This is a genomic window from Pseudomonas sp. XP2, from assembly GCF_053557975.1.
Genome location: NZ_JBNRIK010000006.1, coordinates 1 through 83,660, shown reverse-complemented (window position 1 = coordinate 83,660; position 83,660 = coordinate 1). Strand labels below are relative to the sequence as shown.

At 55.7% G+C, this 83,660-nt stretch carries 78 protein-coding genes, 1 tRNA gene and 4 pseudogenes; 56 read left to right on the top strand and 27 right to left on the bottom strand.

Annotated elements, in window-relative coordinates; genetic code table 11:
• Positions 1–143: 143 nt before the first annotated feature.
• The gene (locus tag ACK1VC_RS09285; protein WP_016487900.1) at positions 144–569 is read left to right on the top strand and encodes a GTP diphosphokinase; all 426 of its coding nucleotides are present in this window, start codon (positions 144–146) and stop codon (positions 567–569) included.
• Positions 570–572: 3 nt separating this feature from the next.
• Here ACK1VC_RS09285 and ACK1VC_RS09280 read toward each other — a convergent pair whose 3' ends face one another.
• Together ACK1VC_RS09280 and ACK1VC_RS09275 are read right to left on the bottom strand one after the other, a co-directional pair.
• Complete coding sequence (locus tag ACK1VC_RS09280; protein ID WP_016487899.1) at positions 573–1,265, bottom strand: endonuclease; 693 nt, start codon at positions 1,263–1,265, stop codon at positions 573–575.
• A 6-nt stretch (positions 1,266–1,271) separates the two neighbouring features.
• Positions 1,272–1,514, bottom strand: coding sequence for a DUF1654 domain-containing protein (locus tag ACK1VC_RS09275; RefSeq protein ID WP_016487898.1), 243 nt, complete (start codon positions 1,512–1,514; stop codon positions 1,272–1,274).
• A 202-nt stretch (positions 1,515–1,716) separates the two neighbouring features.
• Here ACK1VC_RS09275 and ACK1VC_RS09270 point away from each other — a divergent pair, with 202 nt between their 5' ends.
• A complete protein-coding gene (locus ACK1VC_RS09270; RefSeq protein ID WP_191086744.1) occupies positions 1,717–3,762 on the top strand; it encodes a TonB-dependent receptor family protein in 2,046 nt (681 codons plus the stop codon).
• Positions 3,763–3,912: 150 nt separating this feature from the next.
• Here ACK1VC_RS09270 and ACK1VC_RS09265 read toward each other — a convergent pair.
• Positions 3,913–4,713, bottom strand: a pseudogene (locus ACK1VC_RS09265) (asparaginase domain-containing protein); the annotation flags it as partial.
• Between the two features lie 715 nt (positions 4,714–5,428).
• Positions 5,429–5,806, bottom strand: a complete 378-nt coding sequence (locus tag ACK1VC_RS09260) for a helix-turn-helix domain-containing protein (protein ID WP_084738496.1) — start codon at positions 5,804–5,806, stop codon at positions 5,429–5,431.
• Positions 5,807–6,064: 258 nt separating this feature from the next.
• Between ACK1VC_RS09260 and ACK1VC_RS09255 the strand changes: the two genes are divergently transcribed.
• From ACK1VC_RS09255 to ACK1VC_RS09240, 4 genes are all read left to right on the top strand, one after another.
• Entirely contained in the window at positions 6,065–6,448 is a 384-nt protein-coding gene (locus tag ACK1VC_RS09255) for a hypothetical protein (RefSeq protein ID WP_084738495.1), read from the top strand.
• 138 nt (positions 6,449–6,586) lie between these two features.
• Complete coding sequence (locus tag ACK1VC_RS09250) at positions 6,587–7,195, top strand: MbcA/ParS/Xre antitoxin family protein (protein ID WP_165605170.1); 609 nt, start codon at positions 6,587–6,589, stop codon at positions 7,193–7,195.
• On the top strand, positions 7,188–7,676 hold the full coding sequence (locus ACK1VC_RS09245) for a hypothetical protein (RefSeq protein WP_165605169.1): 489 nt from the start codon (positions 7,188–7,190) through the stop codon (positions 7,674–7,676). The genes ACK1VC_RS09250 and ACK1VC_RS09245 overlap by 8 nt, the downstream gene beginning before the upstream one ends.
• 238 nt (positions 7,677–7,914) lie before the next feature.
• Entirely contained in the window at positions 7,915–8,226 is a 312-nt protein-coding gene (locus tag ACK1VC_RS09240) for a hypothetical protein (protein ID WP_061203987.1), read from the top strand.
• A gap of 413 nt (positions 8,227–8,639) precedes the next feature.
• On the opposite strand, the gene ACK1VC_RS09235 is transcribed toward ACK1VC_RS09240, so the two are convergent.
• On the bottom strand, positions 8,640–9,431 hold the full coding sequence (locus ACK1VC_RS09235) for a DUF5677 domain-containing protein (RefSeq protein WP_061203986.1): 792 nt from the start codon (positions 9,429–9,431) through the stop codon (positions 8,640–8,642).
• A gap of 883 nt (positions 9,432–10,314) precedes the next feature.
• On the opposite strand from ACK1VC_RS09235, the gene ACK1VC_RS09230 reads away from it, so the two are divergent.
• The 4 genes from ACK1VC_RS09230 to ACK1VC_RS09215 all read left to right on the top strand — a co-directional run bounded on the left by ACK1VC_RS09230 (position 10,315) and on the right by ACK1VC_RS09215 (position 15,748).
• Positions 10,315–11,478 (top strand): DUF3800 domain-containing protein, encoded by a 1,164-nt coding sequence (locus ACK1VC_RS09230; protein ID WP_449117945.1) that lies wholly within the window; start codon positions 10,315–10,317, stop codon positions 11,476–11,478.
• Positions 11,479–11,946: 468 nt separating this feature from the next.
• Entirely contained in the window at positions 11,947–13,122 is a 1,176-nt protein-coding gene (locus tag ACK1VC_RS09225) for a hypothetical protein (protein WP_181073756.1), read from the top strand.
• 274 nt (positions 13,123–13,396) lie between these two features.
• Positions 13,397–14,017 carry a DUF2971 domain-containing protein gene (locus ACK1VC_RS09220; protein WP_131812298.1) on the top strand — a complete coding sequence of 207 codons (621 nt, stop codon included), beginning with the start codon at positions 13,397–13,399 and terminating at the stop codon, positions 14,015–14,017.
• A gap of 513 nt (positions 14,018–14,530) precedes the next feature.
• Entirely contained in the window at positions 14,531–15,748 is a 1,218-nt protein-coding gene (locus ACK1VC_RS09215; protein WP_197884535.1) for a hypothetical protein, read from the top strand.
• 208 nt (positions 15,749–15,956) lie between these two features.
• Here the strand turns inward: ACK1VC_RS09215 and arsN2 are convergent, their stop codons facing one another.
• Positions 15,957–16,451, bottom strand: a complete 495-nt coding sequence (arsN2, locus tag ACK1VC_RS09210; protein WP_061203982.1) for an arsenic resistance N-acetyltransferase ArsN2 — start codon at positions 16,449–16,451, stop codon at positions 15,957–15,959.
• 176 nt (positions 16,452–16,627) lie between these two features.
• On the opposite strand from arsN2, the gene ACK1VC_RS09205 reads away from it, so the two are divergent.
• The 8 genes from ACK1VC_RS09205 to ACK1VC_RS09170 all read left to right on the top strand — a co-directional run bounded on the left by ACK1VC_RS09205 (position 16,628) and on the right by ACK1VC_RS09170 (position 23,409).
• Entirely contained in the window at positions 16,628–16,984 is a 357-nt protein-coding gene (locus ACK1VC_RS09205) for a metalloregulator ArsR/SmtB family transcription factor (RefSeq protein ID WP_049586833.1), read from the top strand.
• A 29-nt stretch (positions 16,985–17,013) separates the two neighbouring features.
• Positions 17,014–18,297 (top strand): arsenic transporter, encoded by a 1,284-nt coding sequence (locus ACK1VC_RS09200; protein ID WP_061203981.1) that lies wholly within the window; start codon positions 17,014–17,016, stop codon positions 18,295–18,297.
• Between the two features lie 14 nt (positions 18,298–18,311).
• Positions 18,312–18,782 carry an arsenate reductase ArsC gene (locus tag ACK1VC_RS09195; protein ID WP_027917259.1) on the top strand — a complete coding sequence of 157 codons (471 nt, stop codon included), beginning with the start codon at positions 18,312–18,314 and terminating at the stop codon, positions 18,780–18,782.
• A gap of 23 nt (positions 18,783–18,805) precedes the next feature.
• Positions 18,806–19,519 (top strand): arsenical resistance protein ArsH, encoded by a 714-nt coding sequence (gene arsH, locus ACK1VC_RS09190; protein ID WP_027917258.1) that lies wholly within the window; start codon positions 18,806–18,808, stop codon positions 19,517–19,519.
• Positions 19,520–19,523: 4 nt separating this feature from the next.
• Positions 19,524–20,027 (top strand): cyclin-dependent kinase inhibitor 3 family protein, encoded by a 504-nt coding sequence (locus ACK1VC_RS09185; RefSeq protein ID WP_084738493.1) that lies wholly within the window; start codon positions 19,524–19,526, stop codon positions 20,025–20,027.
• A 25-nt stretch (positions 20,028–20,052) separates the two neighbouring features.
• On the top strand, positions 20,053–21,135 hold the full coding sequence (locus ACK1VC_RS09180; RefSeq protein ID WP_061203980.1) for an ArsO family NAD(P)H-dependent flavin-containing monooxygenase: 1,083 nt from the start codon (positions 20,053–20,055) through the stop codon (positions 21,133–21,135).
• The gene (locus ACK1VC_RS09175; RefSeq protein ID WP_061203979.1) at positions 21,128–21,688 is read left to right on the top strand and encodes an arsinothricin resistance N-acetyltransferase ArsN1 family B; all 561 of its coding nucleotides are present in this window, start codon (positions 21,128–21,130) and stop codon (positions 21,686–21,688) included. The genes ACK1VC_RS09180 and ACK1VC_RS09175 overlap by 8 nt, the downstream gene beginning before the upstream one ends.
• A 284-nt stretch (positions 21,689–21,972) precedes the next feature.
• Complete coding sequence (locus tag ACK1VC_RS09170) at positions 21,973–23,409, top strand: RES family NAD+ phosphorylase (protein ID WP_181073900.1); 1,437 nt, start codon at positions 21,973–21,975, stop codon at positions 23,407–23,409.
• A gap of 366 nt (positions 23,410–23,775) precedes the next feature.
• On the opposite strand, the gene ACK1VC_RS09165 is transcribed toward ACK1VC_RS09170, so the two are convergent.
• The 3 genes from ACK1VC_RS09165 to ACK1VC_RS09155 form a co-directional block, all read right to left on the bottom strand.
• Entirely contained in the window at positions 23,776–24,699 is a 924-nt protein-coding gene (locus ACK1VC_RS09165) for a hypothetical protein (RefSeq protein WP_131812297.1), read from the bottom strand.
• A 155-nt stretch (positions 24,700–24,854) separates the two neighbouring features.
• Positions 24,855–25,502 (bottom strand): hypothetical protein, encoded by a 648-nt coding sequence (locus tag ACK1VC_RS09160; RefSeq protein WP_131812296.1) that lies wholly within the window; start codon positions 25,500–25,502, stop codon positions 24,855–24,857.
• 301 nt (positions 25,503–25,803) lie between these two features.
• Entirely contained in the window at positions 25,804–26,892 is a 1,089-nt protein-coding gene (locus ACK1VC_RS09155; protein ID WP_061203976.1) for an asparaginase, read from the bottom strand.
• Between the two features lie 407 nt (positions 26,893–27,299).
• Between ACK1VC_RS09155 and ACK1VC_RS09150 the strand changes: the two genes are divergently transcribed.
• From ACK1VC_RS09150 to ACK1VC_RS09110, 9 genes are all read left to right on the top strand, one after another.
• Positions 27,300–27,668: a histone-like nucleoid-structuring protein, MvaT/MvaU family gene (locus ACK1VC_RS09150; RefSeq protein WP_061203975.1), complete on the top strand. Its 369-nt coding sequence runs from the start codon at positions 27,300–27,302 to the stop codon at positions 27,666–27,668.
• 701 nt (positions 27,669–28,369) lie between these two features.
• A complete protein-coding gene (locus ACK1VC_RS09145) occupies positions 28,370–28,801 on the top strand; it encodes a hypothetical protein (RefSeq protein WP_061203974.1) in 432 nt (143 codons plus the stop codon).
• Positions 28,802–30,032: 1,231 nt separating this feature from the next.
• Positions 30,033–31,373 carry a site-specific integrase gene (locus ACK1VC_RS09140; protein WP_122983539.1) on the top strand — a complete coding sequence of 447 codons (1,341 nt, stop codon included), beginning with the start codon at positions 30,033–30,035 and terminating at the stop codon, positions 31,371–31,373.
• Between the two features lie 41 nt (positions 31,374–31,414).
• Positions 31,415–31,894, top strand: coding sequence for a hypothetical protein (locus tag ACK1VC_RS09135; protein ID WP_061203972.1), 480 nt, complete (start codon positions 31,415–31,417; stop codon positions 31,892–31,894).
• Positions 31,891–33,588 (top strand): hypothetical protein, encoded by a 1,698-nt coding sequence (locus ACK1VC_RS09130; protein WP_131812295.1) that lies wholly within the window; start codon positions 31,891–31,893, stop codon positions 33,586–33,588. The genes ACK1VC_RS09135 and ACK1VC_RS09130 overlap by 4 nt, the downstream gene beginning before the upstream one ends.
• Positions 33,581–35,572: a hypothetical protein gene (locus ACK1VC_RS09125; RefSeq protein ID WP_131812294.1), complete on the top strand. Its 1,992-nt coding sequence runs from the start codon at positions 33,581–33,583 to the stop codon at positions 35,570–35,572. Before ACK1VC_RS09130 ends, ACK1VC_RS09125 begins: the two co-directional genes overlap by 8 nt.
• Positions 35,573–35,665: 93 nt before the next feature.
• Complete coding sequence (locus tag ACK1VC_RS09120; protein WP_131812293.1) at positions 35,666–36,124, top strand: hypothetical protein; 459 nt, start codon at positions 35,666–35,668, stop codon at positions 36,122–36,124.
• A gap of 249 nt (positions 36,125–36,373) precedes the next feature.
• Positions 36,374–40,192, top strand: a complete 3,819-nt coding sequence (gene dsr1 / locus ACK1VC_RS09115; protein WP_181073902.1) for an anti-phage defense-associated sirtuin Dsr1 — start codon at positions 36,374–36,376, stop codon at positions 40,190–40,192.
• A 54-nt stretch (positions 40,193–40,246) separates the two neighbouring features.
• The gene (locus tag ACK1VC_RS09110) at positions 40,247–41,935 is read left to right on the top strand and encodes a hypothetical protein (protein ID WP_131812292.1); all 1,689 of its coding nucleotides are present in this window, start codon (positions 40,247–40,249) and stop codon (positions 41,933–41,935) included.
• A 335-nt stretch (positions 41,936–42,270) separates the two neighbouring features.
• On the opposite strand, the pseudogene ACK1VC_RS09105 reads toward ACK1VC_RS09110, so the two are convergent.
• Positions 42,271–42,558, bottom strand: a pseudogene (locus tag ACK1VC_RS09105) (asparaginase domain-containing protein); the annotation flags it as partial.
• 398 nt (positions 42,559–42,956) lie between these two features.
• On the opposite strand from ACK1VC_RS09105, the gene ACK1VC_RS09100 reads away from it, so the two are divergent.
• The 7 genes from ACK1VC_RS09100 (at position 42,957) to ACK1VC_RS09070 (ending at position 50,011) form a co-directional block, all read left to right on the top strand.
• The gene (locus tag ACK1VC_RS09100; RefSeq protein ID WP_191086743.1) at positions 42,957–43,916 is read left to right on the top strand and encodes a sugar ABC transporter substrate-binding protein; all 960 of its coding nucleotides are present in this window, start codon (positions 42,957–42,959) and stop codon (positions 43,914–43,916) included.
• 20 nt (positions 43,917–43,936) lie between these two features.
• Positions 43,937–45,490: a sugar ABC transporter ATP-binding protein gene (locus tag ACK1VC_RS09095; protein WP_191086742.1), complete on the top strand. Its 1,554-nt coding sequence runs from the start codon at positions 43,937–43,939 to the stop codon at positions 45,488–45,490.
• Positions 45,487–46,482, top strand: a complete 996-nt coding sequence (locus ACK1VC_RS09090) for an ABC transporter permease (RefSeq protein WP_060517224.1) — start codon at positions 45,487–45,489, stop codon at positions 46,480–46,482. The genes ACK1VC_RS09095 and ACK1VC_RS09090 overlap by 4 nt, the downstream gene beginning before the upstream one ends.
• Before the next feature lie 4 nt (positions 46,483–46,486).
• The gene (locus ACK1VC_RS09085; RefSeq protein WP_016487892.1) at positions 46,487–47,509 is read left to right on the top strand and encodes a LacI family DNA-binding transcriptional regulator; all 1,023 of its coding nucleotides are present in this window, start codon (positions 46,487–46,489) and stop codon (positions 47,507–47,509) included.
• A gap of 15 nt (positions 47,510–47,524) precedes the next feature.
• On the top strand, positions 47,525–48,433 hold the full coding sequence (rbsK, locus tag ACK1VC_RS09080) for a ribokinase (protein ID WP_145913996.1): 909 nt from the start codon (positions 47,525–47,527) through the stop codon (positions 48,431–48,433).
• The gene (gene rbsD, locus ACK1VC_RS09075) at positions 48,430–48,828 is read left to right on the top strand and encodes a D-ribose pyranase (protein ID WP_016487890.1); all 399 of its coding nucleotides are present in this window, start codon (positions 48,430–48,432) and stop codon (positions 48,826–48,828) included. Before rbsK ends, rbsD begins: the two co-directional genes overlap by 4 nt.
• A 181-nt stretch (positions 48,829–49,009) precedes the next feature.
• Positions 49,010–50,011 carry a nucleoside hydrolase gene (locus tag ACK1VC_RS09070; RefSeq protein ID WP_016487889.1) on the top strand — a complete coding sequence of 334 codons (1,002 nt, stop codon included), beginning with the start codon at positions 49,010–49,012 and terminating at the stop codon, positions 50,009–50,011.
• On the opposite strand, the gene ACK1VC_RS09065 is transcribed toward ACK1VC_RS09070, so the two are convergent.
• Positions 49,983–50,195 carry a hypothetical protein gene (locus ACK1VC_RS09065; protein WP_016487888.1) on the bottom strand — a complete coding sequence of 71 codons (213 nt, stop codon included), beginning with the start codon at positions 50,193–50,195 and terminating at the stop codon, positions 49,983–49,985. The two genes, ACK1VC_RS09070 and ACK1VC_RS09065, sit on opposite strands and share 29 nt — an antisense overlap.
• Positions 50,196–50,469: 274 nt before the next feature.
• Between ACK1VC_RS09065 and ACK1VC_RS09060 the strand changes: the two genes are divergently transcribed.
• Positions 50,470–50,790, top strand: a complete 321-nt coding sequence (locus tag ACK1VC_RS09060; protein WP_016487887.1) for an I78 family peptidase inhibitor — start codon at positions 50,470–50,472, stop codon at positions 50,788–50,790.
• Between the two features lie 188 nt (positions 50,791–50,978).
• Here ACK1VC_RS09060 and ACK1VC_RS09055 read toward each other — a convergent pair whose 3' ends face one another.
• Positions 50,979–51,191 carry a cold-shock protein gene (locus ACK1VC_RS09055; protein ID WP_012273095.1) on the bottom strand — a complete coding sequence of 71 codons (213 nt, stop codon included), beginning with the start codon at positions 51,189–51,191 and terminating at the stop codon, positions 50,979–50,981.
• A 163-nt stretch (positions 51,192–51,354) separates the two neighbouring features.
• The gene (locus ACK1VC_RS09050) at positions 51,355–51,660 is read right to left on the bottom strand and encodes a hypothetical protein (RefSeq protein WP_023049112.1); all 306 of its coding nucleotides are present in this window, start codon (positions 51,658–51,660) and stop codon (positions 51,355–51,357) included.
• 337 nt (positions 51,661–51,997) lie between these two features.
• Between ACK1VC_RS09050 and thrS the strand changes: the two genes are divergently transcribed.
• From thrS to ACK1VC_RS08995, 11 genes are all read left to right on the top strand, one after another.
• Positions 51,998–53,920, top strand: coding sequence for a threonine--tRNA ligase (gene thrS, locus ACK1VC_RS09045; RefSeq protein ID WP_016487885.1), 1,923 nt, complete (start codon positions 51,998–52,000; stop codon positions 53,918–53,920).
• On the top strand, positions 53,920–54,471 hold the full coding sequence (infC, locus tag ACK1VC_RS09040; protein ID WP_016487884.1) for a translation initiation factor IF-3: 552 nt from the start codon (positions 53,920–53,922) through the stop codon (positions 54,469–54,471). The genes thrS and infC overlap by 1 nt, the downstream gene beginning before the upstream one ends.
• A gap of 60 nt (positions 54,472–54,531) precedes the next feature.
• Entirely contained in the window at positions 54,532–54,726 is a 195-nt protein-coding gene (gene rpmI, locus ACK1VC_RS09035) for a 50S ribosomal protein L35 (RefSeq protein WP_003250667.1), read from the top strand.
• 27 nt (positions 54,727–54,753) lie between these two features.
• Positions 54,754–55,110, top strand: a complete 357-nt coding sequence (rplT, locus tag ACK1VC_RS09030; protein ID WP_009394046.1) for a 50S ribosomal protein L20 — start codon at positions 54,754–54,756, stop codon at positions 55,108–55,110.
• Between the two features lie 109 nt (positions 55,111–55,219).
• Positions 55,220–56,236: a phenylalanine--tRNA ligase subunit alpha gene (pheS, locus tag ACK1VC_RS09025; protein WP_016487883.1), complete on the top strand. Its 1,017-nt coding sequence runs from the start codon at positions 55,220–55,222 to the stop codon at positions 56,234–56,236.
• A 31-nt stretch (positions 56,237–56,267) separates the two neighbouring features.
• The gene (gene pheT, locus ACK1VC_RS09020; RefSeq protein WP_016487882.1) at positions 56,268–58,661 is read left to right on the top strand and encodes a phenylalanine--tRNA ligase subunit beta; all 2,394 of its coding nucleotides are present in this window, start codon (positions 56,268–56,270) and stop codon (positions 58,659–58,661) included.
• 4 nt (positions 58,662–58,665) lie between these two features.
• On the top strand, positions 58,666–58,968 hold the full coding sequence (ihfA, locus tag ACK1VC_RS09015) for an integration host factor subunit alpha (RefSeq protein ID WP_003250679.1): 303 nt from the start codon (positions 58,666–58,668) through the stop codon (positions 58,966–58,968).
• Complete coding sequence (locus tag ACK1VC_RS09010) at positions 58,949–59,305, top strand: MerR family transcriptional regulator (protein ID WP_003250681.1); 357 nt, start codon at positions 58,949–58,951, stop codon at positions 59,303–59,305. Before ihfA ends, ACK1VC_RS09010 begins: the two co-directional genes overlap by 20 nt.
• A gap of 110 nt (positions 59,306–59,415) precedes the next feature.
• Positions 59,416–59,492, top strand: a tRNA-Pro gene (locus tag ACK1VC_RS09005).
• Between the two features lie 457 nt (positions 59,493–59,949).
• The gene (locus tag ACK1VC_RS09000; RefSeq protein WP_023048732.1) at positions 59,950–61,092 is read left to right on the top strand and encodes a DUF3883 domain-containing protein; all 1,143 of its coding nucleotides are present in this window, start codon (positions 59,950–59,952) and stop codon (positions 61,090–61,092) included.
• Positions 61,093–61,170: 78 nt separating this feature from the next.
• The gene (locus ACK1VC_RS08995) at positions 61,171–61,926 is read left to right on the top strand and encodes a hypothetical protein (protein ID WP_134792814.1); all 756 of its coding nucleotides are present in this window, start codon (positions 61,171–61,173) and stop codon (positions 61,924–61,926) included.
• Positions 61,927–62,010: 84 nt separating this feature from the next.
• Here the strand turns inward: ACK1VC_RS08995 and ACK1VC_RS08990 are convergent, their stop codons facing one another.
• The 3 genes from ACK1VC_RS08990 to ACK1VC_RS08980 form a co-directional block, all read right to left on the bottom strand.
• Positions 62,011–62,280 carry a DUF3077 domain-containing protein gene (locus tag ACK1VC_RS08990; protein WP_023048730.1) on the bottom strand — a complete coding sequence of 90 codons (270 nt, stop codon included), beginning with the start codon at positions 62,278–62,280 and terminating at the stop codon, positions 62,011–62,013.
• A 161-nt stretch (positions 62,281–62,441) separates the two neighbouring features.
• Positions 62,442–62,684, bottom strand: coding sequence for a hypothetical protein (locus ACK1VC_RS08985; protein WP_023048729.1), 243 nt, complete (start codon positions 62,682–62,684; stop codon positions 62,442–62,444).
• Positions 62,685–63,165: 481 nt separating this feature from the next.
• Positions 63,166–63,345 carry a hypothetical protein gene (locus tag ACK1VC_RS08980; protein ID WP_016487733.1) on the bottom strand — a complete coding sequence of 60 codons (180 nt, stop codon included), beginning with the start codon at positions 63,343–63,345 and terminating at the stop codon, positions 63,166–63,168.
• Positions 63,346–63,559: 214 nt separating this feature from the next.
• Between ACK1VC_RS08980 and ACK1VC_RS08975 the strand changes: the two genes are divergently transcribed.
• On the top strand, positions 63,560–64,276 hold the full coding sequence (locus ACK1VC_RS08975) for a hypothetical protein (RefSeq protein ID WP_096426258.1): 717 nt from the start codon (positions 63,560–63,562) through the stop codon (positions 64,274–64,276).
• Positions 64,277–64,515: 239 nt separating this feature from the next.
• Here the strand turns inward: ACK1VC_RS08975 and ACK1VC_RS08970 are convergent, their stop codons facing one another.
• Complete coding sequence (locus ACK1VC_RS08970; RefSeq protein ID WP_016487731.1) at positions 64,516–65,679, bottom strand: AAA family ATPase; 1,164 nt, start codon at positions 65,677–65,679, stop codon at positions 64,516–64,518.
• Between the two features lie 206 nt (positions 65,680–65,885).
• Here ACK1VC_RS08970 and ACK1VC_RS08965 point away from each other — a divergent pair, with 206 nt between their 5' ends.
• Genes ACK1VC_RS08965 through ACK1VC_RS08955 form a run of 3 tightly spaced genes read left to right on the top strand, consistent with a single transcriptional unit; the run spans position 65,886 to position 67,338 of the window.
• The gene (locus tag ACK1VC_RS08965) at positions 65,886–66,299 is read left to right on the top strand and encodes a thiol-disulfide oxidoreductase DCC family protein (protein WP_145914657.1); all 414 of its coding nucleotides are present in this window, start codon (positions 65,886–65,888) and stop codon (positions 66,297–66,299) included.
• Positions 66,284–66,844: a GTP cyclohydrolase I FolE gene (folE, locus tag ACK1VC_RS08960; RefSeq protein ID WP_016487730.1), complete on the top strand. Its 561-nt coding sequence runs from the start codon at positions 66,284–66,286 to the stop codon at positions 66,842–66,844. Before ACK1VC_RS08965 ends, folE begins: the two co-directional genes overlap by 16 nt.
• 35 nt (positions 66,845–66,879) lie before the next feature.
• Positions 66,880–67,338, top strand: a complete 459-nt coding sequence (locus ACK1VC_RS08955; protein WP_191086741.1) for a DUF3429 domain-containing protein — start codon at positions 66,880–66,882, stop codon at positions 67,336–67,338.
• Between the two features lie 23 nt (positions 67,339–67,361).
• Here ACK1VC_RS08955 and ACK1VC_RS08950 read toward each other — a convergent pair whose 3' ends face one another.
• The 3 genes from ACK1VC_RS08950 to galB are packed head-to-tail and all read right to left on the bottom strand — an operon-like array spanning position 67,362 to position 69,939.
• The gene (locus tag ACK1VC_RS08950; RefSeq protein ID WP_191086740.1) at positions 67,362–68,447 is read right to left on the bottom strand and encodes a 4-oxalomesaconate tautomerase; all 1,086 of its coding nucleotides are present in this window, start codon (positions 68,445–68,447) and stop codon (positions 67,362–67,364) included.
• A gap of 2 nt (positions 68,448–68,449) precedes the next feature.
• Positions 68,450–69,166 carry a 4-carboxy-4-hydroxy-2-oxoadipate aldolase/oxaloacetate decarboxylase gene (locus ACK1VC_RS08945; RefSeq protein ID WP_016487727.1) on the bottom strand — a complete coding sequence of 239 codons (717 nt, stop codon included), beginning with the start codon at positions 69,164–69,166 and terminating at the stop codon, positions 68,450–68,452.
• Positions 69,163–69,939 carry a 4-oxalmesaconate hydratase gene (galB, locus tag ACK1VC_RS08940; protein ID WP_191086739.1) on the bottom strand — a complete coding sequence of 259 codons (777 nt, stop codon included), beginning with the start codon at positions 69,937–69,939 and terminating at the stop codon, positions 69,163–69,165. The genes ACK1VC_RS08945 and galB overlap by 4 nt, the downstream gene beginning before the upstream one ends.
• A 118-nt stretch (positions 69,940–70,057) precedes the next feature.
• Between galB and ACK1VC_RS08935 the strand changes: the two genes are divergently transcribed.
• Positions 70,058–71,251 carry a LysR family transcriptional regulator gene (locus tag ACK1VC_RS08935; RefSeq protein WP_191086738.1) on the top strand — a complete coding sequence of 398 codons (1,194 nt, stop codon included), beginning with the start codon at positions 70,058–70,060 and terminating at the stop codon, positions 71,249–71,251.
• 43 nt (positions 71,252–71,294) lie between these two features.
• Here ACK1VC_RS08935 and ACK1VC_RS08930 read toward each other — a convergent pair whose 3' ends face one another.
• Positions 71,295–72,557 (bottom strand): gallate dioxygenase, encoded by a 1,263-nt coding sequence (locus ACK1VC_RS08930; RefSeq protein ID WP_016487724.1) that lies wholly within the window; start codon positions 72,555–72,557, stop codon positions 71,295–71,297.
• A 21-nt stretch (positions 72,558–72,578) separates the two neighbouring features.
• On the bottom strand, positions 72,579–73,928 hold the full coding sequence (locus ACK1VC_RS08925; RefSeq protein ID WP_060517242.1) for an MFS transporter: 1,350 nt from the start codon (positions 73,926–73,928) through the stop codon (positions 72,579–72,581).
• A gap of 343 nt (positions 73,929–74,271) precedes the next feature.
• Here ACK1VC_RS08925 and ACK1VC_RS08920 point away from each other — a divergent pair, with 343 nt between their 5' ends.
• Positions 74,272–74,472, top strand: coding sequence for a DUF1737 domain-containing protein (locus tag ACK1VC_RS08920; RefSeq protein WP_102690192.1), 201 nt, complete (start codon positions 74,272–74,274; stop codon positions 74,470–74,472).
• Here the strand turns inward: ACK1VC_RS08920 and ACK1VC_RS08915 are convergent.
• A complete protein-coding gene (locus tag ACK1VC_RS08915) occupies positions 74,469–75,851 on the bottom strand; it encodes an aminotransferase-like domain-containing protein (RefSeq protein WP_016487721.1) in 1,383 nt (460 codons plus the stop codon). The two genes, ACK1VC_RS08920 and ACK1VC_RS08915, sit on opposite strands and share 4 nt — an antisense overlap.
• A gap of 121 nt (positions 75,852–75,972) precedes the next feature.
• Between ACK1VC_RS08915 and ACK1VC_RS08910 the strand changes: the two genes are divergently transcribed.
• A complete protein-coding gene (locus ACK1VC_RS08910; RefSeq protein WP_016487720.1) occupies positions 75,973–76,842 on the top strand; it encodes a DMT family transporter in 870 nt (289 codons plus the stop codon).
• Positions 76,843–77,109: 267 nt separating this feature from the next.
• Positions 77,110–78,018, top strand: a complete 909-nt coding sequence (gene glsB / locus ACK1VC_RS08905; RefSeq protein ID WP_016487718.1) for a glutaminase B — start codon at positions 77,110–77,112, stop codon at positions 78,016–78,018.
• Here the strand turns inward: glsB and ACK1VC_RS08900 are convergent, their stop codons facing one another.
• Both ACK1VC_RS08900 and ACK1VC_RS08895 read right to left on the bottom strand, forming a co-directional pair.
• Positions 78,019–78,711, bottom strand: a complete 693-nt coding sequence (locus tag ACK1VC_RS08900) for a LysR substrate-binding domain-containing protein (RefSeq protein WP_236059110.1) — start codon at positions 78,709–78,711, stop codon at positions 78,019–78,021.
• Positions 78,712–78,759: 48 nt separating this feature from the next.
• Positions 78,760–78,942, bottom strand: a pseudogene (locus ACK1VC_RS08895) (helix-turn-helix domain-containing protein); the annotation flags it as partial.
• Between the two features lie 138 nt (positions 78,943–79,080).
• Here ACK1VC_RS08895 and ACK1VC_RS08890 point away from each other — a divergent pair.
• Together ACK1VC_RS08890 and ACK1VC_RS08885 are read left to right on the top strand one after the other, a co-directional pair.
• Entirely contained in the window at positions 79,081–79,905 is an 825-nt protein-coding gene (locus ACK1VC_RS08890; RefSeq protein ID WP_060517248.1) for a phytanoyl-CoA dioxygenase family protein, read from the top strand.
• Between the two features lie 80 nt (positions 79,906–79,985).
• The gene (locus tag ACK1VC_RS08885) at positions 79,986–81,377 is read left to right on the top strand and encodes an amino acid permease (RefSeq protein WP_096426245.1); all 1,392 of its coding nucleotides are present in this window, start codon (positions 79,986–79,988) and stop codon (positions 81,375–81,377) included.
• Positions 81,378–81,571: 194 nt separating this feature from the next.
• On the opposite strand, the gene ACK1VC_RS08880 is transcribed toward ACK1VC_RS08885, so the two are convergent.
• Both ACK1VC_RS08880 and ACK1VC_RS08875 read right to left on the bottom strand, forming a co-directional pair.
• A complete protein-coding gene (locus tag ACK1VC_RS08880; protein ID WP_317985293.1) occupies positions 81,572–82,387 on the bottom strand; it encodes a DUF6708 domain-containing protein in 816 nt (271 codons plus the stop codon).
• Positions 82,384–83,660, bottom strand: a pseudogene (locus ACK1VC_RS08875) (T6SS effector BTH_I2691 family protein); the annotation flags it as partial. The pseudogene ACK1VC_RS08875 and the gene ACK1VC_RS08880, both read right to left, overlap by 4 nt.

The window sequence follows — 83,660 nt, the reverse complement described above, 5'->3', positions numbered from 1 at the left end:
GCGGCCCCCCCCCCCCCCACAACTGTTGCCGTCATAAGGCCCCGCCAACTGGGTGTGTGCAGCTTTGTGAGGCGTGTGTTAGACATTGTTCACACAAGTTTGGCTATGCTTGGGTGGAAGATGCCGAACGGGGGAGGGGCCTCATGTCTACACTGGAGCGGGCCATTGCCGTGGCCGCCAGGGCGCATGAAGGGCAATACGACAAGGGCGGGGTGGCGTATATTCTCCACCCGCTACGCGTGATGATGCGGGTGTCCACACCCGAGCAACGTATTGTCGCAGTCCTTCACGATGTGATCGAGGACACCCCGCTGACCGTGTCCGACCTGGCCCGCGAGGGTTTTACCCTGAAAATCCTTGCCGCCTTGCTGGCACTCAGTCGCCGTGAGGGCGAGCCGTACCAGGATTTCGTGGTACGCCTGGGCGATGACCCGTTGGCGCGAACCGTCAAGCTGGCCGACCTGGCCGATAACAGTGACCTTTCACGCATTCCTTGCCCTGGCCCCGCCGACCTGGCGCGGCTGGCCCGTTACCGGGAAGCCAGCGCCTATCTCCAGGCACTGGCCTGAGGCTCAACCGCACGCCTTGAGGTTGACTGGCCCGACAAACTCGTTTCCCCGCCCCATCACGCAGGCGACCTGTTGGTTGCGTTGCTGCTCCCAAACCTGCGGCGGGTAGGTCTTGTTCCAGGCCTCGAACAACTGGCGGTCCTGTTTGGACAGGCGCAGGTTGTACTGCTTGCTCATGTAGAAGTAGGTGCGGGCGATCATGCCGCGAATCGACGGGCGCGGCATCACCTTCCTGGCTTTGAAGTCGACCTGGGTCAGGCAGCTACCGTACTGGCCGCGTTGTTCCGGCAACCAGCCGAAACTGAAGTTGCTGCGGTCGCCGTTGACCTCACCGATGCTGGGCACCAGGTTGTGCAGGTCGGCTTCGGCGCGTTTGTACACTTCGTCATGCTGCGCGCACTGCTTGCGACCGCCGCTCTGCCAGCATTGGCGCTGATGGCCAATTTGCCAGGCAGGCACGATGTGTTCCCACTCGATGCGCGACGCGCGCTGGGCATTCTTGCGTGGGGCATAGCCGCAGGACGCCAGGTCGACCTTGTTGCCCTTGTATTTGCACCCGCAATAAAACTCGGTCGATTGCGGGGCATAGAGCTTCCAGGCGACCTTCTTGGCCTCCTGGAAGGTGCGTGGGGCATCGGCTTGAACAAGCGGCGTGGTCAGTAACAGGCAGGCTGCCGCGAAAAGCGAAACTCTCATGCGCGGTCAGTCTTCCTTCGGCACAGTCCAGAAAATCTGCACACCGCCATCGTCGCGGTGGGCGAGGGTCACGTTGTCGTTTTCTGCGATCTCCTCCAGCAAGCTTTCCCAGTCTTCCGGGCTTTCCTGTTCCAGGCGGAAGATCAGCGCCGCACGGCTGCGCTGGGCGGTGGGGCTGTTGATGATCTTCTGGATGCGTACACCCAGCTGTTCATAGCTGCTCGGAGTGGCGGAGGCGGTGCTGGACACAGGAAATTCCTTATTTTTGCTGTATGTGCATACAGTATTTCAGCGTAAGTAAATTCGCAACAGCTTGTCAGGAAAAAAACCACCGTTCGCGCTGGCGCTGCCGGTCTGGTGTAATACCGGCAATTTCCGGAAGCTGCGCATGTATCGATTTCTTTCTCGTTTTCCTTCATCTACAAGTCTGGTCCTGCTGTTTGCAGGTGGCATGAGCGTTAATGGCAGTGCCAAGGCCAGTTCACCCGATGTCGTCGTCATGGCACCGCTGGTGGTGACCGGTGCCTATGCCCCCACCAGCACATTCGACCTGCCGTTTTCGGTGGATACCGTTGACCTGTCCCACGGCACCGATGGCCAACTTGGCGTCAACCTGTCAGAAGTGCTGAGCAAAGTCCCTGGGCTGGTGGTGCAGAACCGTCAGAACTATGCGCAAGACCTGCAGATTTCGTCGCGGGGCTACGGTGCACGCTCGGCCTTCGGCGTGCGTGGCATCAAGCTGCTAAGCGACGGCATACCGGCCAGCACGCCCGACGGGCAAGGGCAGGCCGCCACGCTGAACCTGGATGTGGCCGACCGTATTGAAGTGCTGCGCGGCCCGGCAGCGACACTGTATGGCAGCAACGCCGGTGGTGTGATCCAGATGTTTACCCGGGACGGGCAGGGGCCTGCGCGCGTGGGGGCCGAAACCACCTTCGGCAGCGACGGCTTCAACAAGAATCACCTGTCGGCAGAGGGCGGGAACGACACCGCAGGGTTCGTGCTGGATGCCTCGCGCCTGGATACCGATGGCTATCGCGACCACAGTGCCGCGCGCCGTGACCAGACCTTCGCCAAGGTCAACTTCAAGCCCGACGACGACTCGCGCATGGCGCTGATCTACAGCAGCCTGGAGCAGAACAACACGCAGGACCCGCTGGGGCAGACCTGGGATGCCTACAAGCATGACCCACGTTCCACGGCAGCAGTGGCCGAAACCTACAACACCCGCAAAAGCATCGACCACCAGCAACTGGGCATGAACTACGAACGCTACTTTGGCGATGCCACGCTGCAGTTCAACCTGTACGCGGGGCGACGCAGCGTGGTGCAGTATTTGTCCATCCCCAAATCGGTGGCCTCCAACAGCCAGCGTGGCGGCGGGGTCGTTGACTTCGACCGCGAGTTCCACGGCGGCACCCTGCGCTGGATACAGCCGGTTGCGAATGTGCCCGGCAACCTAACCTTCACGGTCGGCGCCGATTACGACCAGAGCAAGGACGACCGACGCGGTTATCAGAATTTCAGCGGTGACCAACTGGGCCTTAAAGGTGAGTTGCGCCGCGACGAGAAAGACACCGCTACCAGCCTGGACCCTTACCTTCAGGCGCATTGGGAAATCGGCAACTGGACCAGTGAGCTGGGGCTGCGCTACAGCACCATGGAAATGCGTGTCGACGACCACTACTTGGCCAACGGTGACTCCAGCGGCTCGAAGAAGTATCAGCAGGCCACGCCATCGCTGTCGGTGATGTACGCGTTCACGCCTGATCTGCGCGGTTACGTGAGCGTCGGCAAAGGCTTCGAAACCCCCACGCAGGCCGAAATGGCCTATGCGCCGGGTGTGCTCGAAAGCTTTAACTTCGGCCTCAAGCCCGCCACCAGCATGCAGTACGAATTGGGTGTGAAGTACCGGCTTGGCGAGCGCACGCGCCTGAATGCAGCGGTGTACGAGATTCATACCGATGACGAAATCGTCGTCGCCAGCGCTACGGATGGTCGAACCAGCTATCGCAATGCGGGGCGTACTGTACGACGCGGCTTTGAGGCGAGCCTGCAAAGTGACTTGAGCCAGCAGTGGCAGACCACCTTGGTGTATACCCGCACTGATGCCCGCTATGCCGATGACATCAGCCAGACCATCCAAAGTGGCAACCGCCTGCCAGGTGTGCCGCTGGACAACCTGTATGGCGAGCTGGTCTGGAAGCCAGTGTCGTCCATCAGCATGGGGGTTGAAGGGCAGTACCGCAGTAAGGTGTATGTGGACGACAGCAACAACGCCAAGGCCGCACCTGCGTATGCGGTATTCAACTGGCGGACCCGGTTCGAGCAACATGTGGGGCCTTGGACGTTCCACCAGCTGGTGCGGCTGGACAACCTGTTTGACCGGCAGTATGTAGGCTCGGTCATTGTCGGCGACGGCAACGGGCGTTACTACGAGGCAGCGCCCGGGCGGTCGTGGTATGTGGGGGCGGGGTTGGAGTACCGGTTCAGGTAGCTGGCAACATCCTGACGAAGCATGCAGTGCGGTGAATGGCGGGGTGAACCCGATCTCATGGAATAAACGCTAACTCGGTGCCTTGGCAGGGGGTTTGTGGGAGCAGGCTTGCCCGACGCAAGGCCGCTCCCACAGTGGGGCGCGAGGTACTCAGTATTCCCAGAAGATCCGCTGCAGCTCTTTGCTGTCCTGGGTCTTGGTCATGGCGACCATCGCCAGAATCCGCGCCTTCTGCGGGTTCAGGTCGTGGGCTACTACCCAGTCGTTCTTGTCATCCGGCTGTTCGGCGTTGCGCAGCACAAAGCCACCCTGGTTGACGTGCGACGAACGGATGATCTGCACGCCGTTCTTGCGCAGCTCCTGCAACGCCGGCACCACCCGCGACGACACCGAACCGTTGCCGGTACCGGCGTGGATCAGCGCCTTGGCACCGTTCTGCGCCAGTGCCTTGTAAGCGGTGTCGGTCACGTTGCCATAGCCATAGGCAATGTCCACCTGTGGCAGGCTGCTGATCTGCTTGATGTCGAACTCGGAATTGACCGTGTGGCGCTTGGCCGGCAGGCGGAACCAGTAGGACTTGCCTTCTACCACCATGCCCATTGGGCCCCAGGCGCTCTTGAAGGCTTCGGTCTTGATGTTGACCGACTTGCTCACGTCACGCCCAGACTGGATCTCGTCGTTCATGGTCACCAGCACGCCCTTGCCGCGCGACTGCTTGTCGCCGGCCACGGCCACGGCGTTGTACAGGTTGAGCATGCCGTCGGCAGACATGGCGGTGCCCGGGCGCATCGAGCCGACCACCACGATTGGCTTGTCGGTCTTTTCCACCAGGTTGAGGAAGTAGGCGGTTTCTTCGAGGGTGTCGGTGCCGTGGGTAATGACGATACCGTCGACGTCTTTGCTCTCGGCCAGTTCGGCAACCCGCTTGCCAAGCTTGAGCAAGTCCTCGTTCACAGGTCTGTCACGGCCTACGGACGCACTAGCACCAACTCTACATGGACGGACATTCCTCCAACGTTACAGAGATCCTTTTTAATCATCTTGTAAAAGAAGAAAATCTAAGGTGCTAATTTTATGAGGGGTGGAGTGAGAAAGTTAATATTTTCCGAGCGAATAGCTGAGAAGCTTGGGTGGTTTGCGGATGGCTGGATGGATGAGAATTTAAGTGAGAGATGAGTGATGACGAGATTTTCGTTTAGGGCGGAGTGTGTTGGCGATGTGTGCAGGTACTTAGCCAAAGTTGGTGAGAGCTTTCGAATTGAGCAGTGCATAATTAAGCAGGATGATTTATACCCTGATGTGGAGGTTGGCCTCTATGTCAGGGCAAATCTTCAGCTTCTTAAGACTTTGGCTAGAGGAATTGAAGATTGTCACGTCATTGAGGAATCTCTGGAGGAGAACGGTGGTGAGCTGGGGGGTGAAGATTTTTCCGAGACTATTAATTGATATCGAATTTCTCGGTGTTGACTCGTGTTTCCATGAGGACTTTATACTGTCGGGCAGTTATCGTCGGTCCGCGAGATGCGGCTCCTGAGAGCTTAATTGGGTGTTCGCAAATATGGCTTTACAAGGCGTAATATAGGATGCCATAAGCTAATGCATCCCTCTTTTCTCTTAATCGTGAAGTGAGTTTCCCAAGGTGCCAAACGCCCGAGTTGAAACATTCTCAGGTGGACTTAGGCGCCAACTGATCTTCACTCTCTGCGTTCTGCTGAATTTGCTCAATCTGCTCACTCGTGGTGGTGGGCCAGAGCTTCAAATACCTATAATCGTTCTCGATTCTTGCCAGCAATCTATCAGGCTCAATCAGGTCGTACTCTTGATATGCGAGCGCAAGAAGAGACAGAGGATGGACATCCAGCGCCCGAGCGATGGAGTCAATTTTACCCAGCGTGGGCAGCTTCAGGCCTCGCTCCAAGTCACTCAGGTACGTGCGGCCACTGACGAGCTTGGATAGCTCAAGCAGCGAGAGGTTGTGCCGAAGCCTTACCTGGTTTAGGGCGAGTCCAAAGGCTTTCGCCAGACCTTCCTCATCGGGTGTCATCGTTGACCCTTGTGCTCAAAAGGCAGCATAGAGCCAGATCGAGTAAATTTTGACGACGGCCAATAGGCTGTTTCTTAATTTGCATATCACTAGCAATCTGTTAGCCTAGAAAAACGACCTCTGCTGATGTACCGCTCGAATGGCCATTGTCATGGCTTCGAGCGCTGCTTAGTGAGATATGAAGTCCGGCATATAATTATATGAATAGTATGCGTGTCAATGTCATTTACCTCTGACGACGAGGCGGTAGGAGGCTGCATGGATTTTGATGTGGAACACGAATTGCTCACCCGTTTTCCTTCTCTGTTTGGTTTCAATGAAGGTGTTCCTGATGATGCCGTCTGGGGTATCGAGTGCGGCAATGGATGGAAATCGCTAATTGCCTCCATGTGCTACGCACTACAAAATCGAGCCAATCATACTGGGCGTCCTATCACCTTCAATTACATCAAACAGAAAATGGGTATTCTTCAGTGCACGCTCACTGGCTTTGATGAGTACACCCGAGGGGCAGTAGACGTTGCGTTCTGGATGTCCTATGTGACCTGTGAGATTTGTGGCGGGCAAGGTCGTATTGCGCCGGATAGGCAGGGATGGGTTCGAGTTCTATGCCCTGCCTGTAGATCAGCCAACCCAGGTTGATAAAACACTGCATGTCGAACTCAATAAATGCGGGAGAATACGTCTATGTTTTATACGCATCCAGCGCTTGAGCGATCTAGCTTGGGGACTGCCCCTGGCAGTGTTACCCAGGCGTGGAAGATTGTTACGCGAATCTCTATGACAGAATGGTTCTGGATTACACATCTGCAAGTGAATGAAAACGCTAGCTGTCCTGAGCCGAGAATGGTGCAAATCGATGATGGAAATGAATTTCAACGATTTGTTAACACCGCATGGTCGAATACTAGTATCGGTGAAATCTACTTGATGAGCCCTGTGAAGACCTCGGATGGAAGCCGAGTTCTGACATGGCGGTGCGAATTATTGCTGGAGATGAAGCGCTTTTCTCCTGGTGATGATGATCGCGCACGCTACTTTTATTTGACCGAGTTCGGCTCACGGTTTTCAGCGTCTCCGGATGGATGGTGGGCCGCAGATGGAGGAGAGCTGGTTTATCAGCATCCAGACATCTACAGAAAATCACAACTGATCACCGAGCGTCAGGTGGAGCGAAACGTTCGCTACGCAAAGCAGGCAATCAACTGGGCCTGCGAGCTTTTCTCTGGAGATCTCCGAGCCGCTGCGCAGTGGCTTCACAACCCTTTACCCGAACTGGGGAATCGTGCTCCGTGTGACATGGCTACCGCCGATGATGAGCGCTTGCTTGAGGGCGTCGTTAGCCGGCTTGAGCAATCGATGGCTGATGAGGTTAGCGTCCATGTTTGAGTGTCCAAATCTCCTGATGCCTAACAGGCCTGACCTTGTACAGAAGGTCAAAGAGTATCTCAATCAGTTCGACCCGCCTCATAAGATAGTGTATCTAAGGTCTTTGGTTTCAAGCCCGAGACTGTCGGACCACTTCGTCCGCCATCTGGATTCGAGAGACCTAGTCCTTGTCGCAGACAGCTTTCTTTCAGAGCACACAATGCTTGGTGATCACCCTCAGCGCAGCTATGGAGTATCGCTAGAGGCTTGGGCGGAGATGAAAGACAAGGTTGAATTGGTCGATGAATTCCACTTCATGGACACTACCGTGAGCAGAGTCCAGGTCTGGCCTTTCGATCCGTCTAAGTTGGATCTAGAGGCTATGAAAATTGCCGTGGCGCTCTCGATTACTGATTTGGAGTTGGACTATGAACCGCGGATCTGTGGCGCAGTGAGGGATCTGCTGATCGATTACCATATCGAACCATATTCTGGAGCCTAGGATTCCACAAGGAATGCGCATACCGCTTGCTGCGGAAGGGCCCATGGGTGTGCCGATCTCAGGTTGGTGTAGTGTGCCGGGTGGGCGACTCATTGAGCGCTGATAGTAGTCAGAAACGACTTGGAAAAGCTCTTCAGGCGCACTCTTGTACTGCTGGATTAAACCGGCAGGCGCGCCCGCACCTGAGCTGGAGGCTTTTGCTGAAGGCGAAAGTCAGAGGCGTTTGTAGGAGTCTGCGATGAAAATAATCGGACGAGTCGAAGTCGAGGCGGTTACGGACGTCATCTGCGATATTTGCCGTTGTTCCACCCGCTTGGATACTGGTGGGCATCAGTTCGGGACCCTACAGGCACACTGGGGTTGTGACACTGCCCATCATGGGGAGCGCTATGAACTGCACCTATGTGAGCATTGCTTCTTCCAAACATTGGCTTATCTCAAGCAGGAGCGACGAACTCAGCATCTGTTCAGCGAGGATGGCTTGGATCTCACCGACAATCTCGGTCTGGTCGCAAAGGATGATTTTGTCGGTGACGCCGAGAGCGGATAGTGGGCCTGTCCCGTCACACCGGAGGCCAAAAGCCGATACTTGAACCGTTTCTTGGGGGAGCACGGCCTAGCCCAGAGCTGGAACATGGAAATCCTGGCGATAAGGGTGATCTCGTCCGTTTGAAAATTCGGGAACACCATCGCCCTTTGATGATGGAGTTCGGAAGATGACTTGGTCGGATGGTTCCAAATGAACACCACGACGGAGGAGTACATTTGTACTCTATTCGTCTGTAGGTCCCGTAACATGGGGTTTATAGGCTTTTATAGACGATTATAGAGTGAATATAGATTCAGGCTTCTGCCTGCTCAGGACTGCCGAAAACACCGGCCGATCCTGGGCAGCATCCACATTTCGGGTGCCGCGATCTGCCCGCCCGCAGGTCATCCTTAAGGCAAACGAGGGGCGTAGTGTTATGCCAATAATGGGGCGGAGGTTTTGTCGAAGCGGTCGACCACCTCGTGTATCTGCGTAGCAAATTGCTCAAGACTGAGGAGATCAGCCACACCCACGGCTACGGGAATCACACCGTATAGGCAGTAGTAGAGTGAGGCGGCAACTTCGTCTGGGGTTCCTGCGCCGACCTTATAGTTCCAGTATTTTCGGCCTTCTTGGGGTTCTATGTAGTGATCCAGGGATGAGGCGGAAACGTGCCCGGCGTTGTCAGACAGAGCCTGATAAACGAAGTAAGAGCCCTCCAGAGGGCCAAGCGCCGCTAGCGCCTTCGGACTGATGAGGCTGAGCGACTTTTCGAGCTGATCTATCGCCGCCTGAAGGGCCTTCCGTGCCTCGGTGTCCGTGCTTTGAGTGTGAAGAGTTTGGTATCGATTGCGTCGGCTTTTCAAATGGTCATCCCTGAGCATCTGTATGAATGTGCCCTTGTCGCCGTCCATTGCAGAAACTGCAAGACTGACTTCGATCACTGATCGAGCCATAGAACGGCACTCGACAAACATCCCGCGCTCAGCCATCAGCAGTGCTCCCTGATAAAAGCCTGCTGCTCGCATAAGCAGCCGCACCAAAACGGCTTCTTCACTCATTGAGCTGGTGTGCACGTTATTCACCGCCTCTTGAGCAATCGCCATGATTAGGTGGTTCACGTCTCTGGCAAAGCCGAAAAGCTCATGGTTTGCTTGCAAGATGGCCGGTACTGCATCCTCAACCTCTGAGCTGAGGAAGCCGGCTTTCGGGAGTTCAAATTCCATAGAGTGAACCTAGTGATCAATGGCTACAACCAACCTTAACTCGAAATCCGCAGTTTGCGTTGGTCGGTATGTTACGGCTAGGCAAGTTATAATTCTGGTAAGGTTGAAAAAATCAGTTTTTTGATGTGTTGTACTTCTTTGCGGTAGCGTCCCCTGTAACACAAGTAATTTTTTGAGTGTCTTAGGATTTATCAGCACGTAGGTCTAGGCTAATTAGCAGTCCTTTTACAATGTCGTGGCAGTCCTTTTCGGGTATTTCTGTTGTTATGCTAATCAAGCCAGCGCTGTTTCTTTTAACTGTGCAACCTATGTCTTCAAAGTGGGTTACTACATCTGAGTAGAATGCCTCAAGCTTCTGCTCTAGCTCATCGGTGGAGAGTTCATCTCGCATTGGGTTAGCCGGGGTTGGGCCTTGGTAGTAGGGTAAGTAACTATAGGTTTTCATGTGCCATCATCGCTAGTTAGGTTATGGTCAACTCTATCTTAGCGTTTAGGTGGCTGCAATTATATTCATCTGCTCCGAGTATTTTCTGCTCGAAAAGTCATCCACACACAAATAGTGCTACCAACTTCAAAGGAGCCTTGCTCATGCTGCTTGACATTTCCGGTGGTATGTCGTAATGGCTATTTGCTATGCTTGGGGATAGCTGGGGATCGCGGAAGGGGGTTTGGCGAAGGTGCGAAGGTGTATCGCGGTACTGTAGGCACTCTCGGAATTAACCGCTCCAGCGGTAAGCTGCCTGACGGTTTTCGCGAAGCGCAAGCACCATCATGGCTCGGCTGCTGTAGGCTCTTACCAATAGAACTCGGCTGATAATCAGTACTGACATTCAGTCAGTAAATTAGCAAAATTATCATTTTTACATCTCAAAAGGACTAACAGATGAACAGCCACGTAGACCCCCTTGATAGAATCGAGGTTGATGCCACACATTTTTTCTATGATGCTCCCGGTACAAGGGGGACTGATCAGCAGTTGGCTCTTTATTACGATGAAACAAATAACTTTGGTAAGCTCAAGCTTTTAGAGAGCGGACTCAATGTTAGTAAGAGCGATAACTTTGTGCTGGGTGGTATAGTGCTGAAGCCAGGTCAGTCTGCTGGAGATGCACTTGAGTTAATGCGAAAGATTAGGGTGCAAGCAAGTGCTAAAGAAATTAAATTTGACATGGTCGCCCATGGGACGTTCGACAAGATACTCGGGTCCACTAAGCTAAACCACGTTCTCAACTGGCTGCTTGACCATGATCTTGGCATCCACTATACAAATTTGAACATTATAAGCTGGTTTACCTTAGATATAGTTGATTCAATTCTTGCTGAGGAGGAATTTTCCTCTTACTTCGTGATGCATCGCGAACTCAAAAATGAACTGCACCACATTGCCAGCAGGAATCTTCCTGACTTTTTAACGTTAATCCACAAATACAATTACCCGAATATCCAAAGAAGTGAGACCGTTAATTTCCTTAAAGATCTTTACTATTTCCTAGTGGCTAATTGGCCAGATATCGTTTTCCCGCCCACCAACGCACTGAAAGAAATCATTCTCAGAGCAAGAGTTGTCCCGGAGTTGTGCTTCCTGGAAGGGAATGAGTCAAATGTTTTAATCAAGGGGATTGACACGTTTTTCCTGTACCGCCTGTGCGCATTCAAGAATGCTAGCCACATTTTTGACGAAGAAAAAACAGTCAGGGAGAATATTGAGAGATATAAGGTTTTAAGTGTGGGTAGGGAGATTCCTTATCAATTTGTAGACTCAAAAGATCACTTTGAAATTCAACTGTCAGACGTGGTTGCGGGCTTTTTAGGGAAATACTTTTCTTTCATCGAAAAAACGCCAACCAATAGTCTAATTCATTTTAAAAACAACTTGAGCCAAGCTCAGCGTGATAATGTCACTGCCTTGAGGAAGCTGATTGAAAAGTCTGACGCCATCAGTAATGTCTTGCTTCATCGAGTAACAACTATGGATAGCGACAATAAGAGCGACTATTTTATTTTCGACACGGCTCTCTCTCCCCATCTGAAATCTACCAATCGATAAAAGTTTCACGAACGGAGAAAAATTGCCTCGGGCCTTTCCTCCGGCCAAAAAAATTTAAATATCATGGCAATAACTGATTGAAGATATATGTCCTCAGCACAATCGGTGAGATGTATAGTCCCAACTCGGTTAGAGCTGATATCAACGCGCAGTTGCTCATGGCCGAAAGTACGTGAGCGGCTGCTTTGGCTTGATAGCGGTCAGACGTGATCGTCTGCTTTCCGAAGCAGCCTTTCGTGGAGGTCCGAAAACGACCAGAAACGGTGCTCAGAGCCCTCAGCGCGTCGGTCGATCAGGCTGCCTCGACATATGAATAACGTTATTTCATGGTAAAAGCACTTGGCGAACACGCCCTGTGAGTAGCGCTACTGATAGAGCATATTAATATGAAATCGCCAAAGGTTGATGCCAAATAAAATTGCAGAACATAGTGCTGTGGCTTACAAAAAAATATAGTCGGGGTTATACATGCGACCAGAGAATATTGAGCTGATTCGGCACTCGGCGCTAAGAGCACTTGGTGTAGTTAAAGCTGCTGACGGCAATACAAGGGCGGATAAGCATTTTTTGTTTAACCGCAAACAGGTGATTACGAAGCGGAATCTACCATCTTATTATTTGGTTTATTTTTTGCTGGTTGATTTGCTGGGATTCAAGAATCTTGGCCGTTTTGAGAAAATAGCATGGTCCATTCCCATCGATTATCATGGTCAAGCATTTTTGCTTGAGCATGGGAAATTTGGGTTTGGTCTTTATGCTCATGATCCTGAAAGTGAGGGAGCTGCGGCAGAAGAAATTGCGACCCGCGTCCGTAAGGCTGTAAAAGCAGCGACACCATTTTTTGATTATATTGCCCGTCAGGCGGTAGAACGTTCTGAAGTGAACGTGGTTAACAATAGTATGCCGCTTTTATCCCGATTTGAATTCATGAGGGAAATCTACCAATCTAAGTGCGCTGAATTGGTAGCTCAGAGCGAGCTGCACGACCTGAAAATTAAGCAGAGAAACTTGCCATTGGGAGTGTGGAGTTTCGGGGGTACGTTTTCAAATATCAGACAAGAGACGAGCTGGTTAGCGATCTCTGCTATAGAGGCATTTTTCAGCTGGACTGAGCACGTGTTAATACATATAGCAATACTATCTGGTAGAGTCACATCGGCATGTGAAATCGCGGATTTGGCAGCGGCAGATTGGTCGCGAAAGTTTAAAGCTGTGTTCGATATGACAAATGAAAAAGAGAAGGCTCTTTTTGATAGTGCGCTTTCCATGCGGCAAGAGCTTAGGAATTATATAGCTCATGGCGCGTTTGGAAAAGGCGGCGAAGCTTTCTCATTTCACTCCTCGGCAGGCGCCGTCCCGGTATTGCTTCCCGAAAAAGCTGGAAGTAAAAGGTTTTCTATCGGTAGTAATCTGGAATTCAACTATGAGTTGGCGTTTGGTGTTGTTGATAATTTCGTCATGCTAATTTGGTCAGGTAAAAGAGCACCGGCACAGTTGTACATTCAAGGCAGCAACCTACCTGCAATTTTGACATTTTGCGCAGATGGAACCTACTCCCGTGCTATGACCTCACTAGAGGAAATGGAGAACTTGGTTGAATATCTTTCCAACATGGCTGAGCAAGCGGTAAACATGGACTGGTAGCGTTCGCTTCTGGCCGATTGAGGACCTTCGTAAGGCAGCTTTGGGTCGTTAGAGGTCATTCGCGATCGGCAGCTTCGCCCCATTCTGCATTTCGTGAAAGGCGGTTAACGGCTGCGGAGTCAACAGTAGACGCGCGGATGGCAATTTGCTATCTTGCCATCTACCTATATTCAAATTATTCATTTCCTATCCAAGCATAGAGTTTTGGAATTTTTTTTGGCACCACATACGCTATTAATTGATAGCTTCGATTAGACACGAATGGAATGCTAATGTGCGTTACGATAAAAAGAAATGGCTTCAACGAAGCGCCTCAAGAAGTGATATTACTGGTCAGGTAACTCATCTAACAAAAGGGACGGAAGATGAAGTCGCGATAGAGGTGCTGATAAAAATTCTGAGAGCGAGAGTTTTAATTGGCAGCACAACTGCTTCAGGCTTTATTGTTGGCAATACTCCAGCGGTTTGCTTTCAAGAGGCGCCTTTGTATTCAATCTGCCAAAACTGTCAATATGAAGCAAAGGACGCAGCAGAAAACGAAAGAGCAGCCAGATACACCGCCTACGGCTTGATGTTCCAGAAGGATTATATTTACAATGAAGGAGGGCGCCCAGTTCTCTATGAAAATACCAAATTTGCAAAAACCATTTTGCCAGAAGATCAATGGTGGCGAATTGTGAGTTTTAATCTATCCAATTCAGATGGCATTATTGACTGGACGCACGAGCGAGAGTGGCGCATGCCAAATAACTTTAGGTTTGATATAAGCAAGGCAACCATTATCGTGCCAAACCCTGAGGCCTATAAAAATTTTTACAAACTTTCAAAAATTGGCGGCGAGGATGTCGCAAGCGAAGTTCGTACGGTTATATCAGTTGGTGCGGTATTCCTTTAGTTTATTTTGCTAGCGCCGTTCAACTACAGGAATGTCAGTTGATGTACAGTTCCTCTCTAGACTCAACAAACTTGTCCGTCAGGGTATCAAGGCCTTGCCCATTCCAGCAGTCATAATCCCTCTAGCAGAGGTAGTCATCTACGTTCAGGTTGTCACTGGTTGCGATATTGGAGGAGCGTAATTGTAACTCCTTTGGGCTAGAGCTAATTTCCCGGCCAGCCACCGCTCAGGTGGTCATCGATATGTACCTGATGGCGAGGCTTACCTGCCTATGGATGGTGAAAGACTACCGTTTGCGATCCCCCATCGCAGTACTGCCCTACTTGCGGTTGACCTTACTCATCTCGCTGGGGCCGCTATTGTATCTCGTGGTCAAGGGGCACCAGGCATGAGTGGTGCCCTGGAGGGTTATCAGCATGAGTAACTTTTCAATGGCAGTAATGGTATTTGGCCGACCAAAAAGCATCTGGATATGCCAGAATTTGCGTTTGCACCCAACGTCCAAGGAAAGGTATGAGTTTTTTCGACCGATTGTTCGCGTTTCGACAGAACGAATTTCGGACGCCCCTAGAGGATTTTCTCACGGAGGTCTTTGCCGAGTGGCTACGTCAAGTGACGCTTGCTGGTCGAGTCCCAGAGGTGCTGACTGACCTCTTCAAACTGGCACCGGCCCAACTTGGAGATTTCAGCAATCTCAACTCAATTGTCTGGGAAACTCAGCACGTCATTGGTCCTGGCGATCACGGGGCGGAGGGTAAGCGCCCAGATTTGATTGGACGATGCTCTAATTTTTTTCTGATCATTGAGAGCAAAATCGCGGCTGGATTCACTCAATATCAAGATGAGCTAGGGCGAGTCGATCAACTGTCTATGTATCAGTCATACCGTAGAAGCCGGAAAGAGACGTTTGGTGGCCTTGTTCTGATTACGCACTCCACGTTGGCTCCATCAGACTGGACCCATCGAACGCTGCATTGGCGCGCTATTGAAAAGTACTTACACACCTTTACGGACCATAGCTCGTCGACGAGCGCACTGAACTACATAACTAAACAATTAAAAAAATTCCTTGGAGACAACGGCATGAACGGAACTCGTATCGAATTGTCAGATATTACCGCCTACCCCGCCTATCAAAGACTCACACAAGGCTTGTCAGAACTGGGTAGAGTCGCGGATAACTGCCTTAGAATCGAGCTTCAGAGGACACAACTGGAGAAGCTTAGAACCCCTCGCGGGGGTAGTGGTGGAGACTTCATCTGCCCTACTTTTTGTGGTTTGACGCTAACCAATGACGGTTTTAAGTGTCATGACGCTCAAATTATTCTGTGGAGTGGCACACTTGCTGGAAAAGTTTACGAATACATTGGTCCGTTCACCGCTGGAATTCCAGATCTCTCTGTCGGTATTGGCTTATGGTTCAATGAGGAAGTCCAAGAAGAAGCCCGTAGTTACCTATTAGCGTTGTGCGAGAAGCTCAATGCACAGCAGAACGGCACGTGGATGCTGGATATTCACTCACGCGATGGTAGGGGGCCGATTATTTTGCTGTCAACTCGTCGATCACTTATTGACTCGCATGTCCAAGCTGCCGGCGGCGACCTAGACGATATCGCCAATGAGTTTTTTTCAACTCACAGCAAATCACTTCTAATTGAGCTTTCATCGCCACTTTTGAGTACTGGGAAGATTGCTGATCAATTTCTCTTTGATATGGTAACTGCTGGTTGAATAACATTTGGATTTTTAGGCACTAAATGACAGTTTCTGGCCGGAAGCTGTCCTCTATGAGCGGCAACTTTGGGTCGTAAGCTGCCGTTCGCGAGTGGCCGCTTTCGACCCTTTGCAGCCGTTCGAGGTGTCTACGAAAACGAGGTCGATTCAGTTCCACATCTTTCGGGGGGCGCAGGACTCGTTCCTGGGACACCTGAGAATGAACTCACTGACGTCCGTGGAGGCGAGTTACCTGTGGTGACACCGAGTTTATGTCGCCAAGCTCCTTCACCATGTAAACCGCAGACGTCGGGCAGAGGCTGTTGAACTCCTCCGAACTGGAAATTGCCTTTGGGGCTTGGGATCGATCTCTCTGCTCATATCCCCGAGCCGCGAAGAAGTCGGGTGCTGTTGTGGTCAGCAGATGAAGGCTTTGGGCTCCGTCAGCTTCCGCTATTCGCTCAAGTGCTCTGAGCAGCAGGTTACCGATCCCTGACTTTCGCTGGGCCGGTACGACAACCAGTGAGCGAATCAGACGAGTCCGACCGCTTCCTTCAATGCCCCCGTATCCCAGCTCCGTTTCTCCCCGGTGAAAGGAATAGAACATTCGACCGGGCTGCAAAAGGTCTTGGATCGGCAAGCCCGCAGCAGTCAGATGCGCAGCTAGGCCTAGGATTTGATCGGTACCAAGCAATCGGACAGAGATATCAGACTGGTTCATTGGCGACTCTGGGGGTGGTATCGACGCCCAGTATAGGACCCAGAGCGCGGGCTTTTTCCAGTTTTATGACGTCCCGTAACGCGAGGCGATTGTAAATATCTGCTTTACCGAATATTCGAATAGTCATATATTCGGATTTCCAGATATTGGCCGTACGCGCATTCCCAGGAGGTCACATGCGAGAAATACTGACTCCCCCCATCGTTTTTAAATGCCTGGCTGATGACACCCGGGCCCGGATGACCCTGCTGATCGCCCGTGAAGGCGAACTCTGTGTCTGCGAACTTACCCATGCGCTGGAGCTGAGCCAGCCGAAGATCTCCCGGCATCTGGCCCAGTTGCGCGAGGCTGGAATCCTGATGGATCGCCGCAAGGGTCAGTGGGTGTACTACCGACTGCACCCCGAAGTGCCGCAGTGGGTGGACGCGATGCTGAAGGGAGTGGTCGATGCCAACCAGGAATGGTTGAGCCCCGATGCGTTGCGCCTTGCCGAAATGGGCGAGCGGCCGCAGAGCCCTGTTGCTTGTGCTTGAGACTTCCCTTCGCTGATTGAGTTGTAGTCATGCTGATCGCATTTTTGATTTTCCTGGTGACGATCGTTCTCGTCATCTGGCAGCCCAAAGGGCTGGGAGTGGGCTGGAGTGCCGCACTGGGGGCCGTCGTGGCGCTGCTGGCGGGCGTCGTGAGCCTTTCCGATATCCCCGTGGTCTGGCAGATCGTCTGGAACGCTACCGCCACTTTCATCGCCGTCATCATCATCAGCCTGCTGCTGGATGAGGCGGGGTTCTTCGAGTGGGCGGCATTGCACGTGGCCCGCTGGGGCAATGGCAGCAGCCGCAAGCTGTTCGCCTTCATCATCCTGCTGGGCGCCGCCGTCTCGGCGCTGTTCGCTAACGACGGTGCGGCACTGATCCTGACCCCGATCGTCATCGCCATGCTGCTGGCCCTGCGCTTCTCCCCGGCGGCGACGCTGGCATTCGTCATGGCGGCGGGCTTCATCGCCGATACCGCGAGCTTGCCGCTGGTGGTATCCAACCTGGTGAACATCGTCTCCGCCGACTACTTTGGCATTGGTTTCAGCGAGTACGCCTCGGTCATGGTGCCGGTGAACCTGGTCAGCATCGCCGCCACCCTGGGAATGCTGCTGTGGTTCTTCCGCAAGGACCTGCCGCGTACCTATGAACTCGACCAACTGAAGGCTCCCGAGGCCGCTATCCGCGACAAGGCGACGTTCGTTGCCGGCTGGTGGGTGCTTGCGCTGTTGCTTGTCGGCTTCTTCGCCATCGAGCCGCTGGGCGTTCCGATCAGCGCCATCGCTGCTGTCTGTGCGCTGATCCTCTACCTGATCGCCGCGCGCGGGCACGTGATTTCTACCCGCAAGGTGCTCAAGGACGCGCCTTGGCAGGTCGTGGTGTTCTCTCTTGGCATGTACCTTGTGGTCTATGGCCTGCGTAACGCCGGCCTCACCGACTACCTGACGCAGATCCTCAATGTCTTCGCCGGCTACGGGATCTGGGGCGCATCCCTCGGAACGGGGCTGCTCGCCGCTGGCCTGTCGTCGGTCATGAACAACATGCCCACTGTGCTGGTAGGGGCCTTGTCGATCCATTCCGCCGAGGCCACCGGCATCGTGCGCGAGGCCATGGTCTACGCCAACGTCATCGGTTGTGACCTCGGTCCGAAAATCACCCCCATCGGCAGCCTGGCCACCTTGCTGTGGCTGCACGTGCTGGCCCGCAAGAACATCGTCATCACCTGGGGTTACTACTTCCGCACCGGCATCGTCCTGACGCTGCCGATCCTGCTTGCCACCTTGGCCGCATTGGCCATCCGCTTGAGCTTTTGAACCGGAGATACCTGATGAAAGTCTTGTTCATGTGCACCCACAACAGCTGCCGCAGCATCCTGTCCGAGGCGCTGTTCAATCACCTGGCCCCCGAGGGTATGGAAGCTGTGAGTTCTGGCAGCTTCCCAAGCGGCAAGGTCAATGAGCGGGCACTGAAAACCTTGGAAGCCGCCGGTATCCCCACCGCTGGTCTTTCAAGCAAGGCCTCGGATGCCTTCGAGAGTTCTCCTCCCGACATCGTTGTCACCGTGTGCGACCGCGCTGCCGGCGAAGCCTGCCCGATCTTCTTCGGTCCATCGCTCAAAGCCCACTGGGGCCTGGCCGATCCTTCAGCGGTCACCGGGAGTGAGACAGAAATCGAAGAAGCCTTCCAGACCACACTTGCGAAGATCGATGAGCGCGTGCGCGCCTTCATTGCGCTGCCTTTCTCGCAACTGAGCCAGGACGAACTGAAAGCCGAACTTGCCCGAATCGGCGCGCTGTAGGCCCTGGATCAATGGAGACAGAAATGAACGACCACCTGCCAAATGTCCAACCAGAACTGATTGATCTGCCGTCGCTGGAGCGGCTGGCGCCGAAGGATCCTTCCACACACAAACCGCGCATCCTGTTGCTGTACGGATCGACCCGCGAGCGCTCATTCAGCCGCTTGATGGTCCAGGAAGCTGCGCGCCTGCTGGAAGAGTTCGGCGCTGAAACCCGTATCTTCGACCCTTCCGGCCTGCCGCTGCCGGATGACGCTCCGGACTCCCACGAGAAGGTGCTGGAACTCCGCGAGCTGATGCAATGGTCCGAGGGCCAAGTGTGGTGCTCCCCCGAGCGTCACGGCTCAATGAGTGCTGTCTTCAAAGCGCAGATCGATTGGGTACCGCTGGCCATAGGCGCCGTTCGCCCAACCCAGGGCAAGACCCTCGCGGTGATGCAGGTGTGTGGAGGCTCGCAGTCTTTTAACGTGGTGAACCAACTGCGCGTGCTTGGCCGCTGGATGCGTATGTTTACCATCCCGAACCAGTCGTCGGTGCCAAAAGCCTTCCTGGAGTTCGATGAAGCCGGACGCATGAAACCGTCGTCTTTCTACGATCGGCTGGTCGACGTGATGGAGGAACTGACCAAGTTCACGCTGCTGCTGCGTGATCGCCAGGATTACTTGGTAGACCGCTACTCCGAACGCAAAGAGTCGGCGGAAGAACTATCCAAGAGAGTCAATATTCGGTCTATTTGAGGTCATGAGCATGTCGCATCCTTACTCATTGAAATCCTTGCCCCATGCTCCGGGTGTACTGATTTTTACGCCTTGTCCGGGGACCCAGACCAGCGCTCTCGCTGAAAGCCTGGATACGCTCAAGCAGGCCGGTGCCGTAGCGCTTGTTACGCTGATGTCGGACGCAGAGCTTCAGGAAAACGGAGTTGCCCAGCTTGGCATCGCGGCCAAGCAGCATGGGTTGGAGTGGTTCCAGCTGCCGATCGAGGATGATCAGGCTCCTGATCAAAACTTCGAGGCTCGGCTGGGAGAGATTCGCCACCAGTTGGACGCTTTGCTCGCTTCCAACAAGGCCCTGGCAATCCACTGCAAGGGCGGCTCCGGCCGCACCGGGCTGTTCGCTGCCCGTCTGCTGATCGAATCCGGAATGCCGCGCCGCGAGGCGATCGCCTGGGTGCAGGAGCTTCGCCCTCGGGCGATTCAGAAGCCTGCGCACATCAACTACATCAAACAGTTCAGCGAAGACTGAGCGCTCCAGCCAGACAGGAGAAACCATGGCCACCGAAGGCGAACTACTCGATGTCATCGTGATTGGCGGCGGGCAGTCCGCGCTGACGGTGGCTTATTTTCTCAAGCGAGCCAAGCTGTCGTTCCTGTTGCTCGATGCCGAAGAGGCTGCGGGCGGGGCTTGGCGCCATGGCTGGGACTCGCTGACGTTGTTCTCGCCCTCCGCATGGAGCACGATCGCGGGCTGGCCGATGCCGCCAGTCACCGAAGGTAATCCCGATAGGGATCACGTGGTCAGCTATCTGGAGCAGTACGAGGCACGCTACGGGTTTTCTATCGCTCGTCCCGTCAGCGTCACGTCTGTGGAGCGGACCGGGCGTGGTCTTCGTGTACGCTCGAAGGACCGCGACTGGGAGGCTCGTGTCGTCATCAGCGCAACGGGGACCTGGAGCAACCCCTATGTTCCGGCTTATCCGGGGATAGAGCTGTTCCAGGGACAGCAGATTCACTCCGCCCATTATCAATCACCCGAGGCTTTCCAAGGAAAGCGCGTGCTGGTCGTTGGTGGTGGCAACTCGGGGGCGCAAATCTATGCGGAGCTGTCCGAGGTCGCCGACGCAACGTGGGTAACCACGGAGGAACCGGCGTTTCTGCCTGATGAGGTTGATGGCCGGGTGCTGTTCGAGCGGGCTACCGAGCGCCTCAAGGCTCAACAGGAGGGCCGTGTTATCGACGCACCGGTCGGTGGGCTTGGCGATATCGTCATGGTGCCCTCAGTGGTCCGGGCTCGCGAGCGCGGGGCCCTTCGTGCTGTAAGGCCTTTTACCTCATTCACGCCGGACGGGGTCGCTTGGCTCAACGGTGAGAAAACCCAGGTCGATGCTGTGGTCTGGTGTACTGGGTTCCGGCCGGCGCTGGATCATCTGAAGGCACTGGACGTGCTGGATGACAACGGTAGGGTCGAGGTTGATGGGGGGCACTCTATTCGCGAGCCGCGCCTCTGGCTGGTCGGATATGGCGACTGGACCGGCCTGGCCTCGGCGACGTTGATCGGCGTCACCCGTACCGCGCGCAGCACGGTCAACGAAGTAGTTGAACACCTGAACAGCTTGGAGCAGCCGGATGCATAGCGGAATCGATATTCGTGTCGCCAGACCAGAGGATGCAGAAGAGATCCAGATCATCTACGCGCCCATCGTGCTCAACACGGCTATCTCATTCGAAGAGGCAGTGCCGAGCGTGGAGCAAATGCGTGAGCGGATCTCCACGACGCTGCAAACCTACCCGTATCTGGTGGCTGTGCGAGAAGGACGAGTAGTCGGCTATGCCTACGCCAGTCAGCACCGCGCGCGTGCGGCGTACCGGTGGGCGGTGGATGTGACGGTGTATGTCGCTGAAGGGCAACGCCGCAGCGGGATTGCTCGCCAACTCTATGACGTGCTGCTGCCGGTTCTGAAGCGTCTGGGATATCGCTCGGCGTATGCCGGCATTGCCTTGCCGAATGAAGGCAGTGTCGGGCTGCACGAGCGACTCGGCTTCCAGCACATCGGTACGTTTCCGCAGGTCGGATTCAAGCTCGGTGCTTGGCATGATGTGGGGTATTGGCGGTTTGATTTCAGTGATGAAGGCCTTCACCCCGAGGCTCCATTAAGCTTCCTATCCCAAATCCCAATGCCACGTTAGAGGGTCCCAGTGAGTTTAGCTGTCTTCCGCGAAAGGCAGCTATGGGTCGACAGCGGCCAGTCGCACATGACCGCTTTCGACCCATGCCTCTCCCGAAGAGCAGCAATCGGCAAGCAGTAGCCGTTGGCAAATGGGCTGCTCTCGACCGAAGCTGCTCATCGGCGCCAATATAGTGGTCTGCTTCCGATTGTGATGCAGGCTTCAAATCTTCTACGATTCAGGGCCGGAATAACGTTGGCGAGCATCAACAGTCGGCTGATGATCTGGAGTCTTGGGGAGGCTCAATGAACGAGCAGAGTGAAGATCTGTGTATCTGCGACCAGTGTGTGGAGGAGCCGTTCCTTTCCAGCCAGATTGCAACCACAGGCGAGATCGCGGTGTGCTCCTATTGTGAGAGCGAAGCTAAGTGCTGGACGATCGAACAACTGGCGGATCGGGTTGAGCAAGCATTCGCCGAACATTACGTTCGCACATCCAATGAGCCGGATGATTGGCAGCAAAGCCTACTGCGGGATAAAGAGTCGGATTACGATTGGGAACGAAACGGTGAGCCCGTTCACGACGCTATCGAATGCGCAGCCCGCATACCCGACGAGGCTGTTGCAGATGTACTGGAGATTCTCGGTGAACGACACTCTGATTTCGACACAGCGGCCATGGGAGACGAGTGCGAGTTTGATACTGATTCATACTATGAGCAGAGGGATACAAGCGACGCTACCTGGCAGTACAAGTGGCGGCTTTTCGAGAGAACGCTGAAAACTGAGGCCAGGTACTTTTCTCGTGCAGCTACAGATCATCTCGCAGCTGTTTTCGGGAAAATAGATCAGCTCGGTACCTTAGATGGCAAGCCTTTGATTGTGGACGCTGGCCCCGGTAAGTCGATTGCGATTCTTTTCAGAGCACGAGTATTCCAGTCGGAGGCGCCACTTAAGGAGGCACTATGCCGTCCCGATCTCCATCTGGGTTCTCCCCCCGCACGCGCTGCGGCGGCGGGCAGAATGAATGCGCGAGGTATCTCGGTATTTTATGGTGCCACCTCACCAGGTGTTGCGCTCGCTGAGGTTCGGCCGCCAGTGGGTAGCAAGGTTGCGCTGGCTACGTTCAGAATCATCCGTCCTCTGCGCCTTCTGGATCTTTCCGCGCTTGAAAATGCGTCTGACGGTGGGAGCGTATTCGACCCAACGCTGCTCCAGCGGCTGGAGCGCGTTTCCTTCCTACAATCGCTAGGCCGCAAGATGACGCGGCCGGTGATGCCTGATGACCAGGAGTTCGACTACCTGTCCACTCAAGCGGTGGCTGATTTCTTAGCGACCGAAAACGATCCAACGTTGGATGGCATCATCTTCAATTCGACACAGTCTGAAGAGGGGGACAACATCGTATTGTTCCACAAGGCGTCTCGCGTGATGAGCATGGATCTACCAGTAGGCGTCAAGCTGAGTGCCCACACAATGAGTTTCGACAGTGACGGTTCGTACCCCGACTATTGCGTGCGGGAGGCGGCCCCAATTCTGGACGAGGCTGAGGCTGCACCGGCGCCAAGTCATTGGGCTATGACACTTCATCATATCCGTGAGGATGAGGATGTGCGCGAGGGGACGCTAGACGTCATCCCAACCTCGGTTGAAGTTCATCATGTTAAAAGAGTGAAGGTGGAATGTGATCCGCACAAGGTAGAGCGTTATCGTCATGATCTGGGTAAGTACGACACTTTCTGAGCGGTATACGACAGTGCGGCGCCAGCAGTATTCAGCAAGCAGCTACTAGCGACCGGCTGCTTCTGGCGATTGCTGCCCTTAGTGAGCGTCCACTATGAGTCGTACAACGACGTTCATACCTCGACCGTCGCTGTACGCTTTTTCACACATCCTGGGTCGAAAGCAGCCCATGTGGCTGGCAGCTTTTGGCCGATATCTGCCGTTTGACTGGCATCGGGTAGATCAGCCGCCTTCACCCCTTGGCTAAAGTCGCGATGCGGTCTACGTCCCACTGTGCCCGCACGCGGAATTGGCATAGAGCGCATATCGCCCCATAGCAGCCATTGTAGAATAGTAAATCTCGGCCCCAAATGAATTAGCACGTACCTAACGTTCTAAATCGGCCCAGTCTTTAATAGAGGGTTTGAGGTTTGCAGACTCTAGAGCTTCTTCAATAATAGTGAACTGGGTATATGAATTGTTGCCTCTCGACAAATCCCGCTGAAGACCAAAATTTTTGCATACTAGAACATACTCCAATGTATTAACTGGACGAGCGGGAATAATCGGATACGGAGGCGCAGCAACTTTATTTGGCGTTTTAAGTATAGTCATGTCGTTTGGCCTGCTTCGAAACTGAAAATATGCCATTTCACAGGACCAAACTCGATGAGCCAAGTGGCATTGTCCATCATGCTCTGAAGTGCTTTTCAGTTCCCCAGCTCGGAGGACTTGATCTTCATGCCAGAGAGTCAGCGCATTTGATTTCAAAGTTCTCCCTCGATCCCAGAAAGTTACGAATATAAATTTCTTGCCAATATCAATTCCTAGAGCGCCAGTGTATACGCAATGGACTAGGTCGAAATGATTTTCCGGGGTCAACGAGTCGAGGATAAACACGCTCCCGAATGGTGACGGATCAGTAGATCCACCGTTAGCCCAATTATGGTACAAGGTGCGAAATACACTTACATGATAACCGAATCCATTCAAATCAATTATGGTTTTTGATTTTGGATCTTTGATATCATCTTTAAGGGTTGAGTCTCTGGCTAGAAGCCCTACGTGAATTTTTAGCGCCCATAAATAAACTTCTTCGCTTTTCAAAATTCCTTGAGATATTCTGGTTTCGATTTCCGAAAACTTTGTATTGTGCGTGCCTTTAGCAGGAACCACTGCATGTCGGTACTGTAAAAAAGAATTATTTGGGAGCTTGAACGTTTCTTTTCCAAGCTTCATTCTCTGTTGAAGCCAGACTGGCACCACATGTTCTTTGGTGTCAGGATCTTCTCCGCTAAACAGGCACTGCATAAGTAATTCCCTATATGAATTTAGAGCCCCTTACAGTTTCAGGGCGCGACCATCTTGGCTGTCGTCTTCAATGCTCGAAGTGCACGCCGGCAGAATCCGTAGCGATTCGGGCTTTGGAGAAGTGACCATCCATGAACGTAGAGCTAACCGGCATTTTATGCTTCTGTTGCTTCAGAGGGGCTTTTGGTGTTGGCGCCATTCCTTTTTAGCGATGTCTTTGTAATTTTCGTGTGTCGCCAGCTATCTGATTTTGGTTGGTGTGTCGAAACATGAAAATCAACTGGAAATAGAGCGCAAAGAGCTTTGATTCTTTGACGAATATCTGATCCTGACATCGAATTTGCATTTCTCGCGAAGACGGAGACATAGAATGCTGCCCAAATGGCAGCGGCATGATCGAAATCAATGTCTTCTGCTGGAGCAACAACAGAGCGCATGCCTTTGTTCGTTTCAGCCAAGCTGATAGTAAATAATTCATTTCCGAGTTCGCACGCTGAGAAAAAGACTCTCCTTAGCTGTAGATAGCCTTTCAATATTTTTGCGAACTCCACATAGGAAAGATTCTCGTTCGTTGTGGCCACGATGTCGGAGGAAGCGTGGCAAGAGACGTGGAGATAGCGGTAATCAGAAATTTTAAATAGCTTGAGCAGGTGAGGCAGTTCATCCTTCGACTGAAAGTAATAATACTTGGGATTCTTGCCGCTTAGCCTTAGAAGCTCGGCAAGCCGCTGGCCTTCGTAGCGATGTTTAGCCTCATCCGTCTTTGTTAAACTTTCGATAATGAATACATCTGCGATGGTCAAAATGCTCTCCTGAAGCCTAACAGGGTTCACACATACACAGGCGTGCGTATAAAAAATAATATTTTTGACGCTGACTTCGCAACCACAAGCGCATGAATTTCACCACTCTTGCATCTTACCTGCAAGTATACCGGAAAACTGTCGTAAGCAATGTCTGCTCTGTGAAAGAGCTAGCCCAATGGCCGTTCCTCGCCCTTAGCAGACCTCCGGTTTCTGAGGTTTCACTGAGCTTTGGCCCGTACAAGGCCTAGTGTATTGGAACAGTCGGTGCCAAGGAGGCACCGACTTTTTTCGCTAAGAATTAGTATTCCCAAAAAATGCGCTGTAGCTCTTTGCTATCTTGGGTTTTGGTCATCGCCACCATCGCCAGAATCCGCGCCTTTTGCGGATTTAGGTCATGGGCCACGACCCAGTCATACTTATCGTCCGGCTGCTCGGCATTGCGCAGCACGAAACCACCTTGATTCACGTGCGACGAGCGAATGATCTGTACGCCGTTCTTATGCAGCTCTTGTAATGCCGGCACTACCCGAGACGACACTGAGCCATTCCCTGTCCCTGCATGGATTATCGCCTTGGCGCCGCTCTGCGCCAGCGCCTTGTAGGCGGTGTCGCTGACGTTGCCGTAGCTATAGGCGATGTCCACTTGGGGTAGGGCGCTGATTTGCTTGATGTCGAACTCCGACTGCATGGTATGCCGCTTGGCCGGCTGGCGGAACCAGTACGACTTGCCTTCCACCACCATGCCCATCGGACCCCATGCGCTCTTGAAGGCTTCGGTCTTGATGTTGACCGACTTGCTCACGTCACGCCCGGACTGGATCTCGTCGTTCATGGTGACCAGTACACCCTTGCCACGCGACTGCTTGTCGCTGGCCACGGCCACGGCGTTGTAAAGGTTGAGCATGCCATCGGCGGACATTGCGGTGCCTGGGCGCATCGAGCCGACCACCACGATCGGCTTGTCGGTTTTCTCTACTAGGTTGAGGAAGTAGGCGGTCTCTTCCAGGGTGTCGGTGCCGTGGGTGATGACGATGCCATCCACGTCGCTGCTGTCGGCCAGCTCAGAGACGCGCTTAGCAAGCTTTAACAAGTCATCATTCGTAATACTCTCGGACGCGATCTGCATCACCTGTTCCCCACGGACGTTGGCAAGGTCCGCAAGCTCCGGCACACCAGCAATGAGCTTGTCGACACCAAGCTTAGCGGCCTGGTAGGTGGCGCTGTTAGCAGCGCTTGCACCGGCACCGGCAATGGTGCCGCCAGTCGCGAGAATGACCACGTTGGCCAGTTTCTGTTGAGTTTCGGCTTCTTTAGCAGAAGCGACGGCCGGCAGGATAAGCAGCAGCGCCATTGCGCTGGGTGCGAAGGTTTTCAAAGCAGCATTCATTGTTTTTTCTCTCTTCCTGATGAGATTGGTTGCTGTGTCGCGCCTACTCCAAGGCAGATTTCGTACCAGAGGCTGCCTTGCGCGACAGAATTGTAGACGACCCCCTTCTCGCGGCAGTTTCCCCAAGGCTGGAGCAGCTTAGCGTGCTTTTCATAGTCGGATCTTCGAACATTGAGGTGGGAGTATGTTCGGTTTTCCGGGGGAAGAGCGGGGATTTCGGTAGCGGCAGCGCGTAAGGAGGCTTGTTCAGGAAGGCGCCGTATTTGGCTAAATGAAATTTATCGCGAATGGAGAACCTGAGTCTTCACACTAGCCGTAGGCGGCTACGTCTAGAGTAAACCTAGGTGCAGTAAGGCCGCAAAACGACTACCATCTCGATTTAAATTCACCCAATAGGAACGATGTCAATGTCTAGACTTGCCGAATTTAGAGAACTTGAGCGGAACTTGGCCGCTCAGCTGGCAGAATTGGAAAATCTGAAGAATGACGCCGGCCTGAAGAAAGAAATCGAATTTGAGAAAAAACTGCGTGCACTGCTTGAGAGCTATGGCTACAGCCTGCGCGACGTGGTCAACGTTCTAGACCCTCAAGCAGCTCGTCGTACTCCCGGTGTAAAGGCGCCGAAGGCTACCCAGCGTAAGGCCAGAGAGGTCAAGGTATACAAGAATCCTCATAATGGTGAGGTAATCGAGACGAAGGGCGGCAACCACCGCCTTCTGAAGCAGTGGAAGCAAGAGCACGGCAGCGACGTCGTTGAATCTTGGGTTAAACGCTGAACGTCAACGATATGGCGAGCAGAAATAGAATGAACGTGCGCGAGTAATCTCTTGAGACTCGTCCGCCCTGGATGATTTACGCCTAGCGGGTAGCTAACAACTATTCGCTAGGCGTGACCTACCATTTTTCTGATCGCGAGCCAGACCTGCCCGATTTCTGTTGTTGCTTATCAAATAACATTAATTTGGCCAGTATGTTGTCAGCCTTACAAGCCCGAGCATTTTACGTGCCAGTTTTGTGCTCTAGATCCTACTCATAAGTTTAAGTGGCATAATGCGTGATTCTGGAGATCACGATCTTGCCTATTACTGCACGGAATGCATTATTTGCTATGCGGTTAGTGTCTTGGTGAGGGGTTTATTTGGTTTTGTTGGGTATTGTAAAAAAATGCATCATGGTCGCTAGTTCTTACATAATATGATCAATTTATTTCTCTTGTGAAATTCATATTTACATATGCATTTAGTGAGCCAGAAAGTAATCCTCTGGCTCAATATTTTTTCATTGTAATTTCTTGCCTTGATCCTCTCGGTTGTATAAATTCAAGTCCTTTGGTATGAGGTGTTGGTGTGGGAACTATTCATTCAAGATTCATTTGGATGCAGTTTAGCGTCTGGGTGAGAGAATAGATTTTTCGCAGAAGGAGATACCTCAAGGCCTAATCGCCAATCGGGTTGCTAAATTTATAAAAGGATGACTAATGCGCGTACCTATTTACCCTAGGGATGTAGAATCCAGTAGAAGGGGGTTTAATTCCATAAAAAAGGTAATTAAAAAGAACTGGCCTGGTTTAGAGCCAATTTTACTCTCGCATGCTGCGCAGACTTTGGCCATTTGCTTCGGTTATCAAAGTATTCATGAGATACATAAGGAGGTTGATAGAGCGCATTTGTTAAAGCTGCCGCCGCTGGAAGATACTTGGGCTCAAAGCCTGCGTGTCGTAATGAAGGCGCTTAGGATAGAAGTCCCTGTAAGTGATGCAGAGTTGAGTAAGTTGGTCGAGTTTGTACGCTCCTGGCCTCTCAAGTATTTGACAGCTTACCAAGAGGCATACAGTAAAGAAGAGTACGACGTCGCCAGGTCTAATGCTGGCTTGGATTGGGCGGCTGAAATCAATACGCCTGAATCCTAGAGGGGACACCTCTAAGATTTAAGGTCGCGCTTATGCCTAATTGGCAGGGCGCGATTCATGAGATATTCGATTCAATACGCCGCGCAATTAAAGTCTATCATTTCCAGTGCGAAATCCTCACCTGAATGAATCAAGGACGAATGTGCAGAATTTGCACATTGCTATATCGGATTTAGTCTTCGCAGACAGAGCATAAGCATCTGCGAATTGTGCCGTACGATTTGGTCAAACGCTACTTATGTGGCGCGTCCGCATTTCACTCATCTCCTGCGCCATAAGCAGCAAGCCTTGACATGTCCACAATGTACTCAGCTCTGGGCTCAGCTCAGCAGCAGTCGCCACGCGATACATAAGTGCCCATCTACCAAGTCCCCTTTACAACTTCGAACTCTGAAACAATCCTAATTCGTGGCTTGCACGGAATCTGGAGTTCTAGGCCAGTTCATGGAATGCATGGTGAAGCTTCCGCGAGGACTAACGAAGCTGGCTGCGTGCTGTTTTGAAGCTATCCATGCGAAGCAAGCTGACAATCGCCTGAAGTAGCTTGGACATCGCTTGCCGCCTGCGTGGGTGGGGGAGGAGAAACCTTTCAGCAATCTGGAAAAGCCCTCCGAGACCGATGCACGCGCTTCGCTGCTATTAGGTCGGATAAAGACTCTCACATCATCCGATGTCGTGCGACAGCTATGGTCCCGCGAGTGGGCTTTCGGGTTCTGGCTCCCAACCAGGCCCTTACCCAGCGTCTCCATTGCTTTGTTTGGTACCGCTGACCTGATTGACTCAGCGTGCTCTCATCAGCTCGCCAGTGGTCCATATCGCTACTGTTCCAAATAGAGATCGGTCTCCAGTGTTCAGAGATCGGATGTCGCACTCAGGCAATACCCGATTTGGGGGCTTGCGCGCACATCTTCACTCAATCCCAGAGAGAAAGCTAAATGAGAATGCCCTTCCAAACAGAGTAATTTGTATGCGAGCACAGTAGTTGTCCGCGTTGTTACAATTTTTTTGAGATTTTTTCTAGGCGATTTTTGTCAAGTGATATTGACGTACTGGCAGAAGTCGCGGCAGTGAAAAATACTTTGACATTTAAATCCCTTGTGAATGAATTGGTTAAGATTTTGTCAGTGTTTATGAGATTAACCATTCATAAAATTTTGTGACATGTTTGCAGTTTTCTTATGGAGTGACAGTTTGATGGTTTGGCCGCAGTACTAGACAGTGCCTTCCGGACATGTTTCCATTTTTGCAGTCGAAGAAAACGAGCTTGATAAAAATGGCAGTCGTGAGATTCGTTAACTACAAGCCGGCAGATGTCTATGTGCAAAATGGGGTGGTCATTGAGGTTCCACATAGAGCTGGGCTTGGAAAAGCTGCAAGCGATGTAACCATCAAAGGTTTTCCTCAGGTGTATTGGTCTAATGGAAGCGTTTGGGAAGTGGCAAGCTTTTGGCTCTCAACCTTTTTTTCTCAGGTAATGCGTGGAGCTATGAGCATTGATACGTTAGTTGGCCTGGCCTATTGCCTATCGCACTATATGAACTTCTTGGAAAGGGAAGGTCTTCATTGGCTGGCCTTTCCGTTCTCGCAAAATAGGCGGTGCGTTTTTCAGTATCAACTGGAATTGCAGGGGGAGTTGAAAAAGGGGAATTTGTCATTCACTTCTGGTAAGGCACGGCTTAAAGCTGTCATTAGGTTCTATCGGGCTCTTGCGGATTACCTGTTGGTTTCTCAGCCTATAAGTGTGTTTGAAGGGTTAAGTCTCGAAGATAGGATCGCAAATATTGCAGGTTTAGAACGGACTCTAGCTGTGAGCAACGAGCAACTTAAGCTAAGGGGCAATAGAAATATAATGGGGCGCGTTGAGGATGGCTTGCTACCTGTGAACTTTGAGACTCAAAAGCTGATTTTGAAAATTGCCTATGAGAGCGCTTCTCCTGAGGTATATTTGATGCTTGTGCTCGGTTTCTACACCGGAATGCGATTGGGCACAATTTGTGATTTGAAGTTGTTAACTTTTAGGCATGCTAGAGCGTCGGAGGATGGCGGATTTTATTACCTGTCTGTCGGTCCTTCGGTGAGTTACGCCCCTGTGGCTACCAAGTTCGGGGTCAATGGCGAAGTCCCAATTCCTGCGTTCTTATATGAGATGGTTCGCTCGTATACGAAATGTTCCCGACGCTTGCGACGGCTTTCAAAGGCAATTGATGCAGATAAGCAGTTAGTGTTTTTGAATAAAAATGGGAAGTCTTACTGCCGGAAAGGGCAGGGGAGCAGTAGCACCGTCAATAACGAAATCTTAAAGATTAGGAGAATCGCACGCAGTCAGGCTTATGAGCTTTCATTTAAGTTTCATCAATCGAGAGCGACTTTCGGTACAGATTTTGTTCTGTGTAATTTAGATAAGCCTGGTGTCGGCCTGAGGTCCGTCATAGGGACGCTGAAGGATGTGATGCTACACAAGTCAGAGAAAGCCACTATGACTTATATTCGCTTTGTTCAGGATCATAAGGCTAAAGCTAAATGGGCTGATGAGTTTTTCCGACGAAGTGTTGAGCTGAGAGAGAAGTGGTAGTGCGGGTTGCGAGACAAAAGTAATGGGTCGGAGGAGTGAAGTTGAAAATTAAGTTCCCAGTCATTGATTATCGCCACCTGCTATACATAGGCGGAGCTACCGGCAATAGGCGCGCCATCAATACCTTGATTGAAGCAGGAGTTTTGGGAGCGCCGCAGCTTGGACGGAAGCCTGTTATCGATCTTCTTCACTCATATTTCGACAAGAAATTAATTTTCCACAAGACGCACCATGTGGTTATGCAGATGATCAGAGTTCGAAAATTCTATAAGTTTTTGGATGAGCTTGGTGTCGATTTGACGCTCGAAAATGTTTCATTCAGCTACGAAGCCTACAGCAGAAGGTTACTAGAAACAGCTTGGCTTCGTTCGAGCACCTTATCGCTGAGTGCCGCTCGTCAATTAGATAATGGTATTCGAGCTGTTCTCCTGGAGGCCTTGAGTTTGCCAACTGGCGCGCTCTATTCAGCGTTTGACAAAATTGGTTTTTTCCGTCCTCTCAGTAAGCGGACCCAAAAATGACGATTCGTACAAAGTCTGAAAGCGAATTAGGGTTCGAGCATTGTGATTTTGAGGGCAATAAACCCATGACCAGTTTCCGTTACCTACTCTACGTTGGTGGGGCGGATACCAATATGCGCTCTGTAGAAAAATTGATTGACACTGGCTATTTAGGGGCGCCGCGAAGCAGCAGGCAGCATCTTGCAACATTATTTCACTCGTACTTTGAACGTAAATTTAGCACTCATTTGAGACGAAGCGTTGTAGGTGACGTGTTTTCTCTTAGGCGCTTTTATAAAAATTGTGACAGTCTTGGTATCGATCTTACTGTGGAGAACGTGTGCAAAAACTATGAATCATATAGTGCACAACTTTGGCAGTTATTGCTGTCTGGCAAGTGTTCCATCTCCGCCGAATCAGCGTACCGGCTTGATTCTGACATTTTGGGCATCATCCAGGGCGCTCTTGAGCTGTCAGTAGGCACTCTAAGGTCTGCGTTTAATTACACAGAGCTTAGGCGTCGCGGATTGATCAAGGTTTTCAAGATTGATAAGAGCAATCTTAATGAAGGATTTCAGTTTGGGGCTGATCTGCTTGATGTTATTGAATCATTTACGCTGCAAACGTGCCTTGGTGAATTACCTCTGATAATCCGGTATTCGAATGCAGAAAGTTATGAGTACTGGGGGAACTTATATCACCCAGATAAACTGTTGGGGGAGGATGGTCGGCTTGCTCACAATGTTGAGCGCGTGCACCTAGCCCGAGAGAAGAAGAGATTGAGCGGGACTGTTAAGGCTCGTGCGAAACTTTTGGATATCCGGATTCATGCGGAGTTTTCTTTGTTCGTTTCACAGACCGGTATGAATGTTTCGGTCGCCTATCGCCTTCCTTTTGAAGACTACAGGTGCGCTACATTTGAGGGCGGTTATAGGGTGCAGGCTTATAAACCTCGTAGAGGGAGTAAAGTAGAGTTCATTATTTTTAGTGAATATCAGAAGTATTTTATTGATTATCTTCGTTTTCTCAAAGAAGCATTTCCAAATGGATGTGATTATCTGTTCCCCTTCAGCATCAAGGGTGAGAAGCGCGCGATGGAGTATAGGCAAACGCTCTTTGCGGCTTTGCTTAAAGATAGTGGTAGAAATTGCCTTACCTTAAAGTCACTTCGCGAAAAACGGGTCAATTGGTTACTGCGCGAAACGCATGATCCTGAGTTCGTGGCAGATGTTGCTCAGCATACTGTAGGGACGATGTTTAAAAGGTACTCGAAGCCAAATCACCACATCGCAAGTAGTGAGTGGGCCTCTTATTTTGCCGAGCGAAAAGAAGCGAGGCCTGCGGTACTTGATGGTGAGTGCCGGCCTTATAGCCCTGAGCCTATAAAGGGTAGCCAAGTTACTCCCGATTGCGTTAACCCTACAGGCTGTCTGTTTTGTGAGCATTATGAGGGTATTGAATCCTTTGATTACATATGGTCATTGCTCACATTTCGCTACCTGAAAACCTCGGAGTTGAAGCTTATTCCTGTTGGCAGGGGAATCGAAAATTCGCCACAGAAGTCCGTTATCGATCGTATAAATTTTATTGTAGAGGATTTCTCAAATTTGAATGATGAGTGTCGATCTTGGAGAGATGAAGCTGAAATTAGAATCTTGGAAGAAAATTTCCACGACAATTACCGTGCTTTGATTGAGGTTAGATTCAATGTCTGAACGCATGATTTGCAAAATCGCTATGGAAGATCCACCGCTGTGTAGTCTGAATCGAGAACTTCCACAATTTCCCCCGTCAGACGACTTTCCTGTGTGCATTTCTAAGCGCGGGGTTGTATTGGCCCGATTTAAAGATGATTGTTGGCCGATGCAGGAATGGCTCGGGAAGGTCTTTACATTTAGGTTTGGGCGAGAGTCAACATCGAGGGTATCTCCGTGGCTGTCAGAGAAAGAGTCCTACATTTTCAAGCTGATCGTGGTTCTAATGATGTGGGTTGCTCCGGGGGGGCTGACTCCCTCGACTCTTCAATCTCGATACGGAAAACTTAGAAAGCTATTTAAATTTTGTGCAGAAAATGGAATCTCAGTGGCCGAGCTACACAAGTTTCCTCATTTGGTTTCCAGCTTTACTTCGCAGTCTGTATCATATGCTAGTCAATTTGTAAGTCCGCTCAGATCTATTTATAATTATCAAGATGTTTTGGGGTTTAAGATTTTAAATCTTCGTCAGATCGGGGAGCTATTTATAGCAGGAAAAGCGCGAAAATCAAGACAAACTCCTTATATTCCATCTCGTATTTCCCAGATGCACTTGCTGCGCGCTCTGGAGTTAATGAGTGATTATAATGCGCACGCGACTGCTTTCGAGGATTTATATTCATACGTTTGGGGTGCATATGTCAGTAATAATGGTGCGGCCGAAACTTGGAGCGGTAAGTTGATTAGTCCTTTTAATAAGAGCGCTATTGGGCCGGGCGCCGTATATTATGGGGCCTTTGCTAAGGCTGCTGAGAGATTTGGGGTAAAAGACGTATTGTTTAAGTGGATGTCTCGTCGTCCGGGTGGGTGTCCCAAGATTGACTTGATAGCGCTAAGCTCTTTTCTAAGTTGCGTTGTTCTCGCAGGTTCTACCTGTATTTCGAGCCTTAGTGCAATGCGGAAAGAAGAGATAAACAAACTGAGAATTAACTGTTTTGAAGCGCGTGAGACCGATCTTGGAACTGTTTACTATCTTAGTGGCGAAACCACTAAAACTATTAAGGATGACGATGCGCGCTGGGTTACATGCCAGGACACCCTGAAAGCAGTCTCTGCTATGGCATCTATAGCGAAGTTGAGAATGACGGCGGCGATAGAGTTGGGCGTCGATCATTCGACGGATGAGGTTAACAATCCGTATCTCATTTGTAGGGCTTACGAGCCTTGGTCAAAAGAATGGGGCAAAGATCGGTCGGTTCAAACGGGGTTGCGGAAAGCTATTAGTGCATCAAGCTTTTATAAGAATTGCCCAATTTTGTTTTTGCCAAATGATACAGTCATTACAAAAGAGGATTTCGAAGAAGCGTTGAAGGTAAATCCAGACCTTAATATCAAACGTTTTGCCGTTGGTGAGCGGTGGCCGTTGGCATTCCACCAGTTCCGCAGAACATTAATGGTAAATGCTTCGCTTTCAAAATTGGTTTCGCCGCAATCAATGCAGTATCAATTGAAACATCTTTATCTGAGTATGCAGATGTATTATGGGCAAAATCATTCTGGGTTGGCTTTTGACTCTAAGGCGAAGGAGGAGTTTATTGAGACTTCGTATGAGATGATGGCTCATAGGATTGGGGCGTTGAAGAGTCCTAAGTTTGTATCCACAATAAGTGCTCTGCATAAAGAGCGCGCGATTAGCTATTATGAGGGGAAAACTGTGAAGCAGCTTACGAAGATGGCCCGGCAGGGGGCAATGTCTGTCAAAGAGACTATCATGGGAATCTGTCTCAATACAGAGCCTTGCGAGTTTGGAAGTGCTGACTTTGTCTTGGGTTGTAATGAGTGTACTTCTGGACTTGCCTGCAAAGATAATTTGCCTCTCATAAAAAAGGTTGATGATCGATTAAAGTCCCAGCTTGATTCTACTAAGGAGGACAGCCCTCGCAAAGATGCGCTTAGGGTTCAATATGAGTTTACACAAAAACTGATCAATGTGGTGCTGGTTTAATTGCCAATTGGAAGCTGATGGGTAGTCTTCGCATCTGAGTTGCCTTGCCTGTCCGCCAAATTCCTAGTATGTCTTAGGTTTAAAGGAACTTTTGTGAAAAATAGCGCTGAGGAAGAATACCGTAAAGCGTTTAAGCGTATCATTGAAGGGAAGCCTATTCGAATAAGTAAACATGCTAAGTTGACGCTGGCCAATATCGCGCGAGAGGCGGGGAACGATCCGTCAGCGCTGAAGAAGTCACGTTACCCTACATTCATAGCTGAAGTTGAGGAGTACAATAGCTCACCTAGTCCGACTGTAAAGCGTTCTGACCGTTCGCTTACCGCTCAGCTTACAGCTGCCAGAGCTGAGAATAACGCTTTACGGGAGCGATGCACGGAATTGGCTGCTGAGAGGGATATTGCACATTCAAAAGTTCTGAATCTCCAACTAGCACTCATTGAGAAATGCCAGGAATTGGAGGAGTACATTGGGCCGTCTAGCATAGCTGTTCTGGATCAGCATGCTCGTAAGAAACATATGGAACGTGATGATAGAGATGAGAGGCCTTAGATTTTTGCCAGTTGGTACTCGATGTCAGCACAGGTTCGGGATCTCCTCTGTTTTTGGTCGTCCAAAATCCCTTACTGATTCCAATCGCAGGGCAGACCGCAACGTTTTGCCTAATCGCCAAGTGAGGTTGAGATACGCTGCTGTCCGGAGCGGTGCTGTCTTTGGGTGTCGATGGTAAAAACGAGCCACCCGTGCTAAATAGCCAAGCGATAGATGGCTTGTCGCCATCAGGCATGAGGTGGCGCAGGGATGCAATTTGTAACGAACGGTCCGGATGTCCCAGATGAACTGCTCCAAGCCCACGAAGAGGGCAAGGTGGTTTTCTTCTGCGGAGCAGGTATTTCTTACCCAGCTGGGCTGCTGGACTTCAAAGGCTTGGTACAGCTCATCTACAAAGAGGCGCTGACCACTTTCGATAGCGCAGAGCAGAAAGCCTTCGATAACTATCAATACGATGCCACGCTAGATCTCCTTGAGCGGCGCCTGCCGAACGGACGGGCTGCTGTTCGAGAGGCGTTGGCACGGGCACTAAAGCCCAATCTTCGGCTCAAAGGTGCAACGGACACGCACGCAGCATTGCTGAGCTTGGGGAGGAGCCGGACCGGAGCGTTGCGTCTCGTCACAACAAATTTCGACCGCGTATTCGATGCCGCAGGTCGGCGCACAAAGCAGCAGTTCAATTCTTACTCCGCCCCGATGCTTCCACTTCCTAAAAACAGTCGCTGGGATGGGGTGGTTTATCTGCACGGTTTGCTGCCGAATAAGCCCACTGTCTATGAACTCAATCGACTCGTCATCACGAGTGGTGACTTCGGCCTTGCATACCTGACCGAGCGTTGGGCTGCCCGATTTGTCAGTGAGCTATTCCGCAACTACGTGGTTTGCTTCGTCGGGTATAGCGTCAGTGACCCGGTTTTACGCTACATGATGGACGCGCTGGCAGCTGACAGGATGCTTGGCGAAATAACTCCTCAAGCATGGGCTTTCGGCTCCTGTAATCCAGGGGAGGAGAGCCAAAAAACTGCTGAGTGGAAGGCAAAGGGCGTAGCTCCCATTTTGTATCACACCCAATCGGGGGCTAATCCGCATAGAGGTTTGAATCAGACTCTGAAAGCCTGGTCTGAGACTTACAGGGATGGGACTACTGGTAAGGAGCGGATAGTAACTAATCATGCTCTCTCCAAGCCTTCAGCCAGCACGCGGCAAGATGATTTCGTGGGACGTATGCTATGGGCGCTCTCCGATAGTTCTGGGCTACCCGCGCGCCGGTTTGCGGATTTCAGTCCCGCCCCGTCCTTGGAGTGGCTGTTGGACGCATTCAGTGATCCGCGCTACTGCCACTCAGATCTAGGACGCTTTGGGATTCCTGCCCAGGCGGAAACTGACAAAAAGCTCAGCTTCAGTCTGGTTCAGAGGCCCACGCCTTATCACTTGGCGGCTCCGATGACGCTTGTCGCCGGGCGCACGAGTTATTGGGATGATGTGATGTTCCAGATAGCTCGTTGGCTTGTGCGCCATCTCGACGATCCTGATCTTTTGCTTTGGCTCACTGCTCGGGGTGGATGCGTCCACGAGCGCCTTGAGTTTCTTATTCAGGAGCAGTTGGGGCTTACCGCCAAGCTTCAGAATGAGGGAAAAACTACCGAGCTGGATGCGCTCCGAAAAAGCTCACCTAAGGCGATCCCAGGACCTCTCATGCGCAAGCTCTGGGGGCTGTTCCTGGCTGAGCGTATCAAGTCGCCGTGGAGAGAGATGGATCTTTACAGCTGGGTTGAGCGACTGAAGCGAGACGGTCTAACCGCGAGTCTGCGGCTACAGCTACGTATGCTGCTTTCACCAGTGGTTTCCATATCCAAGCCATTTCGATTGTCGGACGATGTGGATATTTCACCAACGCATTTACGGCATCTGGTGAACTGGGAGTTGGTCTTAAGCTCCGACCACGTCAGATCCACGCTCTCCGAGTCGTCTCATGAAATGTGGAGGTCGGCGTTGCCGTTGCTCCTAGAGGACTTCCAAACACTGCTCCGTGATGCATTGGATCTTTTGCAAGAATTAGGTAGTGCTGACTCCTTTGAGGATCGATCATTCTGGGATCTGCCTTCGGTTAGCCATCACTGGCAGAACCGCGGCTTCCGCGAGTGGGTCGTGCTCATTGAGCTAGTCCGCGATTCGTGGATGGCAAATTTCAGACAGCATCCCGATGCTGCCGCGAAGATCGCGCGCGGTTGGTTTGAGAATCCGTATCCTACCTTCAAGCGCCTGGCGTTCTTTGCGGCGAGTCAAGATGGCGCTATACCCGCAGAGGAGTGGGTTGAATGGCTGCTAGTAGAAAATAGCCGTTGGTTGTGGTCAATCTCCACTAAGCGAGAGCTTTACCGCCTACTTGTGCTGCAAGGGCAGAGGCTGCCGCTTGCGGCTCAAGAAGTGCTGGAGGCGGCGATTCTAGTTGGGCCTCCGAGAGATAATTATGCTGACGACATCACGGATGATCGCTATCAACAGCGTGTAGACCAGGCCATCTGGAGAGCCTTCGCGAAGCTTCGGTTGGGAGGACTTATCCTCGGCCCTCATGCTCAGCAAAGGTTTGATGAGCTGTCTGCTGCCAACCCGCTTCTCCGTTTGGCGCAGAACGAGAGCGATGAATTTTCTCATTGGACGAGTGGGACCGGAGACCCGGATTACCAAGATGAGCGGGTCATCAGGCTGGCACCTCACAAGCGAGAAGCACTTGTTGAATGGCTCCGAAATCCCCCGGCCGAAAATGAGTATTTTGACGAAGACACCTGGAGGAACGTCTGTAAGAAACATCTTCTCAACAGCCTGCATGCGTTGGCAGACCTAGCGAAGGAGGGGCAGTGGCTGGTGAGGCGTTGGAAGGAGGCTCTCCAAGCTTGGAGCGAGTCAGGTGTTTCCCGAAAGTCGTGGCGTTATGTTGCTCCATGGATTGAAGCGATGCCGGACGAGGTTCTTTTCCAAGTAATTTACGATGTCACTCGCTGGCTTGATGAGGTCTCTAAGTCGAGCTTTGAAGGTCTAGCCGTGTTTTTGAGGATCTGCCGCAGAGTGATGGGGCTGCCTCTTGATACGGATACGGGCATAACTAGCAATGGTGAGCCCATCAATCAGCCGGTTACTGAAGCCATCAATCATCCGATTGGTCACGTAACCCTAGCTCTTCTGAATATCTGGCAGAGAACCGAGCTTAGCGATGACGATCGACTTCCAGAGGAAATCAGTCACCTCTTCACGGAGTTATGCGACACACGAGTGGACAGATACCGTCATGGTAGAGTTTTGCTTGCGTCGAGACTCATCTCTCTGTTCAGAGTTGATGAGGCGTGGACTAGAGCTAATCTGCTTCCACTTTTCAGTTGGGCTACCAATCCAGCGGAAGCTAGATGGGCGTGGGAGGGTTTCCTTTGGTCACCGCGTTTATACCGCCCGCTTCTTTTAGCTTTTAAGGCTGATTTCCTCAATACCGCTAGCCATTATGAAGACTTAGGGGAGCATGATGAGCAGTTCGCTGCGATTTTCACCTACGCAGCATTAGGTCCCCTTGAAGGCTATAGCTCTGAGGAGTTTCGTCTCGCTTTCGCAACGTTTCCTTTAAAGGCGTTACAGGAGTCTGCTCAGTCTCTTTCGCAAGCACTGGAGGGGGCAGGGGAGCAGCGAGAGGAGTATTGGCAAAATCGAATCCTGCCCTTCTGGCAGCATGTCTGGCCGAAATCTAAAGATCTGGTGACACCCATCATCGCTGAGTCGCTGATACGGATGACCATTGCAGCCGGGACAGAGTTTCCCGCTGCTTTGAATGCTGTCTACGACTGGCTAGTTCCCACGGAGCATATGCATTATGCCGTGCATCGTCTGCGAGAGTCAGGGCATTGCACTGCCTACCCGGCCGATGCGTTGCGGCTATTAGCAGCAGTGGTAGATGATCAAGCCTGGCTATCTCCTGATCTTGGCCCGTGTTTGAGCGATATTATTAAGGCGCAGGCGAGCCTCGCTGATAATGCTGAGTACCGCAGGTTGGCTGACTATACCCGTCGTCATGGGCTGCTTTAACTCAATGCACCTTGGCATGATTATATATATAAGTTTATAGAGGGAGAAGCAGCTATGGGGTCGCCAGAAATTCACGTAGCTGAATGCGATAGTGATTTCAGTGATGAAAACGTTTATTCGGGGCAGTCTACATATCTGTATTCTTCTAGGCTTGACTGCTCATCAAATCTTGCCGAAATATGCAAGATTCTTGTGCGCTCTGACGCTTTCAGATTTGCTTTGGATAATAGAGGAGTAATAATCTTTGAAGAACAAGGCCGAATTAAGACTCAGAGTTTAGATATCCAGACTACTGTCCAAGGGATGGGGATGACGGTCAAGGGGCATGAGGCTTTCATGGCTGCAAAAGGCCAGGATTCGGTTCGCTACGCTTTTATAAAGGCGTTAAACTTGTTGCTGTCGGAGCGTAAGTTATTTAATGGGACGTTTGGCTTTCCAGCTGAGAGTGTGCGTATATTCCTGCGGCCTTTGGCAATTCAAGCTGAAGGTGTTGAAGGGTATGAGCTTTTCCTTCCGCATGTAAAAATTTCAAGTGATGGATTGATTTCCATTGCTTTGGATGGAGTGCTTGGGTTTGATGAGCTGACCTCAGATGAAGTTGTTCACGAAGAGGTGAACAAGTCGCTACGCAATTTAAGTTCGGTGCTTTGTGTTAAGGCACTACATCACGCATCTACTGAGTGCCAAATTGCGCAGCTTTCTTTTTTGGAGCGACGTGCTCAGAGAGGGGCATTTGAAGAAATGACTAACGCCTCGATGAACTTGCCGTTTTCTATAGGTTTTTTAAGTGAGGAGTTGAGTCTTTATGAGCTTATGCATACGGATCAGCTAACTCTAACTGATGTTGCAAGGCATCTATTGTCTGTAGTTGCACGGTCAATTGCAGTTGGTAAGGTGAGGTCGAGAGTAAATTGGTTTAAGGTTCGTAAGTTCGATCCGCCGGTTTGTAGGTTTTGGTATGGTAAGCCACTTGTGGCAATCCTAAGTCATACGGCGCAGAAAGAAGCGGCAGAAGAGAATTGGAGTGCTCACAAAGTTTTTGTGAGTAGCGTTATGGTTCGGGCTGATTTATCTGGCGGGTCGTATGGTCAGTCGGTACAGCTCAAAGATTTGAGGTGTTTTGATGACTTTAATAGTTTTTACTCAGAGCCGGTGTCTTTGATTTTTTCGTCTTTGAAGGTCTCTAAATTCATAGATAGTAATGAAGGCTATGCGTTTGATAATTTGATCTCCGATGTCCAGGTGTTAAATGAAGTTGCGCATTTGATGGTTGTTTTTTATGCGTATGCTTCGTCGGCTTTGGATGGGTGTAAAAAATCGACAGAAGTGACTCGCGTTGAGTTGCAGGTTCTGGGGTTTGAGGAGTCGTTGTACTCCTTGTATAAGTACGGGGAGGTGGCTGACTATATCGAGGAGATTAGGCGTGGTGCTCACCTCACTATGGTCGGCAGGATGTTCCATAAAAAAGTTGAAGCTGTGAAGAAGTCGCTTGAGCTTGATGAAAAAATCGCGTCTGAATCGTTCACCAGACGGATAACTATAATATTTGGAATCATCGCTTCGGCCGCTCTCTCCCCAGAGTTAATCCAACCCGTAGCTAAGCTGGCCGGGATCAGTTTCGACGATCAGTGGACAAAAATTGCTGGGCTGGCAGTGGCTATGACAGCTGTAGTGGGCGTGTTGGTGATCACTCATTTTGGGTTCAAAGCGGTTCAGTGGCTGCTCAGGCGTATTAAGAATTGAAGTCGCCGACCGTTTGAGCAGGCTACGTTTTCTTGTCCCGAGTCTCAGCGGTTGGGATTGAGCGTAGCTGGAGTGGCTGGTGATAGATGCTGTGGCTGGCCCGCGTGTGATGATGCCTGATTTGAGATTTTTCCCACGATTTCAAAGAATCTGAGCCTGCCTGATGGCTCTGCAATTGCTAGAGGGCTGGCTATCCGATCTGCCGTAGACCTGGTCTCAGTTGTGAATGACAACGGCCAGGGAGTGGAGTACGGACATCATCAGATTTTGCTGGAACGCCTATGCGCAAAGGGTTACAGAGATGTCTGTCCGGGGAGGATAAACCTGTGTTCTTAGGTGATGCTTTCAGAGGCGATCTGCATCACCTGCTCGCCGCGTACGTTGGCGATGTCGGCCAGTTCCGGCACGCCGGCAATCAGCTTGTCGATGCCCAGCTTGGCAGCCTGGTAGGTGGCGCTGTTGGCCGCGCTGGCGCCGGCGCCGGCAATGGTGCCGCCCGTGGCGAGGATGACGACGTTGGCCAGTTTCTGCTGTGTTTCGGCTTCTTTGGCAGAGGCGGTGGCTGGCAGGATCAGCAGCAGGGCGAGTGCGCTGGGGGCGAAGGTTTTGAGTGCGGCGTTCATCATTATTGTTCTCTCTTCCTAATGAGATTGTTGTTATTTCGCACAGAGCGCTAGGCATATTTCGTACCAAGCCATCGTGCGCCCCTTGTAGGAGCGGCCTTGCGTCGCGATGGGCTGCGTAGCAGCCCCGACAATGTGGGGTGTTGCACCTAAAACGGAGCGGCTACGCGACCCTTTCGCGACACAAGGACGTTCCTGCAAGAGACAATGCTCCATTCGTAATTCCGAACAAGCATAGGAAAGGCTGTTCGGTTTTCCGGAAAAAACTGCATAATCGGCTCCAGCAGCATCTGCCTCCGACAGCCAAACGGATTTGACAAACGCCGGTCTTGTTTCCATAGTTAGCCAACGCAAACGTTTGCGATCCGATAAAAAAACAAGATTCGGAGTCATCGTCCATGAAACTGCCGTTCCCCGGTCGTCTGCTGGCCCTCGCTGTCGTTTCCTCCCTTTCACTCGCACTTCCCCTGGCTGTCGCTCACGCCGAAGACAAACCCAAAGTCGCTCTGGTGATGAAGTCACTGGCCAACGAATTTTTCCGCACCATGGAAGACGGCGCCAAGGACTACCAAAAAAGTCACGCCGACGAATTTGAGCTGATTGCCAACGGCATCAAGAACGAGACCGACACCGGCGAGCAGATTCGCATTGTCGAACAAATGGTCAATGCCGGCGCCAAGGCGCTGGTGATTGCCCCGGCTGATTCCAAGGCGCTGGTGTCGGCGGTGAAGAAGGCCATGGACCAGGGTGTGGTGGTGATCAACATCGACAACCGCCTGGACCCTGATCTGCTCAAGAGCAAAGGCATCAGCGTGCCGTTCGTGGGCCCCGACAACCGCAAAGGCGCGCGCCTGGTCGGCGACTACCTGGCCAGCCAGAAGCTCAAGGCAGGCGACCAGGTGGGCATCATCGAAGGGGTCCCGACCACCACCAACGCCCAGCAGCGCACCGCCGGTTTCAAGGACGCCATGGACGCCGCAAAGATGAAAATCGTCTCGGTACAAAGCGGCAATTGGGAAATCGACAAAGGCAATGCCGTCGCCGCCTCCATGCTTAACGAATACCCCGACCTGAAAGCCTTGCTGGCCGGCAACGACAGTATGGCCCTGGGCGCCGTATCGGCCGTGCGCGCCGCCGGCAAGGCCGGCCAGGTGCAAGTGGTGGGCTACGACAACATCAACGCCATCAAGCCGATGCTTGCCGATGGTCGCGTGCTGGCCACCCTCGACCAGGCCGCCAGCCAGCAGGCGGTGTACGGCATCCAGGCTGCGCTGAAAATGGTCAAGGGCGAGAAACCGGATGTGGATGCCGACAACGTCATCCAGACCCCGGTCCAACTCATCACCAAGAAGCCCTGATGCTGCCAGGAGACACGGCCATGCCTGCATCGGCCAATGAAGTGGTGCTCGCCGCCAACGGCCTGGGCAAGACGTACGCCCAGCCGGTGCTGGGCGAAGTCAGCCTGAACCTGCGGGCTGGCGAAGTACTGGCCCTGACTGGCGAGAACGGCGCGGGCAAGAGTACGCTTTCTAAGCTCATCAGCGGCCTGGAGGCGCCCACCACCGGGCACATGACCTACCGCGGCCAGGCATACGCGCCCGGCAGCCGCAGCGAGGCCGAGCGCCTTGGCGTGCGTATGGTCATGCAGGAGTTGAACCTGCTGCCCACGCTGACCGTGGCGGAAAACCTGTTTCTCGACAACCTGCCCAGCCGCTTTGGCTGGATCAGCCAAAAGCGCCTGCGCCAGCTGGCCACGGCCGCCATGGCCCAGGTCGGGCTTGACGCCATCAACCCGGACACCCCGGTCGGCGAACTGGGCATAGGCCATCAGCAGATGGTCGAAATTGCCCGCAACCTGATCGGTGACTGCCATGTGCTGATCTTCGATGAACCTACCGCCATGCTCACCGCGCGCGAGGTGGAGTTGCTGTTCACCCAGATCGAGCGCCTGCGCGCGCGGGGCGTGGCCATCGTGTATATCTCGCATCGCCTCGAAGAACTGCAGCGCGTGGCCCAACGCATCGTTGTGCTGCGCGATGGCAAGCTGGTGTGCGACGAGCCGATCCAACGCTACAGCAGCACCGAGCTGGTCAACCTGATGGTCGGCCGCGAGCTGGGCGAGCATATCGACCTGGGCCGTCGGCAGATCGGTGCACCGCTGCTCAAGGTCGACAAGCTCAGCCGTGCGGACAAGGTGCGCGAAGTGTCATTCGAGGTGAGGGCAGGGGAGATCTTCGGCATATCCGGCCTGATCGGCGCCGGCCGTACCGAGCTGTTGCGCCTGATCTACGGTGCCGATCGCGCCGACAGCGGCAGCGTCGCGCTGGGCCTGCCGCCGCAGCCGGTAAGTATCGACTCGCCCAAAGCCGCGGTACGGGCTGGTATCGCGCTGATCACCGAAGACCGCAAAGGCGAGGGCCTGCTGCTGACGCAGTCGATCAGCGCCAACATCGCCCTGGGCAACCTGGGTGCGGTATCGCGGGCCGGCGTGCTCGACGGCGAGGCGGAACAGGCTTTGGCCGAACGCCAGATCCAGGCCATGCGCATTCGCAGTGCCGGCGCGCAACAAGTGGTGGGCGAGCTGTCTGGCGGCAATCAGCAGAAAGTGGTGATTGGCCGCTGGCTGGAGCGCGACTGCCAGGTGCTGCTGTTCGACGAGCCCACCCGTGGCATCGATGTGGGTGCCAAATTCGATATCTATGGCCTGTTGGCCGAGCTGGCGCGCCAGGGTAAGGCCCTGGTGGTGGTGTCCAGCGACCTGCGCGAGCTGATGTTGATCTGCGACCGCATCGCGGTGCTGTCCGCCGGCCGCCTGATCGACACCTTCGAACGTGACCATTGGAGCCAGGATCAGCTGCTTGCGGCCGCCTTTGCCGGCTATCAGAAACGTGACGGAATGCTGCACGGTGCAGCCCCCAGGATGGACGCATGAAAACCACCCCGCTCGATAGCCAAGGCGCCGCCCCTGTGCGCCGCAGTGGCACGTACTTTGGCCTGGGCACCTACCTGGGCCTGGCCGCCGCCTTGCTGGCCATGATTGTGCTGTTTTCGTTTCTTAGCAGCCACTTCTGGTCGTACAACACCTTCAGTACCCTGGCCAACCAGATCCCCGACCTGATGGTGCTGGCCGTGGGCATGACCTTCGTGCTGATCATCGGTGGCATTGACCTGTCGGTGGGCTCGGTGCTGGCGTTGGCGGCTTCTGCAGTGAGTGTGGCAATCCTCGGCTGGGGCTGGGGCGTGCTGCCCTCGGCGCTGCTGGGCATGGCCGTGGCCGCGCTGGCCGGCAGCATCACCGGCGGCGTTACCGTGGCCTGGCGCATCCCGTCGTTCATCGTCTCGCTCGGGGTGCTGGAAATGGCCCGCGGCCTGGCCTACCAGTTCACCGACTCGCGCACCGCCTACATCGGCGATGCCTATGCCTGGTTCTCCAACCCGGTTGCCTTTGGTATTTCGCCAGCGTTCATCATCGCCTTGCTGGTGATTGTGCTGGCCCACCTGGTGCTGACCCGCACGGTGTTCGGCCGTTACCTGATCGGCATTGGGACCAACGAAGAAGCCGTACGCCTGGCAGGCATCGACCCACGCCCGTACAAAGTGCTGGTATTCGCCCTGATGGGGCTGCTGGCAGGCCTGGCCGCGCTGTTCCAGATATCGCGCCTGGAAGCAGCCGACCCCAACGCCGGCTCCGGCCTGGAGCTGCAGGTGATCGCCGCCGTGGTGATTGGCGGTACCAGCCTGATGGGCGGGCGCGGCTCGGTCATCAGCACCTTCTTTGGCGTACTGATCATTTCCGTGCTGGCCGCCGGGCTGGCGCAGATTGGCGCCAGCGAGCCGACCAAACGCATCATTACCGGGGCGGTCATCGTCATCGCCGTGGTACTCGACACTTACCGCAGCCGGCGTGCAGGCCGGCGGAACTGACTATATGGCAACCATCAAAGACGTCGCGGCATTGGCGGGCATTTCCTACACCACCGTGTCCCATGTATTGAACAAGACCCGGCCGGTCAGCGAACACGTGCGGCAGAAGGTTGAAGCCGCCATTATCGAGCTGGACTACGTGCCCAGCGCGGTGGCGCGTTCACTCAAGGCGCGCAGCACAGCCACCATCGGCCTGCTGGTGCCCAACAGCGTCAACCCGTACTTCGCCGAGCTGGCACGGGGCATTGAAGATGCCTGCGAACGCAACGGCTACTGTGTGATTTTGTGCAACTCCGACGATAACCCACAGAAGCAGCGCAGTTACCTGCGCGTGCTGCTGGAAAAGCGCATCGATGGCCTGGTGGTGGCCTCGGTGGGCCAGGACAGCGACCTGCTGCAAAGCCTGGCCTGCGTGCGCACGCCCATGGTGATCGTCGACCGTGAGCTGGAAGGCGTGGATGCCGACCTGGTGCGCATCGACCACGAGCACGGCGCCTACCTGGCTACCCAGCATCTGCTAGAGCTTGGCCACCGCGACGTCGCCTATATTGGCGGCCCCGCCGAAACCGGGGTTACCCAGCTGCGCCTGAACGGCTTCCGCCGTGCCATGGCCGAAGCCGGCGTGCCGGTACTGGGCAGCCGTGTGCTGCACTGCGACTTCACCAGCCCGGGTGGGCATGCGGCAGCGGCGCAGGTACTGGAGGGCAAACGGCCCACGGCGATTTTTGCCGGCAATGACATGATCGGGTTTGGCGTGCTGCGTGCGGCAGCCGAACGCAATATCAGCGTGCCGGGCGAGCTGTCGGTGATCGGTTTCGACGACATCGAGCTCAGCCGCTATGTGTACCCGCCGCTGACCACGGTAGGCCAGTCGATTCGCGAGCTGGGCGAGAGCGCCGCCTCTTTGTTGCTGTCGCGTATCGGCACACCGCGCCAAGGTGCGGCGGAGCAACGCATCGTTGCGCCGCGCATCGTACTGCGTGAGTCCACCGGGCCGCGCCCGGACCTGTTCAACGATTACCGCTAACGCTAAGGAAATGTCATGAATGCCAAGGTTGTGGTGGTCGGCAGCCTCAATATGGACCTGGTGGCTCGCGCCCAGCGCCTGCCCCGGGCCGGCGAAACACTCCCCGGCGATAGCTTTTTCACCGTGCCGGGCGGCAAGGGCGCCAACCAGGCCGTGGCGGTGGCACGGCTGGGCGGTAGCGTGGCAATGATCGGCAATGTGGGTGACGATGACTATGGCCGGCAACTGCATCGGGCCCTTTATGTCGAGGGCATCGATTGCCAGGGCGTCAGCACGTGCCCAGGGGTATCCAGCGGTGTGGCACTGATTACCGTGGATGCTGCCAGCCAGAACTGCATTGTCATCATTCCTGGCGGCAACGGCCTGCTGACGCCGCACTCGGTACAGCGCTTCGATGCGCTGCTGCAGGCAGCCGAGGTGGTCATCTGCCAACTGGAAGTGCCGGCCGACACCGTGGCCTGGACCCTGGCCAGGGCCCGTGAACTGGGCAAGCAGGTGATCCTGAACCCGGCGCCGGCCACCGGGCCCTTGCCGGCGGGCTGGTTTGCCTGCATCGATTACCTCACACCTAACGAAAGCGAGGCCGAAGCCCTGACCGGCGTGGCTGTTACGGACCAGGACAGTGCGCGGCATGCTGGCGAGCGCTTGCTGCAACTGGGGGCGGGTAAAGTGATCATCACCCTGGGCGCGCAAGGGGCCTTGCTGGTGACTGCCCAAGGTCATCAGCACTACCCGGCGCCGGTGGTGCAGCCGCTGGACACCACCGCTGCTGGTGATACTTTCATCGGTGGCTTTGCTGCCGGGCTGGTGCGGGGGCTGGAGGAGGGCGAAGCCATTGCCTTTGGCCAGCGTGCCGCAGCCTTGTCGGTTACCCGTGCTGGCGCCCAGCCGTCGATCCCTTACCTGGCGGAGCTGACACCATGAAGAAAACCCCCTTGCTGAACGTTGCCCTGTCGCGGGTCATTGCCGGCATGGGGCATGGCGATATCCTGGTGATCGGCGATGCCGGGCTGCCGGTGCCACCAGGCGTGGAACTGATCGACCTGGCCATCACGCCCGGTCTGCCGGATTTCGCCAGCGTGTTGCGGGCGGTGCTGAGCGAGCTGCAGGTAGAGCGGCATGTGCTGGCTGAAGAAATGCAGAAAGTGGTGCCGCCAGCGCTGATCGAAATCGAGCGGCTGAAGGGCAAGCTGGGCAAGCGCGAATGGCTGAGCCATGAGGATTTCAAGGTGTTGTCGCGCAGTGCCCGTGCAGTGGTGCGTACCGGTGAGTGCCAGCCCTACAGCAACATCGCCCTCATCTCCGGCGTCACTTTCTGACAGCCACCGCGCTTTTTGTAGGAGCGGCCTTGTGCCGCGATGGGGCGCGAAGCGGCCCCAGATTTTCAGCTTCGCAGCAAAACTTTCCGGGGCCGCTTCGCGCCCCATCGCGGCACAAGGCCGCTCCTACAGGGGGCTGCGGTGTGTTTGTGTCCTGTGTTCTGGCAACAAGGAGTGCCCCATGCTCAAGCCCCTGCTACAAGGACTCGCCTTCATGGCCACAGCCACCACCCTTCAGGCCGCCCCCATCGACCTGATCATCGACACCGACCCTGGCGCCGACGACGTGGTCGCGCTGTTTCTGGCCATGGCCTCGCCCGACGAGCTCAATATACGCGCCATCACCACCGTGGCAGGCAACGTGCGCCTGGACAAAACCTCGCGAAATGCCCGCCTGGCCCGCGAATGGGCGGGTCGCGAAGACATCCCCGTGTACGCCGGCGCCGGCCGCCCACTGGTGCGCGCGCCGATATACGCCGCCGATGTTCATGGTGAAGAAGGCCTTACCGGGGTACAGGTGCACGAGCCCAAAGCGCCTCTGGCCCAAGGCAATGCCGTGCAATACCTGATCGACACCCTCGGCACAGCCAAACCGCACAGCATCACCGTGGCCATGCTCGGCCCGCAGACCAACCTGGCCTTGGCGCTGATCCAGCGCCCGGACATCGTCAAGGCCATCAAGGAGGTGGTGGTCATGGGCGGTGCCCATTTCAACGGAGGCAACATCACCCCTGTGGCGGAATTCAACCTCTATGCCGACCCGCATGCCGCCGAAGTGGTGCTGGCCAGCGGTGTGCAGCTCACCTACCTGCCGCTGGACGTCACTCACAAGCTGCTGACCAGCGACGCACGCCTGAAACAACTGGCAACCGTGAACAACCAGGCCAGCAAGCGCGTGGTGGATATCCTGAATGCCTACATCACCCACGACATGGACCTGTACGGCATGCCCGGCGGCCCGGTGCACGACGCCAGTGTCATTGCCTACCTGCTAAAGCCCGAGCTGTTCAGTGGCCGGCGTATCCACATGAGCATCGACAGCCGCGAAGGCCCAACTTTCGGCCAGACGGTTGCCGACTGGTACGGCGTGCTCAAGCAGCCGGCGAATGTGTTGTGGGTGGAGCAGGGCGATGCTCAGGGGCTGTTTGACCTGCTCAGCGCCCGTCTGGCGCGATTGGAATAGCCGCGTGCGGCGCGTAGCGCTCGAACACCTGGTCGATGAAGCTGCGGGCCGCCTCGGCACCGTTGTCGCGTACCAACAGGTCGATGGCGATCAACAGCAATTCTTCCGGTGTGCCAGGGCTGTACGCGCTCTGGCCCTCCGCCCATTTGACCTTGATGTCGGCATCGATGCTGTGGGTACTCATGAAAAGCTCTCGCTGGGGCCCGGGACGAAGGGGTGAACACCTGACCCTGGTGTTCGATGGAGGCGGGATGCGCTCCACTTCTTGCAGTAAATCATGGCTTTGCGCCAGTGACTGTGCGCGCTAAGCATATGGCAAACGCAGTGGGTTGTGCAAAATCCGGTCACGATTGCTTTTCGCCTCGCTGCCAGAGTTCAGGCAGACTTGACCGGTTTTGCAACGAATACCCAGAGGAGCTGTCGGAACAGACAGTTCCCGGACCTATTTAGGAGGCTTCATGTTCCGTACCCGTGCTTACCTGGCAACCCTGGCGGTGGCTGCTGTCCTGGCTGGTTGCAGCACTGGTGGCAACGCCGATGGTGGTGCTGTGCCAGCTTCGCCTGTAGCCAATGACGGCCGCTGCGATGCCAGTGGCGCCGATTTTGCCATTGGCAAGCCTGCCAGCGCCGAGCTGCTGGAGCAGGCACGCAAGGCCAGTGGCTCGCAGATGGCACGCATTCTCAAGCCGCACGACGTGGTAACCCTGGAGTACCGCTCCGAACGCCTGAACCTGAACGTGGACGAGCAGGGCAAGGTAACCCGCGTCAACTGCGGTTGATGCAGCTCCAAAGGCCCATGCGGTCCCTGTAGGAGCGGCCTTGCCGGGGCGCCGGACCGGCCGGAAAGGGCCGCAAAGCGGCCCCAGGTTTTTAGCTTCACCGCCTGAAGCAAAGAGCAGCGTGTGCTGCCTGGTCAGCGCCCATAAAAAAACCCGCCACAAGGGCGGGTTTTTTCACAGCTTCCGAATTACTCCGGACGAACCTGAGCAGCCTGCATGCCCTTCTGACCGCGCTCGGCGACGAAGGAAACAGTCTGACCTTCTTTCAGGCTCTTGAAGCCGTCGGATTCGATGGCTTTGAAGTGAACGAACAGGTCGTCGCCGCCGCCTTGTGGGGTGATGAAGCCGAAGCCTTTCTCATCATTGAACCATTTGACGGTGCCGGTTTGGCGATTGGACATGGGATGAATCTCCAGAAACTTGAAATTTTTCGAAGTGCCTAGACGCCTGAGCTGTCTGGCACAGAGGACATCATAGTCTAATTCTGCAGAACTAGCGCCTTTTACCTTCACCAGATGTTGATCTAACGCAAAATAGTTACCGGCGGTCACCGGCTTTAAGGGTTCAGCGCTTCGGTGCGCAGGCCTGTTGCACCACAGTCTGGGCCTTCTGCATCAGCTTGGCGTCAACGCCATCGTTGCTGTTAAGGTCGGCAATCTCGGCGTCGGTGAAATTCTTTTCGATGGCTCGTGCGCCGCAGTCGCAGTGTTTTTTCGCGGTGGCAGCGTCAACGCCCTGGCTGCCGGCCACTTGCGTGCACTGGGCGGTGTAGGCGGCCTCCTTCCCGGCGGGGAAGTTGCCAGCGTTCGCAGCCACGGGCAGCAGCAGGGCGCCAGCGGCCGCCAGGGCCAGAAGAGACGGAACTCGCATAACCAGTTACTCCTTGGGTCAAGGTCTCATCAAGAGTAGGTTGCTTCCTAAGGTCTGAGCCGTATTTTTCCGCGATAGTTCACCGCTGCGGTGCAATTTCCAAATATTTCTGCCTGGGGCGCAACCCGCGTGCTAGCATGCCCGGCTTGTAGTCGCGCTGTGCCGGCTGCAGCTATCTTTTTTCTTTCCAGTCACTCTGGTTCGTCCCTTGCAAGCCGAAAGGCTTCTGCCACTGTGAGGCAGGCTTCCTTATGAAGGAAGGCAGGCCGGATCTTGTACTGGCTCATCCCAACCCACGTGACCTTTGGTAGGGGTCACCACTAGGAGAGGAGGCGCCATGCCCATTATTACTCTTCCCGATGGCAGTCAACGTTCGTTTGACCACGCCGTATCCGTCGCCGACGTAGCCGCATCCATCGGTGCCGGCCTGGCCAAGGCCACGGTCGCCGGCAAGGTCGATGGCAAACTGGTCGACGCGTGCGACCTGATCAGCCACGACGCCACCCTGCAGATCATCACCCCTAAAGATGAAGAGGGACTGGAGATCATCCGTCACTCGTGCGCCCACTTGGTCGGCCACGCAGTGAAGCAGCTGTACCCGACCGCCAAGATGGTCATCGGCCCGGTTATCGATGAAGGCTTCTATTACGACATCGCCTACGAGCGCCCCTTCACCCCTGAAGACATGGCTGCCATCGAAAAGCGCATGATGGAGCTGATCGAGAAAGACTACGACGTGGTCAAGAAAGTGACCCCGCGCGCCGAAGTCATCGATGTGTTCAAGGCCCGTGGCGAAGACTACAAGCTGCGCCTGGTCGAGGACATGCCGGATGAGCAGGCCATGGGCCTGTATTATCACGAAGAATATGTCGACATGTGCCGTGGCCCGCACGTGCCGAACACCCGCTTCCTCAAGGCATTCAAGCTGACCAAGCTGTCCGGTGCCTACTGGCGCGGTGATGCCAAGAACGAGCAGCTGCAGCGCGTGTACGGCACCGCCTGGGCCGACAAAAAGCAGCTGGCTGCCTACGTTCAGCGCATCGAAGAAGCCGAAAAACGCGACCATCGCAAGATCGGCAAGCAGCTCGACTTGTTCCACCTGCAGGAAGAAGCCCCGGGCATGGTGTTCTGGCATGCCAACGGCTGGACTGTATACCAGGTGCTTGAGCAGTACATGCGCCAGGTTCAGCGCGCCAACGGCTACCTGGAAATCAAGACCCCGCAGGTTGTTGACCGTATTCTCTGGGAGCGTTCCGGGCATTGGTCCAACTACGCCGAGAACATGTTCACCACGTCGTCGGAAAGCCGTGACTACGCGGTAAAACCGATGAACTGCCCGTGCCACGTGCAGGTGTTCAACCAGGGCCTGAAAAGCTACCGCGACCTGCCGCTGCGCCTGGCCGAGTTTGGTGCCTGCCACCGTAACGAGCCGTCCGGCGCCCTGCACGGCATCATGCGCGTGCGTGGCTTCGTGCAGGACGACGCGCACATCTTCTGCACCGAAGACCAGGTGAAGAAAGAAGCCGCCGACTTCATCAAGCTGACCCTGGACGTGTACAAAGACTTCGGCTTCAGCGATATCGCCATGAAGTTGTCCACCCGTCCGGCCAAGCGTGTCGGTTCTGAAGAGCTGTGGGACCGTGCCGAATCGGCACTGGCCGACGCCCTGAACGAATCGGGCCTGGAGTGGGAATACCAGCCAGGCGAGGGCGCTTTCTATGGCCCGAAAATCGAGTTTACCTTGCGCGACTGCCTCGGCCGTAACTGGCAGTGTGGTACCCTGCAGTACGACCCGAACCTGCCAGAGCGTCTGGATGCCAGCTATATCGCCGAAGATAACAGCCGTGTTCGCCCGGTCATGCTGCACCGCGCCATCCTCGGTTCGTTCGAGCGCTTTATCGGCATGCTGATCGAGCACTACGCTGGCGTGTTCCCGGCGTGGCTGGCACCGACCCAGGCGGTGATCATGAATATCACCGACAAACAGGCCGATTTCGCCCTCGAGGTTGAGAAATCTCTGAACGGTAGCGGTTTCCGTGCCAAGTCGGACTTGAGAAATGAGAAGATCGGCTTTAAAATCCGCGAGCATACTTTGCTCAAGGTCCCGTACCTTTTGGTTATAGGGGATCGCGAAGTCGAAACGCAGACCGTTGCAGTGCGTACTCGCGAAGGCGCAGACCTGGGCTCCATGCCCGTCGCCCAATTCGCTGAGCTTCTGACACAAGCGGTTTCCCGGCGTGGTCGCCAAGAATCGGAGTAATGACTATTAAGCGTGAAATGAGAAACGATAAGCGTGCTGTACCGAAGGCCCCGATCAACGAGAATATCTCGGCCCGCGAGGTTCGGTTAATTGGCGCAGACGGCGAGCAGGTTGGCATCGTCTCGATTGATGAAGCGCTGCGTATCGCTGATGAAGCGAAGCTGGACCTGGTAGAAATCTCTGCAGACGCGGTACCGCCCGTCTGCAAGGTCATGGACTACGGCAAGCACCTCTTCGAGAAGAAGAAGCAGGCCAACGAAGCCAAGAAAAACCAGAAGCAGATCCAGATCAAAGAAATCAAGTTTCGTCCAGGGACGGAGGATGGGGATTACCAGGTAAAACTACGCAACCTGGTACGTTTCCTTACCGATGGGGACAAGGCCAAGATCTCTCTGAGATTCCGTGGTCGTGAGATGGCCCACCAGGAGCTGGGCATGGAGTTGTTGAAGCGGGTTGAAAATGACCTGCTTGAATACGGCACCGTTGAGCAGCATCCGAAGATGGAAGGACGCCAGCTTATGATGGTCATCGCCCCCAAGAAAAAGAAGTAATCTCCCGGGCACGGCAGGCCTGATGATTATGTGTAATTTTATCGAATGCGGAGTTCCAACATGCCAAAAATGAAAACCAAAAGCGGTGCTGCGAAGCGCTTCCTGAAGACAGCTTCGGGCTTCAAGCACAAGCACGCTTTCAAGAGCCACATCCTGACCAAAATGTCGACCAAGCGTAAGCGTCAACTGCGCGGTGCCAGCTTGCTGCACCCGTCTGACGTGGCAAAAGTCGAGCGCATGCTGCGCGTTCGTTAATTCTGGTTAAGATAGAGGAAGTTACTCATGGCTCGTGTTAAGCGTGGCGTCATCGCTCGTAAGCGTCACAAGAAAATTCTGAAACTGGCTAAAGGTTACTACGGTGCACGCTCGCGCGTATTCCGCGTAGCCAAGCAAGCGGTCATCAAGGCAGGCCAATACGCCTACCGCGACCGTCGCCAGAAGAAGCGTCAGTTCCGCGCACTGTGGATCGCTCGTATCAACGCCGGTGCCCGCAATAACGGTCTGTCCTACAGCCGTCTGATTGCTGGCCTGAAAAAGGCTTCGATCGAAATCGACCGTAAGGTTCTGGCCGATCTGGCAGTGAACGAAAAAGCGGCGTTTGCTGCGATTGTCGAGAAAGCTAAAGCCGTTCTGGCTTAAGTACCCGCGACAATCACCCGGCGGCGCTAGCGCCGTCGGGCATTGAACGTCATCGATAGGGGAAGAGCCTTCAAAGCTCTTCCCCTATTTTCGTATCTGGAGTCTGTACATGGAAAACCTGGATGCGCTGGTCTCCCAAGCCCTAGAGGCCGTGGAGCGCGCTGAAGACATCAATGCCCTGGAACAGATCCGGGTTAATTATCTCGGCAAGAAGGGCGAACTGACCCAGGTGATGAAGACCCTGGGCAACCTGCCAGCCGAAGAGCGGCCGAAAGTCGGCGCGCTGATCAACGACGCCAAAGAGCGCGTCACCGTTGTGCTCAATGCCCGCAAGGCTGCCTTTGAAGAAGCCGAGCTCAGCGCTCGCCTGGCTGCCGAATGCATTGACGTCACCCTGCCAGGCCGCGGCCAGGCCACCGGTGGCCTGCACCCGATCACCCGTACACTCGAGCGCATCGAGCAGTTCTTCACCCACATCGGCTACGGCATTGCCGAAGGCCCAGAGGTCGAAGACGACTACCACAACTTCGAAGCGCTCAACATCCCTGGCCACCACCCGGCGCGGGCGATGCACGATACCTTCTACTTCAATGCCAACATGCTGCTGCGCACCCACACCTCGCCGGTGCAGGTGCGGACCATGGAGTCCACCCAGCCGCCCATCCGCATTGTATGCCCGGGCCGCGTATACCGCTGTGACTCGGATATCACCCACTCGCCGATGTTCCACCAGGTCGAAGGCCTGCTGATCGATCGCGATATCAACTTCGCCGACCTCAAGGGCACTATCGAAGAATTCCTGCGGGTGTTCTTCGAAAAAGAACTGGCGGTGCGTTTCCGCCCGTCGTTCTTCCCCTTCACCGAGCCGTCCGCCGAAGTCGACATCCAGTGCGTGATGTGTTCCGGCAACGGCTGCCGCGTGTGCAAGCAAACCGGCTGGCTGGAAGTGATGGGCTGCGGCATGGTGCACCCGAGCGTGCTGCGCATGTCCGGCATCGACCCTGAAGAGTTCCAGGGCTTCGCCTTCGGCATGGGCGCCGAGCGCCTGGCCATGCTGCGCTATGGCGTCAACGATTTGCGTCTGTTCTTCGACAACGACCTGCGGTTCCTTGCCCAATTCCGCTAGGCCCAATCGACGCACATTCTAGGAGAACAGCATGAAATTCAGTGAACAGTGGCTGCGCGGTTGGGTAAACCCGCAAGTCTCCCGTGACGAACTGGTCGCCCGCCTGTCCATGGCCGGCCTCGAAGTCGACAGCGTTACCCCCGCTGCCGGCCAGTTCAGCGGCATTGTCGTGGGCGAAATCCTCGCCACCGAACAGCACCCGGACGCCGACAAGCTGCGCGTGTGCCAGGTGAGCAACGGCCAGGAAACTTTCCAGGTCGTGTGCGGCGCCCCTAACGCCCGCCCAGGCATCAAGGTGCCGTTCGCCATGATCGGCGCCGAGCTGTCTGGCGACTTCAAGATCAAGAAGGCCAAGCTGCGCGGCGTCGAGTCCTTCGGCATGCTGTGCTCGGCGGCCGAGCTGGAAATCAGCGAAGAGAACGACGGCCTGCTGGAGTTGGCGGCTGATGCCCCGGTTGGCGAAAACATTCGCACCTACCTGAGCTTGGACGACGCCAGCATCGAGATCGGCCTGACGCCCAACCGCGGTGACTGCCTGTCCATCGCCGGCCTGGCCCGCGACGTCAGCGCGTTGTACGACACCCCGGTCACCCGCCCGGTGGTGCCTGCCGTAGCGCCTGCCCACGACGAAGTGCGCCCGGTGGAGGTCAGCGCCCCGGCTGCCTGCCCACGCTACCTGGGCCGCGTTATCCGTAACGTCGACCTGAGCAAGCCGACCCCACTGTGGATGGTCGAACGCCTGCGCCGCAGCGACGTGCGCAGCATCGACGCTGCCGTCGACATCACCAACTACGTGATGCTCGAACTCGGCCAGCCGATGCACGCCTTCGACCTGGCAGAAATCAACGGCGGCATCCGCGTACGCATGGCCGAAGAGGGCGAAAAACTCGTCCTGCTCGACGGCCAGGAAGTTGCCCTGCGCGCAGACACCCTGGTAATCGCCGACCACACCCGCGCCCTGGCCATCGCCGGCGTCATGGGTGGCGAGCACAGCGGTGTGAACACCGAAAAAACCCGCGACCTGTTCCTGGAAAGCGCCTTCTTCGAGCCGATTTCCGTTGCCGGTAAAGCCCGTTCCTACGGCCTGCACACCGATGCCTCGCACCGCTACGAGCGCGGCGTCGACTCGCAGCTGGCCCGCGAAGCTATCGAGCGCGCCACCCAGCTGCTGCTGGACATCGTTGGCGGCGAAGCCGGCCCGGTCGTTGAAGCTGTCAGCGAGCAACACCTGCCAAAAGTGGCCCCCGTCACCCTGCGCGCCGAACGCATCACCCAGATGCTCGGCATGGAAATGGACCCAGCCCAGGTCGAGCAACTGCTCAACGCTCTGGAGCTGACCACCACCAAGAGTGGCGGCTCTGAAGGTGTAGCGCAGTGGACCGTCAACGTCCCGAGCCACCGCTTCGACATCAGCCTGGAAGTGGACCTGATCGAAGAGCTGGCCCGCCTGTACGGCTACAACAACCTGCCGGTTCGCTACCCGCAAGCCCGCCTGGCGCCAAAAGGCAAGCCGGAAACCCGCGGTGACCTGCCGACCCTGCGCCGCCTGCTGGTTGCCCGCGGCTACCAGGAAGCCATCACCTACAGTTTCATCGACCCGAAACTGTTCGAACTGTTCAGCCCGGGCGTAGAGCCGCTGTTGCTGGCCAACCCCATTTCCAGCGACATGGCCGCCATGCGCGCCTCGCTGTGGCCGGGCCTGGTCAAGGCACTGCAGCACAACCTGAACCGCCAGCAAGACCGCGTGCGCCTGTTCGAAAGCGGCCTGCGCTTCGTCGGCCAACTGGGTGACCTGCAACAGCAGCCAATGATTGCCGGCGTAATCACCGGCAGCCGCCTGCCAGAAGGCTGGGCCAACGGCCGCGACGGCGTCGACTTCTTCGACGTAAAAGCCGACGTCGAAGCCCTGCTGGGCTACTCCGGCGCCCTGAGCGACTTCACCTTCAGCGCCGGCAAACACCCAGCCCTGCACCCAGGCCAGACCGCCGCCATCGAGCGCGACGGCAAACTGGTCGGCTACCTTGGCGCCATCCACCCAGAGCTGGCCAAAGCCCTGGGCCTGGATCGCCCGGTGTTCCTGTTCGAGCTGGTGCTGGGCGATGTGGTCGAAGGCCGCCTGCCGAAATTCAGCGAGCTGTCCAAGTTCCCGGAAACCCGTCGCGACCTGGCTTTGATTGCAGGACGTGATGTAGCTTCTAGCGCGGTGCTTGAATTAATTCGTGACAATGCAGGCGAATGGCTCACAGACCTCAGGCTGTTTGATGTCTACCAAGGTAAAGGCATTGATCCTGATAGAAAAAGCCTTGCCGTTGGCTTGACCTGGCAGCATCCATCGCGCACTCTTAACGACGATGAGGTGAACACTACCCTGCAAAACATCCTCACCTCGCTCGAACAAAGGTTGAACACCACGTTAAGGAAATAACGGCATGGGTGCTCTGACGAAAGCTGAGATGGCCGAAAGGCTGTACGAGGAGCTGGGGCTTAACAAGCGTGAGGCCAAGGAGCTGGTCGAGCTGTTTTTCGAAGAAATTCGGCACGCACTTGAAGAGAACGAGCAGGTGAAGCTGTCCGGTTTCGGCAACTTCGACCTTCGCGACAAACGCCAGCGGCCGGGCCGCAACCCTAAAACAGGGGAAGAGATCCCGATCACTGCACGGCGCGTCGTCACCTTTCGTCCAGGGCAGAAGTTGAAGGCCCGGGTTGAGGCCTATGCTGGAACCAAGCCATAACGACGAACTGCCCCCCATACCGGGCAAACGCTACTTCACCATTGGTGAAGTCAGCGAGCTGTGTGCTGTAAAGCCACACGTGCTGCGGTACTGGGAGCAGGAGTTCGACCAGCTTAATCCTGTGAAGCGGCGGGGGAATCGGCGGTATTATCAGCGGCAGGATGTGCTGATGATCCGCCAGATTCGTGCGCTGCTTTATGACCAAGGGTTCACCATTGGCGGGGCGCGGTTACGGCTCTCCAGTGATGAGGCTAAGGATGAATCCAGCCAGTACAAGCAGCTGATTCGGCAGATGATTGTTGAGTTGGAGGATGTGTTGGTGGTTTTGAAGAAGTGAGATCTTTCGCATAGGTGGAATTTTTTTAAGAAAAAGCTTCCACTTATCAGATGGTTAGGGTACATTCTTCAACGTCCTCAGCAACATTGAGGACATGCTTCAAGCCCAGTCGGGGCGTAGCGCAGCCCGGTAGCGCACTTGCATGGGGTGCAAGGGGTCGAGTGTTCGAATCACTCCGTCCCGACCATTATTGAAACGGAAAAGCCCAGTCGGTGACGACTGGGCTTTTTCGCGTTTCCGTGCTTAATGCGGAATGTGAAACATGGTATCTATGAACGCTGCAGAGGTGATCTTTGGAATGGATCGCCACAAATAATTAGCTTGCCCCGTTAGCAGGCGGGTGGCACTAGACGAGCTGGCTCGCAGCACCAGGGATTTTCCCGGGAGCATCCCGTGGTCGCGGAGGAGCCGTACTGCATTTGAGCTATCATTTCGGCCTTATTGCAGGCACCGGGCACCATACGTTCGCAAGGGAAGTTAGAAAGCGTGTAGGAACACGCTCAGGGCCCTTCTGATGGTGTGGGCTGAGCGTCCGCGATGGGTCCAAAAGCCTTAGTTCACAGGCCGTGATGCCTTGCTGGCTTGATTTCGCGTAGGAAAAAGCTGAGAGTGGCGGAGAAAATTGCCGCAAGGACGCACAGTTAGTGACTCAGCTTTCCCTACTGAAAAGCCCCGCCGCTGTACAGGCTGCAATGGATGAGTTTTCGCGTTTGGGGCGTGTGGCGTTTCTCAAGCGATACGGCTTTGATAAGTCTAGGGATTACATGGTCCGCAACCCTCGAACTGGCGAGCCATGTGATTCCAAGGCGATTGTGGGTGTTGCCTTTGGTAAGCAGTTTCCTACTCAAGGCGTGCTCGGGGCGGATGATTTCTTAGGCGGTGAAATGACCGTAGTTCCGCTGCTTCGGAGCTTGGGTTTTGAGGTTACACGAACCGGGCAGGATTGGACGGAGGATGAAGTCCACGCCACAGTCGTGGACTATTTTGAAATGCTGCGCTTGGAAGCTGATGGCGTGGGCTTCAACAAGTCCGGCCACAACGAGGTCTTGCGCAAGCAGCTCAGGGGGCGAAGCAAAGCTTCTGTAGAGCTCAAACATCAAAACATTAGCGCCATTCTCGCAGGCATGGGCCTGCCTTTCATTCAGGGCTACAAACCGCGTGGCAACAGCCAATTATTGTTGCGCAAGGCTGTCCAGGATTATGTGCTTCGACATTCCACAGATGTGGGCAAGATCGTTGACGCATTGGAGGAGGTAAAAACTCCGGCACAGAAAACTTACTCCGCTGTGCTAATCGAGTCTCCGGTCATGGAGGAGAGGCAAAAACTCGTTGTGCCGACCCATCCACGACAACGCCTACCGCGCAAGCTTGACCACGCCGCTCGGGACGAAGCGAATCGTAAATTGGGCCGATTGGGGGAGGATTGGGTAATTGGTTACGAGCAGCATCGCCTGACTGAAATTGGTCATCCAGAGTTGTTCCAGAGGCTGGAGTGGATCTCGGATACTCAAGGTGATGGCGCCGGCTACGACATTCTCTCGTTCGAAAGCCCTGCTCTCCATCGCTATATCGAGGTGAAGGCGACGAATGGAGGGATCGCATCCTCATTCATCGTTAGCCACAATGAGCTGGAGTTCTCTGTGGAAGCAGGGGGCCAGTTTTATCTTTATCGGGTTTTCCAGCTTAGCGGTGAGCCAAAGCTCTTCATTCTGCGAGGTGACTTGTCGAACCAGCTCTACCTAAAACCGTTGGACTTCAGGGCGAGCTTCCGCGAGCACTTCCGCTAGTAAAGCAAATTTTTTAATTTATGTGCTTAGCGTCAGTTGGCTTTAGAGCATGCCTGCGTTGGAAATCATGGAGGAGCAATGTCAGTGTCGATTGATCACACCCTCAAGGTTTTAGAAGTATTAAGCCGCTGTGAACCACGTAAAGTCCGCCGCACCGATGTAGAGGCTAGATCTCAGTTAATCGCAAATGGGTGCCTAGGTTTTTCGTTTATTTTTTTACTCGCAAACGGATTGTTCGTATTTTTTTACAATGTTAAGCCTCCATCCGTGGCAGCCAAAATATTTGTAGTTGTGATGTTTCTACTCACTACGATTCTGGCTCTGGCTGCTTTAATAATTCCAATGATCGCCTCATTAGTATTGCTGCGGAAATGGAAAGCGCTAGCCCTTAACAGCTTGTGTGAGGATGTGCGCCATGAGCATAAGCTGGCTGGTCAATTGGAGTTTTATGGACTTCCTGTATTGAAGGACGCACGATTTTGGTTGGAAAGGCGAGTCAGCCGAATAAATGCTACTTCAGGAAGATTTTTTGGTGAGAAAACAGCAGTCGTTGGTCTGCTGGCGACCTCATACTCGTTTGTCGGCGAATTTGGTGGTTTGAACTGGGTTGGGCAGACACTCGCAGCAGGCTTCACGCTGGATAATCTTGGTAATACCCTGCTGCTTTGGGTTGGGGCTTTTTTGTTTGGTTTTTCAATAGGGGCGATATTGTTGGGATGTCTTGCGGCCCGTTATCGCTACCAAATCGAAATTCTTGATGTGGCTTTGAAGGATGCTAGTAAAGAAAGCCCAGAACTGGATGTTAGTTTGGAACATTCGAAAGTGGGTGAGTAATGTTCCTGATAGATAACAGGGCCGCAGCGCGGCCCTCTTGCGACGCAAGACTGCTTCCACATAGAGAAAATCTACTGTGAATTGTCAGCGGTCCTTCATCATCCCCAGCTCCGCATCATCCATCAGCGCTTTGGCCAAAGCGCAAAGGTAGTGGGAGGCCCAAATCAGCTGTGGCTTGTCTTCCATCAAGCCATCCAAGGTCATATCCCTTGCGTAGCCCATCAGCTCTGATGCTTGTTCCCGCGCGCTCTGGCAAGGGATACCGGCTTCAATGCGAAACAGCGGATGGGTCTGGTTTTCACCCTGATAGAAGGTGGTTTTGCCGACGGTGAATGTGGTTTCTTCTGTGGACATTGTTCAATCTCCCCGAAATCTCTAGTGCCTGGGCTGGCCTCTCGCCGGCAAGCCAGCTCCCACAAGTGCTGCATAGGCTTCACGGTCTGCGGCCTTGCACACATCAATGTCGGGGCTCGGCTTGCAGGCGTTTGGTTTCTGAGCGACACATCATTTAGGCTTCAGTGCAAAGTCCTAGGCTCGGTGGGCATCTGCACCTGGATCAGTGCGGACTCAAGCAAAGCTCGCAGCGTCTCCAGTTCATGCATCGAGGCCATCATCAGAATCGACGCTGGTGACTTGGGCTGTAGCAGCATTGCCTGATGCACAACGGTCGCCGCGCATAGCGCGTAGTCCGTGGCTTGGATGAGGGTGTCTTCAAGGCAGAGAGTATTTTGGGGTGGATCTGGGACTATCTTCAGCATGCTTACGCTCCAACAATGGTTGAGCTGCTATCCACTTCGCTGTCAAACGGGAGGGTGGCAGCTGTACGCGGGTTGACAGACCGAGATTGTTGGCACTCGGCGCACACGAGGGTGCCCGCACGTACAGCCGCCATAAGCGTTTGCACACGGACAACAATCGACGGTCTGTCAAAACCGGTCGCTGAATTGGCAGCGACCGGTCGAGACTAGGGCTGACTATTTCCATGTGCAACGAAAAACAGGCGCGAGGAGTATCTTTGGGAAATGGCCTACAAGGAAGGGGTTATTTCTGATTTTTCGACCCGCTGCCGTTCCTCAAGACGTCGACAGGAAACAGGCGGGCAAAAGAAAGCCCGCCGAGGCGGGCTAAGTACTATCACGTAGGGATAGCTTGATACTGCCCAAGCCACTGTGAAAATGGGGTGAAAGAAAAGTCCCCAGAATGTGATCAGCCAGCGACGTTAGCGGGGCCTTGCGCCCTTTACAGCTGGGCTTTGTGCCGCTGGTAGCGCTGAAAACGGGTAACAGCGATCTGGACGGCAGCTGCCACGAGGCACAGCAGGCCGATTTTCCAGCTGCCCTCCAGGCCGTAATGCTCGGCGATTTTTCCAGTGAGTAGGACGCTAACGAAGATGGCGAAAGGCAGGATCAATTTGTTCATCGGGTCTTCCAGCAGGCTGCAAATGGCTTGGGTGAGGATGCGGTCACCCAGCGGAAATGCCGCGATCTTAGCAAATCTGCTACCGGCTTTGTGGTCACATCCCCAGCGGCTGCAAGGTCTGCTGTCTGTAGCGCGATAATAGCAAAGGGGCAGCATGGACTTCCGCCGTTCGGCGCTCGAAACTGATCCACTCTCATCTCGACCAGGGCAGGTCATGAATAACCTGAAACGGACCACCTCTCTCATCCTACTGCTGGCAGTGGCTTCGTTAACCGCTTGCGTCCCTTGGAAACGCGAGCGTGCCGCCTACGCGGACCTCTGCGAATCCCAGTTCCAGTTCAAGGTGCCAGGGCCGCAGGGTGAGACCACGCTTTACCTGGAAACCTACCTCTACGACCACGCCGCCCTATGGGGCGAAAAGCCCTACAAGCAAGCCCTGTACGTGCAGTACCCGGGCGAGAAGTACTCGCGGCAGGAATTTTATGTGCAAATGGTCGCCTACAACAAAGACCGTCAGCGCCCGTCGACTGGTTCCAAGCGTGGCGAGCCGCCGATACCGGTGCTGTACGACAGCCGTCAGGCTTACATTACCTTTGAAGACGGTTCGCGGCTGAATGCACGGCCCGAGGTGTACGTGGGCGTTAACGAGACCTACGACTTTCCGTTGGTAAATGAGAAGACCGCCCGGCCATCGCCGTACGACATCAACAGCGATGAAGTGCACCGGATGATTCCCAAGATGACCAACAACAAGCGCTATGGCTCGGCGTATGTGATTTTCCAGACGGACAAGTTCGATGCGGACTCCAAATGGACGATTCATCTGGGGGCACTGGATGTGCAGGGCCGCAAGGTGGAGATTCCGCCGCTGAAGCTCTGCTATCACCCGGTGAAGAAATGGATTGGGATTGAGCCGCTGATGAGGCCTTAAGGGTATTTCCGAAATGGGCCGGGGTGGGGCCGGGCCTGAGGTCGGCCAGCTATGGCCAATGGGGCCGCTTCGCGGCCCATCGCAGGCAAGCCAGCTCCTACAGCTGGCGGGGTGGGGCAGGGCTTGATGTTGGTCAGTTATGGCCAATGGGGCCGCTTTGCGGCCCATCGCAGGCAAGCCAGCTCCTACAGGTGCGGTGCATGGCTTGCTTTTGGGGCTTGAGGCTTGGGCAGCCGTGGTCAGTCAACCCACCGCCACAGGGGCTCGTCCAGCAAACCCACCCCTCGCAACTGCGTTTGCCCGTGGTGCTTCTCAAGCTCCAGCACATTGCACCCGTCGCACGCGGTCAATGCGTCGATCAGCGGCTTGCTGTGCGACACCACCCACACCTGGCTACGTTGGGAAGCGCGGATGATCAGGCGGGCAAGCGCAGGGAGCAGGTCGGCATGCAGGCTGGTTTCCGGTTCGTTCAGCACCATCAGTGACGGCGGGCGTGGTGTCAGCAGCGCCGCCATCAGCAACAGGTACCTCAAGGTGCCATCCGATAATTCAGCAGCCCCTAACGGGCGCAGCAGCCCATGCTGGTGTAGCCGCACGCTGAACAGCCCGCCCGGCGGTGCATCGATCGCCAGGCGGCTGCCGGGAAACGCGTCGTCCAGCGCAGCTACCAGGTCTTCGACATCACCTATCTCGATAATGGTCTGCAGCGCCGAAGCGAGGTTGCGGCCGTCGTGATGCAACACTGGCGACCGGGTACCCAGCTGTGGCTGTCGGCAAGGCGCGTCGCGGTCGATGCGAAAGTGGTCGTAGAACCGCCAGCTGTTGATGAACGCGCGCAGCTCACCAATCTCTGGCGCCTGGCGGGGCCGGCCGACGATGTTGAAAAAGCTTTCGCCGCTGTCGGCATGCTGATCGAGCACCGCCCAGCTGCGGCCCTCGCGGGCGCGCACCAGGGCGTTCTTGCGCTCGACCAGCAATGAAGCGGGCCGGTAGGCGCCAGCGCCCCAGATGGCCTCGCACTTTATCTCAGGGTCGAGCATGAACGCGGTTGGATACGGCAGGGGAATCGGCAGGCCGAGGGAGATGGCAAAACCGAAATGCTCGGTGGCAAAGCCCAGGCGCAGGCGCCTGGCTTCGCTCGGGTGCTGGCCTTGGATGGGCACTTCGCCGCGCCTCATCCGTGCGCTGGTTTCCGGGCCAGCCCACCAGGTCGAATCCAGCCCGCCTTCACGGGCCAGGGCTTCGATCACGCCGCCCTGGGCGGTTTCGGCCAGCAGGCGCAGGGCTTTGTACAGGTTGGATTTGCCGCTGCCGTTGGCACCGGTCACCAGGTTGAGCTGGCCTAACGGCAACACCAGGTGGTTGATCGAGCGGTAGTTGCCGATGGCGAGGGTGGTGAGCATGCGGTGCGTCCCAGCTTGACTGAGTGAGCGATTGTGGCCGAACTGCACCTGGCTTACTACCGCTCAACACGGCTGCGGGGGAGGGGCATGCACCCATCAAAAGCCGTTCCGCTTGGCTGCCGTCACCGAAAGTTGTCACGGCCATTGCGAAATTCCTGGTTTCGGCTAACTTGTACAAAAACCTGTACAAGCATGAGAGGTTGTACATGTCTTGCAAGTGGCCCTTCACGCTGTACTTTGACGGCGCCTGCCCATTGTGCGCTCGGGAGATAGCCTTTCTGCGCAGGCAATCGACCGGGGCAAAGCTCATCCTGGTGGACATCAGTGATGACGATTTCGATCCGGCAGCATTGGGCTTGACGGTTGAGCAACTGAGGTCGTGCCTGCATGGAAGGTTCGCGAGCGGGCACTGGGTTACAGGCTTGGACGCCACCTTGTGGAGTTGGCGTGCTGCCGATGTGGGCATGTGGGTCGCGCCACTGGCCTGGCGTCCGCTACGTCCCCTGTTTTCGGTGCTTTACAGACTGTTCTGCCGTTTGAGGCCACACTTGGCCTGGCTACCACATCCCGCTGGCGGGCACCGCTGTAGCGGTGAGGAGTCCAAATGTCACATTCGTTAGCCGAGCACTATCATGAAATCCTGGTCGGTATTGGTGAAAACCCCCAGCGCGAAGGGCTCCTGGACACACCCCAGCGTGCGGCCAAAGCGATGCAGTACCTGTGCAACGGGTATGCGCAGAATCTTCACGAGGTCGTGAACGGTGCTTTGTTCGAGAGTGAAAACGATGAAATGATTGTGGTGCGCGACATCGAACTCTACTCCTTGTGCGAACACCACCTGTTGCCATTCATTGGCAAGGCGCATGTCGCGTACCTGCCAACAGGGCGCGTGTTAGGGCTTTCCAAGGTTGCACGCGTGGTGGACATGTTCGCCCGTCGTTTACAGATACAGGAAAACCTCACGCGGCAAATTGCGTATGCCGTGCAGGAAGTCACGGATGCCGCAGGGGTAGCGGTCGTGATCGAAGCCAAGCATATGTGCATGATGATGCGCGGTGTGGAGAAGCAGAACTCGGTGATGATGACATCCGTGATGTTAGGTGAATTTCGCGACGCCCCGTCGACGCGGCACGAATTCCTTAACCTCATTGGACGACACAATTGACACCCGGTCCTGAACCGCTGCGAAGGGGCGCCCAGATGAATACCGATGCTACTGCTTTATCTCCAAGCCGCTTCGCTGTCCTGGGGTACGGCGGTCTGCTGCCGTTTATTGGTTTGACGTTGCTCATCTTTTTTGGGGCTGAATATCGAGCGTTTTTCTCGATGATGCTGGTGGGCTATGGCGCGGTGATATTGAGCTTCGTCGGTGCCCTGCACTGGGGGTTCGCCATGACGTTGCAGGGGTTGCCCGCGAAGCAGCGTCAAGAGCGACTGGTGTGGAGTGTCATACCGGCCCTGATCGGTTGGGTTGGCACGTTGCTGCCTGTGCCATTGGGGTGTCTGGTGTTGACCTTTGGTTTTATCGGCCATCTTTGGCAGGACCGCAAACTGGCGCAAGCGGTGCCTGGGTGGTATCTGCCGATGCGCGTGCAGCTCACTGCTGTAGCGAGCCTCTGTTTGCTGATCAGTGGACTTGCGGTATCCCTTCATTTTTGAAACCCCAAGCCACCCTTGATGAGTCACTTCTCCGGCCCACCCCAAATATCTGTCCCGATGCACACAACCCCGTCAAATAACAAACGCGCCGTTCTCACCAACCCGCACCCTTTGATCACGCCATGTTCCAGGCTGATTTCCACCGTAAATTCCCCACTCGGATGCTCCACCGCCAAACGCTGACGATCACCGCCTGGCGTGCGGGCAAGGCCCTGTGCAACCGACCCTTCAATCAAGCAGGCCGTAGCGACACTTACCGCACCAAACACCCCGATGGACGCATGGCAACGGTGCGGGATGAACGAGCGCGTATTGACCGTGCCGCCGTTGCGCGGTGCCGACAGCAGGCACATTTTCGGCACATTACGCTGGCTCACATCACCCAGGTTCATGCGTGGGCCCAGGTGCAGGCGGATAGCCTCCAGGCGTGTTTTCAGGGCGCTGTCGGCCTCCAGCGTTTCGCAAGGCTCGTAGCCCGTCACGCCAAGGTCTTCGGCACGCAGCAGCACTACCGGCATGCCGTTGTCGATGCAGGTGACTTCCAGGCCATCGACACGGTCGCGGCTGTTGCCGGTGGGCAGCAGGGCTCCGCAGCTGGCGCCGGCCACGTCGGCAAACGTCACCACCAGCGCCGCCGCGCGGCCCGGCACCCCATCAATGTGGGTATCGCCGGCGTACTCCACTTGGCCATCGGTGGTCGGCACCTGGGCGATGGCGATCTGCCCGGTGTTTTCCATGAAGATGCGCACCGGTGTGCTCGCGCCGCTGGCGGTCACCAGGCCGCGCTCGAGGGCGAACGGCCCTACGCCGGCCAGGATGTTGCCGCAGTTCTGCCCATAGTCCACCCGTGCCTCGTCCACCACCACCTGAGCGAACAGGTAGTCGACGTCGGCGTCATCGCGCTGCGAGGCGCGGATGATGGCGACTTTGCTGGTGAGCGAGTCGGCGCCGCCGATGCCGTCAATCTGCCGGGCATCGGGCGAGCCCATCACCGCCAGCAGCACCCGGTCACGCAGCGGGCCAGGGGCGGGCAGGTCGTCATACAGAAAATAGGCGCCCTTGGAGGTGCCGCCGCGCATCAGCAGGCAGGGGATGCGGGTCTGGCCCATGTTCAGCCTTCCAGGTCTGTGAGGTGGTCGACATAATGCAAACCCTTCGCCGCCAGGCGCGGTCGCATCTCATAAATATCCAGGCCAAGCTCGCCGGCGGCCAGGCGCTGGCGTTTGCGTTCTTCCAGGTCGGCGCGCTGGGTGGCGGCATCGAGTACCGCCTGGGCTTCGCCATGGCGCACCACCACGACACCGTCGTCATCGGCCACCACGATGTCACCGGCCTTTACCAGCTGCCCGGCACACAGCAGTGGCAGGTTCACCGAGCCCAGCACTTCCTTCACGGTGCCCTGGGCGTTGATGGCGCGGGACCACACGGCAAAGCCCATGTCGCGCAGTGTCTGGCTGTCGCGCACGCCCGCATCAATCACCAGGCCGCGCACGCCGCGGGCCTGGAGCGAGGTCGCCAGCAGGTCGCCGAAATAGCCATCGCTGCACGGCGAACTGGGCGCCACCACCAGCACGTCGCCCGGGCGGCACTGCTCCACGGCAACATGGAACATCCAGTTGTCGCCAGGGGCCACCAGCACGGTTACCGCGCTGCCGGCCACGGTCACACCCTGCTGGATGGGGCGCACGGCAGTGTTGAGCAGCCCCTTGCGACCTTGGGCCTCATGCACCGTGGCGACACCCAGCCGGCCCAGGGCATCAATCATGTGTGGCTCAACGCGCGGGATATTACGCACCACGATGCCGGTCTTGCCGATCAGCCCGCTCATGCCAGGTTCTCCGTCACACGCGGGAACACGCTCTGCAGGCCTTCGGCGTAGACGATGTTGCGTGCACTGGCGATGCCCACGTTGCGCTTGGCCTGCACGCCGCGCTGCAGGGCCACGCGGGTGTAGTACTCCCAGAGGTGTTCCTGGCCGGCCATGCACTGGATGGCGGCATACTTTTTGTCCCACACCGCGGTGATGTCCAGGAAGGTGTCCGGGCGCCATTCGCACTGTTCGGGCTGGTGCGGCTCAAAGGCGTACACCGGCGGTGCGCCCACGATCTTCTCGCCCGGCCTGTAGCCTTCAGCCTGCGCGATAATGCGGGCTTCCTGGGCCAGGTGCATGGCCAGCGGGTGGTCGTAGTTGTAGGGGTCTTTAAGGGAGTGGCTGAGCACGAACTCCGGTTGGACACGGCGATACACATCGGCCAGGCGGAACAGGGTGTCCTTGTCGGCGCGCATCGGGTAGTCGCCGATGTCAAAGAACTCCACGCTGGCACCGAGGATTTCGGCCGCCGCCATGGCCTCTTCACGGCGGGCGTCCTTGACCTTGGCTTCGGTCATTTCACCCTTGCGCCACAGCTTGGCAGACTCACCACGCTCACCGAAAGACAGGCAAACCACGTGCATGGCATAGCCTTGCTCGGCGTGCAGCGCAATGGCGCCACCGGCACGCCAGACAAAGTCGGCCGAATGTGCGCTGACCACCAGGGCGGATTTTTGTGGGGTATTCATTGCTTGTTGGCTCCTGCAGTGGGGGTTGGCGCAGGATGTCATTGGCCTGTGCAGGGCACTAATGCGTTCATTTGCAACGGCTATGCGTTTTATTTATTGCCGGGCAAGCGGGGTAGAGGCATAGTCGCCGCAGTCACGAGCCGAGCGCCGGGGAACCTTCATGATCGACGTCGAACTGCCCAACCTGATGCAAGTACGCGCGTTCATCCGGGTAGCCGAGCTGGGCAGCGTTTCGCGGGCGACGGAGGTGTTGTTCCGTGCTCAGTCCGTGGTCACCCGCGCCATTGCCGAGCTGGAGGCGCGCTTTGCCGTGCCCCTGTTCGAGCGCCATGCCAATGGCATGCGCCTGACCGACTACGGCGAGTGCCTGCTGCCGCGTGCACAGCGGGTGTTGGCGGAACTGGACGGCGTGCCGAGTTTGCTGGGCACCGCGCAGGGCGAGCCCCTCTACCTGTTTCAGGCGCGGCGCCTGCAGGTGTTCGTGAAACTGTGTGAAACACGGCACATGCAAACCGTGGCGCGGCACTTCGGCCTTAGCCAGCCGGCCGTCAGTGCTGCTTTGAAGGTGCTCGAAGGCGGGTGCGGGCAGCCCTTGTTCGTGCGTACGTCGCGCGGCCTGCAGCCCACTGTGGCCAGCCGGGACATTCTGTTCCCCATACGCCGGGCGCTGAACGAGTTGCGCCTGTTGGACAGTGACCTCAGCGCGATGCAAGGCACCCTGCGTGGGGTGGTGCACGTGGGCGCGTTACCATTGGGCCGCTCGCGCATTCTGCCGGATGCCATTTTACGCTTCACTGCCCAGCATCCCCAGGTTCGGGTGGTGACCAACGAAAGCCCGTTCGACCTGCTGGCAACCGAGCTGCGGGTAGGGGATGTGGATTTTGTGCTGGGCGCCTTGCGGCCTTACAACTATGCCAGCGACCTGGTGGGCGAGCCGCTCATCAACGAGGAAATGGTGCTGCTGGCCCGTCGGGGGCATCCGCTGTTGCACACCCACCTGACGCTCCATGGCGTGCACCAGGCGCGCTGGGTGTTGCCGCGGGCCGGCTCGCCTGCGCGCCAACTGCTGGACAACTGCTTTGCCGCCGCCGGCCTGGCAGCGCCGTGGCCGGTGGTGGAAAGCGCTGATCTGGCGGTTATCCGTGGCCTGTTGGTGCGTTCGGAGATGCTGGCAGCGGTGTCTGCGCACCAGCTGGCCTACGAGATTGCCAGCGGCGAACTGCAACGCCTGCCGCTGGCCCTGCCCGGTACCGCCCGCGCCATCGGCCTGATTCAGCGCAGCGGCTGCCTGCAATCGCCGGCGGCGGTTGCGCTGATGGCTTGTATCCGCCAGGTCATCACTGAGCAGGCGTAAGCCCAGGAGGGTGCCTTGTAGCAGGCTCAGCGGGCTGCATTAGTCAGTTGGGCGCTTTGCCGGCCACCGAGTAGCGAACCTGCTGGTTACGGGTTTTCATGAAGTCTTCGATGCTCTGCCCGCGCATGGCGGCGTAAATATCCAGGTTGGACACACCCAGCACGGCGCCCAGCTTCTCCAGCACGAAGAAGATCACCCCGTAGTGGATCAGCCCACGCCAGTCGCGGCGGCGCAGCAAGTCGCTTTCTTCTTCGCTCAGGCCTGCCTCGCTGTACAGCGCTTCGGGCTCGCTGAGGAAGCGCTGGCGCCAGTGCGGCTCGATCATGCGATGCAAGAACTTGTTCAGGCGGTAGCCTTTGGCACTGCGCTCCAGGGTGTAGGGATAGGTGCCTTCAAGCTGCTGCGCCCCAGCCAGCTGATGCTGCATGTGCTGGCGGTGGCGTTCGTTGACCGGCGCCGGCAGCGCCTGGTCGCGGTTTTCCAGCAGCAGGGTGGCGATGCCGGTCATCGACGGCAGGTAGTAGCTTTGGTGCTTGCGCTCAACATTGGCAGACAACGCGCCGCGCATGATCAGCCAGGTGATCACCTCGGCGCCTTCCATGCCCCCGAGCGTGGCGTACTCGGCCAGCGTCATCTCGGTAAGGCGCTGCGGGTCATTTACCAGCAGGTCAAGGAACTGCGCGTCCCACTCCGGGTTGTTGAAGCCGCAACGCTCGCCATGCACCTGGTGCGACACCCCGCCGGTGGCGACGATCGCCACCTTGAGGTCCTCGGGGTAGCTCTCGATGGCGCGGCGCAGCGCCTGGCCCAGTTTGTAGCAGCGCCGCGCCGTGGGTATCGGCAGTTGGAGTACGCCGACCTGCAGCGGCACGATCTGTACGGGCCAGCTTTCATCACAGGGCAGTAGCGCCGACATGGGCGAGAAGAAGCCGTGGTCCAGCGGCTTGTCGCGGAAAAAGCTCATGTCGAACTCATCGGCCATCAGGCTCTGGCCGATGTGCCGTGATAGCGCCGCATGGCCGCCTACTGGCGGCAGGTCCCGTGGGTTGCCCCCTTCATCGGCCACGCCGTATTGCTCGTCTACACCCAGGGTGAAGGCACTGTAATGATCAAAGAAGAACGAGGTGACGTGGTCGTTGAAGATGTAGAAGAGTACGTCCGGCTGGCGCTGCTGCAACCACGTGCGAATCGGCTCGAAGCTTTCGAAGATCGGCGCCCAGGCGGCTTCTTCCTGTTTGTCGTGGTCGACTGCGAAGCCGATGGTTGGGGTATGGGAGACGGCCAGGCCACCAATGATACGAGCCATGTGAAGGTCCTCTTTTACAGGTTACGGCGCGGTTACTGCGGGTGTCGCGCGCAGCCGGGCGTGGCCGTTGGCCAGGATCGCCAGGGCGGCGGCGAATGCCGGCAGGCCGAGGAGGGTGAACAGCAGCGGCAGGCCCAGCCCCAGGCTGAGCACGGCACCACCGATGAGGGAGCCGAAAATGGCCCCGAAGCGCCCGATACCGAGCATCCAGCTTACACCTGTGGCGCGGAACTCGGTCGGGTAGTAGCCAGGGGCGAAGGCGTTAAGGCCGGTCTGCGCGCCGCTCATGCAGAACCCGGCAGCCGCCACGCCCACCACCAGCAGGCTCGACTCCAGGCTCAGGGCGCCCAGTGAGACGATGCAAAGGCCGCCCAAGGCGTAGGCGATGGCGATGGCCCGGTTGGGGTTGTGTCGGTCCATGATCCAGCCGACCACGATTGCGCCCACTGCACCGCCGATCTGGAACAGGCCGGTGATGGTGGCGGCGCGCTCGATGGACAGCCCGCCATCACGCAGCAGGGTCGGCAACCAGCCCATGGTCAGGTAGATCACCAGCAGGCCCATGAAGTAGGTCAGCCACAGGGCCAGGGTGCCAAACCGGTAGCGCTCGCTGAACAGCTGCCGGGCCGGCGCCTTGTGCTGCGTGGTTGGCTCACTGACGATAAAGCGGGTGCCGGCAGCGAAGCGGCCGCCGAGTTTGGCCAAGGCTGCCGCGATCTGGCTGGCCGGTGCCTGGCGTGCAGCAAGGAAGCGGGCGGACTCTGGCAGCAGCCACCACAGCAAGGGCAGCAAGGCCAGTGGCAGCAGGCCGCCGGCCAGCAGTACCGATTTCCAGCCGTGATGAGGGATCAGCCAGGCGGACAAAAAACCGCCCAGGCCCGAGCCCATGTTGAAGCCGGTGAACATGATGGTGATCATCAGCGAGCGGTTGCGTGTGGGCAGGTATTCGGCGAGCAGGGTAGTGCAGTTGGGCATGGCCGCACCCAGGGCAATGCCGGTCAGCAGCCGCAGCACGGCCAGCTCATACGGGTTGCGGGCGAAGGCGCAGGCCAGGCTCAACAGGCTGAAACCGCTGACCGCAACCAGCAGCACTTTCTTGCGGCCCAACCGGTCGGCGTACGGGCCGGCGGTCAGTGCGCCGATGGCAAGGCCGACCATGCCGGCACTCATCACCGGGCCAAAGGCGGCGCGGGACAGGCCCCAGTCCTGCATCAGCGAAGGCGCGATAAACCCCATGACGGCGACATCGAAGCCATCGAACAGCACGATCAGGAAGCACAGCGACAGGATCAGCCACTGGTAGGCAGCAAGGGGGCGGTTATCGATCCAGTCTTTGACATCGATAGGGGCATCGACAGGCGGCTTGGGCATGCGTGGTCACCTTTGTTCTTGTATTGGTGTGAATTGCGCCGGGTTGCGGTAGGGCTTCCAGAGCGCTACGGCCCAGCAGCAATCACCCCGCCGGACTACGGCGTGAGGGCGACTCTAATCCCATGGCCCAGCCAGCGCCTGCGGGATTTCTTTAATGAGATATCTAATTTTTTTATCGCGGGCGTGGTAGCGTTAAGGCGTACGTTAGCTTTATTGTCTGCATCTTTAGCCGCGTCCTAGCCTGTAAAGGTCTGGACAGGTTGGAAGTGAACTGGCGCGTAGCGGTGGCCTGGCAGTTGGCAGTACTCTTGAAAAACACACCACTTCTGCATGGACCGAACAGATGACTCAACCACCGGATGGGCTGCCGATTTACCGAGTGCTGACTGGCCCCGATGACGCTTCCTTCTGCCATAGGGTCAGTGATGCCTTGAAGCTGGGGTATCAACTTCAGGGCTCGCCTGCACTCACGTTCAATGGCAAAAATGTGATCGTGGCGCAGGCTGTTATCTGGCCTGGGGCACGGAATGGGGCCGGCGACTAACCACTCAGGGCCCGTTTCAACACGTCGTAGATTCTGGCATCACCCGATTGAGCAACGTTAAAGCGGAGAAAATCACCCGCAGTCATGGACTGGCTAAAAGCATTTCCGGGCGCTAGCACTACCCCGTCATTCAGACAGGTTCTGGCCAGGGTTGCTGCATCCTTGCCTTGAGGCAGTTGGCACCAGACGTACAGGCCTGCCTTGGGAATTATCCAGGGTTTGATACCAATGGCCTGAAGCCTCGCTACTGTCTTGTCCATTGCCTCGGCCAACCGAAGGCGGACACTCTCCATGTGTTTTCGGTAGCCGCTATCGGTAATAGCGTGATGGATGATGTCCGCGGCCAACCGTCCTCCTCCGAATGTAGTCGCAATCTTGAGGTCGACCAGGCTCTCGATCCATTCACCACGCGCAGCAATGTAGCCGCATCGAACCGAAGCGGAGATGGTCTTGGAAAAGCTGCCTATCTGGATGACACGAGAGAGGCCATCGAAGGCAGACAGCCGTGGCGCGGGATTGGTCTCGAAATCCCCGAAGATGTCGTCCTCGACAATCACGAGGCTAGAGGTATCGGCCAGTTTTAGCAGCCTGTGCGCGGTGACCGGCGACAGGGTGGCTCCGCTGGGGTTGTGGATGCCGGAATTTGTTATGTACAGCCGGGGCGCGTGCGCGAGCAGGGCGGCGCCGAACGCATCGATGTCCGGGCCCGTGGCTGTGTAGGGGACGCCAACAATCTTCACCCTGTGCGCTTTCAATAATGCGTGAAAGTTGAAATAACAGGGGTCGTCCACCAGCACAGTGTCGCCCGGTTCCAGCAGAAAACGGCACACCAGGTCAATGGCGTGAGTGCCCGACTCCGTGAGCATGATCTGTTCCAGAGGGGCTTCGATCCCGGCGGCTGCCAGTCGTCGCGACAAGAATTGCCTGAGGGGCGGATGCCCAAGGGGAGAAGCGTACTCAGTCAACTTCGCAGTATCAGAGCGGGCAACCGTTCGAAGGGCTTTTCGCATGCCAGCTTCGTACATCCAGGAGGGAGGTAGCCACCCGCACCCTGGCTTCAATGCATCGCTGGAGGTTTCAAGGGCCTGGCGCGAGATCCACAGCGGGTCTACCTCCCGATCAAGCTTGGGGCCAAGGTCGGTCAGTGCCAATGGCGCCACTGGCCCGGCTACGTAAAAGCCTGAACCAGGACGGGAGCTGAGTACACCCTGTGCCATCAATCGCTCATAGGCTTCAAGCACGGTGGATACCGATACCTGCATGGTCTGGGCCATGGCGCGGACCGAGGGGATTCTCGCACCTGGCGTGTAGGTGCGAGCGGCGATCCTGGACTGGATCTGACCCATGACAGTTTGAATACGCGTGCCGTTACGTTTCATCGCACCCTCAACTGTGCTGGATTAACATGCATAACAGTTCGGTTTAACTGTATTGGATTGTACGTGGCCCTGGTGAGCCTGTCAGTGATGTACTCAACCCTCGTTTATCGAGGGGTTACCGATGGAAAAATCAACAAGCGGGTGGATCAACGGCTTTATAGGCGTTGCAATCTTTGCGGGCTCGTTGCCGGCAACCCGTGTGGCAGTGGGGGCCTTCGAACCCACGTTTCTGACCTGTGCCAGGGCAACCATTGCCGCCCTGTTGGGGGCGCTTTTTCTGCTCGTGCTTCGGCAGCCGAGACCTGAACGTGCAGATTTGTCGTCATTGGCTATAACAGCGCTCGGCGTTGTCATCGGTTTCCCGCTACTGACTGCACTGGCGCTGCAGCACGTCACCTCTGCTCATTCCATTGTTTTTGTCGGGCTCCTGCCGCTCTGCACGGCAGGGTTTGCCGTTTTACGGGGCGGTGAGCGACCTCGGCCAGGTTTCTGGTTGTTCTCGATCGCAGGTGCCGGGCTGGTCGTTGGCTACGCGTTGATGAATGGGGGAGAGGCGTCGGCGGTGGGCGATCTGCTGATGATGGCGGCGGTGGTTGTGTGTGGGTTGGGTTATGCGGAAGGGGCGCGGCTGTCGAGAACACTGGGGGGGTGGCAGGTGATCAGTTGGGCATTGATTGTGGCATTGCCATTCATGCTGCTGCTGACAATCGCCAATTTCCCAGCGCTAGATGCCTTCGCCAAGGTAAGCGCCCCAGCATGGTTCAGCTTCGGCTACGTTTCACTGTTCAGCATGCTGATCGGCTTTGTGTTCTGGTACCGAGGGCTCGTCCAGGGTGGCATTGCGGCAGTGGGCCAACTGCAACTCTTCCAGCCGTTCATGGGGCTTGGCCTGGCTGCATTGCTGCTGCATGAACACGTCAGCTGGATGATGCTTGTGGTGACGCTCGGCGCTGTCGTCTGTGTTGCCGGGGCCAAGAAATACGCCCGGTAGATGAAGCGTCTTCGTAATACCTCAGTACAAAGACCGCGACCATACCGTTTGATGCCCAGCTTGTGCCGGGTGTAGCCACAGTCTGCGCTCAGGCGCAGGGCATCGCGTTGGGCGCCGGTGCACAGGCCCAGGTGGTAGTAGTCGCTGTGGCCTTTGGCATCGCGGTCGTCGGCATGTGCTTGCCGAATGTGTGATCTAAGCCGCTCAGTCTTCGTCAAGCATGCGACCCCTTACCTACCTCTGAAGGGGATTGAGCCAGGGCCTTTCATGCAAACGCTGTTGAACGAGATTCTTGAAGAAGTACGCCACTTGATCGGCAAGGGCAAAGTGGCTGATTACATCCCTGCGCTGGCCGACGTACCGGCGCAGCAGTTGGGCATCGCGGTCTATAGCAACGATGGCAGCCATTACTGCGCAGGCGACGCAAGGGTGCCTTTTTCGGTCCAGAGTATTTCCAAGGTGTTCAGCCTGGTCCAGGCAATAGGCCACTCAGGTGAAGCCATTTGGGAGCGGCTTGGCCATGAGCCTTCAGGCCAGCCGTTCAACTCGCTGGTGCAGCTGGAGTTCGAGCGCGGGCGCCCGCGCAACCCGTTTATCAATGCGGGGGCGTTGGTGATCTGCGATATCAACCAGTCACGCTTCGCAGCACCCACGTTGTCGATGCGTGATTTTGTTCGACGGCTTTCGGGCAACCCTCACATTTCAATCGATGCCCGTGTCGCCGATTCGGAATATCAGTTCCGTGCGCGCAACGCTGCCATGGCTTACCTGATGCAGTCTTTTGGTAACTTCCATAACGAGGTCGAGCCGGTGCTGCGCAGTTACTTCAGTTACTGCGCGCTGCAAATGAACTGCCTGGACCTGGCCCGGGCATTCTGCTTCCTGGCCAACGACGGGTTCTGCAAGCACAGCGAAGAGCAAATCCTCACCCGGCGCCAGGCCCAGCAGGTGAACTCGATCATGGCCACCAGCGGGCTGTATGACGAAGCCGGTAATTTCGCCTATCGAGTGGGGTTGCCAGGCAAGAGTGGCGTGGGTGGCGGCATTGTGGCAATCGTGCCGGGGCAATTTACCGTATGCGTTTGGTCCCCCGGGTTGAATGCTGCGGGCAACTCCCTCGCGGGCATGGCGGCGCTGGAGTTGCTGAGTTCACGGATCGGGTGGTCGGTGTTTTGATCAGGGGGCGGGCTCGCCGGTAACGGAGCCTGCTATCTCCTGAGTCACCCAACCCTTGAACGCCTCCGCGACCGGCGACGGGTGCATGGCGCCTGACTGGGCCAGCACCACTTTTTGGGGTGACACCTCTTCCAGTAATGGCCGGCACAGCAGCGGTGTACCGTCATAACAGTGGTCCCCGGCGGGGCGGGTGCATGACAAGGCAACCCCGTAGCCATGCGCGACCAGGCCGCGTTGCATCTCGAAGGTCTGGGTGTATTGCTGAGTGCGCGGTTGCAGGTTGTGCGCCCAAAACAGTGAAAGGAAATACTCACGCGTTTGCGCGATGTCCTCAAGAATAAGGCATTCCTGGGCCAGTTCATGCAGCGGTATCGCTGCCAGGTGGGCCAGGCGATGGTCCGTAGCGATGAGCGCGTACGGTTTCAACTCAGCCAGTACCTGGCGCGGCAGCGAGTGATCAAGGCCTATGTCGTAAGTAAGCGCAAGCTCTGCTTTACCGGCGCTCAGGTGGCGGTGCACGCCTGCCAGGTCCGTTTCGAACAGCGTTACCTCGACACCGGGGTACTGCTTGCGAAAGCTCGATAGCAGCCGGGGTGCGAAGTAAGGGCCTAAGTCTTGAAAGCAGATAAGCGACAGATTGCCGCGCAGCAAGCCTTGCGCCGAATCGGCGTTCTGATTCATGGCGATGGCCATGCCAATGATATCGCGGGCCTGTGCGAGCAATCGCGTGCCCGCTGACGTCAGCTCCAGGCCACGGCTGACCTGGCGGCGGAAAAGCCGCTCATTCAGTGCCTCTTCAAGTTGGGCAATGGCAACTGACACCGAGGGCTGTGAAACGTGGCGGGCTCTCGCCGCAGCGCTGATGCTGCCGTGTTCGGCCACGGCGACGAAATATTCGAGTTGCCTGAATGAGAACCCTATCATCTTTTCCTATACTCAGGATTAGGAAATATATTCTTTTCCTATTGGTGCCGAAAAGCAATACTCGCCGTGCACCTTGCAGAGTCCGCTTAACATCTGGCAGTGGTGCTGTTGCCCAATAAAAAGACCAAAGGGTGCTTTATGAAACAGTCCGCCGAATTTCAACTCAGCGAAGAAACCATCGAAGCTTTCCAGCGTGAGGGTGCTGTCTGCGTACGTAATCTGTTCACGCCGGAAGAAGTTGCACTGCTCGAAACGGGTATCGAACAGAACCTGAAAACCCCAAGCGAGCGCGCCAAAGTGGCGAGCCGCCCCGACGACCCGGGTTGGTTCTTCGAGGACTTTTGCAACTGGGGCGATATCGCAGCCTATCGCCAGTTCATCTTCGAAAGCCGGGTGGGTAGCGTTGCTGCTCAACTCATGAACAGCGAGACTGCCCGGCTTTATCACGATCACCTGCTGGTCAAAGAGCCGAACACGCGCCAGCGCACGCCTTGGCACCAGGACCAGCCGTACTACAACATCGATGGGCGCCAGAACTGCAGCATGTGGATGCCTATCGATCCCGTCGCCAGGGAGTCCACCCTTGAATTTGTAGCGGGCTCGCACCTCGGACCGTGGCTGATGCCACGCAGCTTCCTCGACAGCCAGGCGCAATGGTTCCCGGAGGGGAGCCTTGCTGACTTGCCGGATATCGAGGCCGATCGCAGTGCCTGGCATATCCTTGGCTGGGAACTCTCCCCAGGCGACGCGGTGTTCTTCCACATGCTGACCTTGCACGCTTCTGGAGGTGTCGGGGGCAACCGCCGGCGCCGTGCCTTCTCGGTGCGTTTCCTGGGCGACGACATCACTCACGCACCGCGCCAGTGGAAAACTTCACCCCAGTTTCCCGGGCTCGAAACACAATTGGCCAGCGGTGCCCAAATGAACCATGAGTTGTTCCCGGTGCTGTGGCCAAGAGCTTGATGATTGAATAAATGCGTGCCTGATTAAAACGCACAGCATCTGCGCTGTGCGGACCTGATAATAAGATCAAGAAGGTATCTATGAGCGCTCAATCTTCACAACAGCTGAAGCGGGGTCTCTCTACCCGGCATATTCGCTTCATGGCATTAGGTTCTGCTATCGGTACGGGGCTGTTCTATGGCTCGGCATCGGCAATAAAACTGGCAGGGCCATCAGTGTTGCTCGCCTATTTGATAGGGGGTGCAGCCATTTACATGATGATGCGCGCCCTTGGCGAAATGGCAGTTCATAACCCGGTGTCAGGCTCGTTCGGCCACTATGCCAGCCAATACCTGGGCCGCTATTTTGGCTTTCTGACTGGTTGGAGCTACGCGTTCTCCATGTTGGTGGTGTGCCTGGCAGACGTGACGGCGTTTGGCGTCTACATGGGGCTGTGGTTCCCCGAGGCACCCGCCTGGATCTGGGTGCTTGGAATAGTGCTCTTCATCGGGGCGCTGAACCTGTGTAGCGTGAAAGTGTTCGGCGAGATGGAGTTCTGGCTGTCGTTGCTCAAGGTGACCGCTATCGTTGCCATGATTGTGGCAGGCGGGGCCGTGCTGCTGTTGGGCATCCAGCTGAACGACGGGGCAGGCACCGTTGCCGGCATCTCGAACCTGTGGAGCCACGGCGGGTTCTTCCCTAATGGCATCGGTGGGATGATTGCTTCGTTCACCGTTGTGATGTTCGCTTTTGGCGGGGTGGAAATGATCGGCATCACTGCAGGCGAGGCAAAGGACCCGAAGCGCGTGCTGCCGAAGGCGATCAACTCGGTGCCTCTGCGTATTCTGCTGTTCTATATCCTGACCCTGTTCGTGCTCATGGCCATTTACCCCTGGACCGGCATTGGCAGCCACGGTAGCCCATTCGTTCAGATATTCAGTGGCCTTGGCATAAGCTCAGCGGCAACTGTGTTGAACATCGTTGTAATTTCCGCTGCGGTATCAGCCATCAATAGCGACATCTTCAGCGCCGGGCGAATGATGTACGGCATGGCTCAAAACGGCCAAGCCCCTGCCGGCTTCGCATCATTGTCGCGTTTCGGTGTGCCGTGGATGACGGTTGCGGTGATGGGCGTCGCTCTGCTGTTGGGCGTGGTATTGAATTACCTGGTACCAGAAGGCTTGTTTCTGGTGCTTGCCGCGGTTGTCACTTTCTCTATTGTCTGGGTCTGGTTGATGATCCTGCTGTCGCAAGTGGCCATGCGGCGGGGCATGAGCAAGGAGGAGGCTGCGGCACTGGATTATCGGGTGCCGCTGTGGCCGGTAGGGCCAGCGTGCGCGATTGCGTTCATGGTGTTCATCTTTGGCGTGCTCGGTTGGTTCCCGGCCAGCCGCACAGCCCTGTATGTCGGGGTTGGCTGGTTGGTCCTTCTGTCTTTGGGCTACTGGCTGTGGGGCTTGCGTACACCGCGACCAGTGTCAGCGAGTGCTTGAAGCATTGAAGCGTTCGCGTCCGCATGGCGAGGTGTTGTCTGGGCAGCTGCTCTTGCAGAAATATCCACGTCATGTGCTGTACCTGTGGGAGCGGGTTCACCCGCGAACACCGGCAAAGCCGGTGCCATCCAGCGCGCTGTCTCGTCCTGCAGGCATGATCTTGGCCGAATCGCCAGCACCGAGAGCGGTGGCTTTCAGGAGACCTCATCCGTTGCTGGCGCAGTGCGAGACTCAAGGTCGATTTCCGTTGGCCACTGGACTTTCGGGGCCAAGCAATGCATGTGGCTCAGGCCATCGTCATCGTTCCAGTCGCGGGGTGGGTGCACGAACTTGGGCAGGGCTTCAGGGCCTTGTTGCATGAAGAGCCGGGCGATGGCCCAGTACGCCTCGCCCTCATTCAGGGTATGAGTGAAGAAGACACGATCTATGACTTCGTCAGTCTCAGGATTACGGACTGACAGCATGACGTTTTCGATCAGGCCACCATGGCCAGGGGCGTAGATTCGGTAGACCTCGGCGGTGACGTCGTCCCAGTTGTAGGCGACGGGTTGGACACCCCAGCGCTTGCGGCTGAAGATGAAGACGCGGTCGAAGCGGTATTCGTAGATGTAGATTTTTCGACGCAGGCGATTGAAGCGAATGGGTTCATCTCTGGGCAAGACAAGATCCTCCTTTATGTAAGGGATAAGGGCCCAAAGAGCTGCTGGTGGACCGAGCACTATCAATACATTAGTTAACCAGTCGCGCGTCCAGCCGTAGACAAATAAATCCCAGTATAATAAAAGTATTATTCCGGCGCAAAAGCACAAGCCAGGAATGCCGACGAGCGCTGAAAACCCTCGCAAACTTACTGTTTTTCTCGGCAGTTCTAGATATACGTCATTAAAATAGTTGGGTGAGGGGTTTACAGTCTCTGCCCAATAGTGGCTGTCTGGTGCCTCTCCCGTTGGAGGCAGGTCATGGCTCCAACCTATCGCGCGCTCCCATAACACCTTGGGCTTAAATGTCATTCATTCATTCCTCGAGAACAAACTTCAATATAGGCGTCCGGCAAATTGCGGTCAGGCCAATACATAACCAGCAGGGTGGCGGCGCTTAAGCTGTGGCTCCCAATCGTAGGTGCTAGCGGCACAACTCCTGAAATCTCAAGCTGAAAAACACCGCCATCTTCACCGGGATAAGGTCTTTGATATTCATCAGTGGAAAAATCACTCACATAGTCTGGATGTCGCGGGGGTGTAAACTTAGAAAAAGAGGATGACGGGGAAAGTGGCCTTATTGGGTGCGAAAAGTAATCACCCGAAGCAATACTTTCTCCGCCAACATAATCTGGAAACGCTCCATCACCGACACGATGTGCTATCAATTTCCAGCGATATGCGGATTTCGCTTTATTGAACTTGGGTAATGCAACGAGAAACTTGAGCTGTTGCACCGTGTTCAAGCTGACCAACCCTCCTATTCTTGGGAGTGTAGGATCCGTAGCCATACTTGACTCAAAATTTAGCCTTGCCTGCACACCCAACGTCGCAGCATTGAGCTCAGCGAATGCTATGTCTGAAAATTCCGGAGCATTCCAGTGTATGGAAGGTGTTTCATTAGCAAGCCCAAAATAGCAACGACGCGCCCAGCGTTCGAGAGCAGTTGATTCGTTGTTTTCTGCTCGCTTGCTAAACTCGTAGGCGACTAGCGTTAATGTGACTGCTAGCCCCAACGGTCCAAATACTAAAGGCCTGAAAACTGCAAACGCAAACGCCACTGTGCCCAAGCCGTACGCTGAAACTGCAATTCTATATTGCCGTGCAGCTGTACTGTCGCCAGTGGCCAAAGTGCGTTGTCTTGCCAGAATCGCTTGTGCCGTGTCAAAGACCCCTGCGACTGTGCTCAGTACAGCACCGATTTTTATTATTGCCTGTCCAGTGACAGCAGCTCCCTTAGCCCATGGCCTATGTATGTTGCCGGCGCCGGACCGCGTTATGAGTCCGATCAACTCAATCTGCCCGCCCAATATCCCCAATAGCGAACCCTGCAACGCCAGTTTGGCCTCATGCGCCTTGGACCCAATCTCCACTTCCGCTTTTTCCTGATTTCTGGCGAGGCTGTCGGATTGCAAGTACAGCCCTCCAATCGCCAGCAGTACTTCCCAGCTTCCCGCCACACCCCGCAAGCCGCGAAACGCGGTTCGCACCAACTGCGCCGCCTGCTGCGAAGTAATACGCATGCCCTGCAACACCTTTCGCGCATTCGACTCGAGCGTCCCCGCCGCGACCGAGACCTCCACCA

Coding starts and splice junctions, on each gene's coding strand:
- thrS (WP_016487885.1), top strand. CDS start 51,998: ATGCCCATTATTACTCTTCCCGATGGCAGTCAACGTTCGTTTGACCAC.
- ACK1VC_RS09250 (WP_165605170.1), top strand. CDS start 6,587: ATGACAGAATGGTTCTGGATTACACATCTGCAAGTGAATGAAAACGCT.
- ACK1VC_RS09285 (WP_016487900.1), top strand. CDS start 144: ATGTCTACACTGGAGCGGGCCATTGCCGTGGCCGCCAGGGCGCATGAA.
- ACK1VC_RS08975 (WP_096426258.1), top strand. CDS start 63,560: ATGAATAACCTGAAACGGACCACCTCTCTCATCCTACTGCTGGCAGTG.
- ACK1VC_RS09280 (WP_016487899.1), bottom strand. CDS start 1,265: ATGAGAGTTTCGCTTTTCGCGGCAGCCTGCCTGTTACTGACCACGCCG.
- ACK1VC_RS09085 (WP_016487892.1), top strand. CDS start 46,487: ATGGCAACCATCAAAGACGTCGCGGCATTGGCGGGCATTTCCTACACC.
- ACK1VC_RS09090 (WP_060517224.1), top strand. CDS start 45,487: ATGAAAACCACCCCGCTCGATAGCCAAGGCGCCGCCCCTGTGCGCCGC.
- ACK1VC_RS09100 (WP_191086743.1), top strand. CDS start 42,957: ATGAAACTGCCGTTCCCCGGTCGTCTGCTGGCCCTCGCTGTCGTTTCC.
- ACK1VC_RS09195 (WP_027917259.1), top strand. CDS start 18,312: ATGAAAGTCTTGTTCATGTGCACCCACAACAGCTGCCGCAGCATCCTG.
- ACK1VC_RS09140 (WP_122983539.1), top strand. CDS start 30,033: ATGTTTCCATTTTTGCAGTCGAAGAAAACGAGCTTGATAAAAATGGCA.
- ACK1VC_RS09270 (WP_191086744.1), top strand. CDS start 1,717: ATGAGCGTTAATGGCAGTGCCAAGGCCAGTTCACCCGATGTCGTCGTC.
- ACK1VC_RS09240 (WP_061203987.1), top strand. CDS start 7,915: ATGAAAATAATCGGACGAGTCGAAGTCGAGGCGGTTACGGACGTCATC.
- ACK1VC_RS09010 (WP_003250681.1), top strand. CDS start 58,949: ATGCTGGAACCAAGCCATAACGACGAACTGCCCCCCATACCGGGCAAA.
- ACK1VC_RS09125 (WP_131812294.1), top strand. CDS start 33,581: ATGTCTGAACGCATGATTTGCAAAATCGCTATGGAAGATCCACCGCTG.
- ACK1VC_RS09245 (WP_165605169.1), top strand. CDS start 7,188: ATGTTTGAGTGTCCAAATCTCCTGATGCCTAACAGGCCTGACCTTGTA.
- ACK1VC_RS08970 (WP_016487731.1), bottom strand. CDS start 65,679: ATGCTCACCACCCTCGCCATCGGCAACTACCGCTCGATCAACCACCTG.
- pheT (WP_016487882.1), top strand. CDS start 56,268: ATGAAATTCAGTGAACAGTGGCTGCGCGGTTGGGTAAACCCGCAAGTC.
- infC (WP_016487884.1), top strand. CDS start 53,920: ATGACTATTAAGCGTGAAATGAGAAACGATAAGCGTGCTGTACCGAAG.
- ACK1VC_RS09165 (WP_131812297.1), bottom strand. CDS start 24,699: ATGCAGTGCCTGTTTAGCGGAGAAGATCCTGACACCAAAGAACATGTG.
- ACK1VC_RS08930 (WP_016487724.1), bottom strand. CDS start 72,557: ATGGCTCGTATCATTGGTGGCCTGGCCGTCTCCCATACCCCAACCATC.
- ACK1VC_RS09170 (WP_181073900.1), top strand. CDS start 21,973: ATGAACGAGCAGAGTGAAGATCTGTGTATCTGCGACCAGTGTGTGGAG.
- rpmI (WP_003250667.1), top strand. CDS start 54,532: ATGCCAAAAATGAAAACCAAAAGCGGTGCTGCGAAGCGCTTCCTGAAG.
- ACK1VC_RS09205 (WP_049586833.1), top strand. CDS start 16,628: ATGCGAGAAATACTGACTCCCCCCATCGTTTTTAAATGCCTGGCTGAT.
- ACK1VC_RS09260 (WP_084738496.1), bottom strand. CDS start 5,806: ATGACACCCGATGAGGAAGGTCTGGCGAAAGCCTTTGGACTCGCCCTA.
- ACK1VC_RS09070 (WP_016487889.1), top strand. CDS start 49,010: ATGCTCAAGCCCCTGCTACAAGGACTCGCCTTCATGGCCACAGCCACC.
- ACK1VC_RS09065 (WP_016487888.1), bottom strand. CDS start 50,195: ATGAGTACCCACAGCATCGATGCCGACATCAAGGTCAAATGGGCGGAG.
- ACK1VC_RS09185 (WP_084738493.1), top strand. CDS start 19,524: ATGAGCATGTCGCATCCTTACTCATTGAAATCCTTGCCCCATGCTCCG.
- ACK1VC_RS09175 (WP_061203979.1), top strand. CDS start 21,128: ATGCATAGCGGAATCGATATTCGTGTCGCCAGACCAGAGGATGCAGAA.
- ACK1VC_RS08885 (WP_096426245.1), top strand. CDS start 79,986: ATGAGCGCTCAATCTTCACAACAGCTGAAGCGGGGTCTCTCTACCCGG.
- galB (WP_191086739.1), bottom strand. CDS start 69,939: ATGACATCCTGCGCCAACCCCCACTGCAGGAGCCAACAAGCAATGAAT.
- ACK1VC_RS09110 (WP_131812292.1), top strand. CDS start 40,247: ATGGGGTCGCCAGAAATTCACGTAGCTGAATGCGATAGTGATTTCAGT.
- ACK1VC_RS08920 (WP_102690192.1), top strand. CDS start 74,272: ATGACTCAACCACCGGATGGGCTGCCGATTTACCGAGTGCTGACTGGC.
- ACK1VC_RS08985 (WP_023048729.1), bottom strand. CDS start 62,684: ATGCTGAAGATAGTCCCAGATCCACCCCAAAATACTCTCTGCCTTGAA.
- ACK1VC_RS08910 (WP_016487720.1), top strand. CDS start 75,973: ATGGAAAAATCAACAAGCGGGTGGATCAACGGCTTTATAGGCGTTGCA.
- ACK1VC_RS09230 (WP_449117945.1), top strand. CDS start 10,315: ATGAACAGCCACGTAGACCCCCTTGATAGAATCGAGGTTGATGCCACA.
- ACK1VC_RS09145 (WP_061203974.1), top strand. CDS start 28,370: ATGCGCGTACCTATTTACCCTAGGGATGTAGAATCCAGTAGAAGGGGG.
- ACK1VC_RS08955 (WP_191086741.1), top strand. CDS start 66,880: ATGAATACCGATGCTACTGCTTTATCTCCAAGCCGCTTCGCTGTCCTG.
- ACK1VC_RS09055 (WP_012273095.1), bottom strand. CDS start 51,191: ATGTCCAATCGCCAAACCGGCACCGTCAAATGGTTCAATGATGAGAAA.
- pheS (WP_016487883.1), top strand. CDS start 55,220: ATGGAAAACCTGGATGCGCTGGTCTCCCAAGCCCTAGAGGCCGTGGAG.
- ACK1VC_RS09215 (WP_197884535.1), top strand. CDS start 14,531: ATGAGTTTTTTCGACCGATTGTTCGCGTTTCGACAGAACGAATTTCGG.
- ihfA (WP_003250679.1), top strand. CDS start 58,666: ATGGGTGCTCTGACGAAAGCTGAGATGGCCGAAAGGCTGTACGAGGAG.
- ACK1VC_RS08990 (WP_023048730.1), bottom strand. CDS start 62,280: ATGTCCACAGAAGAAACCACATTCACCGTCGGCAAAACCACCTTCTAT.
- rplT (WP_009394046.1), top strand. CDS start 54,754: ATGGCTCGTGTTAAGCGTGGCGTCATCGCTCGTAAGCGTCACAAGAAA.
- ACK1VC_RS08950 (WP_191086740.1), bottom strand. CDS start 68,447: ATGGGCCAGACCCGCATCCCCTGCCTGCTGATGCGCGGCGGCACCTCC.
- arsH (WP_027917258.1), top strand. CDS start 18,806: ATGAACGACCACCTGCCAAATGTCCAACCAGAACTGATTGATCTGCCG.
- ACK1VC_RS09200 (WP_061203981.1), top strand. CDS start 17,014: ATGCTGATCGCATTTTTGATTTTCCTGGTGACGATCGTTCTCGTCATC.
- ACK1VC_RS09095 (WP_191086742.1), top strand. CDS start 43,937: ATGCCTGCATCGGCCAATGAAGTGGTGCTCGCCGCCAACGGCCTGGGC.
- ACK1VC_RS08915 (WP_016487721.1), bottom strand. CDS start 75,851: ATGAAACGTAACGGCACGCGTATTCAAACTGTCATGGGTCAGATCCAG.
- ACK1VC_RS09130 (WP_131812295.1), top strand. CDS start 31,891: ATGACGATTCGTACAAAGTCTGAAAGCGAATTAGGGTTCGAGCATTGT.
- ACK1VC_RS08925 (WP_060517242.1), bottom strand. CDS start 73,928: ATGCCCAAGCCGCCTGTCGATGCCCCTATCGATGTCAAAGACTGGATC.
- ACK1VC_RS09050 (WP_023049112.1), bottom strand. CDS start 51,660: ATGCGAGTTCCGTCTCTTCTGGCCCTGGCGGCCGCTGGCGCCCTGCTG.
- rbsD (WP_016487890.1), top strand. CDS start 48,430: ATGAAGAAAACCCCCTTGCTGAACGTTGCCCTGTCGCGGGTCATTGCC.
- ACK1VC_RS09235 (WP_061203986.1), bottom strand. CDS start 9,431: ATGGAATTTGAACTCCCGAAAGCCGGCTTCCTCAGCTCAGAGGTTGAG.
- ACK1VC_RS08965 (WP_145914657.1), top strand. CDS start 65,886: ATGTCTTGCAAGTGGCCCTTCACGCTGTACTTTGACGGCGCCTGCCCA.
- rbsK (WP_145913996.1), top strand. CDS start 47,525: ATGAATGCCAAGGTTGTGGTGGTCGGCAGCCTCAATATGGACCTGGTG.
- arsN2 (WP_061203982.1), bottom strand. CDS start 16,451: ATGAACCAGTCTGATATCTCTGTCCGATTGCTTGGTACCGATCAAATC.
- ACK1VC_RS09180 (WP_061203980.1), top strand. CDS start 20,053: ATGGCCACCGAAGGCGAACTACTCGATGTCATCGTGATTGGCGGCGGG.
- ACK1VC_RS08890 (WP_060517248.1), top strand. CDS start 79,081: ATGAAACAGTCCGCCGAATTTCAACTCAGCGAAGAAACCATCGAAGCT.
- ACK1VC_RS09225 (WP_181073756.1), top strand. CDS start 11,947: ATGCGACCAGAGAATATTGAGCTGATTCGGCACTCGGCGCTAAGAGCA.
- glsB (WP_016487718.1), top strand. CDS start 77,110: ATGCAAACGCTGTTGAACGAGATTCTTGAAGAAGTACGCCACTTGATC.
- ACK1VC_RS08935 (WP_191086738.1), top strand. CDS start 70,058: ATGATCGACGTCGAACTGCCCAACCTGATGCAAGTACGCGCGTTCATC.
- ACK1VC_RS09060 (WP_016487887.1), top strand. CDS start 50,470: ATGTTCCGTACCCGTGCTTACCTGGCAACCCTGGCGGTGGCTGCTGTC.
- ACK1VC_RS09150 (WP_061203975.1), top strand. CDS start 27,300: ATGTCTAGACTTGCCGAATTTAGAGAACTTGAGCGGAACTTGGCCGCT.
- dsr1 (WP_181073902.1), top strand. CDS start 36,374: ATGCAATTTGTAACGAACGGTCCGGATGTCCCAGATGAACTGCTCCAA.
- ACK1VC_RS08900 (WP_236059110.1), bottom strand. CDS start 78,711: ATGGCCATCGCCATGAATCAGAACGCCGATTCGGCGCAAGGCTTGCTG.
- ACK1VC_RS09155 (WP_061203976.1), bottom strand. CDS start 26,892: ATGAATGCTGCTTTGAAAACCTTCGCACCCAGCGCAATGGCGCTGCTG.
- ACK1VC_RS08980 (WP_016487733.1), bottom strand. CDS start 63,345: ATGAACAAATTGATCCTGCCTTTCGCCATCTTCGTTAGCGTCCTACTC.
- ACK1VC_RS08945 (WP_016487727.1), bottom strand. CDS start 69,166: ATGAGCGGGCTGATCGGCAAGACCGGCATCGTGGTGCGTAATATCCCG.
- ACK1VC_RS08880 (WP_317985293.1), bottom strand. CDS start 82,387: ATGACATTTAAGCCCAAGGTGTTATGGGAGCGCGCGATAGGTTGGAGC.
- ACK1VC_RS09255 (WP_084738495.1), top strand. CDS start 6,065: ATGGATTTTGATGTGGAACACGAATTGCTCACCCGTTTTCCTTCTCTG.
- folE (WP_016487730.1), top strand. CDS start 66,284: ATGTCACATTCGTTAGCCGAGCACTATCATGAAATCCTGGTCGGTATT.
- ACK1VC_RS08995 (WP_134792814.1), top strand. CDS start 61,171: ATGTCAGTGTCGATTGATCACACCCTCAAGGTTTTAGAAGTATTAAGC.